Annotated in this window: 100 protein-coding genes, 1 pseudogene and 1 riboswitch (1 of these 102 only partly in view); of the genes and pseudogenes, 51 read left to right on the top strand and 50 right to left on the bottom strand. The window is 73.2% G+C overall.

From position 1 onward, the window contains the following. The 7 genes from Aru02nite_RS02305 to Aru02nite_RS02275 all read right to left on the bottom strand — a co-directional run. Positions 1-838, bottom strand: the 5' portion of a protein-coding gene (locus Aru02nite_RS02305; protein WP_203654435.1) for an EfeM/EfeO family lipoprotein. 305 nt of this gene lie to the left of the window's left edge; the window shows 838 of its 1,143 coding nt (coding positions 1-838); it begins with the start codon at positions 836-838; the stop codon falls past the left edge of the window. Between the two features lie 221 nt (positions 839-1,059). Beyond that, the gene (locus Aru02nite_RS02300) at positions 1,060-2,514 is read right to left on the bottom strand and encodes a hypothetical protein (protein ID WP_203654434.1); all 1,455 of its coding nucleotides are present in this window, start codon (positions 2,512-2,514) and stop codon (positions 1,060-1,062) included. A gap of 62 nt (positions 2,515-2,576) precedes the next feature. Beyond that, positions 2,577-3,791, bottom strand: a complete 1,215-nt coding sequence (locus tag Aru02nite_RS02295; protein WP_203654432.1) for a hypothetical protein — start codon at positions 3,789-3,791, stop codon at positions 2,577-2,579. Next, positions 3,785-5,044, bottom strand: a complete 1,260-nt coding sequence (locus tag Aru02nite_RS02290; protein ID WP_203654430.1) for a glucarate dehydratase family protein — start codon at positions 5,042-5,044, stop codon at positions 3,785-3,787. The genes Aru02nite_RS02295 and Aru02nite_RS02290 overlap by 7 nt, the downstream gene beginning before the upstream one ends. After that, positions 5,037-5,957: a 5-dehydro-4-deoxyglucarate dehydratase gene (locus Aru02nite_RS02285; protein WP_203654428.1), complete on the bottom strand. Its 921-nt coding sequence runs from the start codon at positions 5,955-5,957 to the stop codon at positions 5,037-5,039. Before Aru02nite_RS02285 ends, Aru02nite_RS02290 begins: the two co-directional genes overlap by 8 nt. A gap of 126 nt (positions 5,958-6,083) precedes the next feature. Further along, the gene (locus tag Aru02nite_RS02280) at positions 6,084-7,391 is read right to left on the bottom strand and encodes a sensor histidine kinase (protein ID WP_203654426.1); all 1,308 of its coding nucleotides are present in this window, start codon (positions 7,389-7,391) and stop codon (positions 6,084-6,086) included. A gap of 24 nt (positions 7,392-7,415) precedes the next feature. Continuing rightward, on the bottom strand, positions 7,416-8,117 hold the full coding sequence (locus Aru02nite_RS02275) for a response regulator transcription factor (RefSeq protein WP_203654424.1): 702 nt from the start codon (positions 8,115-8,117) through the stop codon (positions 7,416-7,418). Between the two features lie 246 nt (positions 8,118-8,363). Here Aru02nite_RS02275 and Aru02nite_RS02270 point away from each other — a divergent pair, with 246 nt between their 5' ends. From Aru02nite_RS02270 to Aru02nite_RS02260, 3 genes are all read left to right on the top strand, one after another. After that, entirely contained in the window at positions 8,364-9,401 is a 1,038-nt protein-coding gene (locus Aru02nite_RS02270; RefSeq protein WP_203654422.1) for a LacI family DNA-binding transcriptional regulator, read from the top strand. Continuing rightward, positions 9,398-10,360, top strand: coding sequence for a glycoside hydrolase family 16 protein (locus Aru02nite_RS02265; RefSeq protein WP_203654420.1), 963 nt, complete (start codon positions 9,398-9,400; stop codon positions 10,358-10,360). The genes Aru02nite_RS02270 and Aru02nite_RS02265 overlap by 4 nt, the downstream gene beginning before the upstream one ends. A 108-nt stretch (positions 10,361-10,468) precedes the next feature. Beyond that, positions 10,469-11,626 (top strand): beta-1,3-glucanase family protein, encoded by a 1,158-nt coding sequence (locus Aru02nite_RS02260; RefSeq protein ID WP_203654419.1) that lies wholly within the window; start codon positions 10,469-10,471, stop codon positions 11,624-11,626. Positions 11,627-11,673: 47 nt separating this feature from the next. Here the strand turns inward: Aru02nite_RS02260 and Aru02nite_RS02255 are convergent, their stop codons facing one another. Further along, a complete protein-coding gene (locus Aru02nite_RS02255) occupies positions 11,674-12,534 on the bottom strand; it encodes a spermidine synthase (protein ID WP_239076311.1) in 861 nt (286 codons plus the stop codon). 37 nt (positions 12,535-12,571) lie between these two features. Between Aru02nite_RS02255 and Aru02nite_RS02250 the strand changes: the two genes are divergently transcribed. From Aru02nite_RS02250 to lon, 8 genes are all read left to right on the top strand, one after another. Beyond that, the gene (locus Aru02nite_RS02250; protein ID WP_203654417.1) at positions 12,572-13,384 is read left to right on the top strand and encodes a TrmH family RNA methyltransferase; all 813 of its coding nucleotides are present in this window, start codon (positions 12,572-12,574) and stop codon (positions 13,382-13,384) included. A 311-nt stretch (positions 13,385-13,695) separates the two neighbouring features. Beyond that, complete coding sequence (locus Aru02nite_RS02245) at positions 13,696-14,502, top strand: SAM-dependent methyltransferase (protein ID WP_203654416.1); 807 nt, start codon at positions 13,696-13,698, stop codon at positions 14,500-14,502. Between the two features lie 83 nt (positions 14,503-14,585). Further along, positions 14,586-16,634 carry a putative bifunctional diguanylate cyclase/phosphodiesterase gene (locus Aru02nite_RS02240; RefSeq protein ID WP_203654415.1) on the top strand — a complete coding sequence of 683 codons (2,049 nt, stop codon included), beginning with the start codon at positions 14,586-14,588 and terminating at the stop codon, positions 16,632-16,634. 40 nt (positions 16,635-16,674) lie between these two features. After that, positions 16,675-17,589 carry a 2-hydroxyacid dehydrogenase gene (locus Aru02nite_RS02235; RefSeq protein WP_239076309.1) on the top strand — a complete coding sequence of 305 codons (915 nt, stop codon included), beginning with the start codon at positions 16,675-16,677 and terminating at the stop codon, positions 17,587-17,589. A 38-nt stretch (positions 17,590-17,627) separates the two neighbouring features. Next, positions 17,628-18,620: an alcohol dehydrogenase catalytic domain-containing protein gene (locus tag Aru02nite_RS02230; RefSeq protein WP_203654414.1), complete on the top strand. Its 993-nt coding sequence runs from the start codon at positions 17,628-17,630 to the stop codon at positions 18,618-18,620. Between the two features lie 58 nt (positions 18,621-18,678). Continuing rightward, positions 18,679-19,059 carry a thioredoxin gene (trxA, locus tag Aru02nite_RS02225; protein WP_203654413.1) on the top strand — a complete coding sequence of 127 codons (381 nt, stop codon included), beginning with the start codon at positions 18,679-18,681 and terminating at the stop codon, positions 19,057-19,059. A gap of 71 nt (positions 19,060-19,130) precedes the next feature. Further along, positions 19,131-19,976 carry an alpha/beta hydrolase gene (locus Aru02nite_RS02220; RefSeq protein ID WP_203654411.1) on the top strand — a complete coding sequence of 282 codons (846 nt, stop codon included), beginning with the start codon at positions 19,131-19,133 and terminating at the stop codon, positions 19,974-19,976. A 114-nt stretch (positions 19,977-20,090) separates the two neighbouring features. After that, a complete protein-coding gene (gene lon / locus Aru02nite_RS02215) occupies positions 20,091-22,427 on the top strand; it encodes an endopeptidase La (protein ID WP_203654409.1) in 2,337 nt (778 codons plus the stop codon). 63 nt (positions 22,428-22,490) lie between these two features. Here the strand turns inward: lon and Aru02nite_RS02210 are convergent, their stop codons facing one another. Continuing rightward, on the bottom strand, positions 22,491-23,462 hold the full coding sequence (locus Aru02nite_RS02210) for an AraC family transcriptional regulator (RefSeq protein ID WP_239076307.1): 972 nt from the start codon (positions 23,460-23,462) through the stop codon (positions 22,491-22,493). Between the two features lie 82 nt (positions 23,463-23,544). On the opposite strand from Aru02nite_RS02210, the gene Aru02nite_RS02205 reads away from it, so the two are divergent. Next, on the top strand, positions 23,545-24,219 hold the full coding sequence (locus Aru02nite_RS02205; protein WP_203654405.1) for an anthrone oxygenase family protein: 675 nt from the start codon (positions 23,545-23,547) through the stop codon (positions 24,217-24,219). Positions 24,220-24,279: 60 nt separating this feature from the next. Here Aru02nite_RS02205 and Aru02nite_RS02200 read toward each other — a convergent pair whose 3' ends face one another. The 5 genes from Aru02nite_RS02200 to Aru02nite_RS02180 all read right to left on the bottom strand — a co-directional run bounded on the left by Aru02nite_RS02200 (position 24,280) and on the right by Aru02nite_RS02180 (position 29,089). Beyond that, on the bottom strand, positions 24,280-24,714 hold the full coding sequence (locus tag Aru02nite_RS02200; RefSeq protein WP_203654403.1) for a hypothetical protein: 435 nt from the start codon (positions 24,712-24,714) through the stop codon (positions 24,280-24,282). Between the two features lie 49 nt (positions 24,715-24,763). Beyond that, positions 24,764-25,942 (bottom strand): Gfo/Idh/MocA family protein, encoded by a 1,179-nt coding sequence (locus Aru02nite_RS02195; RefSeq protein ID WP_203654401.1) that lies wholly within the window; start codon positions 25,940-25,942, stop codon positions 24,764-24,766. Positions 25,943-25,949: 7 nt separating this feature from the next. Then, a complete protein-coding gene (locus Aru02nite_RS02190; protein WP_203654399.1) occupies positions 25,950-26,840 on the bottom strand; it encodes a carbohydrate ABC transporter permease in 891 nt (296 codons plus the stop codon). After that, on the bottom strand, positions 26,833-27,768 hold the full coding sequence (locus Aru02nite_RS02185) for a carbohydrate ABC transporter permease (protein WP_239076305.1): 936 nt from the start codon (positions 27,766-27,768) through the stop codon (positions 26,833-26,835). Before Aru02nite_RS02185 ends, Aru02nite_RS02190 begins: the two co-directional genes overlap by 8 nt. A gap of 79 nt (positions 27,769-27,847) precedes the next feature. Further along, positions 27,848-29,089: an ABC transporter substrate-binding protein gene (locus tag Aru02nite_RS02180; protein WP_239076303.1), complete on the bottom strand. Its 1,242-nt coding sequence runs from the start codon at positions 29,087-29,089 to the stop codon at positions 27,848-27,850. Between the two features lie 343 nt (positions 29,090-29,432). Here Aru02nite_RS02180 and Aru02nite_RS02175 point away from each other — a divergent pair, with 343 nt between their 5' ends. Together Aru02nite_RS02175 and Aru02nite_RS02170 are read left to right on the top strand one after the other, a co-directional pair. Then, positions 29,433-30,653, top strand: a complete 1,221-nt coding sequence (locus Aru02nite_RS02175; protein ID WP_203654397.1) for an ROK family transcriptional regulator — start codon at positions 29,433-29,435, stop codon at positions 30,651-30,653. A gap of 8 nt (positions 30,654-30,661) precedes the next feature. Beyond that, positions 30,662-31,393, top strand: a complete 732-nt coding sequence (locus Aru02nite_RS02170; RefSeq protein ID WP_203654396.1) for an endonuclease/exonuclease/phosphatase family protein — start codon at positions 30,662-30,664, stop codon at positions 31,391-31,393. A gap of 164 nt (positions 31,394-31,557) precedes the next feature. On the opposite strand, the gene Aru02nite_RS02165 is transcribed toward Aru02nite_RS02170, so the two are convergent. The 4 genes from Aru02nite_RS02165 to Aru02nite_RS02150 form a co-directional block, all read right to left on the bottom strand. Then, a complete protein-coding gene (locus Aru02nite_RS02165) occupies positions 31,558-32,778 on the bottom strand; it encodes a multidrug effflux MFS transporter (RefSeq protein ID WP_203654395.1) in 1,221 nt (406 codons plus the stop codon). Positions 32,779-32,940: 162 nt separating this feature from the next. Further along, positions 32,941-35,787: a glycoside hydrolase family 2 TIM barrel-domain containing protein gene (locus Aru02nite_RS02160; protein ID WP_203654394.1), complete on the bottom strand. Its 2,847-nt coding sequence runs from the start codon at positions 35,785-35,787 to the stop codon at positions 32,941-32,943. A gap of 122 nt (positions 35,788-35,909) precedes the next feature. Beyond that, positions 35,910-36,755: an NmrA family NAD(P)-binding protein gene (locus Aru02nite_RS02155; RefSeq protein WP_203654393.1), complete on the bottom strand. Its 846-nt coding sequence runs from the start codon at positions 36,753-36,755 to the stop codon at positions 35,910-35,912. Positions 36,756-36,939: 184 nt separating this feature from the next. After that, positions 36,940-37,914, bottom strand: coding sequence for a GlxA family transcriptional regulator (locus Aru02nite_RS02150; protein ID WP_203654391.1), 975 nt, complete (start codon positions 37,912-37,914; stop codon positions 36,940-36,942). A 72-nt stretch (positions 37,915-37,986) separates the two neighbouring features. Between Aru02nite_RS02150 and Aru02nite_RS02145 the strand changes: the two genes are divergently transcribed. Both Aru02nite_RS02145 and Aru02nite_RS02140 read left to right on the top strand, forming a co-directional pair. Further along, positions 37,987-39,282, top strand: coding sequence for an MFS transporter (locus tag Aru02nite_RS02145; protein ID WP_239076301.1), 1,296 nt, complete (start codon positions 37,987-37,989; stop codon positions 39,280-39,282). A gap of 66 nt (positions 39,283-39,348) precedes the next feature. After that, positions 39,349-39,840: a GNAT family N-acetyltransferase gene (locus tag Aru02nite_RS02140; RefSeq protein ID WP_203654390.1), complete on the top strand. Its 492-nt coding sequence runs from the start codon at positions 39,349-39,351 to the stop codon at positions 39,838-39,840. Positions 39,841-39,929: 89 nt separating this feature from the next. Here the strand turns inward: Aru02nite_RS02140 and Aru02nite_RS02135 are convergent, their stop codons facing one another. After that, positions 39,930-42,029: a transglycosylase domain-containing protein gene (locus tag Aru02nite_RS02135; protein WP_239076299.1), complete on the bottom strand. Its 2,100-nt coding sequence runs from the start codon at positions 42,027-42,029 to the stop codon at positions 39,930-39,932. A gap of 242 nt (positions 42,030-42,271) precedes the next feature. Between Aru02nite_RS02135 and Aru02nite_RS02130 the strand changes: the two genes are divergently transcribed. Further along, a complete protein-coding gene (locus tag Aru02nite_RS02130) occupies positions 42,272-43,867 on the top strand; it encodes a glycoside hydrolase family 10-like protein (RefSeq protein ID WP_239076298.1) in 1,596 nt (531 codons plus the stop codon). A 52-nt stretch (positions 43,868-43,919) separates the two neighbouring features. On the opposite strand, the gene Aru02nite_RS02125 is transcribed toward Aru02nite_RS02130, so the two are convergent. Continuing rightward, a complete protein-coding gene (locus Aru02nite_RS02125; RefSeq protein ID WP_203654388.1) occupies positions 43,920-44,714 on the bottom strand; it encodes an MFS transporter in 795 nt (264 codons plus the stop codon). 617 nt (positions 44,715-45,331) lie between these two features. Between Aru02nite_RS02125 and Aru02nite_RS02120 the strand changes: the two genes are divergently transcribed. Both Aru02nite_RS02120 and Aru02nite_RS02115 read left to right on the top strand, forming a co-directional pair. Further along, the gene (locus Aru02nite_RS02120; protein WP_203654387.1) at positions 45,332-46,132 is read left to right on the top strand and encodes a nucleotidyltransferase domain-containing protein; all 801 of its coding nucleotides are present in this window, start codon (positions 45,332-45,334) and stop codon (positions 46,130-46,132) included. A 151-nt stretch (positions 46,133-46,283) separates the two neighbouring features. Beyond that, complete coding sequence (locus Aru02nite_RS02115) at positions 46,284-47,285, top strand: LCP family protein (RefSeq protein WP_203654386.1); 1,002 nt, start codon at positions 46,284-46,286, stop codon at positions 47,283-47,285. A 48-nt stretch (positions 47,286-47,333) separates the two neighbouring features. On the opposite strand, the gene Aru02nite_RS02110 is transcribed toward Aru02nite_RS02115, so the two are convergent. Genes Aru02nite_RS02110 through Aru02nite_RS02100 form a run of 3 tightly spaced genes read right to left on the bottom strand, consistent with a single transcriptional unit; the run spans position 47,334 to position 50,060 of the window. Beyond that, positions 47,334-48,377 carry an ABC transporter substrate-binding protein gene (locus Aru02nite_RS02110; RefSeq protein WP_203654385.1) on the bottom strand — a complete coding sequence of 348 codons (1,044 nt, stop codon included), beginning with the start codon at positions 48,375-48,377 and terminating at the stop codon, positions 47,334-47,336. A gap of 26 nt (positions 48,378-48,403) precedes the next feature. Then, on the bottom strand, positions 48,404-49,267 hold the full coding sequence (locus Aru02nite_RS02105) for an ABC transporter permease (protein WP_203654383.1): 864 nt from the start codon (positions 49,265-49,267) through the stop codon (positions 48,404-48,406). Continuing rightward, positions 49,257-50,060 (bottom strand): ABC transporter ATP-binding protein, encoded by an 804-nt coding sequence (locus Aru02nite_RS02100; RefSeq protein ID WP_203654381.1) that lies wholly within the window; start codon positions 50,058-50,060, stop codon positions 49,257-49,259. The genes Aru02nite_RS02105 and Aru02nite_RS02100 overlap by 11 nt, the downstream gene beginning before the upstream one ends. Before the next feature lie 94 nt (positions 50,061-50,154). On the opposite strand from Aru02nite_RS02100, the gene Aru02nite_RS02095 reads away from it, so the two are divergent. Together Aru02nite_RS02095 and Aru02nite_RS02090 are read left to right on the top strand one after the other, a co-directional pair. After that, entirely contained in the window at positions 50,155-51,873 is a 1,719-nt protein-coding gene (locus tag Aru02nite_RS02095) for a sensor histidine kinase (RefSeq protein ID WP_239076297.1), read from the top strand. Further along, the gene (locus Aru02nite_RS02090; RefSeq protein ID WP_203654377.1) at positions 51,870-52,526 is read left to right on the top strand and encodes a response regulator; all 657 of its coding nucleotides are present in this window, start codon (positions 51,870-51,872) and stop codon (positions 52,524-52,526) included. The genes Aru02nite_RS02095 and Aru02nite_RS02090 overlap by 4 nt, the downstream gene beginning before the upstream one ends. Before the next feature lie 84 nt (positions 52,527-52,610). Here Aru02nite_RS02090 and Aru02nite_RS02085 read toward each other — a convergent pair whose 3' ends face one another. Then, positions 52,611-53,303, bottom strand: coding sequence for a TetR/AcrR family transcriptional regulator (locus tag Aru02nite_RS02085; protein ID WP_373324838.1), 693 nt, complete (start codon positions 53,301-53,303; stop codon positions 52,611-52,613). A gap of 116 nt (positions 53,304-53,419) precedes the next feature. Here Aru02nite_RS02085 and Aru02nite_RS02080 point away from each other — a divergent pair, with 116 nt between their 5' ends. The 3 genes from Aru02nite_RS02080 (at position 53,420) to Aru02nite_RS02070 (ending at position 56,817) form a co-directional block, all read left to right on the top strand. Next, complete coding sequence (locus Aru02nite_RS02080; RefSeq protein ID WP_203654375.1) at positions 53,420-54,313, top strand: NAD-dependent epimerase/dehydratase family protein; 894 nt, start codon at positions 53,420-53,422, stop codon at positions 54,311-54,313. 1,359 nt (positions 54,314-55,672) lie between these two features. After that, positions 55,673-56,179 (top strand): DinB family protein, encoded by a 507-nt coding sequence (locus Aru02nite_RS02075; RefSeq protein WP_203654374.1) that lies wholly within the window; start codon positions 55,673-55,675, stop codon positions 56,177-56,179. Next, entirely contained in the window at positions 56,176-56,817 is a 642-nt protein-coding gene (locus Aru02nite_RS02070) for a hypothetical protein (protein ID WP_203654373.1), read from the top strand. The genes Aru02nite_RS02075 and Aru02nite_RS02070 overlap by 4 nt, the downstream gene beginning before the upstream one ends. A gap of 111 nt (positions 56,818-56,928) precedes the next feature. Here Aru02nite_RS02070 and Aru02nite_RS02065 read toward each other — a convergent pair whose 3' ends face one another. Further along, a complete protein-coding gene (locus Aru02nite_RS02065) occupies positions 56,929-57,243 on the bottom strand; it encodes a hypothetical protein (protein WP_203654372.1) in 315 nt (104 codons plus the stop codon). A gap of 281 nt (positions 57,244-57,524) precedes the next feature. Between Aru02nite_RS02065 and Aru02nite_RS02060 the strand changes: the two genes are divergently transcribed. The 4 genes from Aru02nite_RS02060 to Aru02nite_RS02045 all read left to right on the top strand — a co-directional run bounded on the left by Aru02nite_RS02060 (position 57,525) and on the right by Aru02nite_RS02045 (position 60,702). Further along, complete coding sequence (locus Aru02nite_RS02060) at positions 57,525-58,430, top strand: helix-turn-helix domain-containing protein (protein ID WP_203654371.1); 906 nt, start codon at positions 57,525-57,527, stop codon at positions 58,428-58,430. A gap of 165 nt (positions 58,431-58,595) precedes the next feature. Next, positions 58,596-58,724, top strand: coding sequence for a DUF397 domain-containing protein (locus tag Aru02nite_RS37420; protein ID WP_373324832.1), 129 nt, complete (start codon positions 58,596-58,598; stop codon positions 58,722-58,724). Next, positions 58,721-60,127: an MFS transporter gene (locus tag Aru02nite_RS02050; RefSeq protein WP_203654367.1), complete on the top strand. Its 1,407-nt coding sequence runs from the start codon at positions 58,721-58,723 to the stop codon at positions 60,125-60,127. The genes Aru02nite_RS37420 and Aru02nite_RS02050 overlap by 4 nt, the downstream gene beginning before the upstream one ends. After that, complete coding sequence (locus Aru02nite_RS02045; RefSeq protein WP_203654365.1) at positions 60,124-60,702, top strand: cysteine hydrolase family protein; 579 nt, start codon at positions 60,124-60,126, stop codon at positions 60,700-60,702. The genes Aru02nite_RS02050 and Aru02nite_RS02045 overlap by 4 nt, the downstream gene beginning before the upstream one ends. Positions 60,703-60,706: 4 nt before the next feature. On the opposite strand, the gene Aru02nite_RS02040 is transcribed toward Aru02nite_RS02045, so the two are convergent. After that, entirely contained in the window at positions 60,707-61,351 is a 645-nt protein-coding gene (locus Aru02nite_RS02040; RefSeq protein ID WP_203654363.1) for a LysE family translocator, read from the bottom strand. 151 nt (positions 61,352-61,502) lie between these two features. Between Aru02nite_RS02040 and Aru02nite_RS02035 the strand changes: the two genes are divergently transcribed. After that, on the top strand, positions 61,503-62,090 hold the full coding sequence (locus Aru02nite_RS02035) for a TetR/AcrR family transcriptional regulator (RefSeq protein WP_203654361.1): 588 nt from the start codon (positions 61,503-61,505) through the stop codon (positions 62,088-62,090). A 95-nt stretch (positions 62,091-62,185) separates the two neighbouring features. Beyond that, a complete protein-coding gene (locus tag Aru02nite_RS02030) occupies positions 62,186-63,028 on the top strand; it encodes an alpha/beta fold hydrolase (protein ID WP_203654359.1) in 843 nt (280 codons plus the stop codon). 81 nt (positions 63,029-63,109) lie between these two features. Here Aru02nite_RS02030 and Aru02nite_RS02025 read toward each other — a convergent pair whose 3' ends face one another. After that, on the bottom strand, positions 63,110-63,634 hold the full coding sequence (locus tag Aru02nite_RS02025) for a DUF4396 domain-containing protein (protein ID WP_203654357.1): 525 nt from the start codon (positions 63,632-63,634) through the stop codon (positions 63,110-63,112). A gap of 135 nt (positions 63,635-63,769) precedes the next feature. On the opposite strand from Aru02nite_RS02025, the gene Aru02nite_RS02020 reads away from it, so the two are divergent. From Aru02nite_RS02020 to Aru02nite_RS01995, 6 genes are all read left to right on the top strand, one after another. Continuing rightward, complete coding sequence (locus tag Aru02nite_RS02020) at positions 63,770-64,207, top strand: hypothetical protein (RefSeq protein ID WP_203654355.1); 438 nt, start codon at positions 63,770-63,772, stop codon at positions 64,205-64,207. Between the two features lie 113 nt (positions 64,208-64,320). Further along, on the top strand, positions 64,321-65,595 hold the full coding sequence (locus Aru02nite_RS02015) for an ABC transporter substrate-binding protein (RefSeq protein WP_203654354.1): 1,275 nt from the start codon (positions 64,321-64,323) through the stop codon (positions 65,593-65,595). Positions 65,596-65,606: 11 nt separating this feature from the next. Continuing rightward, entirely contained in the window at positions 65,607-66,554 is a 948-nt protein-coding gene (locus Aru02nite_RS02010) for a carbohydrate ABC transporter permease (protein WP_203654353.1), read from the top strand. Next, on the top strand, positions 66,554-67,420 hold the full coding sequence (locus Aru02nite_RS02005; RefSeq protein WP_203654352.1) for a carbohydrate ABC transporter permease: 867 nt from the start codon (positions 66,554-66,556) through the stop codon (positions 67,418-67,420). Before Aru02nite_RS02010 ends, Aru02nite_RS02005 begins: the two co-directional genes overlap by 1 nt. 42 nt (positions 67,421-67,462) lie before the next feature. Further along, the gene (locus Aru02nite_RS02000) at positions 67,463-68,626 is read left to right on the top strand and encodes an ROK family protein (protein WP_203654351.1); all 1,164 of its coding nucleotides are present in this window, start codon (positions 67,463-67,465) and stop codon (positions 68,624-68,626) included. Positions 68,627-68,921: 295 nt separating this feature from the next. Continuing rightward, positions 68,922-70,724, top strand: a complete 1,803-nt coding sequence (locus Aru02nite_RS01995) for a bifunctional metallophosphatase/5'-nucleotidase (RefSeq protein WP_203654350.1) — start codon at positions 68,922-68,924, stop codon at positions 70,722-70,724. A gap of 45 nt (positions 70,725-70,769) precedes the next feature. Here the strand turns inward: Aru02nite_RS01995 and Aru02nite_RS01990 are convergent, their stop codons facing one another. From Aru02nite_RS01990 to Aru02nite_RS01975, 4 genes are all read right to left on the bottom strand, one after another. Beyond that, a complete protein-coding gene (locus Aru02nite_RS01990; protein WP_203654349.1) occupies positions 70,770-72,797 on the bottom strand; it encodes an ABC transporter ATP-binding protein in 2,028 nt (675 codons plus the stop codon). Continuing rightward, positions 72,797-74,530 carry an ABC transporter ATP-binding protein gene (locus Aru02nite_RS01985; RefSeq protein WP_203654347.1) on the bottom strand — a complete coding sequence of 578 codons (1,734 nt, stop codon included), beginning with the start codon at positions 74,528-74,530 and terminating at the stop codon, positions 72,797-72,799. The genes Aru02nite_RS01990 and Aru02nite_RS01985 overlap by 1 nt, the downstream gene beginning before the upstream one ends. Positions 74,531-74,788: 258 nt before the next feature. Beyond that, positions 74,789-75,034, bottom strand: a complete 246-nt coding sequence (locus Aru02nite_RS01980; protein ID WP_203654345.1) for a TM2 domain-containing protein — start codon at positions 75,032-75,034, stop codon at positions 74,789-74,791. 260 nt (positions 75,035-75,294) lie between these two features. Then, positions 75,295-76,449 (bottom strand): MalY/PatB family protein, encoded by a 1,155-nt coding sequence (locus Aru02nite_RS01975; protein ID WP_203654343.1) that lies wholly within the window; start codon positions 76,447-76,449, stop codon positions 75,295-75,297. 112 nt (positions 76,450-76,561) lie between these two features. Here Aru02nite_RS01975 and Aru02nite_RS01970 point away from each other — a divergent pair, with 112 nt between their 5' ends. After that, a complete protein-coding gene (locus Aru02nite_RS01970) occupies positions 76,562-79,318 on the top strand; it encodes a DEAD/DEAH box helicase family protein (protein ID WP_203654341.1) in 2,757 nt (918 codons plus the stop codon). 189 nt (positions 79,319-79,507) lie between these two features. After that, a riboswitch (ZMP/ZTP riboswitch) is annotated at positions 79,508-79,589 on the top strand. 16 nt (positions 79,590-79,605) lie between these two features. Continuing rightward, positions 79,606-80,856, top strand: coding sequence for a serine hydroxymethyltransferase (glyA, locus tag Aru02nite_RS01965; RefSeq protein WP_203654339.1), 1,251 nt, complete (start codon positions 79,606-79,608; stop codon positions 80,854-80,856). A 119-nt stretch (positions 80,857-80,975) separates the two neighbouring features. Here the strand turns inward: glyA and Aru02nite_RS01960 are convergent, their stop codons facing one another. After that, entirely contained in the window at positions 80,976-82,259 is a 1,284-nt protein-coding gene (locus Aru02nite_RS01960) for an ABC transporter ATP-binding protein (protein WP_203654337.1), read from the bottom strand. A 163-nt stretch (positions 82,260-82,422) separates the two neighbouring features. Here Aru02nite_RS01960 and Aru02nite_RS01955 point away from each other — a divergent pair, with 163 nt between their 5' ends. Next, a complete protein-coding gene (locus tag Aru02nite_RS01955; RefSeq protein ID WP_203654336.1) occupies positions 82,423-83,163 on the top strand; it encodes a YaaA family protein in 741 nt (246 codons plus the stop codon). A gap of 4 nt (positions 83,164-83,167) precedes the next feature. Here Aru02nite_RS01955 and Aru02nite_RS01950 read toward each other — a convergent pair whose 3' ends face one another. Both Aru02nite_RS01950 and Aru02nite_RS37525 read right to left on the bottom strand, forming a co-directional pair. Continuing rightward, the gene (locus Aru02nite_RS01950) at positions 83,168-83,737 is read right to left on the bottom strand and encodes a quinone oxidoreductase family protein (protein WP_373324837.1); all 570 of its coding nucleotides are present in this window, start codon (positions 83,735-83,737) and stop codon (positions 83,168-83,170) included. A 108-nt stretch (positions 83,738-83,845) separates the two neighbouring features. Beyond that, a pseudogene (locus tag Aru02nite_RS37525) lies at positions 83,846-83,992 on the bottom strand (alcohol dehydrogenase catalytic domain-containing protein); the annotation flags it as partial. A 14-nt stretch (positions 83,993-84,006) separates the two neighbouring features. Between Aru02nite_RS37525 and Aru02nite_RS36370 the strand changes: the two are divergent. The 3 genes from Aru02nite_RS36370 to Aru02nite_RS01940 are packed head-to-tail and all read left to right on the top strand — an operon-like array spanning position 84,007 to position 85,367. Then, the gene (locus Aru02nite_RS36370) at positions 84,007-84,180 is read left to right on the top strand and encodes a hypothetical protein (RefSeq protein ID WP_239076295.1); all 174 of its coding nucleotides are present in this window, start codon (positions 84,007-84,009) and stop codon (positions 84,178-84,180) included. 39 nt (positions 84,181-84,219) lie between these two features. Continuing rightward, complete coding sequence (locus Aru02nite_RS01945; protein WP_239076294.1) at positions 84,220-84,822, top strand: TetR/AcrR family transcriptional regulator; 603 nt, start codon at positions 84,220-84,222, stop codon at positions 84,820-84,822. Beyond that, the gene (locus Aru02nite_RS01940; protein WP_239076293.1) at positions 84,819-85,367 is read left to right on the top strand and encodes a GNAT family N-acetyltransferase; all 549 of its coding nucleotides are present in this window, start codon (positions 84,819-84,821) and stop codon (positions 85,365-85,367) included. Before Aru02nite_RS01945 ends, Aru02nite_RS01940 begins: the two co-directional genes overlap by 4 nt. A gap of 43 nt (positions 85,368-85,410) precedes the next feature. Here Aru02nite_RS01940 and Aru02nite_RS01935 read toward each other — a convergent pair whose 3' ends face one another. From Aru02nite_RS01935 to Aru02nite_RS01895, 9 genes are read right to left on the bottom strand one after another with little or no spacing between them, the layout of a single operon-like run. Next, positions 85,411-86,208, bottom strand: a complete 798-nt coding sequence (locus Aru02nite_RS01935; protein WP_203654334.1) for an SDR family NAD(P)-dependent oxidoreductase — start codon at positions 86,206-86,208, stop codon at positions 85,411-85,413. Continuing rightward, on the bottom strand, positions 86,201-87,235 hold the full coding sequence (locus Aru02nite_RS01930; RefSeq protein ID WP_203654333.1) for a DUF4432 family protein: 1,035 nt from the start codon (positions 87,233-87,235) through the stop codon (positions 86,201-86,203). Before Aru02nite_RS01930 ends, Aru02nite_RS01935 begins: the two co-directional genes overlap by 8 nt. Next, positions 87,232-88,467 (bottom strand): enolase C-terminal domain-like protein, encoded by a 1,236-nt coding sequence (locus Aru02nite_RS01925; protein ID WP_203654332.1) that lies wholly within the window; start codon positions 88,465-88,467, stop codon positions 87,232-87,234. The genes Aru02nite_RS01930 and Aru02nite_RS01925 overlap by 4 nt, the downstream gene beginning before the upstream one ends. Beyond that, positions 88,464-91,532 carry a glycoside hydrolase family 38 N-terminal domain-containing protein gene (locus Aru02nite_RS01920; RefSeq protein WP_203654331.1) on the bottom strand — a complete coding sequence of 1,023 codons (3,069 nt, stop codon included), beginning with the start codon at positions 91,530-91,532 and terminating at the stop codon, positions 88,464-88,466. The genes Aru02nite_RS01925 and Aru02nite_RS01920 overlap by 4 nt, the downstream gene beginning before the upstream one ends. A gap of 10 nt (positions 91,533-91,542) precedes the next feature. Next, entirely contained in the window at positions 91,543-92,364 is an 822-nt protein-coding gene (locus Aru02nite_RS01915) for a carbohydrate ABC transporter permease (protein ID WP_239076291.1), read from the bottom strand. Between the two features lies 1 nt (position 92,365). Beyond that, on the bottom strand, positions 92,366-93,283 hold the full coding sequence (locus tag Aru02nite_RS01910; RefSeq protein ID WP_239076289.1) for a carbohydrate ABC transporter permease: 918 nt from the start codon (positions 93,281-93,283) through the stop codon (positions 92,366-92,368). A gap of 5 nt (positions 93,284-93,288) precedes the next feature. Beyond that, positions 93,289-94,539: an ABC transporter substrate-binding protein gene (locus tag Aru02nite_RS01905; protein ID WP_239076287.1), complete on the bottom strand. Its 1,251-nt coding sequence runs from the start codon at positions 94,537-94,539 to the stop codon at positions 93,289-93,291. Positions 94,540-94,574: 35 nt separating this feature from the next. Continuing rightward, positions 94,575-95,279: a FadR/GntR family transcriptional regulator gene (locus Aru02nite_RS01900; RefSeq protein WP_203654329.1), complete on the bottom strand. Its 705-nt coding sequence runs from the start codon at positions 95,277-95,279 to the stop codon at positions 94,575-94,577. Continuing rightward, a complete protein-coding gene (locus Aru02nite_RS01895; RefSeq protein WP_203654328.1) occupies positions 95,269-96,426 on the bottom strand; it encodes a DUF5005 domain-containing protein in 1,158 nt (385 codons plus the stop codon). Before Aru02nite_RS01895 ends, Aru02nite_RS01900 begins: the two co-directional genes overlap by 11 nt. 162 nt (positions 96,427-96,588) lie before the next feature. Between Aru02nite_RS01895 and Aru02nite_RS01890 the strand changes: the two genes are divergently transcribed. Next, complete coding sequence (locus tag Aru02nite_RS01890; RefSeq protein ID WP_203654327.1) at positions 96,589-96,924, top strand: rhodanese-like domain-containing protein; 336 nt, start codon at positions 96,589-96,591, stop codon at positions 96,922-96,924. Between the two features lie 69 nt (positions 96,925-96,993). On the opposite strand, the gene Aru02nite_RS01885 is transcribed toward Aru02nite_RS01890, so the two are convergent. Then, positions 96,994-97,527, bottom strand: a complete 534-nt coding sequence (locus Aru02nite_RS01885; RefSeq protein WP_203654326.1) for a DUF1707 SHOCT-like domain-containing protein — start codon at positions 97,525-97,527, stop codon at positions 96,994-96,996. A gap of 410 nt (positions 97,528-97,937) precedes the next feature. On the opposite strand from Aru02nite_RS01885, the gene lysS reads away from it, so the two are divergent. Beyond that, positions 97,938-99,614 (top strand): lysine--tRNA ligase, encoded by a 1,677-nt coding sequence (gene lysS, locus Aru02nite_RS01880; RefSeq protein WP_203654325.1) that lies wholly within the window; start codon positions 97,938-97,940, stop codon positions 99,612-99,614. Here lysS and Aru02nite_RS01875 read toward each other — a convergent pair. Beyond that, a complete protein-coding gene (locus Aru02nite_RS01875) occupies positions 99,587-100,525 on the bottom strand; it encodes a GlxA family transcriptional regulator (RefSeq protein WP_203654324.1) in 939 nt (312 codons plus the stop codon). The genes lysS and Aru02nite_RS01875 overlap by 28 nt on opposite strands. A 121-nt stretch (positions 100,526-100,646) precedes the next feature. Between Aru02nite_RS01875 and Aru02nite_RS01870 the strand changes: the two genes are divergently transcribed. Continuing rightward, the gene (locus Aru02nite_RS01870) at positions 100,647-101,549 is read left to right on the top strand and encodes an NAD-dependent epimerase/dehydratase family protein (RefSeq protein WP_203654323.1); all 903 of its coding nucleotides are present in this window, start codon (positions 100,647-100,649) and stop codon (positions 101,547-101,549) included. Positions 101,550-101,558: 9 nt separating this feature from the next. Here Aru02nite_RS01870 and Aru02nite_RS01865 read toward each other — a convergent pair whose 3' ends face one another. Then, positions 101,559-102,032 (bottom strand): hypothetical protein, encoded by a 474-nt coding sequence (locus Aru02nite_RS01865; protein WP_203654321.1) that lies wholly within the window; start codon positions 102,030-102,032, stop codon positions 101,559-101,561. Positions 102,033-102,094: 62 nt separating this feature from the next. Between Aru02nite_RS01865 and Aru02nite_RS01860 the strand changes: the two genes are divergently transcribed. The 4 genes from Aru02nite_RS01860 (at position 102,095) to Aru02nite_RS01845 (ending at position 106,196) form a co-directional block, all read left to right on the top strand. Continuing rightward, positions 102,095-103,072 carry a helix-turn-helix transcriptional regulator gene (locus Aru02nite_RS01860; protein WP_203654319.1) on the top strand — a complete coding sequence of 326 codons (978 nt, stop codon included), beginning with the start codon at positions 102,095-102,097 and terminating at the stop codon, positions 103,070-103,072. Positions 103,073-103,191: 119 nt separating this feature from the next. Next, entirely contained in the window at positions 103,192-103,518 is a 327-nt protein-coding gene (locus tag Aru02nite_RS01855; RefSeq protein ID WP_203654318.1) for an antibiotic biosynthesis monooxygenase, read from the top strand. Next, positions 103,515-104,261 (top strand): pyrimidine reductase family protein, encoded by a 747-nt coding sequence (locus tag Aru02nite_RS01850; protein WP_203654316.1) that lies wholly within the window; start codon positions 103,515-103,517, stop codon positions 104,259-104,261. The genes Aru02nite_RS01855 and Aru02nite_RS01850 overlap by 4 nt, the downstream gene beginning before the upstream one ends. A gap of 123 nt (positions 104,262-104,384) precedes the next feature. Beyond that, positions 104,385-106,196 carry an ATP-binding protein gene (locus Aru02nite_RS01845; RefSeq protein WP_239076283.1) on the top strand — a complete coding sequence of 604 codons (1,812 nt, stop codon included), beginning with the start codon at positions 104,385-104,387 and terminating at the stop codon, positions 106,194-106,196. A 187-nt stretch (positions 106,197-106,383) separates the two neighbouring features. On the opposite strand, the gene Aru02nite_RS01840 is transcribed toward Aru02nite_RS01845, so the two are convergent. From Aru02nite_RS01840 to Aru02nite_RS01825, 4 genes are all read right to left on the bottom strand, one after another. Continuing rightward, complete coding sequence (locus tag Aru02nite_RS01840) at positions 106,384-108,708, bottom strand: glycosyl hydrolase family 95 catalytic domain-containing protein (RefSeq protein WP_203654315.1); 2,325 nt, start codon at positions 108,706-108,708, stop codon at positions 106,384-106,386. Between the two features lie 144 nt (positions 108,709-108,852). Continuing rightward, positions 108,853-109,485: an ACT domain-containing protein gene (locus Aru02nite_RS01835; protein ID WP_203654314.1), complete on the bottom strand. Its 633-nt coding sequence runs from the start codon at positions 109,483-109,485 to the stop codon at positions 108,853-108,855. Between the two features lie 164 nt (positions 109,486-109,649). Then, positions 109,650-110,108 (bottom strand): VOC family protein, encoded by a 459-nt coding sequence (locus Aru02nite_RS01830; RefSeq protein WP_203654313.1) that lies wholly within the window; start codon positions 110,106-110,108, stop codon positions 109,650-109,652. A 40-nt stretch (positions 110,109-110,148) separates the two neighbouring features. Then, a complete protein-coding gene (locus Aru02nite_RS01825; RefSeq protein WP_239076281.1) occupies positions 110,149-110,607 on the bottom strand; it encodes a helix-turn-helix transcriptional regulator in 459 nt (152 codons plus the stop codon). 183 nt (positions 110,608-110,790) lie between these two features. On the opposite strand from Aru02nite_RS01825, the gene Aru02nite_RS01820 reads away from it, so the two are divergent. Then, positions 110,791-111,927 (top strand): exonuclease SbcCD subunit D, encoded by a 1,137-nt coding sequence (locus Aru02nite_RS01820; RefSeq protein ID WP_203654312.1) that lies wholly within the window; start codon positions 110,791-110,793, stop codon positions 111,925-111,927. Further along, positions 111,927-114,383, top strand: a complete 2,457-nt coding sequence (locus Aru02nite_RS01815) for an AAA family ATPase (protein WP_203654311.1) — start codon at positions 111,927-111,929, stop codon at positions 114,381-114,383. Before Aru02nite_RS01820 ends, Aru02nite_RS01815 begins: the two co-directional genes overlap by 1 nt. Positions 114,384-114,658: the final 275 nt, after the last annotated feature.

The following is a 114,658-nucleotide window of genomic DNA, read 5'->3' as shown; positions in this document are numbered from 1 at the left end:
TCAGCTCGAACTCCAGCGTCGCCTCCAGGATCTCGTGCGCGCGCAGCGGCAGGTCGTTCGGATCGGTCTGCTCGCGGTCGAACCCGCCGACCAACGTGCCGACATCGGTACGCAGCCGGCCGGCCGGGCCGCGCAGCGCGGTCATCGACTCCCCGTGCCACAGCCCGTACTCGATCCGGTGGAAGCCGGTGAAGTCCTTGTCGTGCGCGCCGTCGGGGAGTCCGGCGGGCAGCCGGTCGATCGCGTCGGCCAGGTCGCCGAACGTGCCGTACGCCGCGCCGAGACGCTCGTAGTCCAGGTGCGCGGTCAGCCAGGCGCGCCGCGCGGCCGCCCGGTCACCCGACCGGACCTCCCGCTCCAGCGCGGCCACGTCCCGCCGCAACGGCCCGAACGACCGCGTCACGTACGCCCGGTAGGTGGTGACGGCGTCGCGCAGGTCCTGCTCCCCCACCGGTACGACGGCGGGAGCGCCGCGCGCCGGCCCGTCCCGTACGGTCACGGTCGAACCCGTCAGCGCGTCGGTGTCCTCCGGCAGGCACTTGAACGCGTACCTCCCGCGCCCCAGCCGCACCTGCATCGGCCGGGTGGTGCCCGGCGCGACGCCGTCGACCTCCGCGTACACCGCGCCGGTGGCCGGGTCGACCAGCTCCACCTCGGCGGTGTTCGTGCCGACGTTGTGCACCCGGAACACCTGCGTACCGCCGTGCGGGTCGGACCAGCCGGACCCGCACACCGCGCGGGACACCTCGACCGTGGTCTCCGACCGCGCCTTCGGTGTGCTGTCGCACGCGGCGAGCAGCACCACCGCCCCGATCCCGACCAGGGCCCGTACCCGCACGTCACACCGCCTTCCACGCCGACAGGAACGGTAGGCGCGGCCACCGCCCACCGTCATCCCGGGTGTCCGGTTGGCGGTCGACGTTCACCGACCGGCCACGCCGCGTTGACCGTACCGGCGGCGGCGCCCACCCGGTCAAGCCCGCCCGCGCACCCGCGTTCCGGGCGGCTACGGCGCCGTGGCCGGGCGGACGCCAGCGCGGTCCGCCACGTACCCGGGGGTCAGGATGCGGCCGTCCAGACCACGGCCTCCGGTGCCGCCGCGGTCAGGGTCACGCCGGACACCGCGTGGTCGGCGATGAAGTACGGCTCCGGCCGGTACGACGCGTCGAGGAACATGGCCCGCTCGATGGACTCGACGCGGATCTCGCCGCCGTTGTCGCCGTTGCCGGGCGCCCGCAGCACGCTGATCGAGGCGATGTCGGCCGCGGTGGTACCGGGCGGCAGCTCGACCGTGGTCGCCGCCGGGTCGTCCCGCTGCACCGACCAGCCGGGCTGCGCGTGGTCCGAGCGGTACAGCGTGTCGTCGCCCTTGAGCCGGACGCCGACCGCGGCACCGATCCACGGGTTGGAGTTCTGGTCGGCCACTGTCGTCTTCTTCACCACCAGGTACAGGTAGTTGCGCTCGTCGGACAGCTCGGGCGTGGCCGGGTCGGCGACCGCCTCGGTCTTGCCCTCGCGCACCATCTCCTGCGCGGTCATCCAGTACGTCCAGGGGTTGCGGTCCATCATGATCTCGCGGGCCGCACCGGCCGGGAGTTCCTGCGCGACGGACGGGGTGAAGCGCATCGGGTGCGCCTGCGCGCCGGCGTCCAGCGTGTCGCACACGTTGTTGTTGTCGGTACAGGTCTGCAGCACCGGATGGTGGTGCTCGTACCGCCCGGCGAACGCGACCTCACCGTGCTGCGGCGCCTGGTAGAACTCGGTGCCGGGCACCGCGTTGCCGTCCGGGTCCACCTCCAGCTGGTACACGCCGGCGTGGTAGATCCACTCGATGTCGGTGGTGCGGCCCCAACGCGCCATCAGCGAGGCCGGCGCGAGGCCCGTCCCACCGTCCTCGTTGGACCAGACGATCGTGTACCGCACCTGGTGGTAGCCGCCCGGCTCGTCGGTCACCTCGTGCCACGCGATCAACGGCACGTCCGTGTACGCGTTCTGGAAGTCGCCGCCCCACTGCGCGAGGGTCCGGCCGTACAGGACCGGCGCGTGCGCGGCCACGGCGTACGCGGCGCTGCCCGGGTCGACCTCGCCGAGCCGCAGCCCGCGCACCGTCGCGGACGTACCGCCGCGGCTGCGGTCTTCTGCCAGGGTGAGGCGCAGGACGTGCCCGCCAGCGGACAGGTGGCCGAGGAAGAACGCGCGGTCGGTCGGGGTCTCCGACCCGATGACGACGTCGGTCACGTACCGGCCGTCGACGTACGCGGAGAGGACGGCGGACTCGTGTCCGGCGACGCCCCAGGACACGCCGGGTGCGGACACGGTCAGGGCGAGCTGCCCCTCCCCGTCGTGCCGCATCGGGAACGGCCGCACCAGATCCTGCCCGGCCCGTACGGTGCGGCCGGCGGTCGGGGCGGAGTGGGCCGGCCGGCCGAGACCGGCGACGGCGAGGGCGGTGAGGACGAGGACGACGAAGGCAGCACGTACCGAGCGCCCCATGGACACCTCCATGTCAGACATGCACCGATCCGAGCGGATCAGAGTGTCCCGGAGGTGGTCCGTGCCTGGCCACCCCGTGACGGTCAGTCGTCGACGGGGTCCGGCTCCTCGGGTCCGTCGTTCTCGTCGGAGTGGCAGCGACGGACGATCTCCGCGAGCAGCGCCTGACCGGACGGCCCGGCGAGGCCCAGGTGGTACAGGTGCAGTTCGGTGGCGCCGGCGCCGAGCAGCGCGCCGGCGTGGTCGACGACGGCGGCCGGGTCGGCCGGCGGCAGCACCGTCAGGTACGCACCGAGCGCGACGCCGTCGGGCAGCAGCGCCCGCGTCGCGGCCAGCGACTCGACGGTGGCGCTCGTGGTGGGCCAGCAGGACATCAGCACCGCGTCGACGTCGGCCGCGGACTCGGCGTCGAGCGCCACGTCCGGCGAGGTGGCCCACGGGTCGCCGCGGCCGTGCAGGGTGACCCGCAGGTCCGGACGGGCGCCGCGGACCGCGGCGAGCACGTCGGTGCGCAGCGCGGCGGCGGACGCCCGGCGGGTCGCCAGCACGATGTCGGCGATGCGCCGGCCGACCAGTTCCGGCATGCCCGCGTCGGCCGGCGCGGTGCCGTCGAGTACGGCGTGGGTGGCGTCGGCGAGGCGGACGGCGACCTGGTCGGGGTCCTGCCCGGCCTCGGCCCAGCCGGCCGCGCAGGCCGGGCAGCAGCACACCGACAGCGCCCGTTCGGCGGCGGGCGGGAACACCCCGGCGGTCTTCTCGTGCCGTCCGTTGTGGGCGAGCCCGAGCTGCCCGCACGCCTCCAGCGACACCCCGTCCACCGGTACGCCGCGCAGCGCCTCCGCGGCCAGCGTCGCCGCGTACTCCCGCACCTCGGGACGGCTGGGGCACAGCGCGTACGGATAGGTGTCGCCGACGCAGTTGCGCACCGCCACGTCCGGGTACGCGGTGCCGAGGTGGGTGGCGTGGCAGAGCACGATCCACGCGGTGACGCTGATGCCGGCGGCGCGCAGCTGGGTGGCCGCCTTGCCGAACGAGTCGTCGCCCGGCACCCAGTCCGCCGCCCGCGGTACGAGCCGGCGCCCGGCCCACGCGCGCTCGCGCACCGGCCGGTACAGCGCGGCCTCCCGGGCCTCGACGACCAGGTGGCCGGGATGCATCGGGGTGGCCGCGCGGGTCGAGTGGTAGCTCGCCGCGAGCGCCACCTCGGTCAGCCCCAGCGCACGCACCCGCGCGGGGAACGCCGGGTCGCCCAGCACGTCCCACGGGTACGCGTAGCCGACCGGGCGGGCGGTCACCATGCCGCGACCCGCCGGGTGAATCCCGGGTCCACGGTCCGCAGGTACGCCTCGTCGTCGCGGCGGTCGATCCCGCACGCCAGGTACTGCCGGTGCAGCCGGTCCAGCGCCGCCTCGTCCAGCCGGACGCCGAGCCCGGGCGCGTCCGGTACCGGAACGGCACCGTCCACAATGGACAGTGGAGCGGTGACGATGTCGTCCTCCGCCCACGGGATGTGCGTGTCGCACGCGTACGACAGGGTCGGGGTGGCGGCGGCGAGGTGCACCATGGCGGCCAGACTAATGCCCAAGTGGGAGTTGGAGTGCATGGACAGGCCGAGGCCGAATGTGGCGCAGATCGCGGCCAGCTGAGCCGACGCGCGCAGCCCGCCCCAGTAGTGGTGGTCGCCGAGCACCACGCCGACCGAGCCCAGGCGTACGGCCTCGGGCAGGTGGTCGAACGCGACCACGCACATGTTGGTGGCCAACGGCATCGACGCCGCCGCCGCGACCTCGGCCATCCCGACCCGCCCCGGCGTCGGATCCTCCAGGTACTCCAGCTCGCCGGCCAGCTCCGCCGCGACCCGCGTCGACGTCTGCGGCGTCCACGCGGCGTTGGGATCCAGCCGCGTCGGCAGGTCGGGGAACGCGCGGCGCAGCGCCCGTACCGCGGCGATCTCGGCGTCCGGCTCGAACACGCCGCCCTTGAGCTTCAACGACCGGAAGCCGTACCGGTCGACCATGGCGCGGGCCTGCGCGACGATGCCGTCCGGGTCGAGCGCGGCACCCCAGGCGTCCGGCTCGCCACCGGGATGCCGGTCCCACTTGTAGAACAGGTACGCGGCGAACGGCACCGCGTCGCGGACCTTGCCGCCGAGCAGCGCGTGCACCGGCCGGTCGGTGAGCTGCCCGGCGAGGTCCAGCAACGCCACCTCGTACGGCGCGACGACCCGGGCCAGCGACTTCTGCGGGCTGGTCGGGCCGGTGAGTCCGTGCGCGTCCGGCGCGTCCGCGCCGCGCAGTACGGCGGCGACCCGTGCCGTCAACCCGTTGGTGTCGAACACGTCCAGGCCGCGCAGCGCCGGCGCCGCCCGCCGCAGCAACGCAAGATGGTCCGCGTCGCCGTACGTCTCGCCGAGGCCGACCAGCCCGGACCCGGTGCGTACCTGGATGATCGCGCGAAGTGCCCACGGCTGGTGCACGCCGGCCGCGTTGAGCAACGGCGGGTCGGCAAACGCGACCGGGGTGACCACGACCTCCTCGACTGGCTCACGCACCGCGCACCGCCTCCCGTCCCGCCGCGACGATCGCGGCGAGCCGATCGACGTGCTCCGGCGGCGGGTCCACCAGCGGTGGCCGTACCCCGCCGACGGGTTGGCCGACGAGCCGGGCGCCGGCCTTGACCAGGGCCACCGCGTACCCCGGGGTGGTGGCCCGCAACTCGGCGAACGGCAGGTAGAACGCGCTCAGCAGGGCACCGGCAGTCGCACCGTCCGATGTGGACACCGCCCGGTGGAACGCGGTCGCCACCTCCGGCACGAACGTCAACACCGCCGAGGAGTACGCGGGAACGCCGATCGCGCCGTACGCCGCGGCGGACAGTTCCGCGGTCGGCAGTCCGTTCAGGAACAGGAACTCCGCGGCCCGCGGATGCCCGCTGTGCCGTACCGCGGTGACGATGCGCAGCATCGCGTCCACGTCGCCGCGCCCGTCCTTGACGCCCAGCACGGTCGGCAGGTCCAGCAGCGCGACCGTCGCGGCGGGATCGAGTACGGCGGTGGCCCGCTGGTACACGATCAGCGGCAGGTCGGTCGCCGCCGCCACCCAGCGCACGTGCTCCACCAGTCCGGCCGGCGTCGACTCCACCAGGTACGGCGGGAGCAGCAGTGCGCCGTCCGCGCCGGCGTCGGCCGCCGCCGCGGCGAACGCCCGCGCCGTCTGCGGCCCACCCCCGACCCCCGCGAACACCGGCACCCGGCCGTCGGCCGCCGCCACCGCCGTCGCCACGACGCGCGCGTACTCCGCGGGCGCCAGCGCGGTGAACTCGCCCGTACCGCAGGCGACGAACAGGGCGGCGGGGTCCGCGGCGAGCTGCCGGTCGAGATGGTCGCGCAGCGCCGGCCAGGCGACGTCCGCCAGGTCGGCGGTGAACGGGGTGAGCGGGAACGAGAGCAGCCCGTCGAGTCGCATCGCACCTCCCGCGTTCACATCTGTGAACGCCGTTCGCCATTCGGGCACGGTCCTCGCCGACGGTAGGTCGACGCGCCGAGCCCGGTCAAGCAACCCGCACTGTGACCCGTGCCGGCGCGGCGTGCGCTATCCGTCGGTCGGCCACTCCGCGCGGCGCTCCGGCAGCAGCAGCGTGAACACCGGCGGGGCCGGACGCGACAGCCGCAGCCGGCCGCCCTCCGCCTCCGCCAGGCTGCGCGCCAACGGCAGGCCGATGCCGTGCCCGGTCGCGTGCCCGCCGCGCCGGGAGAACAACTGCGGCTCCGGACTCGTCGTACCGTCGCCCTCGTCGGAGACGTCGATGGCGAGCGCGCCGCCCGCGTTCCGGGCGGTGACGGTGATCCGGCCGGCGCCGTGCACCGTCGCGTTGTCCAGCAGTACCGAGAGGATCTGGCGCACCGCGCTGGGCGAGGCGGCGCTGCGCGGGATGTCCCCCTCCACCACCACCAGCAACGACCGGCCCTCCGCGGTCAACGCCGGCAGCCGATCGGCGCGCAGGTCGGCGAGCAGCCCGGCCACGTCCAACGGCTCGTTCCGCCGCGGTACGTCCCGGGCCAGGTCGAGCAGGTCGTCGACGATCCGCTCCAGCCGGTCGGCGTGCTCGATCGCGGCGCCCACCGCCGGCCGCAGGTCCTCGTCCGGCTTGTCCAGCGCCATCTCCAGGCCGAGCCGCAACCCGGTCAGCGGCGTACGCAACTGGTGCGAGGCGTCCGCGGAGAACGCCCGCTCGCGCGCGACCAGCCCACCCAGCCGGTCCGCGGTCGAGTTGAGCGACGACGCGACCGAGTCGATCTCCCGGATACCGCTCGTACGGGCCCGGACGCTGAAGTCACCGTCCCCCAGCTCGTGCGCCGAGCCGGCCAGCTTCTCCAACGGTTTCGCCAACCGCCCCGCCTGGATCCGGGCGAACGTCGCCGCCGCCGCCAGACCCACCAGCGCCAGCGCCGCCATCGTCAGCCACGTCGGCACCGTCCGCCAGTACGCCTGGCTGCGGCTCGTCGACACGCGTACCGCGCCGGCGACCTGCTCACCGCGGTCCACCGGTACGGCGACGACCAGATCACCGCTGTCGTCGCCGTTCGTGACCTGACCGGCGCCCATCGCGGCGCGGACCGACGAGTCCGCGTGCGCCGGGCCGACGCCGTCGGTCAGCCGTCCGTGCTGGTCGTACAGGCCGATCTGGGTACCGCGCGGTGGGGTCGGCAGCGACACCGGATCGCGCTTCGTCGCGTACGCCGCGGTGATGTCCACGGCGGTCCGGTCGGCGAGCCGTTCCATCTGGCTGCGCGTGTCGGCGATCCGGAGCTGCCCCACCACGATCGCGAACGGGATGCCGAACAGGCCGGTCGCCAGCACCGCCGCCAGCAGGCCGACGGCCAGGATCCGCTGCCGCATACCACCTCCTCGCGGGGGCCGGGATCAGCCGGCCTCCATCCGGTACCCGCGGCCGCGCAGCGTGGTGATCCGGGGTGCCGTCGTCCCGTCGCCGCGCTCGTGCTCGGCGTCGGACAGCCGGCGACGGACCGCCGCCATGTGCACGTCGAGCGTCTTGGTCGAACCGAACCAGTTCTCGTCCCACACGTCGGACATCAGCCGCTCGCGGCTGACCGCCACGCCGGGCTCCTCCGCCAGCCGCGCCAGCAGGTCGAACTCCTTGGCCCGCAGCATGACCTCGGTGCCGGCGAGGGTGACCCGCCGGGCCGCGGTGTCGACGACCAGCTCACCGACCCGCAGCGCCGGCTCCTGGCTGGGCGCCGGGGCGCCGCGGCGCAGGTGCGCCCGGATGCGGGCGAGCAGCTCGGCGAACCGGAACGGCTTGGTCAGGTAGTCGTCGGCGCCGGCCTCCAGGCCGACCACCACGTCCATCTCCTCGCGCCGCGCGGTGAGGATCACCAGTACGCTGCCCGGTTGCGCGGCCCGCAACCGCCGGCACACCTCGACACCGTCCAGGTCGGGCAGCCCGAGGTCGAGCAGGACCAGGTCGAACTCGGCCGACGCGGCCGCACTCAACGCGTCCTGTCCGGACCTGACCCACCTGACCTCGTGTCCGTGCGCGCGCAGCCCGGGTTCGAGCAGACCACCGATGGTGGCGTCGTCCTCCACCACGAGCAGCCGAGCCATGGGCGCAACAGTACCGGCAGCCCGTGCCGGACCGTATGTCGCCACGCCTCCACTGTCCGCGTCCGTACCACTGGTCACCGTTACCGCCGCCCCCGGTCTTCCGCCATGGCTCCAACGTAGGTACCGCATGGCAAACGGGTGGTAATCCGGCGCGAAAAGCTCGGCCGGCTTGACATGCGCAATACGTCGACTCTATGGTCCCGGAAGCGTTTACGTCGGGTATGTCCGACCCGGGAGGGATGCCGGATGGACATCAACGAACTGGCACGCCGCGGCGGGGTCTCGGTCGCGACCGTCTCCCGGGCGCTCAACGGCCGACCAGAGGTCAGCCCCGCCACCCGCGACCGGATCCGCGCCCTCGCCGACGAGCTGGGATACGCGCCGAACGCGTCCGCGCGCGCCCTCGCCAGCCGCCGTTCCGGCCTCGTCGGCCTCCTCTGGGACACCGACTACCGCAGCGGCGGCCGGCAGCACCCGTTCCTCCAGGAGGTGCTCGTCGGGCTCAAGGAGGCCGTCAACGAGCACGGCCAGGGCCTGATCCTGCTGCCCATCGCGCCCGACGACGACCCCGACGGGTACGTGCGGCTGGCGCGGCAGTACACGCTCGACGGGGTGGTGCTGATGGGCGTGGACGAGTGCACGCCGTCGGTGGCCGGGCTGCTGTCCGGCGCCCTGCCGTGCGTAGCGCTCGACCTCGCGGTCGGCGGGCCGCGGTCGGCGTCGGTGTCGTCGGACAACGTCGGCGGCGCCCGCGCGGCCGTACGGCACCTGGTCGCGCAGGGGCACCGGCGGATCGCGACCGTGACCGGGCCGACCGACCTCAAGCCCGCCGCCGAGCGGTACGCCGGGTTCCGCCGGGAACTCGCCCGCCACCACCTGCCCTGCCCGGACTCGTACGTGGTCGCCGGCGACTTCTACGCCGACTCGGGTGCGGCCGCGATGCGCCGGCTGCTCGCCCTGCCCGAACCGCCGACCGCGGTGTTCGTCGCCGGAGACGCGATGGCGATCGCCGCGGTACAGGCGGCGCAGCAGGACGGCTGGTCGGTGCCCGGCGACGTGGCGGTCGTCGGGTTCGACGACATCGACGCGGCGGGGCTGCTGCGGCCGGGCCTGACCACGGTCGCGCAGGACTACCACCGGTTCGGTACCACCGCGGTCGGTCTGCTCGCCGAGCTGGCCGCCGCGCCGCCCGACCGCGCGTCCCGCACCGTCGTCCTGCCGACCGCCCTGGTGGTCCGCGCGTCGTCGGTGCGTACACCCCTTGAGGAGGAGGCAACCCCATGAGAAGACCCGGGATCGTCGTCGCGGCGGCGGCCGTCGCGGCGCTCACCCTCGGCGCCCTGTCCCCCAGCGGTGCCTCGGCCGAACACGCACCCGCCGGACACCACGGCACCGCGGCCCGACCGGCCGACGTACCGCCGCCGCCGAGCGGGTGGGACACCGTCTTCGCCGACGACTTCACCGGCGCGGCCGGCTCCAAGCTCGACGGTACGAACTGGCTCTACGACACCGGTACGGGCTATCCCGGCGGCGCCGACCACTGGGGTACCGGCGAGGTCGAGACGATGACCGACAGCACGGACAACGTGTACCAGGACGGGAACGGGCACCTCGTCATCAAGCCCACCAGCAACGGCGGCGCGTGGACGTCCGGCCGGGTGGAGACGCAGCGTACGGATCTCGGCGCGCCGGCGGGCGGCCAGCTGCAGGTGACCGCGTCGATCCGGCAACCCGACCCGGCTAACGGACTCGGCTACTGGCCGGCGTTCTGGATGCTCGGCGCCGACGCCCGCCCCGTCGGCGGGACGAACTGGCCCGGCGTCGGCGAGATCGACATCCTGGAGGACGTCAACGCGCTCAGCAAGACCGACGGCACCGTGCACTGCGGCGTCAACCCCGGCGGCCCGTGCAACGAGACGAACGGCCTGGGCAGCGGGCTGCTCGACTGCGGCGGCTGCCAGACCGACTTCCACACGTACTCGGTGGTCATCGACCGCACGGACACCAGCAACGAGCAGATCCGCTGGTACCTGGACGGGCAGCAGACGTTCGCGGTCAGCGAGAGCCAGATGGACGCGACGACCTGGCAGAACGCGTTCGACCACGGGTTCTTCGTGATCCTCAACGTGGCGATGGGCGGCGGCTTCCCGAACGGCGTGTGCGGCTGCGCCTCCCCCGGCGCGGACACCACGTCCGGCGCGGACATGTCCGTCGACTACGTGGCGGCGTACCAGACCAAGTGACCGGCCCCGGTCGACCGGACCCGGTTGGCCGGCCCCGTCAACCGGAGCCGGTGGGCCGGGCCCAGTTGACCGGAACCGGCCGACCGGACCAGTGAAAGGAGCGACACGATGCTGACCCGCAGATCCCTGCTCGGCGGGCTCGCCGCCGCACCACTGCTCACCGCCCTCGGTACGCGCGCCGCGGCCGGCACCGTCCCGCACACGCCGGCCACGCTGCCGGTGACGATCGCCAACCACACCAACAAGTACGCCAACGGCGCGGTCCGGTTGTACGTGGTGGGCGTGGACCTCGCCAGCGGCGCCCAGTCGCACGCCACCGCCGACGGCGTCCTGCACCCGGTTTCCTTGTCCGACAACGGATCCGACGGCTTCACGGACTACTCGATCCCGCTCGCCGGGGACGGCGACACGACGATCCAGCTGCCGCGCATGTCCGGCCGGATCTACGTGGCCATCGGCGATCCGCTGAAGTTCAAGGCGGTGGCGGACGGCAACGGCAACCCGGGGCTGGCGTACCCGGCGGGATGGGTGTCGGGCGACCCGAACTACCGGGTGCTGCACGACTTCTGCGAGTTCACGTTCAACGACACCGGGATGTACTGCAACACCACCGCGGTGGACATGTTCGGCATCCCGCTGTCGTTGCGGCTGCGCGGATCCGCCGACCAGACGACCGGCACGCTGGCCGACGGCGGCCGGCAGGCGATCTTCGCCGACCTGGCCGCCCAGCCCGGGTACGGCGGGCTCGTCGTCGACGACCTGCGCGTGATCGCGCCCGGGCACGGCATCGAGACCGGCGCGTTCGCCGCGGACTACTTCGACGGCTACATCGGCTCCGTGTGGTCGAAGTACGCGGGTGAGGACCTGACCGTCAAGACGGACTCGGGGACGTACACGGGGCGGGTGTCGGGCGACACGCTCGCGTTCGACGGCGGGGTGGCCGGCTTCGCCAAACCGTCCACATTGGACGTCTTCTACTGTGCGGGCAAGCTCGCCGCACCGAACGACGGGAAGACCGGGCCGGTCGCGGCGGTACTCGGCGCCGGGTTCAACCGGTCCACGCTGCTGAGCACGGCCGACCAGCCGACCACCGACCCGGGCGGCTTCTACGCGGGCGACGTCACCAACCACTACGCGCGGATCATGCACGCGCACACCGCGGACGGCAAGGCGTACGGGTTCCCGTTCGACGACGTCGCCGGCTTCGCCTCGTACATCCAGGACACCGGGCCGACCGACCTGACCCTCACGCTCACCCCGTTCTGACCGGCCGCGTCCCGCCGGCCCCCATCCGAAGGGGCCGGCGGGTCGGGTCAGCGGGCGAACGGGCCGCGCGGCGGTGCCGGGGCCGGCGCGGCGTCGCCGAGCGTCGCGTCCGTGACGACCGCGGCGCCGCCGGTGAACCGCTCCAGCGCCTCCCCCGCCACCACCCGCGCCGGGAACGCGTCGCCCGCCGCCAGCCGCGTCAGCTCCGGTACCGGCAGCGCACGGTGCGCGGCGACGAGTACCAGGTTGCCGAAGCGGCGGCCGCGCAGCACCGCGGCGTCGCCCACCAGCAGCGCCTCGCCGAACACCGCGCGGATCGTCGCCGCCTGCGAGCGGGCGAACGCGCAGCCGGCACCGTCCGCCACGTTCGCCACGTAGCGGCCGCCGGGCCGCAGCACCCGGTCCACCTCCCGCACGTACTCCACGGTGGTGAGGTCCAGCGGGATCGCCGCCCCGGCGTACACGTCGGCGACGACCAGGTCGAACTGGCCGGCCCGCAACGTACCCAGCACCTCGCGGGCGTCGCCGACGCGGATCCGCGGCCGGCAGTCCCGCGCCAGCGGCAGCTCGGCCCGGACCAGCTCGACCAGCGCCCCGTCCTTCTCCACCACGCGCTGCGGGGACCGCGGCCGGGTGGCCGCCACGTACCGCGGAAGGGTCAGGCCGCCGCCGCCCAGGTGCAGCACCGACAGCGGCGCGCCCGGCTCGCCCGTCAGGTCCACCACGTGCCCGATCCGCCGCACGTACTCGAAGTCCAGCCGGGTCGGGTCGGCCAGGTCCACGTGCGACTGCGGCGCCGAGTCCAGCAGCACCGTGTACGCGTCGCGCCCGTCGCCGTCCGGGACCAGCTCCGCCACCCCGGTGTCGACCTCGTACCGTCGGGTCGTGTCCCGTCGCCTGCCCGCCACGACGGCCAGTATCCCCGCACCGGTAGGTTCGGTGACCATGGCGGTCAGGACCCGGGACGCGCGGTTCCAGCAGTGGCAGGCGCTGCTGACGAACCGGACGAAGCGCACCCGCAGCGGACGCTTCCTCGTCCAGGGCGTACGCCCGATCACGATCGCGGTCCGGCACCGCTGGCCCGTCGAGGCGGTGCTGCGTCCCGCCGGCCGCCGGCTGTCGTCGTGGGCCGCCGACACCGTCGCCAGCTCCGACGCCGAGGTCGTCGAGGTGGCGCCCGACCTGCTCGCCGAACTCGGTGAGAAGGGCGACGGCCCACCGGAACTCGTCGCCGTGGCCCGGCTCGGCGCCGACGACCTCGCCCGCGTACCGGCCGGTCCCGGGCTGCTCGCCGTCGTGTTCGACCGGCCCACCAGCCCCGGCAACGTCGGCACGCTCGTCCGGTCCGCGGACGCGTTCGGGGCGTCCGGCGTGGTCGTCACCGGACACGCCGCCGACCCGTACGATCCGCGCGCCGTCCGGGCCTCCACCGGCTCCGTCTTCGCCGTACCGGTGGTGCGGTGCGAGCAGCGCGACGTCGTCGCCTGGGTGCACCGGCTCCGTACCGGCGGCCTGCCCGTACGGCTGCTCGGTACGGACGAGACCGGTGCCGCCGACGTCGACGCCACCGACCTGACCGGACCGACCGTGCTCGTCGTCGGCAACGAGACGACCGGCCTGTCCGCCGCCTGGCGCGACGCCTGCGACGCGATGCTGCGCATCCCGATCGGCGGCGCCGCGAGTTCCCTCAACGCCGCCACCGCCGGCAGCCTCGTCCTGTACGAGGCGGCCCGCCAGCGCCGCTCCCCCACCGCCTGACGACACGCGGTACCCCGTCGGGACGTACGGCGGGACCGCGCCACCGGTCCGACCGTACGCCAGCCGCCGGGGACGGGCGCAACCCGAGCGGCGTGGCCCGCCGGTACCGGCGCTGACCTGGTTCGACGGGGTGCGGGCAGGACGCGCGGGCCCTGGCGCGGCCGGGACGGACCAATGCGACAAGACGGGCGGTGCGCCGGGTTTGGCGACCCGGACGGCTGACTGTCCGATCCGCCGGCCGGTACCGGCCGATCCGGGCATTATCATTCGAGCCGGTACGTCCGAAGCGCACCAGGCGGAGGGATTTCAGGGTGGAGCGGCCGAGCTGGGCACCCGAACAGATCGACCTCGACCTGCCGAGCGCCGCCCGGATGTACGACTACTTTCTCGGCGGCTCGCACAACTTCGCGCCGGACCGGGCCGCGGCGCAGGCCGCCATCGGGATCATCCCCGAGCTGCCGGCGGTGATGCGGGCCAACCGCGCGTTCCTGCGCCGCGCCGTACGGTTCGCGCTCGACTCGGGGGTCCGGCAGTTCCTCGACATCGGCTCGGGCATCCCGACCGTCGGCAACGTGCACGAGGTGGCCCGCGCCATCGACCCGCAGGCCCGCGTGGCGTACGTGGACACCGACCCGGTCGCGGTGACGCACAGCCGCGCGCTGCTCGCCGACGACCCGTACACGGTGGTGGTGGAGGCGGACGTGCGCGAGCCGGAGCGGCTGCTCGCCGACGACGGGCTGCGCGCCACGCTGGACCTGGACCGGCCGGTGGCGCTGCTCATGGTGGCGCTGCTGCACTTCGTGGGCCCCGCGGACGATCCCGCGGACCTGGTCCGGCGGTACGGGCGGGCGCTCGCGCCGGGCAGCCTGCTGGCGATATCGCACGGCACCGGCGACGGGCGGACCGCGGAGTCCGACGCGATGCTCCGGCTGTACGCGGACACGGCGAACCCGTTGACCGCGCGTACCCGGGACGAGGTGGCGGCGCTGTTCGACGGGTTCGAGCCGGTCGAGCCGGGCGTGGTGTTCCTCCCGCTGTGGCGGCCGGACGAGGCCGACGAGGTGCCGGCGCGGCCGGAGCGGTTCTGCAGCTACGCCGGGGTCGGGCGAAAGCCGTGAGTTCCGGCGCGCGGCGCCGCCCGGCAGCATCCCGTACCCGCCGGCACGTTCCTGCCGAGGCCGCCCGTCCCACCCCCGCCCGGTTGGCGGACGCCTGGGCCGCGGCGATCGCCGGTACCAGCTTCGTCTCGTTGACCCGGCCGGAGCTGGCCCGGCACCTGCGCCCGCTGGCGGCCCGGCTGCTGGCCGCGCCACTCGACGCGCCCGCCGCCCGCGCCGCCGGTACGGAGGTGGGACGGGCCCTGGTCGCCGCGCACTTCACCGCGCCGGAAACGTTGGCGCGCAGCCTGGTCGCGCTCGGCGGGATGCTGCCGGCGGACCGCGCCGCGGCCCGTCCGTCCGTACTCGCCGGGTTGGCGAGCGGTTTCGCCGCGGCCCTGCGGGACCGGACGCTGACCGAGCAGGAGTCGATCCGGCAGGCGGCGATGGCCGCGCAGACGCGGGCGGAGCGGGCGCTGCGGGCGACGGAGGCACGGTTCCGCGCGGTGTTCACGTGCGCCGCGACGGGCATCGCGCTGGGCGACCTGACCGGGCACATCCTGGAGGCGAACCCGGCGCTGGCCGCGATGCTCGGCGCGCCACCGGAACGGCTGCGCGGCCGCGACGTGTTCGAGCTGGTACATCCGGACGACGCGGTCGGGCTGCGGGAGCTGATCTACCAGCGGGTGGCGACCGGCGCGGCGGACCGGATCCGTACCGAGAAGCGGTTCGTGACGGACGACGGCCGCGTGCTGTGGGGCGGGCTCGCGGTCTCGGTGGTCCGCGACCAGGAGGGCCGGCCGAGCTACCTGGTGGCGATGGGCGAGGACAACACGCGGCGGCACGAGCTGGCGGAGACGCTGACGTACCAGGCGACGCACGACGCGTTGACCGGCCTGGCGAACCGGACGCTGTTCACGGAGCGGCTGCACCGGGCCTTCGACCGTACGGCGCCGGCGGAGCGGCTCGGGGTGTGTTTCCTCGACCTGGACGGCTTCAAGATCATCAACGACAGCCTGGGCCATCCGGTCGGCGACGAGCTGCTGCGGGTGGTCGCCGGCCGGCTCGCCGACGCGGTCGGCCCGGACAGCCTGCTGGCCCGGCTCGGCGGCGACGAGTTCGTCGTCCTGCGGGCCGACTCGACGGGCGAGGCGGAGCTGGTCGAGCTGGCCGAGCGGATCCTCGCGGCGCTCGACTCGCCGGTGGCGGTGGCCGGGCACGAACTGGCCGTGTCCGCCAGCATCGGCGTCGTCGAGCGCGCCACCTTCGGTACCGATCCGGCCGAGGTGATGCGCGCCGCCGACATCACCCTGTACTGGGCGAAGGCGGCCGGCAAGGGCCGCTGGGCCACGTTCGACTCGGAGCGTGACGCGGCACAGGCCGCCCGCCACCAGCTCTCCGAGGCATTGCCGGGCGCGCTGCGGGCCGAGGAGTTCACGCTGGCGTACCAGCCGGTGGTGGATCTGACGGACCTGCGGCTGACCGGGGTCGAGGCGCTGGTGCGCTGGCGGCATCCGCGGTTGGGGCTGCTGGGGCCGGACGCGTTCCTCGGGCTCGCCGAGGAGACCGGCCTCGTCGTACCGCTGGGCCGGTGGGTGCTGTCGGCGGCGTGCCGGCAGGCCCGGGCCTGGCTCGACCGGTACGGCTGGGCCCCGCAGGTGAGCGTGAACCTGGCGGTGCGGGAGGTGTGCGGCGCGAGCCTGGTCGACGACGTACGGGCGGCGCTGGCCGGATCCGGGCTGCCGGCCGGGCTGTTGCAGCTGGAGCTGACGGAGCGGGCGCTGATGGGCGCCGAGCCGACCGCGGCGCTGCGCACGCTGTGCGAGGACGGGGTACGGATCGTCATCGACGACTTCGGCACCGGCTACTCGAACCTCGCGCACCTGCGGCACGCGCCGGTGCACGGGATCAAGCTGGCCCGCTCGTTCACGGGGAGTTTCGACGCCCCGGCCCACCCGGACCGGGCGGACCTGGCGATCGTCCGGGCGCTGATGTCGCTGGCGCACACCCTCGACCTGACCGTGACCGCGAGCGGGGTGGAGACCCGGCGGCAGGCGCACCGGCTGCGCGAGCTGGGCGCCGAGCACGGCCAGGGCTGGTTGTACGGGCGGCCCGCCGAGCCGGCGCACATCGAGCAGCTGCTGGCGACCTGACGGGGCCGGGCCGCCGGGGCGGACCGTAGGATCGGCGGCCATGGGTGAGTACGCACTGGTGCCGTGGGATCTGCGGGAGACGATGGGCGGCTGGCCGGCCACCCTGCGCGTGGACGTCTGGGACGGCACGGGCGATCCGCCCGCCGACGTCTCCGACGTGACGTTCTACGTCGCGCCGTACGGGCGGCCCGCCGGGGTCGCCGCGCTCGCGCGGATGCCGCGGCTGAAGGTGGTCCAGGTCCTGACCGCCGGGTACGAGACGGTCCTGCCGGCGCTGCGTCCCGGGGTGGAGCTGTGCAACGGGCGCGGGCTGCACGACGCCAGTACGGCGGAGCACGCGCTGGGGCTGGTCCTCGCCGCGCAGCGGGACCTGCCGACGTGGGTGGACGACCAGCGGGAGCGCCGCTGGGACGCGCACTACACGCGGTCGCTGGCGGACAGCCGGGTGGTGGTCGTCGGGTACGGGTCGATCGGCAAGGCGCTGGAGCGGCGGCTGCTGGCCTGCGAGGCGACCGTCGTACGGGTGGCGAGCAGTGCCCGGCCGGAGGAGCGGGTGCACGGCGTGGCCGAGCTGCCGGACCTGCTCCCGGACGCCGACATCGTCGTACTGGTCCTGCCGCAGTCGGCGAGTACGGCCGGGTTGTTCGACGCGCGGCTGATGGCGGCGCTGCCGGACGGCGCGCTGGTGGTGAACGTCGGCCGCGGCGGGACGCTGGACACCGACGCGCTCGCCGCGGAGACCGCGACGGGCCGGCTGCGCGCCGCGCTGGACGTGACCGACCCGGAGCCGCTGCCCGCCGACCATCCACTGTGGACACATCCGGGCGTGCTCATCACCCCGCACGTGGCCGGCGGTTCGGCCGCGTTCTACCCGCGGGCCCGCAAGCTCGTCGCCGACCAGCTGCACCGGTTCGCCACCGGGCAGGACCTGCGCAACGTGGTACGGCTCCCGTGAGGGCCGCCCGCTGGTACGCCCGGGGCGACGTGCGCGTCGTGGACGTACCCGATCCGGGTGCGCCGCCGGCGGGTTGGCTGCGGCTGAAGGTGCTGGCGTGCGGGCTGTGCGGCACCGACGTCGAGGAGTACACGGCGGGGCCGGTGATGACGCCGCTGACGCCGCACCCGCTGACCGGGCGGTGCGCGCCGCTGACGCTGGGGCACGAGTTCGTCGGGGTGGTCGAGGAGGCCGGGGCGGGCGCCGGGTTCGCCCCCGGGGACACCGTCGCGGTCGACGGCACGATGTCCTGCGGCAACTGCGACCGGTGCCGCGCCGGGCGGTACAACATGTGCGCGGTGTCCGGGCAGCTCGGCCAGCAGGGCGACGGCGGGCTCGCCGAGTACGCGCTGGCCCCGGCGTCCTGCTGCGTGGCGTACGCGGGGATCCCGGCGACGGTGGCGGCGTTCGCGGAGCCGCTGTCGGTGGCGGTACGCGCGGTGTCGCGCGGCGAGGTGGCCCCGGGCGCGACGGTCGCCGTCCTCGGCGGCGGTACGGTCGGGCTGCTCACCGCGCGCGTCGCCGTACTGGCCGGCGCGTCGCGGGTGGTGGTGGTCGAGCCGCACCCGCACCGCCGCGAGCTGGCGGCGCGCTTCGGCGCCGAGGCGGTGGCGCCGGACGGCGCGGCGGACGCGGTCGGCGCCGGCATGGACGTGGTGTTCGAGGCGGCCGGGGTGCCGGCGGTGGCGTCCACGGCGGTCCGGCTCACCGCCCGCGCCGGCACGACCGTACTGCTGAGCGTGTTCGACGCGGACGTGGCCGTACCGATGATGGATCTGCTGTTGGGTGAGAAGCGGCTCGTGGCGTCGCTGTCGCACCTGCGCGACACGGACTTCCCGCGGGCGGTCGAGCTGCTGTGCTCGGGCGCGGTCGACCCGACGCCGCTGGTGTCCGACCGGATCGGCCTGGCCGACGTCGTACCGCGGGGGCTGGACGCGCTGGTCGCGGACCCGGCTCGGCACCTGAAGATCCTCGTGGAACCCTGGGAATGACAGGGGGTGCATCGCTGTTACTACCCCCGAGGGGTATAACCACGAGGAGGGGACGACAGTGGCGACCGTCGAACTGACCAAGGACAACTTCACCGACACGCTGGCGAACAACGGCACCGTGCTGGTCGATTTCTGGGCGAGCTGGTGCGGACCGTGCAAGATGTTCGCCCCGGTGTACGAGAAGGCGTCCGAGGACAACGGCGACCTGGTGTTCGGCAAGGTGGACACCGAGGCGCAGCAGGAGCTGGCCGCGGCGTTCGACATCCGGTCGATCCCGACGCTGATGATCGTCCGCGACAACATCGTGGTGTTCTCGCAGCCGGGCGCGCTGCCCGAGTCGACCCTGACCGACCTGATCGACCAGGTACGCAAGCTGGACATGGACGAGGTCCGCGCCTCCGTCGCCAGCCAGGCCGGCAGCGGCGCGCAGGAGGCCTGAGCAGGAGTTCCGCGTCACCACCGGCGCGCACCGATTTCCGTCCGGTGCGCGCCGGCCCGCATACTCCGGCCATGATCACCACGTACGTGTTCGTGCCCGGTTCGTTCAGCAACTCGTTCATGTTCGGCCCGCTCGTCCGCGAGGTGGCCCTCCACGGGCACCGCGCGCTCGCCGTCGACCTGCCCGGTCACGGCTACGCCGCCGGCTACTCCGCCGCGTACCAGGCGCCGCAGGATCTCGCGGCCTGGGCGACGGCGCCGTCGGCGCAGGCCGGCGTGACGCTCGCCGACACGGTCGAGGCCACCGTCGACGTGGTACGCCGGGCCGCGGCGCACGGGCCGGTCGTACTGGTCGCGCACAGCCGCGGTGGCCTCACCGCCACCGGCGTCGCGAACCGCGTCCCCGACCTGCTCCACCACCTCGTGTACGCGTCGGCCTGGTGCTGCGTGGACACCACGCCCGCCGAGTACCACGCGTCGGCGGAGAACGCGGGCAGCGTGCTGGACCGGACGATCGGCGCCGCGGTCGGCAACCCGGCCGAGCTGGGCGCGCTCCGGTTCAACTACCGCACCGGCGATCCCGCGGTACTGGCCGCGCTGCACGAGGCGCTGCTGGCGGACGGTACCGAGGCGGAGATGCTGGCGTTCCTGAACACATTGGAGCCCGACGAGAACCTGGACGGCGGCGGGATGGCGGACCGGGCCGACCCGGCAACGTGGGGCACCGTCGCCCGGACGTACGTGCGGTTCACCGCGGACCGTTCGCTGCCGGTCGAGCTGCAGGACCGGTTCATCGCCGAGGCGGACCGGGCCGTACCGGGGCGCCCGTTCGCGGTGCGGTCGCTGGACGCCAGCCACGTCGGCCCGCTCGTACGGCCGGGTGAGCTGGCGGAGCTGCTCGTCGGACTGGCCGGGTGAGCGCCGGCGTTATGTCCCCGTTCGCGGTTGTTCGCTGACGGTGAAACCATCCGGGGAATGAGTCGGGTCGGCTCAAGGTTGAGCGGGGCGAGTACGAGGAATGGAGCCCCACTCATGGCTGATTACGAGCTGCCCGTCCTTCCGCTGTCCGACACCGTGGTCCTGCCCGGCATGGTGGTACCGGTGACGCTGGACTCGGAGCGGCAGGCCGCGGTGGACGCCGCCCGTACGGCGACGCACGCCCCGGCGACACCCGGACTGTTGCTCGTCCCCCGCATCGACGGGCACTACGCCGCCGTCGGCGTGGTCGCCCAGATCGTCAAGGTCGGCCGGATGCCCGACGGCGAACCCGCCGTGGTCGTCCGCGCCGTCTCCCGTGCCCGCATCGGCACCGGCGTCAACGGACCCGGCGCCGCCCTCTGGGTACAGGCGGACAAGATCGCCGACCCGCCGGCGACCGGGCGTACGAACGACCTGGCGACCGAGTACAAGTCGGTGTTGACGTCGATCCTGCAGCAGCGCGGCGCGTGGGAGGTCATCGACCGGATCGGCGCGCTGACCGACCCGGGCGAGCTGGCCGACACCGCCGGGTACACGTCCTGGCTGGACACCGAGCAGAAGCTGCGGCTGCTGGAGACCGTCGACCCGGCCGACCGGCTGGAACTGCTGCTCGACTGGGCGAAGCAGCACCTCGCCGAGTCCGAGGTGGCGGAGAAGATCCGCGACGACGTCCAGCAGAACATGGACAAGACGCAGCGGGAGTTCCTGCTGCGCCAGCAGCTCGCCGCGATCCGCAAGGAACTCGGCGAGAACGAGCCGGACGGCGCCGACGACTACCGGTCCCAGGTCGAGGCCGCCGACCTGCCGGAGAAGGTGAAGACCGCCGCGCTGCGCGAGGTCGGCAAGCTGGAGCGCGCCTCCGACCAGTCCCCCGAGGCCGGCTGGATCCGTACCTGGCTGGACACCGTCCTGGAACTGCCGTGGACGACGCGTACCACCGACTCGACCGACGTACCGGCGGCCCGGGAGGTGCTCGACACCGACCACGCCGGGCTCGACGACGTCAAGGACCGGATCGTCGAGTACCTGGCGGTCCGGGCCCGGCGGGCCGAGCGCGGCCTGTCCGTCGTCGGCGGCCGCGGCTCCGGTGCGGTACTCGCGCTCGTCGGCCCGCCCGGCGTCGGCAAGACGTCGCTGGGCGAGTCCGTGGCGCGCGCGCTGGGCCGCAAATTCGTCCGGGTGTCGCTGGGCGGCGTACGGGACGAGGCCGAGATCCGCGGCCACCGCCGCACGTACGTCGGGGCGCTGCCCGGGCGGATCGTCCGCGCGATCGCCGAGGCCGGCTCGATGAACCCGGTCGTCCTGCTGGACGAGGTGGACAAGGTCGGCGCCGACTACCGCGGCGACCCGGCCGCGGCGCTGCTGGAGGTGCTGGACCCGGCGCAGAACCACACGTTCACCGACCACTACCTGGAGGTCGAGCTCGACCTGTCCGACGTGCTGTTCCTGGCGACGGCGAACGTGGCCGAGCAGATCCCGGACGCGCTGCTGGACCGGATGGAACTCATCCGGCTCGACGGGTACACCGAGGACGAGAAGGTCACGATCGCCCGCGACCACCTGCTGCCCCGGCAGCTCGACCGCGCCGCGCTGACCGCCGACGAGGTACGCATCACCGACGACGCGCTGCGCCGGATCGCCGGCGAGTACACGCGGGAGCCGGGGGTGCGGCAGCTCGACCGGTTGCTGGCGCGGGCGCTGCGCAAGGTCACCACGAAGCTCACCACCTCGTCCGACGCCGACGCCGTGACGATCGGCCTGGACGAGCTGCGGGAGTACCTGGGGCGGCCGCGGTTCACGCCGGAGGCGGCGGACCGTACGGCGGTGCCGGGGGTGGCGACCGGGCTCGCGGTCACCGGCGCCGGCGGCGAGGTGCTGTTCGTGGAGGCCGCGCTGCTCGACGGCGAGCCGGGACTGACCCTCACCGGGCAGCTCGGCGACGTGATGAAGGAGTCCGCCCAGATCGCCCTCTCGTACCTGCGGGCCAACGCGTCCGCGCTCGGCGTACCGACCGAACCGCTCGCCGACCACCGCGTGCACGTGCACGTACCGGCGGGGGCGGTACCGAAGGACGGGCCGTCGGCCGGGGTCACCATGACCACGGCGCTGGCGTCCCTGCTGTCCGGGCGTCCGGTCCGCGCCGAGGTCGGCATGACCGGTGAGATCTCGCTGACCGGGCGGGTCCTGCCGATCGGCGGCGTCAAGCAGAAGCTGCTCGCCGCGCACCGGGCCGGCCTGACCGAGGTCGTCCTGCCGCGCCGCAACGAACCGGACCTCGACGAGGTACCGGACGCGGTCCGCGGCGCGCTGACCATCCACCTCGCCGACACCGTCGACGACGTGCTCCGGCACGCCCTGTCGGAGCCGGCGCAGGTCAGCGCCGCGGCCTGACCCGCACCACGGATCCCCGGTGCCGCACGGTACCGGGGATCCGTTGTGCCGCAACGGAAACCGTCAGGCGGGGAGTCGGCGCCAGCCGGTACTCGCCAGCGGCGGGCGGTCCGCCGCGGCGCGCTCCCGGTACTCCCGCGGGCTGATCCCGCGCACCCGCTTGAACGCGGCGGACAGCGCGAACGCCGTCGAGTAGCCGACGCGGGCGGCGACCTCGGCGACCGTGGCGTCCGGCTCGCGGAGCAGGTCGGCGGCCAGCCCGAGCCGCCACTCCGTCAGGTAGCTCATCGGCGGCTGGCCGATCAGGTCGGTGAACCGCCGGGCCAGCGCAGCCCGCGACACGTGCACCTCGGCGGCGAGCCCGGCCACGGTCCACGGCTGCGCCGGGTCGTCGTGCAGCAGCCGCAGTACCGGCCCCACCACGGGATCGGCCTGCGCCCGGAACCACGGCGGCGGCTCGTGCTCCGGCCGCGACAGGTACTCCCGCAGCGTGCCCACCAGCAGCAGGTCCAGCAGCCGGTCCAGTACGGCCTCCTGACCGGGCGCGTCGCGGACCACCTCGGCGGCCAGCAACGGCACCAGCGGCGAGGTCGCGCCGGGCACCCGCACCAGCGGCGGGAGCGCGGCCAACAGCGGCGCGCACACCTCGCTGAGCACCTGGTACGTCCCGGTGACGAGCACGCAACCGCCGTCCGGGGTGTTGCCCCAGCTGCGCGCACCGGTCATCGGGTACGGCGTGGTGCCGTCCGGCGCGGTGCAGCGCTGACCGGGGTGGATGATCGCGCGCGGCGCGGTGTCCGGTTCGTCCGCCACCGTGTACTCGTCGGGCCCGCGCAGCACGGCGACGTCGCCGTCGCCCAGCCGTACCGGATCGCCGCTGGCGGGCAGGATCCAGGCCTGCCCGGCGGCGACGGCGACGAGCGTCAGCGGCGCCTCGTCCCGCACCCGGATCGCCCACGGCGGCGCCAGCGAACTGCGCAGCAGGAAGGCGCCGTGCGCCCGCGGCCCGGTGAGCAGCGCATCGAGCGGATCCACCCGCGCAACTCTAGACGCCCGCGCATGCCCGCCGAGCGTCGTGACCATGGCCGCGCGACGCGTCGCACGGTGGAATCAGGACATGACGACATCCGCCACACCGCACCGTTCCGCCACGCCGCATGCTCCCGCCGCACCGCACGAATCGGCCGCGCGGCACGGTTCCGCCGCGCCGCAGGGTTCCGGCGAGCCGGGTCCGCCGCGGTGGAACGCCGGCGCCGCACCGTTTCCGCCCGCCGGTACGCCGGGGAACGCCGGGCCGGGGCGGCGGTACGCGACGTCGGGGGTGACGATGCTGCTGCTGTCGCTGGTGAGCGTCGGACTCGTCGCCGGGGTGTACTTCGCGTTCCAGGTGGCGGTCATCCCCGGCCTGGCGCGTACTCCGGCCGGGACGTACGCGGAGGCGATGGACCGGATCAACGAGTCGATCGAGAACCCGGTGTTCTTCGCGGCGTTCTTCGGCGCGCTGGTGGTCATGGCGGTCGCGGCGGCGCAGCAGTGGCGCCGGGGCAACCGTGGCGCCGCCCTCTTCGTCCTGGTCGCGCTCGGTCTGTACGTGGTCGGGTTCGGCGCGACGATCGTCGGCGACATCCCGCTGAACGAGCAGCTCGCCGCCGCCGGTACCGGGCATGCGGAGGCCGCGGTCGCGCGGTTCCAGACCCCGTGGCTGGCGTGGAACGTGGTGCGCACGCTCGCCTCGGCCGCGTCGCTGCTCTGCCTGGGCCGCGCCCTGGTCCTGCACGGCCGATCCCACTGACCGGCGGGCGGACGTGGCGGGCGGATCTGGCGGCCGGTACGGGCCACGACTCCGCCCGGGTCACGCCCGGCGGTGCCGGCGCTGGACGAGTGCGTCGATCAGGAGGGTCGCGCCCATGCCGACCAGCCAGAAGTCCTTCGCCAGCGGCGTACCGGCCCGGGTGGGGCGCAGGCTGCCCTCCTCGTGCATCCCCGGCGTACGCAGGTACACCCCGGCAAGGCCGCCGCCGAAGCCGAGCAGCGCCAACCCGGCGAGCGCGGTCGGTACGACGGGCAGCAGCAACGTCGCGCCGACGGCGATCTCCCCCGCCGACAGCAGCCGCAGGAACCGGTCCGGGGGCACGTCCTTCAGGAACGGGTACGCCCCCGCCGCCATGCCGTGCAGCCCGGCCGTCGTCTCCTCGTCGGCCTTGCGCTTGGACAGCCCCGAGTTCAGGATGTACGCCCCGGTCGCCAGCCGGGCGGGCCAGTGGGCGAGCCTCCACGGTGGTCGCATGAGCCTTTCGTACCACCGGGTGCCGGTGCAGTACCGGGAAACGGGCTGATCAGGCGAAGTGTGCGGCGACCTCCGGCGCGACCGGGGCGATGTCGACGGGCACTCCGCCGGACCGGAGGGACTCGGTGGCGGCGCAGCCGGCGGCGACCGCGTCGCGGGCCGCGACCGGGGAGATGCCGGGCCGGCGCCCGTCGCGTACCAGGTCGAGGAACTCGGCGACCAGGGCCGGGTCGGCGCCACCGTGCGTGCCGTCCGTCTGCGGCGGGCGTACCAGCATGTCGGGCTCGGCCAGGTAGTTGCCGCGGCGCCGCCACACCTTGACGACCGCGTCGGCCTCGTCGCCGAAGTTCTCCAACCGCCCCTCGGTACCGATGACGGTGTAGTTGCGCCAGTAGTCCGGGGTGTAGTGGCACTGCTGGTAGCTGGCGTACACGCCGTTGGCGAGGACGAGGTTGACCTGGCTGATGTCCTCGACGTCGAGGTCGGGGTGCAGTTCGGTCTGGGCGAGCGGCGGCCACGTGTCGCGCCGCCGCTTCCGGTCGGCGTCGGTGAACCCGGTGCCGTCGTGCCGGTCGGCGACCTGGTCGTAGACGGTGAGCCCACCGACCGCGTTGGTACGCCGGGTCGGCGCGCCGGCGAGGTGGTGGATCACGTCGATGTCGTGCACGCCCTTCTGCAGCAGCAGACCGGTCGTGTTGGCGCGCAGCGCGTGCCAGTCGGCGAAGTAGAAGTCGCCGCCGTGCCCGACGAAGTGCCGGCACCAGACCGCCTTGACCGTACCGATCTCGCCGTCGTCGATGAGCTTCTTCATCGTGGTGACGACCGGCATGTGCCGCATGTTGTGCCCCACGTACAGCGGGGTGCCGGTGTCGGCCGCGGCGGCCAGTACGGCGTCGGCGCCGGCGATGGTGATAGCCAGCGGCTTCTCCACGAACGTCGGTACGCCCGCGCGCAGGCACGCGATCGCCTGCTCCTCGTGCCGGTGGTCCTCGGTGAAGATGCCGACGGCGTCGATCGGCTGGGCGAGCAGGTCCGCCAGGTCGGCCGTGACGTACGTGTCCGGGCCGAAGCGGCGTACCGCCTCGTCCCGCTTGGCCGGCAAGAGGTCGCAGACCGCGGTGATCCGCGAGCCCTCCCCCGGCCGGTGCGCCAGGTCGAACAGGCTGGCGCGGCCGCCGAGCCCGAGGATCCCGATCCGAAGGTCCGATGTGGACTCCGAAGTGGACATGGTCAGCTCAGCCCTTTCCGGCGGACAGCGCGATGCCCTTGATGAAGTGCCGCTGCAGGAACACGAACGCGATGATCATCGGCGCGGACGCCATCAGCGCGCCGGCCATCAGCACCCCGAAGTCCGTCGAGTACTGGCCCTGCAGGGTGGCGAGGCCGGCGGACAGCGGCATCTTGTCGGTGTCGGTGTTGACGATCAGCGGCCAGAGCAGGTCGTTCCACGACCACAGCATGGTGATCAGGCCGAGGGCGACCAGGCCGGGCCGGGCGAGCGGGAGCATCACGTTCCAGAAGACGCGGACCGGGCCGGCGCCGTCGAGCCGCGCCGCCTCCTCGATCTCGTCCGGCATCGACAGGAAGAACTGCCGCAGCAGGAACGTGCCGAACGCCGAGAACATCCCCGGTACGACGACCGCCTGGATGCTGTTGAGCCAGTGCAGCCCCTGCATGATGTCGTACTGCGGGATCAGCAGCAGCTGCCCCGGGATCATCAGCACCGACAGGTACGCGGCGAACAGGATGCCGCGGCCGGGGAACCGCAGCCGGGCGAACACGTACCCGGCGAGCGAGCAGGTGACGAGCTGCCCGGCGGTACGGCCGAGGGTGAGCAGGACCGAGTTGAGGAACATGCTGCCGAACGGGATCTGGCCGAGCACCTTCGAGTAGTTCGACCAGGCGAACTCGTGCGGCCACAACGTCGGCGGCACGCTGATCGCCTCGTGGTACGTCTTGAGCGAGGTGACCAGCTCCCACACGAACGGCAGCACCATCAGCAGCGCGCCGATCAGCAGGATCAGGTGGACCGGCAGGTGCCCGGGCTTCCGGGTACGCCGGGCGGCGGGTGCGGCGCCGGGGCGGGTGACGGCGGGCGCCTCGGCGACGGCGGTCGAGTCAGGCATAGTGCACCCACTTCCTCTGCAGCCGGAACTGGACCGCGGTGATGATCAGCATGAGGACGAACAGCACGAACGACACGGCCGCGGCGGCGCCCCGCTGGTTGTCCACGAACGCCCGCTCGTAGAACAGGTAGACGATCGTCTCGGTCTCGGGCAGCGCCGGGTTCGTCTTGCTCATCATCAGGAACAGCAGGTCGAACACCTGCAACGTGTTGATGACCGACAGCACCGTCACGAAGAAGATGCTCGGCGACAGCATCGGCACGGTGATCTTCCGGAACTGCGTGAACCGGCTGGCGCCGTCCACGTCGGCCGCTTCGTACAGCTCCTTCGGGATGCCCTGGAGTCCGGCGAGCAGGATGATGATGTTGTTGCCGAGGCCCATCCAGATGCCGACCACGGCGATCGCGAACAGCGCCAGCGGGGCGGTCGTCAGCCACCGCGGCCCGCCGATCCCCACCACCGACAGCAGGTAGTTGATGAGGCCGTAGTCGCCGTTGTACAGCCACTGCCAGACCATGCCGACCGCGGCCGGCATCGTCACCACGGGCAGGAAGTACAGGGTGCGGTAGAAGGTCTTGCCGCGCAGGCCGGACGTGTTGAGCAGGGCGGCGATCGCGATCGCGAGCGGGATGCCGACGACCACCACCACCCCGGCGTACAGCACTGTGTTGACCATCGACCGGACGAACTTGTCGTCGTGTACCAGGGCGGTGTAGTTGGACAGGCCGGTCCACGTCGACCCGCCGAACGGCCCGACGTTGGTGAAGCTCAGGTAGAGCGTCTTGACCGCGGGCCAGAGATAGAACAGGACGAGACCGGCGAACGACGGCAACAGCAGCAGGTACGCCCACCGCTTGTCGCCCCGGTAGGCCGGTGCGGACCGGACGCCGGCGCGCCGCTTCCGCATCCCACGAACCTGGCTGACCATGCGTGCTCCTCGCAGAGTACGGCCGCCGGACGGCCCGGTCCGTGGGGGGCACGGACCGGACCGCCCGGCGGGGACGGACCTACTTCTCCTTGGCCAGCGCCTCGTTCATCTTCTGGGCCAGTTGGGTGCACGCCTGCTGCGCGCTGATCTTCTGGTCCCACGCCTGCCCCAGGATCTCGTCCTGGTACTTGGTCCACGCGGCGGTGTTCTTGCTGACCGGGTACGGCCTGGTCACCGCGAGCTGGTCGATGAACACCTGCAGGTTCCACTGCGGCATCGACTTGACCCACTGCTGCTGCGTCCCGTTGTACGCGGGCAGCACCGAGCCCTCCTTGGCGGTCATGTCGGCCGCCTTCTTGCTACCGAGGAACTTCACGAACTCCTCGGCCTGCTTGGTGTGCTGGCCCTTGGCGTACACGGCGTTGGAGAGGCCGTGCAGTACGACCGCCTTGCCCGCCGGGCCGGCCGGCAGCGGCGCCACGTCGATCGTGTCCTTCAGCCCGGCCTGGTTGAACGTGGTCGCGTCCCAGGAACCGTCGTAGAACATGGCGACCTTGCCGGACTGGAACATCTGCACCGGCTGGGTGTCCGACATCTCGCTGTACGTCGGCGAGTAGCCGTTCTTGATGAGGTCGGTCCACAGCTTGATGCCCTGCACGGACTTCGGGTCGTCGTAGCCGGACTTCTTGCCGTCGGCGGAGATGACGTTCCCGCCGGCCTGCAGGATCGTGTTGTAGAAGTTCTGCTGGTCGTTCTCCGCGGCGGCGATGCCGTACTGACCCTTCGCCTTGTTGGTCAGCTTCTTCGCGGCGGCCTGCATGTCCGACCAGGTCCACTTCGCGTCCGGGTACTTGACGCCGGCCGCGTCGAACATCTTCTTGTTGTACCAGAGGCCGATGGTGTCGAAGTCCTTCGGCACCCCGTACCGCTTGCCGTTGTAGGTGTAGAGCTTCACCAGCGTCGACGGGTAGTTGCCCGGGTTCATGGTGTCGCTCGACAGCGGCTGGAGCATGCCGTTGGACGCGTACAGCTTGAAGTTCGGGCCGTTCATCCAGAACACGTCGGGGGCCGAGCCGCCGCCCGCCGCGGTCTGGAGCTTCGTGAAGTACTGGGCGAACGGCGTGGACTGCACCTTGACGTGCACGTTGGGGTGGGTCTTGGTGAACTCGGCACCGAGGCTCTTCATGAGGTTCTGCGTACCGGCATCCTTGGCCCAGATGCCGTACGTGAGAGTGACCTCGCCGTTGTCCGATCCGCCGCCGCAGCCGGCGAGACCGGCGACCAGGGCACCGGCCAGGGCGAGCGCTCCGAGCGCACGCACGCGCACACGACGCATTCGTTCCAACCCTTCGCTGACATGGGACCGCCGGCGTGAGGCGCCGTCGGAGTGGAGGGGCAGGCCGCGGAAGGTCCGCGGCCACTGCTGCTCTCCGTGACCGGATCCGGCCGTCGACGCGGCGGTACCCGCGCCGTCATGGGGGGCAGTAGGGCCGGATGCTGGGATGACCAGCTCACCGGTGCGGCTGAGTCTGCCGTCACAGAGGGTTTCTGTCAACAGTCGGGAAAATATTGTCCGGCACTGCCCGGTCACTCCCGTGGCATCCGATGGTCATCCCCCGTAAAGGCGCTTCTACTGCGCCGGCCGACCCGTCAGAATGACCGCCATGTCCTCCACCGCCGAGCACGGACCCCCGGCCGCCCGCGGCGACCGGGCCGCCGCCCTGCACCGGCTGCGCCGCAGCCACGAGCAGATCCTGCTCGGCACCCTCGCCCGGCACGGCACCCTCAGCCGCGCCGAACTCGCCACCTACACCGGCCTGTCCCGTACGACCCTGTTCGCGATCGTGGCGGACCTGCTCGCGTCCCAGCTCGTCGTGGAGAACACCACCCGCGCCGCCGGGCAGCGCGGCCGGCCCGCCGGACTGCTGTCGCTCAACCCCGGCGGCGGCCTGTACGTCGGGATCGACATGGGCCGGCACCGGGTCCGCGTCGCCATCGCGAACGTCGCGCACGAGGTCGTCGCCACCGGGCGGCACGCGCTGCCCGCGCCGAGCCGCTGGGCCGACCGCGCCGACGTCGCCATCGGCCTGGTCGAACGGCTCGCCGACGACGCCGGCATCAGCCTCGCCCCGCTGCGTACGGTCGGGCTCGGGCTGCCCGGGCCGGTGTCCGCCGAGGTCACCGACACCGACCGGAAGGGCAGCGACTCCGCCCGTTCGCGCGCCCAGCGCGGACTCGTACGGACCTTCCACGAACGCTTCGGCGTACCGGTGAGCGTGGACAACAACACCCGGCTCGCCGCGCTGGCCGAGACGACCTGGGGTGCCGCCCGCGGCGCCCGCGACGTCCTGTACGTGCGGCTCTCCGACGGCGTCGGCGGCGGCCTGGTCCTCGGCGGCCAGCTGGTCCGCGGTACCCGGGGCGCCGCGGGCGAGGTCGGGCACGTGACGGTCGACCCGGACGGCCCGCCGTGCTACTGCGGCGGTCGCGGCTGCCTGGAGACGTACGTGGGCGGGCTCGCGCTGGTCCGCGAGTGCCGCCGCCGCGGTACCGAGGTGTCCGATGTGGACGGTCTGGTCCAGCTGGTACGCGACGGCGACCCGGCGGTGTGCGCCGTCGTCGCCGAGGCCGGCCGGACGCTCGGAGTGGTACTGGCGGGTCTGGCGACCGAGGTCGACCCGGAGCGGATCGTCGTCGGCGGCCCGGTCAGCGCGCTCGGCGAGCCGCTCCTCGCCCCGGTACGGGAGGCCGTCGCGGCGCTGACGCTGCCGGCGTTCCCGGATCCGCCACCGGTGGTGGGCAGCGAGCTGGGTGACGGCGGCGGTGCGCTGGGCGCGATCGCCGGCCAGATGGCCGCCGTCGAGACCGGCCTGGCGCCGAACTGAGCGCCGCGATGAGCGACACGTTGCGGGTCCTGACGTTCAACATCCGGCACGGCGCGGGCACCGACGACGTGCTCGACCTGGCGCGTACGGCGGAGGCGGTGGCGGCGGCCGACGCGGACGTGACCGGGTTGCAGGAGGTCGACCGGCACTTCGACGCGCGCAGCCGGTACGTCGACCAGCCGGCGTGGCTGGGCCGCCGGCTCGGCCAGCGCGACCTGTTCGGCGCCGACCTGGACCTCGACCCGCCGTCCGCCGACACGCCGCGCCGGCAGTACGGATCGGCTCTGTTGAGCCGGTTGCCGGTGCTGGCGCACGGCTACCACGCGCTGCCGTCGGGCCGGCGCGAGCGGTTCGGACTGCTGTGGGCGACCGTCGAGTTCGCCGGCACGCCGGTCACGGTGGCCACCACCCACCTCGACCCCTGGCAGCCCGAGGTACGCCTCGCGCAGGCCACCGCGGTCCGTGACCTGCTCGCCGCCCACCCCGAGCCGACCGTACTGCTCGGCGACCTCAACGCCCGCCCCGGTACGCCGGAGATCGCCGTGCTGGCCGCGGGGCGTACCGACGTGTGGGTGGCGGCGGGGACCGGCGACGGGCACACGTTCGACTCGACCGGGCCGTACGAGCGGATCGATTATGTCCTGGTGGATGCGGCCTGGCGGGTGGTGTCGGCCGACGTGCCGGCCACTGGGACCGTCTCCGACCACCTGCCGGTCCGCGCCACACTGCGGCTCGGCTGACCGACCCGACCCGGGTGGCCGTACCCGGAACGCCAGCTGGGGTACGTCACCGAGAACGGGTGCGCCGACGACGATCCGGTGCACGACACCCGCCGGATCGCTTACCACGAAACGCATCTGGCCGCGCTGCGGGACGCGATGGCCGCTGGCGCGGTGAGCGGCGGTCAGGCGGCGGGGCGGTTGCGCAGCAGCGCGGCCGACAGCAGGACCGAGCCGACGACGAGGGCCGCGATCACGACCGCCATCGGCACCGCCGTGCGGGTACCGGCCACGCCGACGAGCGGCGCGATCGCCGCCCCCACCACGTACTGGAGGACGCCGAGGACGGCGGACGCGGTGCCGGCGATCCGGCCGTGCCGGGCGAGTGCCAGCGCCATCGCGTTCGGGCTGACCAGGCCGACGCTGGCGACCACGACGAACAGCGCCGGCAGGACCCCGGGCAGGCCGGCGCCGAGGAGTACGGCGGCGAGCAGTGCCAGGCCGCCGACCAGCGCGGTGACCTGGCCGGTCCGCATCAGCGCGGCCGGTCCGACCCGGTCGACCAGGCGGGCGGACACCTGGCTGGCCGCGACGATGCCGACCGCGTTGACCCCGAACACGATCCCGAACGTCTGCGCCGACAGCCCGTACACGTCCTGCAGCACGAACGAACTGCCCGAGATGTACGCGAACATCGCGGCGAACACCAGCCCACCGGTCAGCGCGTACCCGACGAAGCCGCGGTCGCCGACCAGGGTGCGGAACGAGCGGCCGGTGTCGGCGAGCCCGCCGGTGTGCCGCCGCTCGGGCGCGAGCGTCTCGGGCAGGCCGACGACCACCGCGACGAGCAGGCCGGCACCGATCACGGTGAGTACCACGAAGACGCCGCGCCACGAGGTGAACCGGAGCAGCTGCGCGCCGAGCGTGGGCGCGAGCACCGGGGCGACGCCGTTGACGAGCATCAGCGCGGCGAACAGCTTCGCCGCCGCGGTACCGGAGCGCAGGTCGCGGACCACCGCGCGGGAGACGACGATGCCGGCTGCGCCGGCCAGGCCCTGTACCAGCCGCAGCGCGACGAGCGCCCACACCGACGGCGCGAACACGCACAGTACGGAGGCGACCGTGTAGCAGGCGAGGCCGACGAGCAGCGGGCGGCGCCGGCCGAGTACGTCCGAGACGGGGCCGGCGAGCAGTTGCCCGGCGGCCAGCCCGACCAGGCAGGCGGTGAGGCTGAGCTGCGCGGCGGACGCGCTGGTCCGCAGCTCGTGCGTGAGCGCCGGCAGCGCCGGCAGGTACATGTCGATGGACAGCGGGGCGAACGCCGACAGCCCGCCCAGGATCAGGATGTACCGGACGGGGATCCGTGCGACGGTGGCGGTGTCGGCCGGCTCGGTCGCGGTACGCACGGGCAGCTCCGGGGGGTCGCGCCCGCGCCGGACGCGATCGACGTGTCAGGGCGGAGACGGCAAGGGGTCCTTACCACTCTGCCGTCTCCCGGCCGTACCGGCGCTGTGATCCTGCGCTCAGCGCGCGGCCCGGCCGCCCGTCGGAACGGCCGGGCACGGCGGTCAGAGCGCGCGGAACCGTACCTCGAACGTGGTCGGCGCGGCGTGCAGCTCGTACTGCGGGAGCACGGCAGGGCCGCACGAGCCGCTGCCCAGGCCGTGCTGCGCGTGGTCCACGTTGACGTGCAGCACCTCCTCCGGTACGAGGTCGGTGGTGTGCCGGGCGGCGTCCAGCTCCTCGCTGGTCCAGCGGCGCACCGTGAACTCGACGGTCGGCGCGCCGTCGATCCGGAGCCCGTGGCCGTCGGCGTCGAGCAGGGTCGCCCACCGTACGGCGGTGCGGTTGCCGTTCTCCTGCGGGAACACGTACGGGGTCTGGAGCGCGTCGACGCCGGCGGAGTACCGGCCGACGAGCGCGGCCCGCCGGCTGTCCGGGTACGCCTCGCCGGGACCGCCGCCGAACCACGTCACGTTGTCCACAGTGGACGGTACGGCGAGCCGGAGTCCCAGGCGCGGCAACGGAACCGTCCACTCCCCCTCCGGCGTCACCGACACCACCAGGCGCACCGTGTCGCCGTGCGCGCTCCACCGGTACGTCACCGCGAGGCCGACGTCCGTGGCCGCCGGCGCCACCCGGGTCCGTACGACGAGGTCGCCGTCGGTGGTCACGTCGACGAGCCGGTGGTGCACCCGGTGCAGGCCGAGCGCGCGCCAGGCCGCCTCGTACGGCTTGTCGTTGTCGATCGGGGCGCGCCACACGTCGAGCCGCGGCCCGGTCACCGCCAGGCCACCGAGCGACCGCAGTACGCCCTCGGCGTCGAACCGGGCGGGGCCCAGCGCGTAGCCGTCGGCCTCGGCGGTGGGCGGGGTCGGCGCGGGCAGGGCGACCGGCGCCGCCTCGGCCCAGCGGGCCTGGCCGACGCCGAGCACGTGCCCGGCCGGCGCCCAGCCCAGGTCCACAGTGGACACCACGGTCGCGGTCAGCCACCGTTCACCGGTACCGGACGGCGCGGCCACGTCCAGCGTCACCTCGCCGGTGGCACCGGCCGGGACCGCTTGCGGGACAACGGTTCCCGCGGCGACCGGTACGCCGTCGTCGGTCAGCTCCCAGCGCACCTCGACGTCGGTCAGCACGGCGAAGTCGTACGTGTTGCGCAGCTGCACGCGCGCCCCGTCGACGGTGACCCGTACCGGCGCGATGACGGCGGCGAACTCGGTCAGCCCCGGCGACGGCGTCCGGTCCGGGAACACGAGCCCGTCGACGATGAAGTTGCCGTCGTGCAGTTCCTCGCCGAAGTCACCGCCGTAGCGGAAGTACTCCCGGCCGTCGGGGGTGTGCGAGCGGACGCCGTGGTCGAGCCACTCCCAGATGAACCCGCCCTGGCACCGCTCGTACCGCTCGAACAACTCCTGGTACTCGGCGAGCCCGCCCGGCCCGTTGCCCATCGCGTGCCCGTACTCGCACTGGATGAACGGCATGCCGCGGCGCCGCGCGTCCAACTCGTCGTCGGCGTCGGGGTGGCGTTCCTCGGCGTGCCGGCCGATCGCGTCGACCTCCTCGTGCGAGGCGTACATCCGGGAGTAGACGTCGACGTACCGGCAGGCGTGGTCGCCCTCGTAGTGGATCGGGCGGGAACCGTCGCGCTTGCGCGCCCAGTCGGCCATCAGCCCGTGGTTGAACCCGATGCCGGACTCGTTGCCCAGGGACCACAGGATGATGCTCGGGTGGTTCTTGTCGCGCTCCACCATCCGGCGCATCCGGTCCGTGTACGCGTCCGTCCACTGTGGATCGTCGCTGGGGTTGCGGCGCCAGCCGTTCGGCTCGAAGCCGTGCGTCTCCAGGTCGCACTCGTCGATGACCCAGAAGCCCAGTTCGTCGGCCAGCGCCAGCATCTCCGGATGCGGCGGGTAGTGGCTGGTACGGATCGCGTTGACATGGTGCCGCTTCATCAGCAGCAGCTCGGCGCGGACCACCTCGCTCGGCACCACCCGGCCCAGGTCCGGGTGGAACTCGTGCCGGTTCACGCCGCGCAGCAGGATCCGCCGCCCGTTCACCTTGAGTACGCCGTCGGCGATGGTCACCGTACGGAAGCCGATGCGCACCGGTACGCGCTCGGCGGCGGTCGCCACGACCCCGTCGTACAGGCGCGGGGTCTCGGCGGTCCAGCCGACGACACCGTCCACCGTCACCGACTCGCCGGTCGGGTGGTCCGTGATGCCCAGCTCGGGGACGCTGACCGTGGCCGGTACGTCGGTCTCGACGCGCAGCGTGCCCGCGCCGGTGACGTGGTCGAAGTCGGCCCGCACGAACACGTCACCGACGCCGCCCGCCGGCCGGTGCAGCAGCGTGACGTCCCGGAAGATGCCCGGCAGCCACCACATGTCCTGGTCCTCCAGGTAGCTGGCCGCCGACCACTGGTGCACCCGCACCGCGAGCGTGTTGCGCCCCGGCCGCAGCACCCCGCCCACCTCGTACTCCACCGGCAGGCGGCTGCCGGTCGACCAGCCGAGCTCCGTGCCGTTGAGCCAGACCCGGCCGTACGACTCGACGCCGTCGAAGCGCAGCACCGTACTGCCGGCCGGCCAGTCCGCGGGCAGCTCGAACACCAGCCGGTGGTCGCCGGTCGGGTTCTCCGTCGGTACGTGCGGCGGATCCACCGGGAACGGGTACACCACGTTGGTGTACGCCGGCTTCCCGTGCCCGTGCATCGGCCAGCTCGACGGCACCGGCAGCTCCGCCCACCCCGAGTCGTCGTACTCCGCGGCGGTGAAGCCGGTGTCCCCGCCGACCCGGTCGGTCAGCCGGAACCGCCACGTCCCGTTCAGCGACAGCGCCGGCGCGTCGGACCGGTACGCGGCCCGCGGCGGCAACGCTCCGACGCCCGGCTGGAACTCCTCGACGTACGACACCGCGCACCCTCCAACACAACCAACCAGGTTCCGACACCGGCCACCGTAGTCGATCCCGGGGCCCGCCCGACCGACGTACCACCTGACGGGACTTCCCCGCCCGGACCGCGGAACCCGCGCCGTCAGCGGAACTCGTCGGCGTGCGTCACCGCCCACTCCTCGTACGTCCGGCCCGGTCGTCCCGTGACCCGCTCGACGTCCGGCGACACCCACGCGTTGCCGTCCAGATGGTTCCCCATCTCCAGGAACCACTCCACCACCTCCGCCGGGTACGTCCCGGCCCAGTGCGCGCGCGCCTGCTCCGGCGTCAGTTCCACGAACCGCACCTCGCGCCCCAGCGCCGCACCCAGCGCCCGGACCACCTCCCGGCGGGTGACCGGCACCGGCCCCGTCGGCCGGTACGTCACGCCCTCGTGCCCGTCCGCGGTCAGCGCGGCGGCCAGTACCGCGGCGATGTCGTCCTCGTGCACCAGCGCGCTGCGCCACCCCCCGAACGGCGCGCGCACCACGCTCTCCGCCCGTACCGAGGCGGCCCATTCGCGGGTGTTGCCCATGAACTCGCCCGGAAACACGTGCGTGAACTCCAGCCCGGAACGCTCGATCGCGCGGTGCAGGACGCGGTGGTCGCGTTCCATCGGGTCGTCGTCGCCGCGACTCGGATCGTCGTGGCCGAGATGCGTCACCCGGCGTACTCCGGCGTCGGCCGCGGCGGCCAGGATCTCCGCGCCGTACCGCAGCGCGCCGCCCATCGCGACCAGGTGCATGCGGTCCACCCCGCGCAGCGCCGGCGCCAGCCCGGCCGGCCGGTCGAAGTCACCCGCCACCACCTCCACGCCCGCCGGGAACCGTTGCGCTGCAACCGATCCGGGCGTACGGGTGAGGACGCGGACGGGGTGGCCGGCGGCGACGAGCTGCCGGACGAGACTGTTGCCGACGAGTCCGGTGGCACCGGTGACGAGTACGGGCATCGCAAGGGTCCTGTCTGTGTGGCGGCACGAACTCCGGGCACGCCGAAGAAACCCACAAAGGGGGTCGCGGCCGGATGCCGGGAATGATTTCCGATCCGCCCCGGAAAAGCAAACGCGAACACCGTGTTCACGTTTCCGTCCACCATTCCCGGAAACCGCGCCGAACCCTTTCCGGAACCGCGGGTCAGGACGGTACGGGCGGGCGGAACGTGCGCCGGTACGCGCCCGGCGACACCCCCAGCGCGGTACGGAGGTGCTGGCGCAGCGACACCGCTGTCCCGAAACCGCAGCGGCGGGCGATCTGCTCGACGGACAGGTCGCTCGCCTCCAGCAGGTGGCGGGCCGCCTCGACGCGCTGCCGGGTGACCCACCGGTTCGGCGACATGCCCGTCTCCTCCCGGAACCGCCGGGTGAAGGTGCGCACGCTCATCCGGCTGTGCGCGGCCAGTTCGTCCAGGCCGAGGGGGCGGTCGAGGTGCGCGAGCGCCCACTGGCGGGTCGGCGCGGTGCTCGCCTCGACCCGTTCGGGCATCGGGCGCTCGATGAACTGGGACTGCCCGCCCGGCCGCCACGCCGGTACGACGGCGCGCCGCGCGATGTGGTTGGCCAGCTCGGTGCCGTGGTCGCGGCGCAGCACGTGCAGACACAGGTCGAGACCGGCGGCCACCCCGGCGGACGTGAGCACGTCGCCGTCGTCGACGAACAGCACGTCCGGGTCGAGCCGTACCTTCGGGTAGAGCGCGCGGAACCGGTCCACCGAACGCCAGTGCGTCGCCGCGGGCCGCCCGTCCAGCAACCCGGTCGCGGCGAGCGCGAACGCCCCGGTACAGATCGACATCAGCCGCGCGCCCCGCCCGTACGCGGCGGTCAGGGCGTCGCGGACCGGCGCGGCGAGCGTGCCCCGCTCGTACGCGTCGCGCTGGTACATGCCGGGGACGATGACGGTGTCGGCGGCGGCCACGGCGGACAGGTCGTGGTCGGGCAGCAGGGTGAACCGCGCGGCCGACCGGACGGGCCCGCCGTCGGCGGTGCAGATGCGCACGTCGTAGAGGTGGGCGCCGTCGGGGCCGCGGGCGGGACCGAAGATCTGCGACGGGATGGTCATGTCCATCCCGACGACCTGGTCCAGCGCGAGTACGGCGACGACGTGAGCGGCCATGGCCCGATTCTTTCACAGGATGGCTTTCCGGCCACTGGCCCCGTCCGCCGACCATGATCGAAGCTGGTCCCCGTGACCACCGCACCCCGCCGTACCCGCATCCACCGGGCGTGGCCCGTTGCCGCCGTCGCGTTCGTCGCGCTCGTCGGCGCCGCCGGCTTCCGCGCCACCCCGGGCGTCCTCATCGACCCGTTGCACCAGGCGTTCGGCTGGTCGCGCGGCACGATCTCCACCGCCGTCAGCGTCAACCTCCTCCTGTACGGGCTGACGGCGCCGTTCGCCGCCGCCCTGATGGAACGCTTCGGCGTACGCCGGACCGTCACGGTGGCGCTCGTCCTGGTCGCCGCCGGCAGCGGGCTGACCGTGTTCATGACCGCGAGCTGGCAGCTCGTCCTCTGCTGGGGCGTACTCGTCGGCGTCGGCACCGGCTCGATGGCGCTGGCGTTCGTGGCGACGGTGACCGGGCGCTGGTTCGTACGGCACCGCGGCGCCGTCACCGGCATCCTCACCGCCGGCGGCGCCACCGGGCAGCTGATCTTCCTACCCGTCCTCTCCCGCATCGCCACCGCGTACGGCTGGCGCGCCGTCGCGCTCGTCGTCGCCGCCGCCGCGCTGCTCGTCGCCCCACTCGTACTGGCCCTGATGCGGGAGTACCCGCGGGACGTGGGACTCCCGCCGTACGGCGAGACCGCGCTCGCGCCGCCCGTACGGCAGGTCCGCGGGACGGCCACCCGGGCGCTGCGCGAGCTGCGCGCGGCGTCGCGTACCGGAACGTTCTGGCTGCTGGCGGGCAGTTTCGCGATCTGCGGCGCGTCCACGAACGGGCTCGTCGGCACGCACTTCATCCCCGCCGCACACGACCACGGCATGCCCGAACAGACCGCCGCCGGGCTGCTCGCCCTCGTCGGGATCTTCGACGTGGTCGGCACCGTGTTCTCCGGCTGGCTCACCGACCGGGTCGACTCCCGCGTCCTGCTCACCGTCTACTACGGGCTGCGCGGCCTGTCGCTGCTCGTCCTGCCGCAGCTGTTCGCGGCCACCGCGCACCCCAGCATCCTGCTGTTCATCCTGTTCTACGGACTCGACTGGGTGGCCACCGTACCGCCGACGGTTGCCTTGTGCCGCAAGGCGTTCGGCGACTCGGCGCCGATCGTGTTCGGCTGGGTGTTCGCCGCCCACCAGGTCGGCGCGGCCATCGCCGCCACCGGCGCCGGGCTGCTGCGCGACTCGCTCGGCTCGTACGACGTCGCCTGGTACGTGGCCGGCGCGCTCTGCCTGCAGGCGGCCGTGTTCGCCGCGGTCGTGGGCCGCCGCACCCGCGGTACGGCCGCCGCCGACGCCCCGGTACCGGAGGCGGTGGCCAGCTGAACCGTGCCGGTCACGGGATGGAAACGCGGGTGCCGGGTGGGTGTCGGTGCTGGTAGGCATGGCAGCGTGGCTGATCTCCGTACCGACCGCCTGGTCCTGCACCTGCTGACCGTCGCCGAGGCGCGGCGCGTGGCGGCGGGCGAGCCGGGGCCCGCCGACCGGTGGGCCGACGGGTACCCGACGGCCGGTGACAGCCGGAGCGCGCAGAACGTCCTCGACCACCACGCCGGTACGGGCGACCCGGGCCCGTTCGGCACGTACCAGATCCGGCTGGACGGTGCCACGGTCGGCGGGATCGGCTTCCACGGACCGCCGGACGGCGACCGCGCCGTGGCCATCGGGTACGGCCTGGTCGAGTCGGTACGCGGGCACGGGTACGCGGCGGAGGCGCTGCGCGCGGTACTGGCCCTGGCCCGGTCGCTCGGTGTGCGGACCGTCCGCGGCGACACCGGGCACGACAACGTACCGTCCCAGCGGGTCATGCACGCCGCCGGCATGCGCTACGTCCGTTCCGACGCCAAGGTCCGCTACTACGAGCTGTCCTGGCCCGCGAACTGAACCGCCGGATCCGTCGCGTCGGCCGCCGGTGAGCCGGGCCGGTGGGCGGAGTCGCCGGATCCGCTGCAGCGCAACGGATCCGACGTGGGTCAGCCGCCGGTGAGCCGGGCCGGCGGGCGACCGAAGTCGACCGCCGGCTGCCCCGCCAGCGCGGTACGCATGGTGCGCGCGACGGCCTGGTCGACGGCGTCCGAGACACCGGCCCCCACGTAGTCGGACGGGTCGGACGGGTTGGCCGCGATGCCGGCCGCCGCCACCTGCGGGGTGAAGCCGACGAACGTCTCCGTCGCGTTGTTCTCCGCGCTGCCGGTCTTGCCGCCGACCTGCCGCCCGGACAGGACCTGCCCGACCGACGGCGCCGTCCCGCCGTCACACTCCCCCGCGTACGACTGCTGGCCGACGGGGCAGCGCGCCGCGTCGGTCGCCGCCCGCGCCACGTCCGCCGACACCGCCTGCCGGCAGTCCGGTTGCCCCGCCGACAGCTTCCTGCCGTTGGCGTCGGTGATCGACACGACCGGCGTGGGCGTGCAGTACTTCCCGTCCGCGGCGACCGTCGCGTACGCGTTGGCGAGGTCGAGCGGGGTGGTGTCCGCGACGCCGAGCGTGAACGAACCCCACGACGACGCCGACGTCGCGGCCCGCTCGGCGTCCGAGTCGGCGCGGAACGTGATGCCGAGCCGCTTCGCCATCGCGACCGCCCGGTCCGCGCCGACCTGCTCCTCCAGCCACACGAAGTACGTGTTCACGGAGCGGCCGTACCCGGTCCACATGGTGCGGGTGCCGTCCATCCAGGACGGGTTGTCGTTGCCGGGGCAGTAGTAGCCGCCGCAGCTCGCGGGGCCGGAGTCGGGCCACTTCGTCTGCAGCCGCGACGGCGCGTCGAAGCTGGTGGACAGCGGCATCCCGGCGTCCAGCGCGGCCAGCATCGTGAACATCTTGAACGTCGACCCCGCCTGGTACCCGTCGACGCCGCCGCCCCCGGCGACGAGCTGCGCCGTGGTGTTCGGGTACCCGTTCTGGCCGGACGGGTTCGCGGCCAGGCTGAAGTGCCGGTTCACCGCGAGGCTCAGCACCCGCCCGGTCCCCGGTTGTACGACGGCCATCGGCAGCGCGCGCGGGTTGTCGTACCCGTACACGGAAAGGGACTGCGCGAGCGCGGTGGCCTGGACGTCCGGCGACAGCGACGTGACGATGCGGTAGCCGCCCTGCCGCAGCGCGTTCTCCCGCTCCGCGACCGTACGGCCGAACGCCGGCTGCGCGTCCCACCAGCGCTTGACGTAGTCGCAGAAGAAGCCCCAGTCGTCGTGCGCGGACGGCACCGAGACGCAGTCGTTGGGCGGGGCGGCACCGGGATCCAGCCGCAGCGGTGCCTTCGCCGTACGGGTGGCCGTGGCCCGGGAGATGTCGCCGGCCTTCGCCATCGCGCCCAGCACGTACGCCCGGCGGTCGAGCGCGGCCTGCCGGTCGCCGCGCACCGGGTTGTCCGCGTCCGGCGACTGCACCAGTCCGGCCAGCAGTGCGGCCTGCGCGAGCGTCAGTTTGCTCGGCGGCACCGAGAAGTACGCCTGGCTCGCCGCGTAGATGCCGTACGCGCCGTTGCCGAAGTACGCGATGTTGAGGTAGCGGCGGAGGATCTCGTCCTTGGACAGCTTCTGTTCCAGGGCCACCGCGTACCGCATCTCGGTGAGTTTGCGGGCGGCGGTGTCCTGGGTCGCCTCGGCGCGTTCCTGCGCGGACAGCCGCGGATCCGTCTTCAACACGTTCCGCACGTACTGCATGGTCAGGGTGGAGGCGCCCTGGCTGACGCCGCCGTTGCTGCCGTTGGCGACGAGGGCGCGGACGACGCCGCGCGGGTCGACGCCGCCGTGCTGGTAGAAGCGGGTGTCCTCGGCGGCGACGATCGCCTTGCGCATCACCGGGGCGATGTCGTCCAGCGCGACGTCCGTACGGTTCTGGTCGTAGAACGTGGTGATCAGGGTCTTTCCGTCGGACGCGTACAGGTAGGAGGCCTGTTGGGAGGGTGGTACGCGCAGCGCCGCGGGCAGGCTGTCGAACGAGTCGCCCGTCGCCTTCGCCACCAGCCCGCTCAACGCGGTCACCGGGAACGCCGCCGCGGCGAGCACGAGCCCGGCGGCGACGCCGCACAGTACCAACGCGGACAGTCCCGCGAGTCTCGTCCGTCGCGCCACCCGGTCCCCCTCCCCGCCGACAGGTCGCCTTCCACGATCCCGCGGCGTACCGGTGGCGACCACGCCGACGGCGGGATCGGGAGCTGATTCACGGCCCGGGCCCGGCGGGCTCCCAGCATGCGCCGGGCTTCGCCCGATCTGCCCCGTAGGGCGATCTCGGACCGCCCGACCCATTGCGTTCGGCCCGCCCAGGGCTGAAACTTCCCTACCGATACGTCGTTACCCGTGAAGGGAACTCACGAATGTCGCAGCCAGGGACGCCGATCAGCCGCCGCCGGTTCGGCGCGCTCGCCGCCGGGACCGCCGCCGCCACCACGGCCGCGGTACTCCCCGGCGGCTCCGCGACCGCGATGCCGGCCGGCGCCGCGACCGCGCCCGCCGGGACCGCACCCGGCACCGCCGACCCGAACGCGCCGCTGGAGCAGCTGCGCGCGATGTGGATCGCCAGCGTGGTCAACATCGACTGGCCATCCGGTACCGGACTGCCCGCGCAGCAGCAGCGCGACCAGCTCGTCGCCTGGTTCGACCTGGCCGTACGGCTCAACCTGAACGCCGTCATGCTCCAGGTACGGCCCACCGCCGACGCGTTCTGGCCGTCGCAGTACGAGCCGTGGTCGCAGTACCTGACCGGCACGCAGGGCACCGACCCCGGGTACGACCCGCTGGAGTTCGCGGTCGCCGAGGCGCACAAGCGCAACCTCCAGCTGCACGCGTGGTTCAACCCGTACCGGGTGAGCATGCAGACCGACCCGACGAAGCTCGTGCCGTGGCACCCGGCGCGCCAGCATCCCGAGTGGGTCTTCGCGTACGGCCCGAAGCTCTACTACAACCCCGGCATCCCCGAGGTGCGCCGGTTCGTCGAGGACGCGATCCTCGACGCCACTCGGTACGACATCGACGGCGTCCACTTCGACGACTACTTCTACCCGTACCCGGTGGCCGGCGAGACGCTGCCGGACGCGGACACGTACGCGACGTACGGCGCCGGGTTCGACCGGATCGAGGACTGGCGCCGGCACAACATCGACCTGCTCGTCTCCGAGATGCAGCACCGGATCCACGCGGCGAAACCGTGGCTGGCGTTCGGGGTCAGCCCGTTCGGCATCTGGCGCAACAAGGCCAGCGACCCGAACGGCTCCGACACCGGCGGCACCGAGTCGTACGACGCGAACTTCGCCGACACCCGCGGCTGGGTGAAGAAGGGCTGGCTCGACTACATCAACCCGCAGGTGTACTGGAACATCGGGCTCGCCGTCGCCGACTACGCCAAGCTCACGCCGTGGTGGGCCGAGCAGGTGCGCGGCACCGACACCAAGCTCTACATCGGCGAGGCCACGTACAAGGTCAACACGTCCGGCGCGTGGCTCGACCCGACCGAGCTGACCAGGCACCTCACGCTCGACCAGCAGTACCCCGAGGTCGCCGGCAACGTGTACTTCTCCGCCAAGGACGTCCGTACCGACGCGCTCGGCGCCACCAGCCGCGTCGTCGCCGACCACTACCAGCACCCGGCGCTCACCCCGGCCCTGCCGCACCTCGATCCCCGGGTACCCAACCGGCCGGAGCTGGCGCGCGCCCGCCGCACCGCCGACGGCGTACGCCTGGACTGGGTGGGGACGGGCTCGCCGGCGCCGGCGAGCTACGCGATCTTCCGGTTCGACGGCGAACGCGCGGCCGACATCGTCGACGCGCGCAACCTCGTCGCCACCGTCCGCGCGGACGGCCGGGTCCAGTCCTGGACCGACCCGACCCCCGGCACCGAACCCCGCACGTACCAGGTGGTCGCGGTCAGCCGTACCGGAGTCCGCAGCGCGCCCGGCAACGCCCGCACCGTCTGACCCATGTGTACGCCGCGGCGGAGATGCCTTCGCCGCGGCGTACGCCGGTGGTTCAGCCCGCGGCCGGCGGGTACGGCTGCTGCGCCGCGGCCGGACCCGGCTGCTGTGCCGCGGGCGGGAACGCCGGCTGCCCGGTGCCTGTTACGGGCGGGTACGGGTGTGTCACGGCCGGGCGGCGGGTCAGCCGGACGATGCCTGCGACGGCGGTGACCGCGATCGCGACCAGCGCGACCGGCACCGCGGCGAAGAAGATCCAGCGCCACGCCAGGAACGTCGACCACACGAAGCCGTCCACCGGGCCGAGCACCAGCGCCACCAGCCCGACCCCCGCCGTCAACCCGAGCGCCAGACCACGCCGCCGGTACCCGAGGGCCAGGCCCACCACCGTACCGGCGGCCGCGCCCGCGCCGATCCCGCACAGCACCCGGCCGACGACGATCACCGGCGCCGACGGGGTGAGCGCCGACAGCAGCAGGCCCACGAGCAGGAGTACCAGACCGGGGGCGGCGACTGCGGTCGGGAACCGCCGGCCGACGACGACCCCGAGCGCGCCGACCAGCACCATCGGCAGCAGGTACGCGGCGATCACGACACCCAGCGCGGTCGCCGAGACACCCAGGTCGCGCTGCACCGCCAGACCACCCGGGCCGACCAGGCTCGTCGCCAGGACCAACCCCAGCACGGCGCCCAGCGCCGGCCCGATCAGCAGCCACACCGGCGGCGCGGACGTACCGGCGGCGGCCGGCGCGCCCGGCGGCGGCGCACCCGGCGGCATCGCGGCGCCGTACGGCATCCCGCAACCCTGCGGCATCCCCGTTCCCTGCGGGATCCCCATTCCCTGCGGCATACCGGTTCCCTGCGGCGTTCCAGCGGCCTGCGGGATTCCGGGGCCCTGTGGCGCTCCGGTTCCCTGCGGCGTTCCGGGAGCCTGCGCCGCTCCGGGGCCCTGCGGGACTCCAGTTCCCTGCGGCGATCCGGTTCCTTGCGGCAATCCGCCGACGGGCGGCAGGCCGGAACCGGGCTGCGGGGTGCCCGGGGATTGCGCGTACGGCGCAGCGGGAGGTGGCGCGGGCGTACCGGCGGGCGGCGGTGATCCGGCTGGGCCGGTGGCGCTGGCGGGCTCCGTGCCGGCGGGCTCCGCGGCGGCGGTGGGCGGGACGGACGGGGGATCTGCGGGGGGACCGTCGGGATTCGGGCCGGAGGGCTGCATTCCGTCGATGCTATGCGCCCCGGTCCCCTCCCGGGATCCCCACCGCCAGGCGTCGCACCATCCCCGGTTGCGCGAGCGTCGCGCTGTGCGCAGGAACGCCGGCGGCGCGGGCGTGGTACGCGATGCGTTTGCTGCGCCCGTGCAGACCGGACAGCACGCCGTGGGGCAACGCGGGTCGGCTGCCCGCAGCAGGCGACACGCTGGCCGTACTGGTGGCAGGCCCGATCCCGCCGGCACGCCGTAGCCTCGACCGGATGGACGACGCGGAGCTGATCGCCCGGCTCGACCGGGAGTTGCGCACGGACCCCCGGGTACTCGCGGCCTGGCTCGCCGGCAGTCGCGGCCGCGGCGACCACGACCGGTACTCGGACGTCGACGTCTGGCTGGTCACCGCGGACGCCGACCGTGCCGGGTTCCTCGCCGACTGGCCGGCGACCTGCGACCGGATCACGCCGACGGTGTACCGGGAGCGGCTGGGTGGCGCGCCGGTCGTCACGCACGTGACGCCGGAGTGGCTGCGTTTCGACGTGTCCGTCGGCGTACCGGGCGACGTGGCCGGGCGCAGCGGTACCGGGCTGGCGGTGCTGTTCGACCGGGCCGGGCTGGCGGCGCGGCTGCGGCCGGATGCCCCGCCGCTGGCGCCCGACCCCGACCGGATCGCCGCGCTGGCCACCGAGTTCCTCCGGGTACTCGGACTGCTGCCGGTGGTCGTCGGCCGCGGCGAGTACGTGGTGGGCGTGTCCGGCGCGGGCCTGCTGCGTACGTTGCTGGTCCGGCTGATGCTGGAGGACGTCGCCGTACCGGACCGGGGTGGCGCGCTGCGGCTGGTGGGGCTGTTGCCGCCGGACCGGCTGGCGGTACTGGCGGGCCTGCCGCCGGCGGCGGCGACCCGGGAGTCGGTGGTCGCCGCGCATCTGTCGTGCGCCCAGGCGTTCCTGCCGCTGGGACGGCAGCTGGCCGCGCGTACCGGGGCGGTGTGGCCGGCGGCGATGGAGGCCGCGTGCCGGCGACACCTCGCCGACACGCTCGGTGTCGACGTGGACATGGCTCCGTGAGCGCGGAAACCGGTTGCGCACCTCAGGCGTGGAGTGGTCGGCCCGGCTGCCGACCACACCCGGCGGTACGGCATGCTGTGGCCACCCCAGACCGGGAGGCGAAATGAGCGGACGGCGACAGCGAAGCCCGTTGTGGGCGAGGTTGTGCCTCGTGTCGGGGATCGTCCTGGCGGTCGCCAGTGGCGGGACGTACGCGGGGACCGTGGCCGTCGCCGACCACGTCAACAACGCCGTCTCGCAGGACGACCTGCTGGGCGACGGCGCCGGGTCGCGGCACGGGAGCGCGGTCACCGGGCCGGTCGACGTCCTGCTCGCCGGCTCCGACCTGCGCAAGTCGTGGAAGGCCGGTGGCGAGAAGCCGCGGACCGACACGATCATGTGGCTGCACATCCCGGCCTCGCACGACCAGGCGTACCTGCTGTCGATCCCGCGGGACCTGGAGGTGAACATCCCGCTCAACAAGCGCACCGGCCAGGGCGGGTACGCGACGAAGATCAACGCGGCGTTCACGTTCGGGATGAAGGACGTCAACGACGTCAAGGGCGGCATGCAGAACCTGCACACCACCCTGAAGGAGCTGACCGGGGAGAACTTCTCCATGGCGGCGATGGTCAACTGGGACGGTTTCAAGGCGATCACCGCCGAGCTGGGCGGCGTCACGCTGTGCGTCGACAAGACGTTCACCTCGACGCAGCCGAGCCTCGGCGGGCACACGTTCGAGAAGGGCTGCCGGCACTACGACGCGGACATGGCGCTGGCGCTGGTCCGCGAGCGGTACGCGTACACCGACTCGGACTACAGCCGGCAGCGGATGCAGCAGCAGTTCATCAAGCAGATCCTCAAGCAGGCCACCAGCAAGGGCACGCTGAGCGACCCGACCAAGATGGACCGCGTACTCAAGGCGGCCGGCAAGGCGCTGACCATGGACCTCAACGGGTACACGGTGGTGGACCTGGCGCTGGCGATGCGCAAGATCACCTCGGACAAGATCACCACGCTCCAGGTGGCGCACCAGTCGCTCGGCGACGGGAACGAGAGCCTTCAGCAGCCGGTGGACGACCAGCTGTTCAAGGCGATGCGCAACGACGACATGGACAACTTCCTGCTGTCCCACCCGGAGCTGGTCTCGAAGGGCACCGGCCTGGGCAAGTGACGCGACGGGTGCGCCCCCGCGCGGGGAGCGCACCCGGATCGGCACGCGTCAGCCCGCGTCGTCCACGAACTGCGTGGTGTACGTCTTCGACAGGTCCACAGTGGACTCCTTGCCCTTGACGTTCGGGGAGAAGGAACCGAGGACCTTCAACGCGTTGCGCGCCCCCTCCTCCTTCATCTTCCCGTCGGCGTTGAACATGCCGATCGAGTCGTGGATCGACTTGACGTACAGGTCCTTACCGCCCTTGGCGTAGTCGGCCGGCATCTTCGCGGCGATCTGTTCGGCGTCGTGCGCCTTGATCCACCGCAGCGTCTTCACGAACGCGGTGGCGAGCTTCTGCACGGTCTGCTTGTGCGCCGCCACGTACGAGCAGTCCATGTACAGCGAGGTCGACGGGTACAGGCCGCCGAGCGCCGCGCGGGCACCCGCCTCGGTCCGCATGTCCAGCAGTACCTTGCCCTGACCGGAACTGACGAGCTGCGCGACGGTCGGGTCGGTGGTCATGCCGGCGTCGATGCCGCCGTTGTTGAGCGCCGCGATGAACGTCTGGCCCGCGCCCGCCTTGACCGTGGTGTAGTCCGCGCTGGACAGGCCGTTCTTGCTGGCCAGGTACTGGGTGAGGAAGTCGGTCGACGAGCCCGGGCTGGTGACGCCGAGCTTGTGGCCCTTGAAGTCCTTCGGCGAGGTGATCTGGCCGGCCTTCTTCGTCGACACCACCTCGACCTCACCGGGTACGTCGGCGAACTGCACGACGCTCTCGACGCACTTGTGCTTGGTCTGCAGGTCGATGGTGTGGTCGTAGAAGCCGACGACGCCCTGCACGTCACCGGAGATCAGCACGTTCTCCGCCTGCGCGCCGGCCGGCTCGGTGAGCAGCTTGACGTCGACGCCCGCGGACTTGAAGTACCCGAGGCGTTGGGTGAGCATGGCGGGCAGGTAGATGACCTTGTCGATGCCGCCGACCATGATGGACACCTGCTCGTTGCCCGACTTGCCGGTACCGCCGGCGGCGGTGCGCGAGTCGCGGCAGCCGACCGCGGTGGCGAGCAGTACGACCGCCAGTCCAGCGGCCGCGAGGGACCGTACTCTCATGCGAGTCTCCTTGCGGGGTAAGGGATTCAGATCTGTGCGTCGGCACCGGCGGAGGGCGGTCGCCAGCGCAGGAGGCGCTTCTCGGCGGTGGAGATCAGCCATTCGGCGGCGAGCGCGAGCACCGTGGTGATGATCATTCCGGCGTAGATGCCGGCCGCGTCGAACGTGCCCTGCGCGTTGTTGATGAGCAGGCCGAGACCCTTGTCGGCGCCGGTGAACTCGCCGACGACCGCGCCGATCAGCGCGAACCCGAACGCCGAGTGCAGCGACGCGAAGATCCACGACGTGGCGCTCGGTACGACGATGCTGCGCAGCAGCGCGAACCGGCTGGCGCCGAGGATCCGCGCGTTGTCGACGAGGTTGCGGTCGACCTCCCGGGCGCCCTGGAACGCGTTGAAGAACACCGCGAAGAACACCAGCACCATCGCGGTGGCGATCTTCGACGACATGCCCAGGCCGAACCAGATGATGAACAGCGACGCGAGCACGATGCGCGGCACCGCGTTCGCCGCCTTGATGAACGGCGCGGCCACGTCCGCGAGGAACCGGCTGCGCCCGAGGACGATGCCGAGTACGACACCGGCCAGCGCGCCGATCACGAACCCGGCGACCGCCTCCTCCAGCGTCACCCCGATCTGCGTCCAGATCGAGCCGAACGCGGTGCCCTTGGTGAACCAGTCGACCAGCCGGCCGGCGATCGCCGTGGGCTTCGAGTAGTAGAACGGGTCGATCCAGTACGTGGCGGCGAGCTGCCAGCTCACCAGCCACACGATCACCGCCGCGACGCGTACCGCCCAGACGAGGGCGCGGCGCCGTCGGCGTCGGCGTACCAGGGCGGATCCGTCCTCGACCGGACGGGCGTCCACTGTGGACAGTGTGTCAGCCGACACGGCTCGCCTCCTCCCGCGCCTTCGCCACCTCGGTACGCAGGCTGTCCCAGACCTCCCGGTAGATCTCCAGGAACTCGGGCGTCAGCCGTACCTCCTCGACGTCGCGCGGCCGTTCCAGCGGTACCGGGAAGGTGGCCTTGACGGTCGCCGGGCTCGCGGTCATCACCACGACCGTGTCGGCGAGCGCGATCGCCTCCTCCAGGTCGTGCGTGACGAACACGACCGCGGCGCCGGTACCGGCCCACAGCCGCAACAGTTCGTCCTGCATCAGGGCGCGGGTCTGCACGTCGAGCGCGCTGAACGGCTCGTCCATGAGCAGGATCTCCGGCTCGTTGACGAGGGTCTGCGCCAACGCGACCCGCTTGCGCATGCCGCCGGACAGCTGGTGCGGGTAGTACCCGGCGAAGCCGCCGAGCCCGACCCGCTCCACCCAGGCGTGCGCCCGGCTGCGCGCCTCCCTCTTGCCCACCCCCCGGTACCGGGGGCCGGCGGCGACGTTGTCGAGCACCGAACGCCACGGGAGTACCGCGTCGCTCTGGAACATGTACCCGACGCCGGACGGGATCCGGCGCACCGGCTCGCCGCGTACCAGGACGTCGCCGGACGACGCCGCCTCCAGTCCGGAGACCAGCGACAGGGTGGTGGACTTGCCGCACCCGGTGGGGCCGACCACGGCGACGAACTCGCCGGGCGCGACGGTCAGGGTCAGGTCACGCACCGCGGTGTGGGTGCCGGAACCGGTGGCGGGAAAGCGTTTCGTGGCACCCCGGAGTTCGATCACCGGAGTGGTCATGAGGGGACCTCCGAACGTAGCTGCCGGCGGACGGGAAAGTTCCCTCCGTCGGCGGACTTGTCTTCGGAGCGGGACGTTAGGTGAACTGGCTCACGTGGGAAACCTTCTCGAAATTGTTCGTTCAAGGCGCGTTAACCGCCTTCTGCGCCTTTCGCTCACGCGCCCGTCCGGCGCCGGGCGGGAGCGGGTACGCCCACGCCGCCGGGCGCCCCGGATCCGGTTCGCCCGGCAGATCCTGGCCCTCCAGATCGGCGTCGTCCTGCTCGTCGTCGGCGTCGGGTTCGCGCTCGTCGGCTGGCTGCTCGACAACCAGCTGACCACCCAGTACGGGCAGCGCGCGCTCGCCGTGGCCCAGACCGTCGCCGCCGACCCGGACATCGCCGCGGCCATCCCGTCCGGCGACCCGCACCACGTCGTCCAGGACCGCGCCGAGCGGGTACGCACGGCGACCGACGCGCTGTTCGTCGTCGTCACCGACCGGCGCGGGATCCGGCTCGCCCACCCGAATCCCGCCGAACTCGGCCAGCACGTGAGTACGGATCCGTCGGTGGCGCTGGCCGGGCACGAGGTCGTCAACGTCCAGCGCGGCACGCTCGGCCTGTCCGCGCGCGGCAAGGTACCGGTGTGGGACGCGCGGAAGCACGTGGTCGGCGAGGTGAGCGTCGGGTTCGCCGCGAAGGACATCCGCGCCAACGTGCTGCACGTACTGGCCGATGCGGCACTGTTCGCGGCGGGCGCGCTGCTGCTCGGGGTGGCCGGTTCGGCGCTGCTCGCCCGCCGGCTCAAGACGCAGACGCTGGGCCTGGAACCGCACGAACTCGCCGAGATGGTCCAGGAACGCGAGGCCGTACTGCACGGCATCGGCGAGGGCGTGCTCGCCACCGACGCCGACGGCCGGGTCACCGTCTGCAACGACGAGGCGGCACGGTTGCTGGCGACCCGGCCCGAACCGGGCGTACCGGCGGCCGCGCTGGACCTGCCGATCCGGTTGCGCGCCGCACTCGCCGGCGACACCGACCAGGAACGCATGATGGCCGTCGCCGGCGACCGGGTCCTGGTCGTCACCCGCCGCCAGGTACGCCGGGACGCGCACGACCTCGGCACCGTACTGACGTTGCGGGACCGTACCGACGTGGAGACGCTGACCCGGGAACTCGACACGGTCCGGTCGCTGTCCGGCGCGCTGCGCGCGCAGCGGCACGAGTTCGCCAACCGGCTGCACACCCTCGCCGGGCTGCTCCAGACCGACCACCACGCCGAAGCCGTCGAGTACCTGCACGCGCTGCACGACGCGCCGGCCGCGGTCGGCCCGGCACCGGACGCCGTGCGCGACCCGTACCTGCAGGCGTTCCTGGCGGCGAAGACCGCCGAGGCCGCCGAGTCCGACGTACGGCTGGAGATCGCGGACACAACCTGGGTACCCGGCGGCGTGACCGCACCGGTCGAGGTCACCACCGTCGTCGGCAACCTGCTCGACAACGCCGTACGCGCGGCGCGCCTCGGCACCCGCACCCCCGCGTACGTCGAGGTGACGTTGCTCGCCGACGGCGACACGCTGCACGTGTCCGTGGCCGACTCGGGCGACGGCGTACCGGTGGAGCTGCGGGCGAAGATCTTCACCGACGGGTTCACCACCCGGCTGTCCGTCGGCCACGGCCTCGGCCTCGCCCTCACCCGGCAGGCCGCCCGCAGCCGCGGCGGGGACGCCACCCTCGCCGATCCGGGTGGCGCCGACCACGGTGCCGTGTTCGTCGCCCAGATGCCTGGTGTACTGGCGGTGCGGACGGCGGAGACGGCGAGAGGACCGGTGTGATCCGGGTACTGGTGGTGGAGGACGACTTCCGGGTCGCCGAGGTGCACGTGGCGTTCACCGAACGGGTTCCCGGCTTCGCGGTGGTCGGCACCGCCCGCACCGTCGCCGACGCGCGGGCCCTCGTCGCCGACACCCGGCCCGATCTCGTCCTGCTCGACCGGTACCTGCCGGACGCGTCCGGTCTCGACCTGCTCGCCGAGCTGTCCGTCGACACGATCATGCTGACCGCCGCCGCCGACCCCGCCACCGTACGCACGGCGCTCGCCCGCGGCGCGCTCAACTACCTGGTCAAGCCGTTCACCGCGGAGCAGCTCGCCGACCGGCTCCGCGCGTACGCCCGGTACCGGGCGGTGTTCGAGGGCGGCGCGCTGGGACAGGCGGACGTCGACCGCGCCGTACGGCTGCTGCACGACGGGGACCGCACCGCGCCGCCCAAGGGCCACTCCCCCGTGACCGCCCGGCTGGTGGCCGACACGCTGCGCGCCGCGCCGGAACCCCGGTCCGCCGCGGCGATCGCCGCCGAACTCGGGATCGCGCGCGCCACCGCCCAGCGGTACCTGTCCGCGCTGGCCGACCACGGCCAGGCCACCATGAGCCTGCGGTACGGCTCGACCGGCCGACCCGAGCACCTGTACGCCTGGTCCGCCACCTGACCCCGCCGGCCGGTCCGGCGCGGCGCGGTCGACCGGCGGTCAGCGCAGGCCCGTCCGGCACGGTCGCCCCGACACGACCGGCAGTCAGCGCAGGCCGATCAGGGCGGCCATGCTGCGCGCCTGGTAGTCGAACCACTCGTCGCGCCGACCCACGAGGTTGTCGAGCTGGCCGAACAGTTCGAAGCTGATCGCCCCGTACAGCTCGGTCCAGGCGAGCATCATCCGGGCCAGTACCGGTGCGTCGAGCGGGACGTTCACCTGCCCGGCGACGGCGGTCAGCTCGGCGCGCAGCTTCGCCGGCAGCGGCGGCGCGGGGACCTCGTCGAGCGCGCCGGCCGCCGCGGCGTCGGCGACGATCCCGGCCAGGACGAGCGGCGCCCGGCTCGCCGGCCCGGTCGTGTCGGTCGGCGCGCGGTACCCGGGCACCGGGCTCCCCAGAATCAGCGCGTACTCGCTCGGCGCGGCGAGCGCCCAGCCACGCAGCGCCCGCGCCACCGCCAGCCACCGCCCGACGTGGTCACCGCGCCGCCGGTACCGGGCGTCGGCGGTCTCGGCGGCCTCCCCGAGCCCGTCGTACGCGTCGATGATCAGCGCGGTGAGCAGGTCGTCCCGGTTGGCGAAGTAGCGGTACAGCGCGGAGGAGGCCATGCCCAGCTCGCGGGCGATGGCACGCAGTGAGAGGTTCGCGCCCTCGGTGGCGAGCTGGCGGCGCGCCGCGGCCTTGATCTCCCCGGTCAGCTCGGCCCGTACGCGGGCCCGGATTCCCGTGTGTTCCACCATGCCAGCGAGTATCGCACACAAACGAGAGCACTGCTCTTGACAGCGAGCAGGCGCGTGGTGGACAGTGGCCTCAATCGAGAGCACTGATCTCGTTTGCGAGAGGGAGACACATCATGAGCCTGCACGTGATCGTCGGCGGTGGCCCGGTCGGCACCGCCACCGCCCGCGTACTCCTCGACCGCGGCGAGCGGGTCCGCGTCGTGACCCGCAGCGGCCGCGGCCCCGACGGCACCGAACGGATCGCCGCCGACGCCACCGACGCCGACCGGCTCACCACCCTGACCGAAGGCGCCGCCGCCCTGTACAACTGCGCCAACCCCCAGTACCACCGGTGGCTCACCGACTGGCCGCCGCTCGCCGCCAGCCTCCTCACCGCCGCCGAACGCACCGGCGCCGTCCACGCCACCGCGAGCTGCCTCTACGGGTACGGGCCCGTCGACGGGCCGATCACCGACGACACCCCGCTCGCCGCCACCCACCCCAAACTGCGGATGCGCGCCGACATGTGGCGCGCCGCGCTCGCCGCACACCGCGACGGCCGCATCCGCGCCACCGAAGTACGCGCCAGCGACTACATCGAGGACAACTCCGTGTTCAGCTTCGCCATCGGCGGACCGCTGCGCGCCGGGAAGCGGGCGTACACGCCGACGCCGCTCGACGTGCCGCACACCTTCACGTCCATCACCGACGTCGCCCGCACCCTCGTCACCGCCGCCACCACCGACACCGCGTGGGGCCGCGCCTGGTTGGTACCGAGCCACGACCCGCTCACCGTACGGCAGATCGCGCGCCGCTACGCCGACGTCTCCGGACTGCCCGCGCCCCGACTCACCGCCATGCCGTACCCGGTGCTGTGGGCCGGCGGGCTCGGCAACAGCTTCCTGCGCGAACTGCGTACCACGTACTACCAGTGGGCCCGGCCGTTCACCATGGACGCGTCGTCGACCACGCGTACGTTCGGGATCGAGCCGACACCCCTGGCCGATGCGCTGGCAGCCGTTGCCTGACGGCGCTTGTGGCTTGCCCGCAGGCGGACTGGTGGCAACCGCTGACGACCGGGATGCCTTGCGGGGCAAGGATTCGCGGGCCGAGATGCGGGCGCCGGCTTGCGCAGGTCGCGGTTCGCGGGCGAACTCTGGGGCAACGCAGACGGGGGATGCGTTGCAGGGCAAGGGTTCACGGTCGAGAATGCGGGCGCCGGGGTGCACAGGACGAGGCTCGCGGGTGGGACCGGGGGCAACGCGGATGGCGGGGATGCGTTGCGGGGCAAGGATTCACGGTCGGGCATGCGGGCGCCTGTTCTGCAGGACGGGGTCGCGGGTGGGATCGGTGGCAATGCCGACAGCGGGGGTGCGTTGCGGGCAAGGTTTGCGGCGGAGATGGCGGCGCCGGTTGCGCGGGCCGAGGCTCGCGGACGGACTCGGGGCAACGCCCACAGCGCGGATGCGTTGCGGGGCAACGTTTTCCGGGCGGCGATGCGGGCGCCGGTTGCGCCGGTTCGAGGCTCGCGGGCGGGGTTGCCGGGCCGGGGCTCGCGGGCGGGGGTTGCGCGGGCACGGGTGGGCGTGTCGCGGTACTTCGGGCGCGCCGCGACCCCAGATTGTTCAACTGTTCAACAATTGGACAGTTGAACAATGAGACAATTGAACAATCCGGATGTGCTCACTTCAGCGGCGTGTCGCCCCGGTACAAGCGTCCATCGTGGACGGTCAGCGGCTCGGCCCGATAGCCCTCCAGGAATCGGACGGGCCCCGCGCCTCCCCCTCCCTCGGTCCGCGCGCCGCCAGAGTCACACCAGTACCTGGTCGGCGGTGGCAACGCATGTCGGTGTGCAGCTCCTGCCGTACGGACAGCGCCCATCCGCCGTCACGTTCGGAGAGCGCGCCCAGTACCCCTCCGATCCGGTACGCCGGACCGCTCTGCGCGGCACCGGCTCGACGACCGTCGACAACGGTTGTGCCGTCCAGCCCCAGGATCGGGGCATTGGCGTAGTGCAGAGAGCCGAGTTCAGCGCTGCCGTACTGTCGGCCCGTGGCCCCGGACCAAGGTGCCAGCGCAGGTGCGGCGAGTACGCCGGGCGCAATGGTTCTCGTCCGCGGCGCCACCGAGAAGCACCGGCGAGACCGCGCCCTGTTCACCAGACGCAACGGCGCGACGGCCCACCTGGCGAGACCGCGCCCTGTTCACCAACGCAACGGCGTGATGGCCCACCCGGCGAGACCGCGCTGTTCACCAACGCAACGGCGCGACGGCCCACCCGGCGACGAGCACGTCGTACAGGTCGGTCAAAGGGGCGCTGTGGCACGGTCTCGTGGTGCGGGATACGGCGGCGCGCGCGGGGCGGGCGTCGATCTAGGGTGGCGGGCATGAGCGTGGAGCGGCAGCGTGGTGATCAGCGTCCGCCGGTGGTGGAGGCGGGTGAGCGGGAGACGCTGGTCGCGTTCCTCGACTACGTACGGGACGCGGTGCTGGCCAAGGTGGACGGGCTGGACGCAGCCCGTGCGGCGGCGCCGGGGGTGGAGTCGGGAACGAGTGTCCTCGGTCTGCTGCGGCATCTGGCGGGCGCGGAGACGCACTGGTTCGCCTGGGCGTACGCCGGGGAGGACGTTCCGTTTCCGGACATGGACATGCGGCTCGCCCCGGGGGACACGCTGGAGGGTGTGACGGCGGCGTACCGGGCGGCGATCGCGCGCTCGAACGCGATCATCGCCGGCTGCCCCGATCTGTCCGCGCGGACGGCGCGCGCCGCCAGTACCCCGCCGCGGGTGCGCACGATGCGGTGGGTGCTGGTGCACATGATCGAGGAGACCGCGCGGCATGCCGGCCATGCGGACATCCTGCGCGAGCAGCTGGACGGCAGTACCGGCCGATGACCCCGGTGTACGTGGAGTCGGGTGTGGCGATGGCGACGGACGACGGGGCGGCGGCCTGGTCGTTCGAGCCGGGGTGGTGGGGCCGGTGCGGTCAGGGCGCCGACGAGCCGGCCGCGCTGGCGTACCTGGCGGCACAGCTCGGCCGCGACGATTGTGTTGCGGTGGAACGGATCCACGGCGACGAGCAGGCGTTCCGCCGGGACCACCGACCCGCCTCCCTCGCCGAACGCGCCGCCACCCTGGCCGTTCTCGCGACGGCGCGGGCGGACACGATCGACCTGATCACCCACACCCCGCCGGAGGTACTCGACGCCGCGCAGCCGCACCGCGTGCTGCCGTCGTGGGCGCGCTGGCGCACCGTACGGCAGATGGCCTGGCATCTGGCCGACACCGAGAGCCGCTACTACCTGCCCAGTCTCGGCCTGCCGGCGCGCGATCCGGAACCCGACCTGCTCGCCGAGCTGCGCGCGTCCGCCCGGCACGTACGCGAGGTGGTCGCGACGATGCCCGCCGATCTGGTACGTCGCGCCGACGGGGAGGTGTGGACGACTGTCAAGGTGTTGCGCCGCCTCGCCTGGCACGAGCGTTCCGAGCTGCGCACCATGCACCACCTGACCCGCCGGCCCACCGATGCCTGACTCTGTACGCCCGGGCGGATGTCGCACGACCTCCCCGCGGTGCGGTTCACCCTGGACGGTCGGTGAAGCCGCACGCTGACGAGCCGCCGGGCGACGGCGAGGGGATGCCGGTCATGCGGGGGTGACGGTGGTGAGGTCGCCGCCGAGGTGCGCGGCCCAGCCGACGGCGACGGACTCCAGGCTCGCCGCGTGTACCAGTTGGCGCGGGTTGGCGGCGCGGACCACGAGGGGGCCGTGGCCGGGGAGGGTGAAGACCCAGGCGATCAGTTCGGCGGGCTCGTCCTCGTCGGGGTCGCCCGCGTCGTACAGGGCGAGGACGCGCGGGACGTCGCGCAGGCGTACCGCGCCGACGTGGTCGGAGAGGGTGTCGGGCGCGGTGGCCAGCACCTCGTCCAGGGTCGGGTCGGCGGTCAACGGTTCGGTCATCGGCATGCTCCGGCTCTCGTGGCGCCGACGCCGCACGGACCGACCGTGGTAGACAGGACCGGTCGACCGTACGTGCCTGGCGCACCAACGGTTTCGACACCGGACCGGGTGGGCGACGGGCGCCAACCTTCCGCCCACCCGGTCCCCTTCTTCCGCGTATCCGCGCACCACGCCGACCGGTTCGATTTGACCGAGCGTGATACTTCTTGCACGCGCCGACAGCATCGCGTACTTTTCGATCTGGCGCAAGTTATGAGTGGAAGAAGAAGTTGGAGTCTTCGATGCCGCAGCGCGACAGCCGGAAAACCGCCCCACGCAAGGCGACCGCACGCACCAGACCACCCCGCACCGAACCCGGCCTGCGTACCCAGTGGCTGGCCCAGGAACTCCGCAAGCTCCGCAGCGAGGCCGGGCTGAGCATGGCCGACATCGGCGCGTACATCCGACGCGACCAGTCCACGATCAGCCGGATGGAGAAGGGCGAGATCCCCATCCGTGTCACCGACGTGCTGGCGTACCTCGACATGGGTCGGATCAACGACACCAACCGGCGGGAGATGCTCAAGCAACTGGCGCACGAGATCTGGCGCGACGGCTGGTGGGACGGGTACACCGGCGACGCCGCCGCCACCCTCATCGACCGCCTCTGGGTCGAGTCCCGCACCAAGCGCATCCGCTCGTACGAGATGCTGGTTCCCGGTCTGCTCCAGACGAAGGCCCACGCGGAAGCCACGATGCGCGCCGTGGAACCGGACAGCCGGCCGGAGCAGATCAAGCGATGGCTGCAAATCCGCTTGGAACGCCAAGCGATCCTCACGGCGGACGAGCCAATCGACCTCAACGTCATCATCGATGAATCGGTGCTGCACCGTCCAGTCGGCACCCGGTTAACGCGTCGCGCACAGTTCGAACATCTCGTCGAACTGTCGGAACGCGACAACGTCGAGATCCGTGTACTGCCCTACAAGGCGGGTGCGCACACCGGCATGGCCGGAGCATTCGAGCTCATGGACCTCGCGCAACCCTTCCCGACCGTCGGCTATGTCGAGACGCAGGTTGGCGCCATTTTCGTTGAAGGCAAGAAGGTTGCCCGGTTGGAAGCTGCGTACGATCATCTACTCGAAGCGGCGCTCGATCCCCGTCGATCCGTCGCCCTCATCAGGTCGGTGATCAACGAGCTGGAGTGACCGGACATGACGACAGGCGACACGTACACCAGAGCGGAACTCGCGACCGTCGCCTGGCGGACCAGCACCCGAAGCGGAAGCGCTGGCGGGAGCAACTGCGTTGAGGTTGGCGTGCTGTGGCGGACTAGTAGCCGCAGTGCCAACGGTGGGGGTAACTGCGTCGAGGTGGGGGCGGGCGACGAGCGGGTGCTGGTGCGGGACAGCAAGGACCGCGCGGGCGGGCTGGTCGCGGTGTCGCCGGTGGCGTGGGCCGCGTTCACCGGGGCGGTCCGGGGCGGCCGCCTGGCCGGGTGAGCGACGCCGACCCGTCTCCCGCGGGTTCGTGGCGGTTGTTGGCCGGGCTGGCCGGCGCGCAGCTGTTGGTGGCGTTGGACTTCTCCATCATGTACGTGGCGCTGCCGGACATCGGTGCGGCGCTGCGCTTCTCGCCGGTGGCGTTGCAGTGGATCGTCAGCGCGTACGCGATCTTCTTCGCGGGGTTCCTGGTGCTGGGCGGGCAGCTGGCGGACGCGGTGGGCGCGGGCCGGATGTTCGTGGTGGCGCAGGCGCTGTTCGCGGTGAGTTCGTTGGGTGCGGGGTTCGCGGGGTCGGCGGCGCCGGTGATCGCGGCGCGGGTCGGGCAGGGGGTGGCGGCGGCGCTGCTGGTGCCGGCGACCCTCGGCGTACTCGGTGCCTCGTATCCGGCGGGGCCGCAGCGTAACCGTGCCGTGAGCGTGTGGGGCACGACGGGCGCGGTCGGCCTGGCCCTCGGCGTACTGGCCGGTGGTGCGTTGGTCGCGCTGGCCTCGTGGCGCTGGGTGTTCTGGGTGAACCTGCCGGTCGTGGCGGTGTGCCTGGTGGCGGCGGGTCCGGCCCTGCGCCGGGTACGGCCGGTGCGTCGGGTCCGGGTGGCGGTGGTGGGCACGCTCGCGGCGTCGGCCGCGGTGGTGGCGGTGGTCGCGGCGTGCACCGAACTGGCCCGCGCGCATCCGCGCCCGCTGCTGGTCGGCGCGGGGTTCGCGGTGGCGGCGCTGGCCGGCGCGGTGTTCGGCGTGCACCAGCGGGGCGACCGGCCGCTGGTGCCGCGCGGCCTGCTCGCGGTCCGTACGCTGCGCACCGCGTGCGTGGTGGCCGCGCTGTACATGGCGAGCTTCGGGGTCGAGTTCTACCTGGTCACGCTGTATCTGCAGGACGTGCGCGGCTACCGGCCGCTGGCCGCGGGATGCGCGTTCCTGCCACTGGCGGGCGCGATCGTGGTCGGCAACACCCTCGCCGGCCGGTACGCGGGGCGCTGGCCGCTACGCCGCCTCCTCGCCGTCGCGTACGCGGTGGGCGGGGTGGGGTTGGTGGTGCTGGCCGTCGCCGTCCACGCGCACGCCGGGTACGTGGCGGGGCTGCTGCCCGGCCTGCTGCTGAGCGGCGTGGGGCAGGGTACGGCGTTCACGGCGCTGTTCGTGACCGGCACCCGCGACCTCCCGCCGGACCGCGCCGGCACCGGCAGCGCGCTGGTCACGACCGCGCAGTACACGGGCGGGTCGCTCGGGTTGGCGCTGGTCGTGCTGCTGCACGGGGAGCGGCCCGGCACCGCCGACTTCGTGCACGCGCTGGCGCTCACGGCCGCGGTCGCGCTCGCCGCCGTACCCGTCGCGCTGCTGCTGCTCTCCCCCGCCCGCCGCGCCACCACCGACACCCGTACGACGATCGGAGCGGGACGATGAACGACGGTGTGCTGGGACTGCCGCCCGAGCGGGTCGCGGTGTTGCTGGTGGACTTCCAGCACGACTTCTGCGACGGCAACGCGGGCAACACCGCCGCGGCCCACCGGGCGTACGACTTCGCCGCGGCGGCCGGGCGGCTCGGCGCCCGCACCATCCACTCCCAGCAGGTGTACGACCCGGCCGAGCTGACCCCGCGGCAGCGGCTCCGGGAAGGCCCGGACAGCTTGTGCCGCAAGGGAACCCGCGGCGCCGAGCTGGTCCTGCCGCCGCTGCCCGGCGCCCGCGTCGTCCGCAAGCACCGGTACGACGTGTGGCAGAGCCCCGAGTTCCACGCCGTACTCGCCGACTGGGACGTGGACGGCCTCGTCATCGCCGGCGTCGAACTCCAGTGCTGCGTGCTGTACGCGGTGCTCGGCGCCGACGAGCACGGCTACGACTACGCCGTACCGCAGGAACTGGTGTCCGGGATCGATCGCTGCGACGACGGGTCCAACCGCGCGGTCCGGGAGTACCTCGGGCTGGTGCACCCGACCCCGACGACCGCCGAGCTGCTCGCCGCCTGGCGTACCGGCTGACGGTTCAGGCGGGGCCCGGGCGGGCGTGGTCGGTGGCGAGCTTCACCGCGAGCACCCCGAGCACCGTGCCCATCAGGTACCGCTGGATGCGCAGCCAGGTGGGGCGGCGCGACAGGAACGCGGCGATGGTGCCGGCGGCGAGCACGATCGCCAGGTTGACCGTCACCGCGACCGACATCTGCACCAGGCCCAGCGCGAACCCCTGCGCGAGCACGTGCCCGGCCGCGGGCCGCACGAACTGCGGGATCAGCGACAGGTACATCACCGCGATCTTGGGGTTGAGCAGGTTCGTGACCAGCCCCATCGTGAACAGCCGGCCCGGCCGGTCGGGCGTCAGCTCGCCCGGCTGGAACGCCGACCGCCCGCCGGGGCGCAGCGCCTGCCACGCGAGCCACGCCAGGTAACCCGCACCGGCGAACTTGACCGCCAGGTACAGCACCGGTACGGCGACGAACAGTACCGACAGGCCCAGGTTCGTCGCGGTCATGTACACGAGGAAGCCGAGCGCCACGCCGCCGAGCGACACCACCCCGGCGCGGCGGCCCTGCGTGATGCTGCGCGACACCAGGTACATCATGTTCGGGCCGGGGGTGAGGACCATGCCGAGCGACACGGCCGCGACCCCGAGTACGGAGGCGAGTGGAAGCACGCCTCCAGACGCTGCCACCGCCACGACCCCCGAGCGAGAGCCAATCCGGTACTCCTGGCCTCCCCACCCGTCACGTCCGGTCGTACGCCAGCGTCGTGCCGATGATCACCGACCCCTGGACACCCTCGTACGGTCGTGCGATTCTGGTCGGGTGGCGAAGGGTGCGCAGACCCGCGAGGCGATCGTGGACACCGCGGTCGAGGTCGCGTTCCGGGTCGGGTTGGGCGGGCTGACGATCGGCGAGCTGGCGCGGCAGCGGCAGATGTCCAAGAGCGGGCTGTTCGCCCACTTCCGGTCGAAGGAGGCGCTCCAACTCGCCGCGCTGGAGCGGGCCCGGGAGACGTTCGTCGACCTGGTGGTCCGGCCGGCGCTGTCGGCGCAGCGGGGCGAGCCGCGGATCCGTGAGCTGTTCGAGCGGTGGCTCGCCTGCGCGCGGGACGGATCGCCCGGCGGGTGCCTGTTCGTGAAGGCGGCGACCGAGTTCGACAGCCAGCCGGGCGCGCTGCGCGACCGGCTCGCGCAGGACCACCAGGACCTGTTCGACACCGCGGCGCAGGTGTGCCGCAGCGGCGTGTCCGTCGGCCAGGTGCGGCGCGACGTCGACGCCGAGCAGTTCGCCCACGACCTCTACGGGGTCATGCTCTCCTTCTACCTGGCGTACCGGTTGCTGGCCGATCCGGCGGCCGAGACGCGCGCCCGCGCGGCGTTCGAGGCGCTGCTCGCCGGCGTCCGTACCTGATCCCGTCGTTTCCACTTCCCGTCCGAGGAGGACCGTTGGTCACCGCAGCAGGTACCGAAAAAAGCACGATCGTTCGTGTCGAAAACTCGTGGCGTATGCGGCTCATGCGGCTGGCGTTCCGGACCATGGAGACGGTCGCGCCCACGGTCGGCGGCCACCGCGCCGCCCTCCTCTGGTGCACCCCGCCCGCCGGCCGCGGTCGACGACGCGACGACCGGCCGTCGTCGTTACCCGCCGACCGCAGCACCCTGACCACGCCGAAGGGCGTACGGCTCGCCGTCGAGACGTGGGGCGCGCCGGACGCCGCCCCGGTGTACCTGGTGCACGGGTGGGGTGGCTGGCGCGGCCAGCTCGGCCCGTACGTCGCGCCGCTGGTCGCCGCGGGCCGCCGGGTCGTCGCGTTCGACGTACCGAGTCACGGCGAGTCGGGTCCGGGGATGCTCGGGCCACGCCGGGCCACGGCGGCCGAGTTCACCGAGGCGCTCGTCGCCGTCACCGCCGCGTACGGCCGGGCGGCGGCGATCGTGGCGCACTCGCTGGGCTGCGCGACGACCGTACGGGCGGTCGCCGACGGGCTCGCCGCGGACCGGCTGGCCCTGGTCGCCCCGGTCGCCGACCCGCTCGAACGGATCGGCGACTTCACCCGGCTGCTCGGCGCGGGCGACCGTACCCGGGTGGCGTTGGTCGAACGGCTGGAACGGTGGGCCGGCCGCCCGGCGGCGGACTTCACGGTGGCGGACCTGCCCGCCCGGCGCTCGATGCCGCCGTGCCTGGTGGTGCACGACCGCGACGACAAGGAGGTCCCGTACGGCGGGGGCCGGGACCTGGCGGAGAGCTGGCCGGGCGCCGAACTGGTGAGCACCGACGGCCTCGGCCACCAGCGGATCCTGCGCGACCCGGAGGTCGTCGCGACCGTCACCGCCTTCGTCACCCGCTGACGCACGGACGCGCCGGACCGGGAACCCCGGTCCGGCGCGTCGACGCCACCTGTCAGTGGTGGTACGCGTCGACGCCACCTGTCAGTGGTGGTACTGGTGGACCACCGCGTGGCCGCGCCCGCGGGAGATCATCCAACGGTTCACCGGCGTGGTGACCAGGAACGCCAGTACCAGCGAACCGGCCAGCGACAGCCAGAACAGCGCGCTGGTCAGGCCGGCGTTCATGGCGCCGGGGATGACCACCACGGTGCCGTTGTCGATGATCTCCATGACGATGATCGACACGGTGTCCGCCGCCAGCGCCACCTGGAACGCCCGGCGCACGCCCAGGCCCGCCTTCAGTACGCCGCGCATGGTCAGCGCGTAGCCGCAGACGAAGGCGAGCGCGATGGACAGGACCACGGTCGCCGCGTTGTGCAGCCCGAACGCCGAGCCCAGCACCATGCCGAGCACCTGGCCGATGGCGCAGCCGGTGAGGCAGTGCAGCGTCGCCAGTGCGGCCATCCGCCAGCTCACGCTCCGCCATCCGGTACGTCCGGTGCCGGCCGCGTGGTGTCCCTCGTGCCCGGTGTGCTGCGCGTGGTCGGCTGTCGCGTGCTCGCTCATCGCGCCCCCTTTCCTCGCCGCCGAATATACCCCCGAGGGGTATTAACGGCAACGGTCGGCAGGGTGCGACGCGACACACGCCGACCGGGGTGGCGTCGGGTGCGGCAGGCAGGCGTTGCTGGGATGCTGCCCGGCATGGACCGACTGCCGTTCCCGCTCGCCGACGTCCTCCCGGACGCCCTGCGCGGCGTACTGCTGGACTTCTGGTGGGACACCGAGCGGCTGTGGGCGCTGGACCTGCCCGTCACCACGCTGCCGGTGGCGGACCTGAGCTGGCTGCTCGACCTGCCGATGTGGGCGTACGGCGGGGCACCGTTCCAGGTGACCCCGCACCAGGTGGCCGCCGACCCGGTGCGGTACGCGGAGCAGTACGCCCGGACGATGGCGGCGGACGTGGCGTTTCCCTTGCACGTCACCGATCGCGGCGGCCGCCCCCTGGTACTCGACGGCATGCACCGCCTGCTGCGTACCGAACTGGCGGGGTGGGGTGAGGTGGCGGTCAAGGTGGTGCCGGCGGCGGCGCTGGACGACATCGCGCGCCGGCCGGACGACACGGATTCCCTAGCGAAGTGATCGAGATTTGGGACACGGTGCGGTCCGCCGGATGACGCCGGCGCGCCGTGTCGAATAATGTCCGATGATCACCGGTGCCGCGGGGCGCCGGGCGCAGCGGAGGTGTGGCACCGATGGCGAAACCGAGCGGGTACAGCAGGCGCTCCGTGTTCAAGGGGGCGGCCGGGATCGCGGTCGCCGGAGCGCTCGCGGCCGCCTGTGGGTCCAACACCGGCCGCGGCTCGTCCGGCGGCAACGGCCCCACCATCAAGCAGTGGTACCACCAGTACGGGGAGGCCGGCGTCGAGCAGGCCGTCAAGCGGTACGCGAAGGCGTACCCGAAGGCGGACGTGCAGGTGCAGTGGACCGCCGGTGACTACGACACGAAGCTCGCCACGTCGCTGCTCGGCAAGGACGGGCCGGACGTGTTCGAGCAGTCCGTGGCCCGGGTGGACCAGCTCAAGGCCAAGCAGCTCGTCGACCTGACCGACCTGTTCGGCGACGCGAAGGACGACTTCACCCCGGCCGTACTGGACGCGCAGACCGTCGACGGCAAGATCTACGGCGTCCCGCAGGCCATCGACATGCAGATGCTCTTCTACCGTAAGAGCTGGCTCGCCAAGGCCGGCGTGTCCGTGCCGACCACGCTCGACGAGCTGGCCACCGCGGCGAAGAAGCTGACGAACAAGAAGGTCAAGGGCCTGTTCCTCGGCAACGACGGCGGCGCCGGCGTGCTCGGCGCCGTGCCGCTGTGGTCGGTCGGGCAGAACTACCTGACCGACGACCAGAAGAAGGTCGGCTTCGACCCGGCCGCCGCCGCGCCGGTCTTCGCGAAGCTGCGCTCGCTGTACACGTCGGGCAGCCTGCTGCTCGGCGCGCCGGCCGACTGGTCCGACCCGTCGGCGTTCACGCAGGGCCTGACCGCGATGCAGTGGTCCGGCCTGTGGGCGGTCCCGGTGGTACAGAAGGCGCTCGGCAACGACTTCGGCGTCGTCGCGTGGCCGAAGGGCGACGCCAGCGGCAAGCTCTCCGTGCCGATCGGCGCGTACGGCTCGACGGTGAACGGCAAGAGCACCCAGGTCGACGCCGCCAAGGCGTACGTGAAGTGGCTGTGGATCGACAAGACCGAGTACCAGCAGGACTTCGACCTGTCGTACGGGTTCCACATCCCGGCGCGGAAGTCGATCGCCGCCAAGGCCGGGAAGCTCAAGTCGGGCGCGGGCGCCGACGCCGTCAAGCTCGTCCAGGAGTACGGGAAGGTGCAGTCGACGCCGGGCTGGACGGCGACGATGAACACCGCGTACACCGACGCGCTGAACAACATCATCCGCAAGGGCTCCAACCCGTCGACGGAGCTGAAATCGGCGATCACGAAGATCGACAAAGAGCTGACCGCGCTGTACAAGTGAGCATCCGGGAAGTGGCCGACAGGCGGGCGCCGGCGACCGACCGGCGCCCGTCGAAGCGGCACGGCAAGCAGCGGACCTGGCCGGCGTTCTGGGTGTTCGTCGGCCCGTTCCTGATCGGGCTGGTGCTCTTCACGTTCGTCCCGATCGTGTGGAGCGCGGTGCTGAGCTTCTTCGACGCGCACAACACCGTCACCCCGTCGACGTTCGTCGGGCTGTCGAACTACGTCGACATGCTCACGAACTCCGACTTCCTGCAGAGCCTGTCGACGTTCACCGTGTTCGCCGCGTTCATCGTGCCGACCACGGTCGCGGTCGCGCTCGCACTGGCCCTGCTGGTGCACCGGCTGCGGTTCGCGAAGGCGTTCTTCCGGTCGGTGTTCTTCCTGCCCGCCGCCTGCTCGTACGTGGTGGCCGCGCTCATCTGGAAGCTGTCCATCTTCAACGGCGTCCGGTTCGGCCTGGCCAACACGGTGCTCGGCCTGTTCGGCGTCGACCAGGTGCCGTGGCTGTCGTCCGCCAGCCCACCCTGGTACTGGGTGGCCCTGGTGACGCTGCGGCTGTGGCTCCAGGTCGGCTTCTACATGATCCTGTTCCTCGCCGGCCTCCAGCGCATCCCCACCGAGCTGTACGAGGCGGCGTACGTGGACGGCGCGCGGCCCGGCTGGCAGGTCTTCCGGTACATCACGTTCCCGCAGCTGCGCGCGACCACGGTGGCGGTGCTGCTGCTCAACCTGATCGCGGCGTACCAGGCGTTCGACGAGTTCTACAACCTGATGGCGTCGGCCCGCGGGTACCCGCCGTTCGCCCGGCCCCCGCTGGTCTACCTGTACTTCACGGCCCTCGGCTCCGGTCAGGACTTCGGCCACGGCAGCGCCGGCGCGGTCATCCTGGCCCTGCTCATCGGCATCGTCACCGTGCTGCAGGCGAAGCTGTTCGGGTTCGGCCGGAAGGAGGACTGATGGACGACTCCCCCCGCGCCGTCGGGTACGGCCGCACCGTGCGCGGCCGGATCGGCGCCGTCGCCCGGTACACCGCGCTGGGTGTCGCGGCGGTGCTGTTCCTGCTGCCGTTCTACCTGATCGTGCGCAACGGGCTGGCGTCCGAGGCCGACATCACCGCGCCGAACTGGACGTTCTTCCCCACCTCGCTGCACTGGTCGAACGTCACCGAGCTGTTCCACGACCCGTCCGTACCGATGGCGCGGGCGATGGGCAACTCGGCGGTGGTCAGCGTCGTCCAGACGGTCGGTCAGGTCGCGCTGTCGTCGATGGCCGGCTACGGCCTCGCGCGCATTCCCTTCCGGTACGCCAACGTCGTGTTCGGCGCGATCGTGGCGACGCTGATGATCCCGGCGGCCGTGACGTTCGTGCCGACGTTCGTGGTGGTGTCGTCGCTGGGCTGGGTGTCGACCCTGCGCGGCCTCATCATCCCGGGTCTGTTCAGCGGCTTCACCGCGTTCCTGTTCCGGCAGTACTTCCTGAGCTTCCCGAAGGAACTGGAGGAGGCGGCCCGCGTCGACGGTCTCGGCCACTGGGGCGCGTACTGGCGGATCGTGGTGCCGAACTCGCTCGGCTTCTTCGCGGCGATCGGCGTCATCACGTTCCTCGGCGCGTGGAACGCGTTCCTGTGGCCGCTGGTGATCGGGCAGGACGAGTCGTCCTGGACGGTGCAGGTCGCGCTGTCGTCGTTCCTCACCGGCCAGACGGTCAACCTGCACGAACTGTTCGTCGCCGCCGCGGTCGCGATCCTGCCGCTGCTGCTGGTGTTCGTGTTCCTCCAGCGGTACCTGGTGCAGGGCGTCGCCGAGTCCGGCATCAAGGGCTGACCCGGCACGGCACGGGCGTACGGGCGTTACGCTGTGCCGATCATGGGGCCATCGACGCCGGCGGCCGGGGACCTGGCCCGGCTCCGGCAGCACAACGAACGGGTCGTGCTCGCCGCGGTGCGCGCGTCCGGCACGCCGCGGGTGGCGCAGATCGTCGCCGACAGCGGCCTGGGTCGTACCGCGGTGGAGGACGTGCTCGCCACCCTCGTCGCGCGCCGCTGGCTGGTCGAGGAACGTGCCGCGATCCGCGGCCGCGGCCGACCCGCCCGCAGCTACCGGTTCCGCGCCGAGGCGGGCTGTGCCGTCGGCCTCGACATCGGCGCGTACTCGGTGCGTGCGGTGCTCACCGACCTGGCCGGCCGGGTGCTCGCCACCACCCGCCGGCCGGTGAGCCCGCAGACGCGCCGACGCGACCGGCTCGCCGCCGCGGACCGCGCCCTCGCCGACTGCACCCGCGACGCGGGCGTACCGGAGCGGCGGGTCTGGGCCGTCGGCGCCGGTACCACCGGGCTGGTGGACCGTGCCGGTCGCGTCGTGCGCGCCAACGCGATCCCCGACTGGGCCGGCGCCGACCTCGCCGGGCATCTCGGGCGCGACGGCCGGCTCGTCCTGGTCGACAACGACAGCCAGCTCGCCGCCCTCGCCGAACAGCGCCGCGGCGTGGCCACCGAGGCCGCCGACCTGGTACTCCTGCACGCGGGCCGGCGTACCGGGCTGGCCCTCGTACTCGACGGGCGCCTCCGGCGCGGTGCGTACGGTGCCGCCGCCGACCTGTCCGCGCTCCCCGGGCTGTCGTGGGAGCCGGCGATCGAGTACCTGCACGCGGTGGCGCCGGCCGACGTACCGGTAGCCGACCGGGCGGAGCGGGCGTTCGCCGCGGCCCGCGACGGCGACCGGCGCGCCCGCACCGCGGTCCGGCGGTACGCGCGGGCCATGGCCCTGGCCGCCGCGACCGCGATCGCCGTCGTCGACCCGCGGATGCTCGTCCTCGGCGGTGCCTTCTCGCAGGCGGCGGACGTACTGCTGGAGCCGCTCGGCGCGGAGCTGGCGCGACTGTGCCCGCAGGTACCGGAGCTGCGGGCGTCGACGCTCGGCGCGGACTGTGTCGCGCTCGGCGCCGCGTGCCTCGCGCTGGACGCCGTCGACGAGCGGCTGCTCGCCGCCGACCGCGGCCCGCTGCCGGCGCTCACCGCCCGCAGCGTCTGACCCCGCGCGCTCCGGCGCGCCCAAAGGGCGTCCCGCCGCCCGGCACGGGGTCAACATCCGGGGCGTTTTCCGGCGGTACGGCACGCGATCGGCGCTTCGCGTGCGGATGCACCGCGGCGGCGTACGGGCGTTGCGCAGCCTTGATCACCCGGGGGTACCACGCTAATAATGTCGCAGACAGGCGAAAAGAAAGTGCCTGTTCACCGACCGTTCCAGGGCCGCCCGGCGTGCCGTCACGCCGCGCGGCTCCACTGTCCGGCAGCATCCCCCCACCCCTCAGGGAGCAGGTCAAGTCGTGGACAGACGAATCAGACGCCGCACGTTCCTCACCGCCACCGGTGCGCTCGCGACCGCCGCCGCCGTCGGCGACCTCGCGTACGCCACGCCGGCCGCCGCCGACCCCGCGTCCACCGACGGGTACGTCGACGTGCAGCTGCTGAACATCACCGACCTGCACGGGTACCTGCAGCCGACGACGCCGAGCCAGGGCAGCGTCATCACCGGCGCCGGCGGGGTGCAGGTGACCGTCGGCGGCGTCGGGTACATGGCGACGCACCTCAAGCGGCTGCGCGAGGGCCGCCGCAACTCGATCTTCTTCTCGTCCGGCGACAACTTCTCCGGCTGGCCGTTCGAGGTGGACGCGCACGCGAACGAGCCCACCGTCGAGGCGCTGAACGCGATGGGGCTCCAGTTCAGTACGGTCGGCAACCACGAACTGGACCAGTCGGTGAGCTTCCTGATCGACCACATGGAGAAGGGCGCGCCGTACCCGGTGAACGGGCGCGACGACAACTTCGTCGACTCGACCGGGCACCGGTTCCGCGGCGCGGACTTCCGCTTCTACACGGCGAACATCGTCGACGCGAAGTCCGGCCGGACGATCCTGCCGCCGTACAACATCGAGTACGTGGATGCGGGGAACGGCAAGCAGCTGCCGATCGCGTTCATCCACCTGACGCTCGTCGGTACCGAGGTCGGATCCACCTCGTACCAGCCGGGACTGCGGTCGCTGTCCGACCTGGAACAGGCCAACACGCTCGCCGCGCAGCTCAAGAAGCAGGGCGTGCACGCGATCGTCATCAACATCCACGACGGCGGGGTCGCCGGCAACGACTACAACGCCGGTACGAACCCGTCCGGGCCGGTGTTCCAGCTCGCGGCGAAGGCGTCGCCGGACATCGCCGCGATCGTCACCGGGCACTGGCACTGCCGCTTCAACATGATGGTCCCCGACCCGAACGGCGTACCGCGGCCCGTCGTGGAGGCCGGCAACCACGGCTCGCTGATCAACGAGATCACCCTGAAGCTCGACCCGCGTACCGGCGAGGTGGTGCGGGAGCTGACCACGTCCACCAACCACGCCAACACCCGGGACGTACCGGTGGATCCCGAGGTGCAGGGCATCGCCGACTACTGGACGGCGCAGGGCCGCACCCGGTACGCCACGAAGCTCACCACCATCACCGGCGACTTCACCCGTACCCCGAACGCCTCCGGCGAGAGCACCATGGGCAACCTCGCCGCCGACTTCGCGTACTGGGACGCCAACCAGAACCGGGACGGCCGGGCGGATCTCGCGCTGATCGCCGTCAAGCCGGTGTCCGGGTCCGTCGCCCTCACCGGCGATCTCAAGTACGCCAAGGGAACCGGCGCGAACGACGCCGACGGCACCGTACTGTTCGGCGAGGCGTGGAACGCGTTCGGCTACGGCAACCCGGTGCTGACCGTGACGCTGCCCGGTACGCAGCTGCACGCCGCGTTCGAGGCGCAGTGGGTGGCGCAGGCCGACGGGAGCGAGAAGTTCGCGCCGTTCGCGGTGTCCGGCAACGTGACCTACACGTACGACACGAGCCGGCCGATCGGGCAGCGCGTCGACCCCGCCGGCATCCTCATCGACGGCACGCCGCTGGACACCGGGCGGAACTACCGGGTGGCGGCGCTGGCGTACACGCTGATCGGTGGGGACGGCAACACGGTGTTCGCCGGGTTCACCGACCCGGTGCGCAACGACCGCGACCACGAGGGCTTCATCAAGTACCTCCGGGCGCACCCGGTGCTGAGCCCGTCGAAGCTCGGCCGCGCCACCCCGGCGACGTAGCGGCGGCGCCGCCCGGGTCCGCGTGGACCCGGGCGGCGCTGCACGTCACGCCGGCTCGGCGACCGCCTGGCTGAACTGCGCCGAGTAGAGCCGCGCGTACGCGCCCTCGGCGGCGAGCAGCTCCCGGTGGTTGCCCTGCTCGACGATCTGGCCGTCCTCCATCACCAGGATCACGTCCGCGTCCCGGATCGTCGACAGCCGGTGCGCGATCACGAAACTGGTACGCCCGCTGCGCAGCTCCGTCATCGCGTGCTGGATCAGCACCTCGGTACGGGTGTCGACCGAACTCGTCGCCTCGTCGAGTACCAGGATCGAGGGTTCGGTCAGGAACGCCCGGGCGATCGTCACCAGCTGCTTCTCACCGGCCGACAGCGTCGAGGACTCCTCGTCGAGAACCGTGTCGTACCCGTCGGGCAGGGTCCGTACGAACCGGTCGACGTGCGTGGCCTGCGCGGCGGCGACGACCTGCTCGCGGGTCGCGCCGTCCACCCCGTACGCGATGTTGTCGGCGATGGTGCCGCCGAACAGCCACGTGTCCTGCAGGACCATGCCGATCCGGCTGCGCAGCTCGTCCCGGGACATCGCGGCGATGTCCACACCGTCCACGGTGATCCGGCCGCCGGACACCTCGTAGAACCGCATCAGCAGGTTGACCAGCGTGGTCTTGCCGGCGCCGGTCGGTCCGACGATCGCGACCGTGTGCCCCGGCTCGACGGCCAGCGACAGGTCCGTGATCAGCGGCTTCTCCGGATCGTACGAGAACGAGACGTGCTCGAACGCGACCCGGCCGGTGATCTGCTCCGGCCGCTCCGGCGTCAACGGATCCGGCGCCTGCTCCGTCGCGTCGAGCAGGTCGAACACCCGCTCCGCCGACGCCACCCCGGACTGCAGCAGGTTCGCCATCGACGCCACCTGCGTGATCGGCTGCGAGAACTGCCGCGAGTACTGGATGAACGCCTGGACGTCGCCGAGCGACATCGTGCCGGACGCCACCCGCAGGCCGCCGATGACCGCGACGAGCACGTAGTTCAGGTTGCCGATGAACATCATCGCCGGCTGCATGATGCCGGAGATGAACTGCGCCTTGAACGCCGAGGAGTAGAGCGCGTCGTTGTGCTCGGCGAAGGTCTCCGCCGCCTCCTTCTGCCGGCCGAACACCTTCACCAGCGCGTGCCCGGTGAACATCTCCTCGATGTGCGCGTTCAGCTTGCCGGTGGTCGCCCACTGCTTCAGGAACTGCGGCTGCGCGCGCTTGCCGATCAGTACCGCCAGCACGATCGACACCGGTACGGTGACCACCGCGACCAGCGCCAGCAGCGGCGAGATGTAGATCATCATCGCCAGTACGCCGACGATCGTCAGCAGCGCGGTCACCATCTGGCTCAGCGCCTGCTGCAACGTCTGCGACACGTTGTCGATGTCGTTCGTGGTACGCGACAGCACCTCACCGCGCGGCTGGCCGTCGAAGTAGCTCAACGGCAGCCGGGACAGCTTCTGCTCGGTCTCCGCACGCAACCGGTACGCCAGGCGCTGCACGACCGACGCGGTCAACCGACCCTGGAACAGCCCGAGTACGCCGGCGACCGCGAACAGCAGCGCGGCGAACAGCAGCACCCGGCCGATCGCGTCGAAGTCGATGCCCTGCCCGGGCGTGAACGGCAGCGCCGACAGCATGTCCGCCAACCGGTCCTGCCCGTGCTCGCGCAGACCCGCGACGACCTGCCCCTTCGTCAGCGTCGCCGGATACTTCCCGCCGATCACGCCGGCGAAGATCAGGTCGGTGGCGTGCCCGAGCACCTTCGGCCCGATCACCTGCAACGTCACGCTCACCACGCCGATCACCACGACGGCGATCGCGCGGGCCCGGTCCGGCCGCATCATCCGCAGCAGCCGGCGGCTCGACCCGCGGAAGTCCATCGACTTCTCGGTCGGCATTCCGCCGCCGAACATCCGCCCCGGGCCGCCACCCGCACCGCCCGGACCGGGACCGCGCTTCGGCGGCCCCGACGGCTTCCCGTTCGACGCCGCCACGCCGCCGCCGGGCTCCGCCGACGCGCTCCCCCGCCGGGCCATCACGCCGCCTCCTGCTCGGTGAGCTGGGAGAGCACGATCTCCCGGTACGTCTGGTTGTCGCGCATCAGCTCGTCGTGCGTGCCGCTGCCGACGACACGACCCTCGTCGAGTACGAGGATGCGGTCGGCGCCGCGGATCGTGGCCACCCGCTGCGCCACGATGATCACCGTGGCGTCCTCGATCTCGCGGGCCAGCGCCGCCCGCAGCGCCGCGTCCGTCGCGTAGTCCAGCGCGGAGAACGAGTCGTCGAACAGGTACACCTCGGGGCGGGCGACCAGCGCGCGGGCGATCGCCAGCCGCTGCCGCTGTCCGCCGGACACGTTGCTGCCGCCCTGCCCGATCGGCGCGTCCAGCCCCTCCGGCATCGCCTCGACGAAGTCGCGCGCCTGCGCGATCTCCAGCGCCTGCCACAACTCCTCGTCGGTCGCCCCGGGGTTGCCGTACCGCAGGTTGCTGGCGACCGTGCCGGAGAACAGGTACGGCTTCTGCGGCACCATCCCGACCGTACGGGACAGCACCGCCGGGTCGAGTTCGCGGACGTCGACGCCGTCCACCAGTACCGTGCCGCGCGTCGCGTCGAACAGCCGCGGTACCAGGTTGAGCAGCGTCGTCTTGCCGCTGCCGGTGGATCCGATGATCGCGGTCGTCTCCCCCGCGTGGGCGACCAGGTCGATGCCGCGCAGCACCGGCTGCTCCGCCCCCGGGTACCCGAAGTCGACGTCGCGGAGTTCCACGTCGCCGTGCCCGAGCAGGGTGTCGACCGGCCGCTCCGGAACGGTGACGCTGGTGTCGGTGCTCAGTACCTCCATGATCCGCTCGGCGCACACCTCGGCCCGCGGTACCAGCACGAACATGAAGGTGGCCATCATGACCGACATGAGGATCTGCATCAGGTAGCTGAGAAACGCGGTGAGCGCGCCGACCTCCATGCCGTGCGACGCGATCCGGTGCCCGCCGAACCACATCACCGCCACGCTGGACAGGTTCATCACCAGCATCACGGCCGGGAACATGATCGCCATCAGCCGGCCGACGCCCAGCGACACCTCCATGACCGCGGCGTTCGCGTCGGCGAAGCGCTCCTGCTCGTGCCGGTCCCGGACGAACGCGCGCACCACCCGGATGCCGGTGATCTGCTCGCGCATCACCCGGTTCACCGTGTCGATGCGCTTCTGCAGGGACCGGAACAGCGGCCGCATCTGCCGCACCACCATCGTCACCACGGCCACCAGCACCGGCACGATCACCAGCAGCAGCGCGGACAGCGGTACGTCCTGGTTGAGCGCCATCAGGACGCCGCCCACGCACATGATCGGCGCGGAGACCATCAGCGTCATGGTCACCAGCGCCAGCATCTGCACCTGCTGGACGTCGTTCGTGGTACGGGTGATGAGCGACGGCGCGCCGAACTGGCCGATCTCGCGTACCGAGAAGGTCTGGACGCGGCCGAAGATGGAGCTACGGATGTCGCGGCCGAGGGCCATCGCGGTCCGGGCGCCGAAGTACACCGCGGCGCCGGCGCAGAGCACCTGCACCAGCGTCACCGCCAGCATCACGCCGCCCTCGCGCACGATGTACCCGGTGTCGCCGGTGACGACGCCGCGGTCGATGATGTCGGCGTTCAGCGTGGGCAGGTAGAGCGTGGCGAGGGTCTGGACGAACTGGAACAGCACCACGAGGCCGATGGCCCCGGCGTACGGGCGCATGTGCGCGCGCAGGAGTCGGATGAGCACGCGGACCTTCCTGTGGTCGACGATGTCCGGTCGGCAAGCCTACGGCGCGGTTGCCACCGGCCGGGCAGATTTTCACCGACACCCGCCACGGTAGGCACGGCGGCTGACATGGCGCTGGCAGCGTACTGAGACCGGCGGTCGAGACGCCCGACGGGCACGACGACGGGGCCGGACCGGCGTCTCCCCGTGACGCGCGTCCGACCCCGTCGAGGTCCTACCCGTGGGTGCCGGCGGCCCCGTACCGCCAGCGCCCGCGACCTACTGCTGGCCGTTCGCCTTCCGGACCTGGCTCGGCAGCGTGAACAGGTCGATCAGCAGGCCGATGCCCACCCAGCCCAGCGTGAAGATGTAGCTGACGCCGCGGCCGGTACGGCCCAGGTAGAACTGGTGCACCCCGATCACGCCGAGGAAGAACCACAGCAGGTACGCCACGCCGACCGACTTCTGGCCGGCGGGCGCGGCGGCCGCCGTGGCCTGGGGCGCGCTCTGAGTTGCCTCGCTCATCGAGTGGATCCTTCCGGGGAATCTGTGGGTGCCCGAGGGCACCACCAGCGTGGGGGACGCCCGGCTTTTTGCCGGACCGCGGCAGAGTACACAGCGGCCGCAACGTCACCGTCCTGCCCGGCTGTCCACAGTTGACCGACCGTTCGTCCGGTGCGCTGGTCCGGTGTCCGGTGGCAGGGTCGACGCACGCCCCGGCCGGGCCCGGGATCCCCGCCCGGTGCGGTGTCCCGTCGACCGCACACGCCCGGCCGCGGGCGGCCTCAGCGGGCCGCGACCGCCGCGCCCATCGCGGTCACCACCCGGGTCAGGATCTCCCGCGACGTGGCGAAGTTGAGCCGGATCCAGCCCTCCCCCGCCGCGCCGAACGTACCGCCGTCGTTGACCGCGACCCGCGCTTCGGACAGGAAGAACCCGGCCGGGTCCGCGACACCCAGCCCCCGGCAGTCGAGCCACGACAGGTACGTCCCGGCCGGCGCCACGTACGACACGGCCGGCAGGTGTTCGGCCAGCAGGTCGCCGAGCAACCGCCGGTTCCCGTCCAGGTACGCGACGGTGTCGGCCAGCCACTCCGCGCCCGCCGTGTACGCGGCGAGGTTGGCGACGATGCCCGGGGCGCTCGCACCGTGCGTCGCCAGGAACGGCAGGGTGTCCCAGCGCGCCGCGTCCGCCTCGCTGGTGAGGACCACCTGCGCGCACTTGAGGCCCGGCAGGTTCCAGCCCTTCGACGCGGACACCAGCGTCACCGAGTGCCCCGCCGCGGCCGCCGACACCGTCCCGTACGGCACGTGCGTGGCGCCCGGGTACACCAGCGGGGCGTGCACCTCGTCGGCGACCACCCGGGCCCGGTGCGCGGCGACGACCTCGGCGACCGCGGCCAGCTCGGCCGCCCCGAACACCTGCCCCAGCGGGTTGTGCGGGTTGCACAGGATCAGCGTGCCGGCCCCGGCGCCGAGCGCGGCGTCCAGCCCGGCCAGGTCGTACGACCAGCCGGTGTCGGTCCGGTGCATCGGCACCTCGACGATCTCCCGCCCGGCCAGCCGAGTCACCTCGAAGAACGGCGGGTACGCCGGGGTCGGCACGACCACCGGGCTGCCGGGCGCGGAGTACAGGCGGATGGCCAGCTCCATGCCCTTGAGGATGTCGGGCAGCAGCCGGATCCGGTCCGCCGGGACGACCAGCCCGGACGCGGCGAGCCGGTCGGCGGTGGCCGCGGGCAGCCCGGTCGCGGCGTCCAGCGGCGGATAGCCGGTGTACCCGCGGTCGACGGCGGCGTGCAGCGCGGCCGCGATCGGCGCAGCGGTCGGGAAGTCCATCTCCGCGATCCACGCCGCGAGGACGTCCGGACCGTGCATGGTCCACTTGATGCTGTCCTGCCGGACGAGGTCCTCGACACGCAACCGGTCGTACGGGTGCATCGCGCCTCCCTGGGTCGCCGGAACGGTTCGCCGCCGTCCAGGATGCTCCGCCGGACGGGGCGCCGGACACCGGGCCGGCCGCGGCGAGCGACCGCAAGGGATACTGCCCGGCGTGTCCCTCGACGACCTGCCCGCCCGCCGCTTCACCGGCACCTGGCGGCGGTACCAGCGGGCCGCGCTGGACGCGTTCGACGCCGACCGGGCGGCCGGCGACCACCGGTTCTTCGCCGTACTGCCGCCCGGGTCGGGCAAGACGCTCATCGGGTTGGAGGCGGCGCGCCGGATCGGCCGCCGGGTGCTGGTGCTCGCCCCGAACACCGCCGTACAGGGGCAGTGGGCGGCGGCGTGGGACGAGCGGTTCGCCCCGGCCGGCGCACCCTGCGGTACGGACCGGACACTGGGCGGCGCGGTGAACGTCCTGACGTACCAGTCGATCGCGGTGCCGGACCGGGCGGTGACGTGGCGCGGCGCGGTGCGCGAGCGGGCCGGGGCGGACCTGCTCGACCTGCTGCACCCGAACGGTCGCGCGGTGGTCGAGACGGCGCGCGCCGCCGGCCCGTGGACCCTGGTGCTCGACGAGTGCCACCACCTGCTCGCCACCTGGGGCGCGTTGGTACGTGCCGTGGTCGACGCGCTCGGGCCGGCGACCGCGCTGATCGGGCTGACCGCCACGCCGCGCCGCACGCTCACCACCTGGCAGCGTGACCTGCACGAGGACCTGTTCGGCCGGACCGACGTGGAGATCGCCACGCCGGCACTGGTCCGGTCCGGCACGCTCGCGCCGTACCAGGAGCTGGTGTATCTGACGGCGCCGACGCCGGACGAGGACACCTGGCTGGCGACCGAGGCCGCCCGGTTCGCCGACCTGCGGTTCGAGCTGGTCGAGCGGCGGCTGGGCACCGTCCCGCTGCTGACCTGGCTGCACCGGCGCGCCGTCGACCGCACCACCGCCGACGGTACGGGCGCGCGCGGTGACTGGTCGCGGTTCGAGGAGACGGAGCCGGCGCTGGCGCGGGCGGTGCTGCGCTTCGCGTACGTGGGGATGCTGCCGGTGCCGGACGGCGCGCGGCTGCGCGAGCCGCACCGTACCGAGCCGGACGCGGACGACTGGGTCGCCGTCCTCGCCGACTTCTGCACCGGGCACCTCGTGGTCAGCGACGACCCGGCCGACGCCGCCGCGCTCGCCGCGGTCCGCCGCGTACTGCCCGGCCTCGGCTACCGGCTCACCGTCCGCGGCGTACGGGCCGGGACCTCGCCGGTGGACCGGCTGTGCGGGCTGTCCGAGGCGAAGATCGCCGCCGCGGTGCACATCCTCGCCGCGGAGGACGAGGCGCTCGGCGACCGGCTGCGGGCGGTGGTGCTGTGCGACCACGAGCAGCTGTCCGGCCGGCTGCCGACCAGCCTGGCCGGCGGGCCGCTCGACCAGCGGTCCGGCTCGGCGCGGCTCGCGTTCGCCACGCTGGCCGCGGCGGACGTCGGCGCCGGACTGCGGCCACTGCTCGTCACCGGGCGCACGTTCGGCTGCCCCACCGCGCTCGCCGACGACCTCGTCGCGTACTGCCGCGCCCACGGGTACGAGGTGGGCACCGAACCGCTGGACGGCGCGGACACCCGCCGCGTCACCGGCCTCGGCTCCCGCGCCGCCGTACGGCTCGCGACCGGGTTCCTCGCCGCCGGCCGGGCCCGCGTCCTCGTCGGTACCCGGGCGTTGCTCGGCGAGGGCTGGGACTGCCCGGGGCTGAACGTGTCGGTCGACCTGACCACCGCGACCACCGCCACCGCCGTCACGCAGATGCGCGGGCGGGCGCTGCGGCTGTCCACCGACGAGCCGGACAAGGTCGCCGACAACTGGACCGTCTGCTGCCTCACCGACGCCCATCCCCGCGGCGACGCCGACTACCTGCGCCTCGTCCGCAAGCACGACGCGTACCTGGCGCCCGATCCGGACGGTACGGTCACGTCCGGCATCGCGCACTGCGACCCGGCGCTGTCGCCGCACGCCGTACCGTCGCCGGCGGACGCGCTCGCCGTGACCGCGCGGGCGCTGGCCCGACCGGCGGCCCGCGACGAGGCCCGCGCCGCGTGGCGGATCGGCGAGCCGTACGACGGGGCCGAGGTGGCGACGCTGCGGGTCCGCGCCGGCCGGTCGCTGGGCCTCGGGGCACGCGCCCTGCCGGACACCCTGCTCGACCCCGTCGCGCCGCACCGCCGACCGGTACGGGCCGTCGCCGGCGTGGCCGCCGTCGCCGTGTCGACCGTCCTCGTCGGGCTGGCCGGCCCGCCGCTCGCCGCGCTCGCCGTACCGGTGTTGGCGCTGGTGGCGCTCGCGGTGGCCGCCGGGCGGCGACGTACCCGGTTGGCGGCGGCGCCGACCGCGCTGGACCAGTTCGCCCGGGCCGTCGCCGACGCGCTGCACGCTGCGGGCGGCGCGGACCGGGGCGCAGCGGCGGTCCGCGTCGTACCCGGGGTGGACGGTTTCGTCCGGTGCGAACTGGCCGGCGTACCCCTGGAGCAGTCGGAACGCTTCGCCACCGCGGTCGACGAGCTGCTCGCCCCGCTCGCCGCGCCCCGGCACCTGATCGGCCGCCGCGTCGTCACCGTGCCCGCCGACGCGCCCGGCCAGTTCCGCCTCGCGGTACGGACCGTGCTGCGGCTGCCGGTCACCGGCGCCGTCGCCTGGCACGCCGTACCGGCCTGGTGCGCGGCGAACGCCGGCCGGCGCGCCGCGTTCGCCGACGCGTGGCACCGGCACGTCGGGCCGGGCGTACCGCTGGCGGCGGACACCCCCGAGGGCCGGGCCGTACTGGAGGTGTTCCGCGGCGCCGACCCGTTCGCGGTGACCGCGCAGATGCGTACCGTCTGGCGGTAGGGCGTGTCGGCACAGGTTCGGTCGAGCGAGCCGGAGTCCGTTCGTCGTCTCGCAAGGCGCAGGTGCGAGTGCGTACGCTCGTGCCGACAACGCGGCGGGGCGGCGAACGGGCCCGGCGCAGCCGGCCAGGAACCCGTGCAGACACGCCCCAGGGGTCCGGTCGACGCGCCGGGGCCGCGGCGCCTATGCTCGGCGGCACGTGACTGGCGCGGACAAGGTGGATCACCACCGGGGAGCGACGCCCGTCGCACCGCGCGCCTGGGTGCGACCCCTGCCGAGGAGGTCGCATGTCCGCGCTGAGCAGTACCGATCCACGCATCGCCGAGCTGGTCGACGCCGAGCGTCGCCGCCAGGACGAGAAGCTCCGCATGATCCCGTCGGAGAACTACGTCTCTCCCGCCGTCCTGGAGGCCACCGGCTCCGTCCTGACCAACAAGTACTCCGAGGGTTACCCCGGCCGCCGGTACTACGAGGGCCAGCAGTTCGTCGACCCGGTCGAGACGCTGGCGAAGGAGCGGGCGGAGGCGCTGTTCGGGGTCGAGCACGCCAACGTCCAGCCGTACTCGGGATCCCCCGCGAACCTCGCCGCGTACCTGGCGTTCCTGTCGCCGGGCGACACCGTACTCGGGATGGCGCTGCCGATGGGCGGCCACCTGACGCACGGCAACGCGGTGTCCGCCACCGGGAAGTGGTTCCGCGCCGTGCACTACGGCGTACGCAGGGACACCGGTCGGCTCGACCTCGACGAGGTCCGTGACCTGGCCCGCGCCGAACGCCCCCGGATGATCATCTGCGGTGGCACCGCGATCCCCCGTACGATCGACTTCCCGGCGTTCGCGGAGATCGCCCGCGAGGTCGGCGCCGTACTCCTCGCCGACATCGCGCACATCGCCGGACTGGTCGCCGGCGGCGCGCACCCCTCACCCGTCGGGTACGCCGACGTCGTGTCCACGACCACGCACAAGACGCTGCGCGGGCCGCGCGGCGCCATGCTGATGACCACCGCGGAGCACGCCAAGGCGATCGACAAGGCGGTCTTCCCCGGGTTGCAGGGCGGGCCGCACAACCACACCACCGCGGCGATCGCCGTCGCGCTGCACGAGGCCGCCCAACCCGACTTCGCCGCGTACGCCCGGCAGGTGGTGACGAACGCGCAGGCGCTCGCCGCCGCCCTCACCGCCCGCGGGTACGACCTGGTGTCCGGCGGCACCGACAACCACCTGCTGCTCGTCGACCTCACCGGCAAGGGCGTCACCGGCAAGGTCGCCGCGAAGGCGCTCGACGCCGCCGGCATCGAACTGAACTTCAACACCGTGCCGTACGACCCGCGCCGGCCGTTCGACCCGTCCGGCATCCGCCTCGGTACGCCCGCGATCACCACCCGCGGGCTGACCGCCGAGCACATGCCGGCCGTCGCCGAGTGGCTGGACCGTACGGTGACGGCGGCCGCGGCCGGCGACGAGTCCGGGCTGGCCGCCACCGCCGCCGAGATCCGCGCCTTCCTCGCCGACTTCCCGGTCCACACCCCGGCGACCTGACGTGCGGGTCGGGCGCGGCAACCGGCGCGCCCGACCCTGCGGGGCCGAACCCGGGCGGCCTGACCGGCGGGTCGGGCGCGGCAACCCGACGCGCCCGACTCACCGGGTCCGGCGCCCGATCACCGGGTACGTGACGCGCCGGGTCCGCGGGTCCTGATCCGCATGCCGTGCCGGTCGAACACGTGCAGTTGGCTGAGGTCGGGCAGCACGCTGACCGCCTGACCGACCGGTGCCGTCCCGTACGGGGCGAGGCGCAGCGCGAAGTCCGCGACCCGCTGCTCGTGCCGGCCGCCGTCGCCGCCGCCGTCGGCCTGTTCGGTCCGTGCCGGCTCCGGCCGGCGGCGCCACCAGCGGCGCTTCCCGGCCGGTTCCTCCGACGGCGCCTGGTGTCCGGCGCCGGCCTGCTCCTCGGCACCCGCCGCCCGCGCCCCGATGTCCAGGTACGCGATGGTCTCGTGGCCCAGGTGCTCCACGTACCGGATGGTGCCGCGGAGGGATCCGGGGGTGTCCGGGGCGGCGGGGCTGACGGCCTCGGCGCGCAGCCCGACGACGATCTCCTCCCCGTGGTACCGGGCGAGGTCGCGGACGCGCGGGTCGGACCACGGCAGCGACAGGTGCTGGCGGCCGAGGTCGAGCAGCACCCGGTCGTCCAGGTACGCGTAGACGGTGGCCCACAGCAGGTTCATCCGCGGCGTACCGAGGAAGCCGGCGACGAACAGCGTGGCGGGCGTCCGGTACACCTCGTTGGGCGCGCCGATCTGCTGCACCCGGCCGTCGCGCAGGATCGTCACCCGGTCGGCCATGGTGAGCGCCTCGGTCTGGTCGTGCGTGACGTACACGGTGGTGACGCCGACGCCGCGGAGCAGCGTGGAGATCTCGGCGCGCAGCCCGGCCCGCAGCGCACTGTCCAAGTTGGACAGTGGCTCGTCGAGCAGGAACACCTTGGGTTCGCGGATGATGGCGCGGCCCATCGCGACGCGCTGCTTCTGGCCGCCGGACAGCTGGCCGGGACGGCGTTCGAGGGTGTCGCCGACGCCGAGCGCGGTGGCGAGGTCGGCCACCCGTTCGGAGACGGCGTCGGGGGTGTGCTTGGCCAGCTTCAACGGGAAGCTGAGGTTGCCGCGTACCGACATGTGCGGGTAGAGCGCGAAGTCCTGGAACGCCATGGCGACCCGGCGCTGGCGCGGCGACCAGTCGTTGGCGATCTCGTCGTCGAACCGGATCAGCCCCTCGGTCGGGTCCTCCAGCCCGGCGATCATGCGTAAGAGCGTGGACTTGCCGCAGCCGGACGGCCCGAGCAGGACCATGACCTCGCCGTCGGCAACGGCCAGGTCGACACCGTCGACGGCGACCGTGCCGTTCGGGAAGATCTTGGTCAGCGACTCCAGCGTCAGGGCTGTCATCGGGCCTCCGTTTTGCCTGATCCGGTCTGCGCAGGATTCTGTGGCCGCTTTCACAGCACATACAATCAGCCGAACGTGTATATGGGAACTCGCGGGTTGCAGAGCACAACGTGCACGAACGCCTGACGGCGGACCGCGGATCCGGCGCCGGTAGGGTTCAGGCGTGCTCGTGCTGTTGCCGCCGTCCGAAACGAAGGCGCCCGGTGGCCGGGGCGCGCCCCTGGACCTCGCCGCGCTGTCGTTCCCGACGCTGGGTCCGGCCCGCGCCCGGGTGCTCGCCGCGCTGCAGACCGTGTCGAGCACGGTGGGCGTCGCCCGCAAGGTCCTGAAGCTGTCCGCGCGGCAGGACGACGAGCTGACCGCCAACCTCGCCCTGCGTACCGCGCCGACCATGCCGGCGCTGCGCCGCTACACCGGCGTGCTGTACGACGCGCTCGACTATCCGACGTTGCCGGCCTCCGCCCGCCGTCGCGCCGACCGTACGGTCGTGGTGGTGTCGGCGTTGTTCGGTGCGCTGCGCCCGCGCGACCCGATCCCGGCGTACCGGCTGTCGGGTGGGACGACGCTGCCGGGGCTGGGCCCGCTGCGCGGGGTGTGGCGCGACGAGCTGACCGCGGTGCTGCGCGACGACCGGCTGGTACTGGACCTGCGGTCCGGGGCGTACCAGGCGCTCGGGCCGGTGCCGGGCGCGGTCACCGTCCGGGTCGTGTCGGTGCGCCCGGACGGCTCGCGCGCGATCGTCAGTCACTTCAACAAGGCGTACAAGGGGCGGCTGGCGCGGGCGGTGCTGACCGCCTCCCGGGTCCGCACCATCGAGGACGTGGTGCTCGCCGCCAAGGCCGCGGACCTGGCCGTGACGCGTACCGGCGAGGCCGAGCTGGAACTGGAAGCCGACCCGGTCTGATCCCTCAGGGCACGAGCACGATGCGCCCCGCGGTACGGCGGGCGTCGATGTCGCGGTGCGCCGCGGCGGCCTCGGCGAGCGGCCGGACGCTGTCGACCAGCGGCCGGACCGCGCCCGCGGCCAGCATGTCCAGCACCTGGGGCCGCGCCACGTGCAACACCTCGCGGTACCAGTCGGGTCCGCCGGCGCCGCGGACCGTGACACCCCGGTAGAACAGGGTCTGCGCGTCGAACCGCGCCGGGCGGCCGTTTCCGTTGCCGTACTGGACGATCCGGCCGGTGCCGGGGGTGAGCACGTCGAGCACCGACTCGGTGGCGGGCCCGCCGAGGCAGCAGTACGCGACGTCGATCGTGTCGTCGCGCCCGCCGCTGGGGTCGAGGTCCTCGGTGGGGTTGTGGGTACTCGCCGCGCCGAGCGGCTCGTCGTGGTCGAGCACGGTGTCGGCGCCGAGGTCGAGGACCCGCTGCCGCTTGGCGGGCGAGCCCACCGTGGCGACGATCCGCCCGACGCCGCGCCGGCGCAGCAGCTGCACCAGGTAGCCGCCGACGGCGCCGGCCGCGTTCTGGACGAGCACGGTGTCGCCGGGCCCCGGTTCGGTCCAGCGCAGCAGCGCGAGTGCGGTGGCGCCGCTGGCCGCGGTGGCCGCCACGTCCGTCGACGCCGGCCCTTCCGGTACGACGGTGAGCGCGGCCGCGGCGACCGTCACGTACTCGGCGTAGCTGCCGAAGCCGCCGGTGACCGCGGTGACCCGGGTACCGACGAGGGAGCCGTCGACGCCGGCGCCGGTCGCGGTGACCGTGCCGACGACCTCGGCCCCGAGTACGGCGGGAGGGGTGGCAGGGGGTGGATGCCGGCGCGGATCTGCGTCTCGCCGAGGGAGGTGGGCGCGGCCTCGACGCGGATCAGGACCTGCCCGTCCACCGGCTCGGGCACCGGTACGTCGGCGACGGTGAGCACGTCCGGGCCGCCGGTACGGGGCAGCAGGACAGCACGCATGGGTACTCCTCGATAAGTTGACCATCGGTCCAGTTGGACTCGGCTACACTAACTTGACCGATGGTCCAGTTGTCAACCGAGGCGGTACCGATGGCGGAGCGACAGGAGCGTGCCGACGCGGCGCGCAACCGGGCGGCGATCCTGCGCGCCACCGAGGACTTGCTGCGCGACGACACCGCCGACCGGGTACCGATCGAGGCCATCGCGGCGCGCGCGGGCGTCGGCAAGGGCACCGTCTTCCACCGGTTCGGCAACCGGGCCGGCCTGCTCCGCGCCCTCCTCGAACGGCGCGCCGAGGAGCTGCGCGCCCGCGTCGAGGACGGCCCGCCGCCGCTCGGGCCCGGCGCGCCGCCGCGCGACCGCCTCAACGCGTTCCTCGCCGCCACGGTCGACCTGGCCACCCGCAACATCGCCGTCATCACCGCGTACGAGCAGGCCGCGCCGGACCGGCACGCCGAACCCGTGTACCGGTTCTGGCACGAGCACGTACGCGGGCTGGTGGCCGAGGCGCGCGACGACCTCGACGCCGACCTCGTCGCGCACATCCTGCTCGGCTCGCTGCACGGCGACCTGGTGCTGCACCTGATCCGGCGCGGCGAGTCCGACCGGCTCGTCACCACGCTGCGGCAGGTGTCCGACGCGCTGCTCGGGGAAGCCCCGTGAGGCCGGTACGCCTGGTCACCGAGCGGCTCGTCCTGCGGCGCTTCCGTACGGAGGACGCACCGGCGCTCGCCGCGTACCGGTCGGATCCGGCGGTCGCGCGCTACCAGGGCTGGTCCGCGCCGGTCACCGAGGCCGACGCGCGGCGACTCGTCCGGCAGTTCGCCGCCGGCTCCCCCGACACCCCCGGCTGGTTCCAGTACGCGGTCGTGCGCGCGGACGACGGCGTACTCGTCGGCGACGTCGGCGTACACCGGCACGAGAACCTGCGGCAGGCCGAGATCGGCTACACGCTCGCCACCGCGTACCAGGGCCTCGGGTACGCGACGGAGGCGGTCGGCGCGGTGCTGGACGACCTGTTCGAGCGCGGCGTCGTACGGATCTCCGCGGAGTGCGACGCGCGTAACGAGAGGTCCGCGCGGCTGCTGCGCCGGCTGGGTTTCACCGCCGAGGGCCACCGGCGGCAGGCCACCTGGCTGAAGGGCGAGTGGACCGACGACCTGCTGTTCGGCCTGCTCGCCACCGACCCGCGGCCTCGCCGCACCTGACGCGGCGGCCGGATCGGCTCAACCAAGCCGGATGCGGCCGCGGTCAGTCGGCGTCGAGGGCGGCCGGGTTGACGGCGAGCAGACCGCCGTCCACCCGGTACTCGGAGCCCGTCACGAACGACGCCCGGTCGCTGGCGAGGAACGCGACGACCTCGGCGACCTCCGCCGGCTGCGCGACCCGCCCGAGCGGATGGGTACGGCCCCAGGCGGCGAGCGTGTCGTCCACCGTACGGTCGCCGGCGAAGCGGCCCGCGGCCCAGCGCAGCATCGGGGTGTCGACGGAGCCGGGGCAGACGGCGTTGACGCGGATCCGGTCCGCGGCGTGGTCCAGCGCCATCGACCGGGTGAGCGCGTTGATCCCGGCCTTGCTCACCGAGTACGCGAGGACGCGTTGCTGCGACGCGTACGCCTGGACGGAGGAGACGTTGACGATGACCCCGCCGCCGCGCGCCCGGAGTACGGGCACGGCGTGCCGGCAGGCCAGGTACATGCCCTTGAGGTTGACGTCGAGTACCTCGTCCCACTGCTCCGGCGCGGTGTCCTCGACGGTGCCGTACCGCTGGATGCCGGCGGAGTTGACGAGGACGTCGAGGCCGCCGTACGCGTCGACGGTCGCGGCGACCAGGTCGCGCAGCGCCGCGTCGGAGCGTACGTCGGCGACGTGGCCGGTGACCTCGCGGCCGGCGGCGCGTTCGGCGGACTCGGTGGCGGCGACGACATCGGGTTCGTGGCCGCAGAACACGACGGCGGCGCCGGCGGACGCGAGCCGGGTCACGACGGCCCGGCCGATGCCGGCGGAGCCGCCGACGACCAGCGCGACGCGGCCGCTGAACTCACCCATCGGCCAGCCCCACCGACCAGTCGTACGACCGGGTCTCGCCGGGCGCGAACAGGATCGCGCTGCCGTTGTCGACGGCCTCGGCGAGCCCGTTCGTCGGGTAGCTGGAGAACGGTTCGAGCCCCACGACGTACGCCTGGCCCCACCACGGGTGCCCGGTGGTGCCGCCGAGTTCCTGCCAGAGCCACAGGTACGGCAGGGCGGTGGCGTCCCACTCGACGCGGACCCCGCCGTTCGGCCCGGTCAGCTCGTACCAGCCGGTGGTGAAGCCGGTGAGGTAGCAGACGTCGGAGCTGCCGACGGGGCCGGGCACCACGGACAGGTCGGTGGTGCCGCCGCCGGGCGCGGGCACGACGGGCCAGTCGTACTCGCCGCCGGGGGCGATGCGGCCGTGTTCGCCGATCGGCTCGGCGTGCGCGACGACCCGGACGCCCGGCGGCAGCGTGATGCGCGCGCCGGGCGCGAGGAACGGCCGCCCGTACGCGAGGTGCTGGCCCCACATGGCGTGCACCGGGACCGGCGCCACGTTCGTCCCCCGTTCCGTGGCGGCGAGCCGGGTCGCGCCGGCGGTCAGCCGCAGCACCCGGGTCAGCAGGTACGGCAGGCGCCGGGTGCGGACCGCGAACTCGACCGCGACCTCCTCCGGCGTGTCCGTCACGATCCGGTACTCCCAGGCCAGTCCGGACACCTCGCCGTGCTGCCCCAGCGCCGCGCCCCGGTACGTCGACGGCGCGCCGCCGGACGGGAACACGTCCTGCCAACCGCCCTCGTACGCGTCGTGGAAGAGTGCGGCGTCGTCGGCGGCGCCGCCGGCCACCGACTCCGGCGAGCGGAGCCCGAGCGGCGACCACCAGACCAGGTCGGTGTCGGTGCGTTTGTCCAGGAACTCGACGATGTCGCAACCCTTGCCGGGCAGGACGGTCACCCGGAGCCGCTCGTTCTCCAGGGTGACCGCGGCCAGCCCGTCGACGCTCGACTCGTGCACCCGGGCGCCCCAGTTGCGGCGGGGTCGCCACCGCCGGGCGGTCACAGCGTGTCCGGCTGCGGTGCGGTGGGGTCGGCCCACCGGTCGTTCGGGATCAACGGGTACCAACCCGGGCGACCGGGATCCCGGTCGTACGGGTAGCCACCCAGCTCCCGGTACAGCTCCGCGTACTCGGCCAGCTTGTCCCGGTCCAGCCGTACGCCCAGGCCGGGGCCGTCGGGGACGGCGATCGCTCCGTTCACGTACGACATCTTGCCGCCCACGATGATGTCGTCGCGCAGGTGGTGGTAGTGCGCGTCGGCGGCGTGGTCCAGATTGGGCAGGACCGCACCGAGATGGAGCATCGTGGCGAGCTGGATGCCGAGTTCGCCGGACGAGTGCACGGCCACCCCGAGCTGGAACGTCTCGCACACGCCGGCCGCCTTGACGCACGGCCGGATCCCGCCCCAGAACGTGGTGTCCAGCAGGATGACGTCGACCGCGGGGTCGCGGACGTTCGCGGCGAGCTGCTCGAAGTTCACCACCACCGTGTTCGTGGCGAGCGGCAGCCCGGTGTCGCGCAGCTGCCGCATCCCGTTCATGCCCCAGGTCGGGTCCTCGAAGTACTCGTTGGGCAGGTCGGCGATGGCGCGGGCGAACCGGCGCGCCTGGTTGACCGACAGCGCACCGTTCGGGTCGTACCGGAGGAGGTCGCCGTCGGTGGCCTCGGCCAGCGCGCGGTAGCAGTCCAGTTCGTGGTCCGGGTGGAACACGCCGGCCTTGAGCTTGTGCGTACGGAATCCGTAGCGTGCCTTGAGGTCCTTGGCGTGCACGGCGAGCTGCTCCGGCGTACGGACCTCGCCGAGTCCGGTCGCCGGGTCCGCGTACCGGAAGAACAGGTACGACGCGAACGGCACGGTGTCCCGCAGCTTGCCGCCGAGCAGGTCGTGCACCGGGACGTTCTGGTACTGGCCGATCAGGTCCAGGCACGCGAACTCGATCGCGGCGAGCAGCTGCGTGCGGTTGTTGTACAGGCTGGCGGTCGGGTTGGCGATGGCGAACCGCAACGCCTCCAACGCGTACACGTCGTGCCCGACCAGGTACTCCCGCAGGGCACGCAGCGCGTCCTCGGCGCTCTGCCCGCCGCCGCCCATCTCGCCGAGCCCGATCAGCCCGTTGTCCGCCTCGACCTCGACCACGGTACGGACGAAGCGGCCCCAGTGCGCGCCGTTGGAGTGCAGCAGCGGCGCCTCCAGCGGCACGGTGACGGTGGTCGGCCGGATGTCGACGATCTTCACGGCGCCACCACGAGGGCGACGAGGCCCTCCGCCGGTACTCCGACGCGTACCGCTCCGTCGGCGACGGTCAGCTCGTGCGGTTCCAGCCCGAGGCTGGTCGTACGGGTGGCGCGGCCGACCGGCGCGGCGAACCGTACGGTCACCTCGCGGTCGACGGCCGCGACCGAGCGCAGGTACACGGCACGACCCTGGTGGCCCGGCGGCGCCGCGCCGAGCGACGACACGTACACGTCGTCGGCGTCGACGGTGACGGCCGCGCCGCGCTCCGGCGGCGTACCGGTGCCGGTGAGGGCGACGGCGACGAGCGGGTCGGTCAGCCCGGCCGCGGTCCGCGCGCCGAACGCCCGCGGCTCCGCGCCCGCCGCCGTGGCGATCGCGTACCGGAAGGTGTGTTCGCCCTGCTGCTGCGCCGGGAAGTTGGTGTCCCAGATGTTGTTCAGGGCCCAGGAGTAGAGGCTGCCGGGCTCGCCGGGCTCGGGGCGCACCGTCGGCGGGTACGGCACGTACGGCAGGTGGATGTCGCCGAACTGGGTCAGCGGCGCCTCCAGCGTCGCCCACGCCAGCGTACTGTCACCGTCCACATAGGACACCCAGTGCCGCAGCGGGGCCAGGTGCGTCGGCGCGCCCGGTACCCGGGGTGCCGCCGTGCCGCCGACCGCGCCGGTCAGCTCCCACGCCACCGGCGGCGTCCCCACCGCGAACGGGAACGCGAAGTACACGCCCTCCTTCTCCGGGTGCGGGCGCTTCGCCAGCCGGTTGGTGATCTCCACCCGCGCCACCCCGGCGGGCAGCCGTACGGTGGTGCGCACCCAGTCGGCGCCGTCGCCGGACAGTTCCACCTCCAGCGTGACCCCCGCCCCGTCCGCGTACGCGCGCACCAGGGTGGCGCGGCGGCCCAGGGTGCGGGACGCGAGCAGGGCGTTGTCGGGCCCGGCCTCGGTGTGCCCGGACAGGTGGTTGACGTGCGCGGCGGTCGAGTACCGGTCGTAGACGTACTGGTTCATCCCGGCGTATCCGTTGGGGTTGACCAGATCCCGGCCGGTACGCCGGTCCACGATCGCACCGATCGTCGCGCTCGCCAGGTCGTACGTGACGCGGTAGTGCTCGTTCTCGACGACCGGCTCGGACAGTTCGGTGACGGGGGCGGGGCCGGCGCCGGCGACCACGTCGTACCGGACGTGGCCGGTGGCGGGGACGTCGACGGCGGTGAAGCGCAGCAGCCGGCCGCCGGGACGGGTCGGCCACTCGGCCGGGTCCGTGACGTCCTCGGCATGCGGCACGACGGTTCCCGCCGCGTCCCGGACGGACACCGCGGTGGTCAGCGGCACCCGGCTCGCCGGCAGCCACGCCGCCACCGCGTCCGTACGCTCCGCCGGCCCGGTGTTGACCACCAGGTACGAGGCGAGCGTGCCGGCCGGTGCACCGAGCGTGTCGCCGAGCATCGCGGCACCCCGGGCGCGCAGGTCGGCCGCCTCGTCCGCGGCACCGTACGCGAAGCCGGCCTTGCGCTCCCACATCAGCCCGCCGGCGTCGAAGCCGTGTTCGGTGTCGTGCCACGGGTTCGCGGCACCCCAGGTGTGCTCGTCGAACAAGCCCAGCCGGTCGTACGTGTCGCCGATCGCCTCGGCGGCGTCGTCCGTACCGGCCAGCGCGTGCAGCGTCTCCGCCTGCCGCAGCTCGTTCTGCGCGCGCCGGGCGTACCCGAGGGGGCGCGCGCCGGAGCCGAGCCCGTCGGCCCACCAGTCGGTCCACTCGCCGGTGTGCGTGTCGAGCTGCGCGCCGACCCGGCGCTCCGCCTCGCCGAGGAAGTCGGCGTTGGTGGACGTGACCAGCCGCGGGTACGCCCAGCGCGCGTTCCAGTCCCGCGCGACCGTGGCCGGGCCGATCGACGGGCCGGCGTTGTCCGCGTCGGCGCCCTGCACCCGCACGTGCAGCAGGTCGTACGGGTAGGGCTGCTTCGTGACGTCCGCGGCGGCCATCCCGGACCACCCGAACGACTCGCTGCCGTACGGGAAAGGCTTGTGCGCCAAGGAGAACAGGTAGCCGGGCAGCAGTTCCTCGGTCAGCTCGCGGCTGTGCGCGAGGCCGAGGATGTTGCCCTCCATGTACCCCATGCCGTGCGCGGTGTCGGTGAACCACACCAGCACCCGGTTGCCGGCCGCCGAGCGCCACCAGAACGGCCGACCCAGCCGCTGCCCGCCGATCCGGTACGGCACCGCCCGGCCCGCCCAGTTGTGCGCCGCCGCCAGGTGCCGTACGCCCGCGGCGGCCAGCGCGTCCACGAACCCGGCGACCGCGCCCGGTACGTCGGTGTGCATCGCCGAGCGCACCGGGATCCCGTACCGCCGGTGCAGGTCGCGGGTCAGGCGCAGCTGCCGGTGCAGTTCCTCGGTGGACGCCGCCTCGGTGTGCATCTGGAACGGCATCGCGGTCACCTCGACCGCGCCCGCCTTCGCCAGCTCCACGAACCGGTCCACCACCCGCCGCGGCCGCGACGCGAGGAACCGCCGTACCGGCAGGGCCGACTCGACCGTCCACCGGAAGCGGGACTCCGCCGGGAAGTCCGCGGTCGCCTCGGCCAGGTCGAGCGTCGAGTCCAGGTACCGCAGGTGGTTGCGCAGCACGTCGCCCTGCGGGTCGGTGTACCCGATGTCCAGGTGCGAGTGGTGCACCAGGTGTACGGTCCACTTCCGTTGCGGCGCAAGGGTGAACCGGCCCGTCGCCACCGCCGTACCGCCGACCTGGGCGACCAGGGTGAGCTGCCGCGGCGCCGACACCTCCGGCACGTGCAGGTCGACCGCGGCCCCCGCGTACGTGGCGCGGGCCAGCTCGGTGTCGCCGTCCCGCAGGGACAGCGCCAGGCCGGGCGCGCCCTCGTCGACGGCGATCCGGACCACCTGGGTCAGCCCACCGCCGTCGGCGCGGGCGAACAGCGGCAGCCCCGCGGCCCGCACTCGCAGTCCCGGGCCCTGGCACACCGGCACGTACCCCTCGGTGCGGAGCACCTCCCGCATCCCGTCGTACGTGGGGGATCCGAGGCTGCGGCGCAGCAGTCGGCTGGTCACGTGGGTCCTCTCAGTACTGCCCCAGGGTCAGGCCCCGGGCGAAGAGTCGTTGCGTGGCAAGGAACAGCGCCACCGTCGGCAGCGAGACGATCAGGCCGGCGGCCAGTACGGTCGGCACCGACGTGCCGGCGTACGCGCTGTTGAGCGCGGACAGCGCGGTCTGGATCGGGCGTACCGACTGGTCCTGCGACAGCGTCAGGCCGAACATCAGGTCGTTCCACACGAACGTGAAGTCCAGGATGAACACCGCGGCCAGCGCCGGCACCGACAGCGGCAGGTAGATCCGCCAGAACGCGGTGAACACGCTCGCCCCGTCGATCCGCGCCGCCTCGAACACCTCGTACGCCACGCCGGTGAAGAAGTTGCGCATCACGAACGCGGCCAACGGTACGGAGATGGTGGTGTAGATGAGCACCATGCCGAACCGGTTGTCGTACAGGTTGGTGTCGGAGTAGCCGAGGAACAGCGGGATCAGCAGCATCTGCGTCGGGAAGATGGTCCCGCCGTAGACGGCCAGGAACCACGCGAACCCGTGCCGCAACCGCAACACCACGATCGCGTACGCGGCCAGCGCGCCGACGACCACACCGACCGCCGGCGAGACCACCGAGTACAGCACCGTACTGCCGATGCTGGGGCCCAGATCGGCGTTGTCCCACGCCTTCGCGAAGTTGTCGAACAGCCCGAACGTCGCCGACGGCGTCCACACGTGGTCGCCGGTGTAGTCGGCCCCCGGCCGGAACGCGTTGACCAGCAACAGGTACACCGGCACCAGCCAGATCGCGCCGAGCACGATCAGGACCGCCCGGCGGATGACACCCCCGATGCGCACGTCAGGTCACCGTCCTCAGTTGCCGCTTGAGGTACACGAAGGACACCAGGCCGGTGACGACCGTCAGCGCCACGGCCACCGCCGCGCCCTGGCCGTAGTCGCCGGTGACGAACGCGTCGCGGTACATGGTGACGGCCAAGGTCTCCGACGACCGGCCGGGTCCGCCCTGCGTGGTCACCCACACGATGTCGAACGTCTTAAGGCTCGCCACCAGCGACAGCCCCACCACGACCGTGGTCAGCGGGCGCAGCAACGGCCAGGTGACGTTGCGGAACAGCTGCCAGGCGTTCGCGCCGTCGAGCCGGGCCGCCTCCAGCGGGGAGACCGGGATCGACTGCAGCCCCACCATGAACAGCAACGCGTTGACGCCCAGTTGCTGCCAGGTGATCGCGATGATCATCGCGATCGTGTTCGCCGGCCCGTGCTGGAGGAACGACGTGTCGCCGCCCGGGATGTGCAGCGCCGTCAGTACCTGGTTCGCCGCGCCGCCGTGCTGGAGGATGAACCCCCAGATCACGGCCAGCCCCGCACCCGACAGCGCGTACGGCAGCAGGAACGGGATCCGGTACCACGTGGCGTGCCGCAGCCCGTGCGACAGCACCGCCACGAGCAACCCGAGTACGACGGGGACCACGGTGGCGCCGACGACCCACAGCAGCGTGTTGCGTACCGAGGTGAGCAGGGCCGGGTCCTTCGCGAACTGCACGAAGTTGTCCACCCCGACGAACTGGCTCGGATGCAGCCCGTCGTAGTTCGTGAAGCCGATGTACAGCGTGTACAGGAACGGCAGGTACAGCAGGACCGCGGTGAGCAACACACCGGGCGCGACGAACCCGTACGGGGCGAACCGGGCGGCGATGCGGCGGCCCGCACCGCCGGGCGTGGTGCTCGTGCCCGGCGGTGCGGAACGGTCGGTCACGGCGGTCACTTGTGCTGGCTCCAGTACTGGTCCGCCGCCTGCTGGATGTTCTGCAACTGCTTCAGGTACGTCCCCGGGTTGGCGAGGAACGCGCCGAAGCCGTCGAGCGCGGCCGTCAGGACGGGCGGCGGCGCGGCCTCGAAGTACCGGAGGTAGAGCTTGGTGCTGCTGCTGTTGGCCTTCTTGGTGAGCGTCGTCAGGTTCGGGTCGGTCGAGGTGACCTTCGGGTTGGCCGACACGTCGTTGCGCGAGTTCGACCAGGTCGTCTGCGCGTCCTTGCCCACCCACCACTTCAGGTACTTCAGGCTCGCCTGCGGGTCCGGCGCCTTCGTCAGCGAGCACAGCGGCCCGGACTCGAACGCCATCGACGTGGTCGACAGCGACGGGTTGACGTTCGGGATGACGAACGTGCCGTAGTCGCTGCCCGGCTTCATCTTCAGCTGCGACATGGTGGTGTTGAACCAGGTGCCGTCCGGCACCATCGCCACCTTGCCCGACTTGAGCAGCGCACCCGGGTCGGTCTTGTCACCGGCGTCGGACATGTAGCCCTTGTCGATCATGCCCTTCCACTGCTGCATGACCTTCACGACGCCCGGGTCGGTGTACTTCGCCTTCCCCGTCGACAGGTCCTCGTACAGCTGCGGGTCGGTGCCCAGCAGCAACTGCTGGAACCACACGAAGCTGAACAGGATGTTGGTCTGGTAGAACGGCGTCACGCCGTGCGCCTTCAGCTTCTGCGCGTCCGCCATCAGGTCCGCCCACGAGGTCGGCTCCTTGACGCCCGCCTCCGCGAAGACCTTCTTGTTGTAGAACATCACCCAGTACGACACGTTCAGCGGCACGCAGTACTGCTTGCCGTCGACCGTGTAGTACTTCTTGACGTCGTTGGAGAGGTCGCCGGACTTGACGCCCTGGTTCCAGATGTCGGTGGTGTCGGCGACCTGGCCGGTGGTCGCGATGTCCTGCAACTGCGACCCGACCTGCCAGGTGAACAGGTCCGGCTTGTTCTTCGTCCGGAACGACGCCTTGATGAACGACTGGTACGTCGGCTCGTCGGTGTACCCGACCGGTTGGTTGGTCAGGCCGATCTGCTTCTTCGACGTGGCGTTCAGCTGCTGGAAGTACGGCTTCCAGGCGCCCTTGTCGTTGTACAGCTTCAGCGTCGTCTTGTGCTCGGACGCACCGCCACCGCAGGCGGTCAGCCCGAGGAGGACGGCGGCGCCCAGGACCGCAACCACAGCGCGAAATCGCCGCACGGTCTGTCACCTTTCCTTGTCGAGGGGAAACAACGTCATCGTTCTGCCGCCAGCCGCCGCGCGATCACCGACCGGACGTCGGCCAGGTGCGCCCGCATCTTCCCTGCGGCGTCGTCCGCGCGCCGTTCGACGATGGCGGTCATGATCTCCCGGTGCTCGTGGTGGTCCCGGGCGCGGTCGTCGAACAGGGCGAGGATCTCCCGCTGCTCGTGACCGTGCACCGCCAGCAGCGACTCCAGCACCTCGTTCAGTACGGTGTTGCCGGCGACCGCGCCGACCGCGGCGTGGAAGCCCATGTTCGCCTCGTGCAGCCGCGAGTCGTCACCGGTCAGGTTGCCCGCCGCCCCGTCCAGCAGTGCCGCCAGCGTCGTCGCCTGCTCCGCGTCGCACACCTGCGCCGCCCGCTCCGCCAGGTACGGCTCGATCAGCAGCCGCGCGTCCAGCAGGTGCAGCAGCCGCTCGCCGGGCAGTACGGAGAGGTTGGGGTTGGGCAGCAGTACCCGGTTCAGCGTGTCCGAGACGTACACGCCGGAGCCGTGCCGCAGCTCGACCGCGCCGGTCGCCTGCAACCGCCGCAGCGCCTCCCGGATCGTCGGCGTCGCCACCGAGAACCGTTCTGCCAGCGCCCGCGCCGACGGCAGCCGCTGCCCCGGACGCAGCCCCTGCTCGCGGATCAGGGCGAGAACCCGGTCGGTGACGGCGTCGGACAGGCTCGGCCGGGCCAGGTTCTCAGCGGCCACCGGCGGACCCCAGCGTCACCCGGACGAACCGTGGCCGGTAGATGCTGACGTCGCCGTACAGGTCCTGGTTGTCGAAGCTGTTCACGTTGTACGACACCAGCAGCTCGCGCGCGCTGGACAGCTCCGGATGCACGTGCGGGTTGTACGTGTACACGTTCCCGTTGTGGTAGCTGCCGTCCGCGCCGGTCTCCGGCGTCGTGTACACCGCGGTCCTCCCGGTGAACGGACCCGTCGGCGTGGCCGCCGAGTACGCCACCACGTGCGGGCTGAGCAGTTCCGTGGTGTCCTGCGTCAGCAGCAGGTACTCCGACCCCACCCGCGTCACGCTGTACTCGTTGGACACGCCGGCCTGCACCCGCGTCGACGCCGTCTGGTCCGCCGACCAGCCCGACCCGGTCCAGAACCGCCACGGCGCGCGCAGGTCGTCGCCCGCCACCCGCGCCACGTGCAGGTACTTGTCCGAACCCAGGTCCTCGACCCGGTACGCGTACGTGTGGCCGCCGGTGGACAGCAGCCAGGACGCGCTCTCCAGGTTCGGTACGTCCGACGGCAGCGGCGTGACGTCGATGAGCGTCAGCGTGTCGAGCGTGAACCGCGCCAGTACGCTGCGCAGCCAGGCGAAGTCCCAGATCCCCGTGCCCGTCCGGTGGAACTGGTGGTACGTCACGTTCAGCGTGCCGGCACCCACCATGCCGGCGCCCGCCCAGTACCAGCCGTCGTCGTCGGGTGGCAGCAACGCCTCGGGCGCGTCCGCCGTACCGCCGTGCACGGTGGTCAGCCGGGATCCCTGCTGCACCACGAACGAGTTGTTCAGGAACGGCGTGTCCTGCGGGCGCGACCCGTCCGGGTGCACCGGCCCGAGGAACGTGTCGGAGAAGATCCAGACGATCCGACCGTCCGGCAGCCGTACCGAGTACGTGGAGTCGGCGCCGGTCCAGCCGACGCCGCTGTCGCTGTACCCGTCGAAGAGGGTCGTCAGGCCCCGGTCGGGCGCCGCGCCGGTCACGGTCAGCGATCCGGGACGTCGCCCGGCCGCGGCGGCGGGGGAGCCGCCGCGCCCGAGACCGAGTGCCGCTCCGAGCGGCACCGCCACCGCACCGGCCAGGAGAGTCCGGCGGCCCAGGGGGTTCGCCGTCGAACCGTTCATGTGTTCCTCCAGCCCGGAGATCGAATGGCTAAGTGATTAGATCAGTTGGTCACCTGCTCGTAAAGAGTTCGACCCCTGTTTGTTCGACAAGCCAGCCGATCGACGACGGGAATCCGGACATTGCCCAACTAACTCCGCCGACCTGGGTACCGTGAAGGGGTGATGCCTCAACCCCCGCACGTCCCGAGCATCGACGCCGACGCGGTCGCCGAGGACTCGATCGTCCTCGACGTCCGGGAACCCGACGAGTACGCGGCAGGGCACATCGCCGCGGCTCTGCACATCCCGATGGGAGCCGTACCGGACCGTCTGCCCGAGTTACCCGACGACGTACGACTCGTCGTGGTCTGCCGGTCCGGTGGGCGCTCCGCCCGGGTCACCGCGTACCTCCGGCAGGAGGGCATCGACGCGGTGAACCTGGAGGGCGGCATGAAGTCGTGGATCGCCGCCGGCCGGCCGATGGTCACCGAGACGGGCGCCGCACCGGCCCTGATCTGAGGCCGGACCGCACGTCACCCGCGGTGCGATGCGGCACCGCGGGGTGGACGCGGTGTGCCGGCTGCCGGTTCAGCGGCGGCGGGTGCGGATCTTGATGGTGCCGCCGACCTGACGGCCCGTGATCCGGAACCGCACCGCGCCGGGCGACGGCTCCGCCGGCACCTTCGACCGCAGCGTCCCCCAGCGGACCTCCAGCCCGCTGGTGTCCGCACCCGCCCCGGCCGGCAGTACCAGCGTGGTCGGGCCGTACCGGGTGTTCAGCTCCACGTCGACGCGCGCGGTACGGATGTCGGCCGTGGAGAAGTCCAGCACGGTCGGCCCGGCCAGGTTGTCGACCAGCATCGCGCGCGGCACCGTCCACCGGCCGGACCGGGACAGCTTGGTACCGCGGGCGCGCAGTTCCACGGCGGCGCCGTCGTCGGGCAGGTCCGCCACCAGCGCGCGCAGTTCCCCGTACGTGCGGGACGGGTAGAGCCGGTCGAGCCGCTGCTCGAACTCGTCGAAGTCGATCCGGCCCTCGGACAGGGCCAGGTTGAGCACGTCGGCGACGCGCTCCCGGTCGGCGTCCGAGGCGCGGGCCGAGTCGGCCGGCTCCCTGTTCATGACCGTCACCCTACGGCGCCCGCCGCCGCACCCGGCCGACCCTCCGGGATGACCGCGGCCGATCCGCCGGCGCGCACCGCCCGGTACGGGTTGACTGGAGGCATGATCTGCCAGGCCTGCCGGGACCGGCGGCACGAGGAGTGCCGCGGCCGGGAGTGGTGCGACTGCCAGCACCGCACCGGTCCGCGGCCACAGGAACCGGCGACCGGTCGGCCGGGCGAGTAGTATCACCGCCGATGATCTCCGGTACACAGACCAAACCGGGCCGGGCCCGCGCCGGCGACGCTGACTGACGCGTCGCCCAGGCGGCCCGGCGTCCGGTGTCGCCCGCAGGCACCCCCTCGCCGTGTACGCGGGTCCGGAGTGCGCGCCGCCGGTCCCCCTTCCCTGGCGTACCTGCGAGGTCATCGATGCCCGTACCACCGTCCATCCCTGCCGCCGGCACACCGCACCCGTCCGATCCGCCGGACGGCGCCGACTGGGTGACCCGCGCCGCCGACGAGGCGTACGCGGAGTACCAGGTGCGGGGCGGTGCCGGGCCGCTCGTCGTCGCCTCCGGGGTGAGCCCGTCCGGCCCGGTCCACCTGGGCAACCTGCGCGAACTGCTCACCCAGCACTTCGTCGCCGCCGAACTCGCGGCCCGCGGCGTACCGGTGGAGCACGTGCTGTTCTGGGACGACCACGACCGGCTGCGGCGGGTGCCGGCGGGCGTGCCCGCGCGGATGGCGGAGCACGTGGGGCGGCCGCTGGCCGAGGTGCCCGACCCGTTCGACGAGTACCCGAGCTGGGCGCAGCGGTACGCGGCGCCGCTGCGTACCGCGCTGGACCGGCTCGGGGTGCGGGTACGCGAGGTCGGCCAGTCCGACCGGTACCGCGCGGGCCACTACACCGACGCGGTACGTACCGCGATGGCGCGGCGGCGAGAGATCGAGGCGACGCTCGCCGCGGCGCGGGGCGGACCGCCCGACCCGGACGCCTGGCCGTACCGGGTGTACTGCCGGCGCTGCGGCCGCGACGACACCCGGATCACCGCGTACGACGAGGACTCCAGCGCGCTGCGGTACGCCTGCGCGGCGTGCGGGCCGGACGGTTTCCGGCTCGCCGACACCAACCACGGCAAGCTCGTCTGGAAGGCGGACTGGCCGATGCGGTGGGCACACGAGCCGGTGGTGTTCGAGGCGGCCGGCGCCGACCACGCCGCGCCGTCGTCGTCGGCCGGGGTCGGCCGGACGATCTGCCGCGAGGTGTTCGGCGCCCGGCCCCCGGTCTTCCTGGCGTACGGGTTCGTCGGCGCCCGCGGTACGGCCAAGCTGTCGTCGTCCGCCGGCGGGGCGCCCACCCCCGCCGACGCGCTCGCCATCCTCGAACCGGCCGTACTGCGCTGGCTGTACGCGCGCCGCCGCCCGCAGCAGTCCATCACCGTCGACTTCGGCACCGAGGTGACCCGCCTGTACGAGGAGTGGGACCGGCTCGCGTCCCGGGTCGCCGACGGTACGGCCGGGCCGGCGGAGACCCTCGCGTACCGGCGGGCGGCCGTGCCGGGGCTCGCCGCGGCGCGCCGCCCGGTGTCCTGGCGGCTGCTCAGCTCCGTACTCGACGTGACCGCCGGGAACCCGGCGCAGACGGCGCGGATCCTGGGCGCCGCAGAGGGCACCGACCTGCGCCTCGCCGACGTCGAGCCGCGCCGGACGCTCGCCGCGACGTGGCTGGCCCGGCACGTACCGGCGGATCGGCGGACCCGGGTGCGCGCCGCGCCCGACACCGACCGGCTCTCGGCGGTGACCGACGCCGAACGGGCCGCGCTCGACCTGCTCGTCGCCGACCTGCCCGGCTGCACCGACCTCGCCGCGCTCACCACCCTCGTGTACGGCGTGCCCAAGCGGCTCGCCGGGCTGCCCGCCGACGCCCCCGCCGACGACACCGTACGCGCGGCGCAGCGGTCGTTCTTCACGCTGCTGTACCGGCTGCTGGTCGGGGCGGACACCGGGCCGCGGCTGCCCACGCTGCTGCTCGCGCTGGGCCCGGACCGTACCCGGGCGTTGCTGGGGACCGGGGCGGATCAGGCGGCGCGGAAGCCCGCCCGGTAGGCGCTCGGGGTACGCCCGAGTTCGCGGGCGAAGTGGGCGCGCAGCGAGTCCGCCGTACCGAGACCGGCGCGGCGGGCCACCGTCTCGACGGGCAGGTCGGTGGTCTCCAACAGCCGCCGGGCGGCGTCGATCCGGCGCGCCAGCAGCCACCGCAGCGGGCTCAGCCCGGTCTCCCGGCGGAACCGGCGGGTCAGCGTCCGCACGCTGGTGTTGGCGTGCCGGGCCAGGTCGGTCAGCCGGATCGGCTCGGCCAGCCGGCCCAACGCCCACTCCCGGGTACCGGTGAGCGACGCGTCCGGTACCGCGGGGACCGGTGCCGCCGGCAGGGTCGCGTCCGCCGGGCGGGGCGGCGGTACGGCGAGCCCACCGGCCAGCGCACCGGCGACCGCCGCGCCGTGGTCGGCGGCGACGAGGTGCAGGCACAGGTCGACCGCGGCGGCGTGCCCGGCGCAGGTGTACACGTCGTCGGCCGCGACGAACAGCCGGTCCGTCACCACCACCCCCGGGTACTCCCGGCGGAACCGGTCGGCGAGCCCGGCGCCGATCGCCGCGGCCCGGCCGTCCAGCAGCCCCGCGGACGCCAGCAGGAACGCACCGGCGCAGGACGGCGCGACCAGCCGCGCACCGCTGGCGTACGCGGTGGTCAGGGCGGTGCGGACGCGCGGGTCGGGCGGGCCGAGGTCCGCGCCGCCGATGACGACGACCGTCCGCGCGCCGGCCAACGCGTCCGGGCCGCGCGGCACCGTGACACCCATCCCGCCGAGTACCGGGACGGGGCCGGGGTCGACCGCGCAGAACACCACCTCGTACGCCGGGGCGCCGGCGACGCGCGCCTGCCCGAGCACGAGGTCCGGTACGGACAGCTCGAAGCCGGTGACCGGTGGTACGGCAAGGACGGCGACGCGGTGCATGGCCCGATCCTCCGGGTGTCTGTCCGGCCGGCCCGTGGTTGCCGCACGGCCCGGACCGGAGGCTGAAAGGCGTCCGTGGCAAGCGAACCACGGCCCCACGACATTCATTCCGGAGGAACCGATGTCCCTGCACGTCATCGTCGGCGCGGGCGCGACCGCGCACGCCACCGCCCGGCTGCTCGTCGCGGACGGGGAGCGCGTACGGATGGTCAGCCGGCGCGGCGGGCCCGACGAACCGGGCATCGAGCGGACCGCGCTCGACGCCACCGACGTCGACGCCCTGACCCGGCTGGCCGAGGGCGCCGACACGGTGTTCAACTGCGCCGCCACCGCGTACCACACGTGGCCGGAGACGGTCCCGCCGCTGTTCGGCGCGATCCGTACGGCGGCCGAACGCACCGGCGCCGGCTACGTCATGCTCACCAACCTCTACGGGTACGGCCCGGTCGACGACGGTCCGGTCACCGAGGCGACGCCGCAGCGCGCGACCGGCCCGAAGGGCGGCACCCGCGCGGCCATGTGGCGGGAGGCGAAGGCCGCGCACGACGAGGGCCGGGTCCGCGCCACCGAGGTACGTGCCGGCCAGTTCCTCGGCGCCGGCGCGGTGTCGCTGTTCTCGATCTTCGTCGCGCCGCCGGTACGGGCGGGCCGGCCTGCGCTCGTCCCGACCGAGCTCGATCACCCGCACGCGTTCACCGCGATCGGCGACGCGGCCCGTACTCTCGTCGCGGCGTCCCGGAACGAGGCGGCGTGGGGCGCGCCGTGGCTCGCGCCGACGATCACCGCGACGATGCGCGAGCTGGCCACCCGGTACGCGGCGCTGGCTGGCGTACCGGTGCCCGAGCTGGGCACGCTGACCGACCGGGAACTGACGCTGCTCGGCCTGACCGACCCGTTCTGGCCGGAACTGTTCGAGACGCGGTTCATGGACACCGGCCGGTTCGTGGTCGACGCCGGGCACACCGAACGGACGCTCGGCGTCGCCGCGAGCCCCCTCGACGAGGTACTCGCCGAGATGCGGTGACCGCGGGTCTCAGTCGCCGACCGGGCCGTCCGGGAGTACGTCGGCGAGGTAGCCCGCGAGGTCGGGGCGGTGCGGCGCGAGCACGTGCCGGACCCAGGCGGTGCGTTCGTGCGCCAGCGCCGGCAGCTCCCACACGCAGCCGATCACCGCCCGTTCGACCGGTACGACGTGCGTCGGGTCGGTGTCCGGACACCCCAGGTACGGCTGGCCGGCGGCGGCCACGCGGCACTCCACGACGTTGCCCCAGACCCAGGAGTACGCGTTGACGTAGAGGGAGTCACCGCCCCGGTGCACCACCGCGAACCCGGCGGGCGGCGTCTCGTCGTCGGGCGGCGGCAGCAGCCCCGGCAGCGCCTCGTACGCGGCGGCCAGCATCGCCGGCGACAGCGGCCGGTCGAGCGTGTCCACGTGGTACGGCTTGATCGTGCGCCCGGCGAGTTCGACCGGGACGCGCGCCCGCAGGCGCTTCGGTGTGAACGGCATGGCGGCAGCCTGCGCCCCGGTCGCTGACGCCTGCTGTCAGTGGGTCGGGGGATGCTGTCGCCATGCGCGCCAGCCGACTGCTCTCCCTGCTCCTGCTGCTCCAGACCCGGGGCCGGCTGACCGCCCGGGAACTCGCCGCCGAACTGGAGGTCTCGGTCCGCACGATCTACCGCGACGCCGAGTCGCTGTCCGCCGCCGGCATCCCGCTGTACGCCGACGCCGGCCCGGGTGGCGGCTACCAGCTGCTCGACGGGTACCGGACCCGGCTGACCGGGCTGACCGGTGACGAGGCGGAGGCGCTGTTCCTGGCCGGGCTGCCCGGACCGGCCGCCGAACTCGGCCTCGGCGCGGTGGTCACCGCCGCCGCGCTCAAGCTGCGCGCCGCGCTGCCGCCCGAACTCCGGGACCGCGCCGACCTGATCCGGCAACGGTTCCACCTCGACGCGCCCGGCTGGTACCGGGACGCCGACCAGGTGCCGTACCTGGCGGCGGTGGCGTCGGCGGTGTGGGAGCAGCGGCGCATCCGCGTCACGTACCGGCGGTGGCGGGAACCGACGGACGTCGACCGCACGCTCCGCCCGTACGGGGTGGTGCTCAAGGCCGGCACCTGGTACCTCGTCGCCGGCGGCGCCGACACGCCCGAGCCGCGGACGTACAAGGTGAACCAGATCCTCGACCTGACCACGCTGGACGCCGGCTTCGAGCGCCCCACCGACTTCGACCTCCCCGCGTACTGGCGGGACCACATCAGCGACTTCCGCACCCGCCTGTACACCGGCGAGGCGGTGGTGCGGCTGTCCCCGCGCGGCCGGCGCCGGCTGGCGGAGATGGCCGCCGACCCGGTCACCGCGGCCGTCGACCGTACGGCGGGCGCGCCGGACGAGGCCGGCTGGGTCACCGTGACGATCCCGATCGAGTCGCTGCCGCAGGCCGAGGCGGACCTGCTGCGGCTCGGCCCGCACGCCGAGGTCCGCTCCCCCGCCGACCTGCGCGAACGCCTCGCCCGCGCGGCACGCGACCTTGCCGCCCTGTACGCCTGAGCGGCCCCCGCGGTGGCTCGCCGACCTGGCCGTTTCCGGAACGCGCCGCGTGGGCTGCCCGGTTCCGAGGGGCGAGTCGGACACCGGAGATGTCGGGGGTCGTCGTTAGGGTGCGGCGCATGGTGATCGAGCTGGCCGCGTTCCGGGTACGTCCGGGGGCGGAGGAGGCGCTGGTGGCGGAGCGCCCCGCGATGGTGGCCGCGCTGCGCGCCCGGTTCCCCGCCTGCCTCGCCGCGTACCTGACGCGCGAGGACGACGGGAGCTTCCTCGACGTGATCGTCTGGCGGGACCGGGAGTCCGCCGAGGAGGCCGCCCGGTTGGTCGACACCGTGCCGGAGTGCGCCGCGTGGTTCCGGCACCTCGCGTCGTCCGGCGGGCTGCGGCACGTCGAGGTGCTCGACGCGTGGCCCGGCGCGGCGCCGTCCGCCCCCGATGCGCGATCATGACCGGCATGTACCGACTGTGGCCGGATCCCGCCGCGACCGAGCTGACCGACGACGAGCTGCTCGGCTGCTACCTGCCGGCCGACCGGTCCCGGCCGTACGTCCGGGTCAACTTCGTGACCAGCGCGGACGGTGCCGTCAGCGTCGCCGGGTACTCCGCGGGGCTGTCCGGCGGGGCGGACAAGCGGGTGTTCGGCCTGCTGCGGAGGGTGTGCGACGCGGTCATGGTCGGCGCCGGCACGCTCCGCCACGAGGGGTACGGAGCGATGCGGCTCGGTGCGCGGAGCCGGGCGTGGCGCCGCGACGCCGGGCTGGCCGAGTACCCGCCGCTGGTGCTCGTGTCGAGCCGGCTGGAGCTGGACCCGGCGAGCGAGATGTTCGCCGACGCGCCGACCCGGCCGATCGTCGTCACGCACGGCGGTTCCCCCGTCGACCGGCGTACGGCGCTGGCCGAGGTCGCCGACGTCCTCGTACACGGGGACGCGGAGGTCGACCTGCCGGCGGCGCTGGCCGACCTGGCCGGGCGCGGCCTCACCCAGGTGCTGTGCGAGGGCGGCCCGCACCTGCTCGGCAGCCTCACCGCGGCCGACGCGGTCGACGAGCTGTGCCTCACCGTGTCGCCGCAGCTCGCCGGGCCCGGCGCCGGGCGGATCACCGCCGGCCCGCCGACCACCGGCCGGGGCCTGCAGCTGGCGCACGTCCTGGCCGCCGACGACAATCTCCTCCTGCGGTACGTGCGGGAGTGAGGCAGTGACGCGCACCGGGCACCGCGGTCCGCCGTACCCGACCGGGCGGTTCTGCGCGGGCCGGCGCGACCGGTGCGGCACGATGGTGCGGTACCGCCGGACGAGCAGGGAGTGTCGAAGGCCATGACCCAGGTCCAGCCGAGAGCCGAGGCGGACGACGCGGTGGCGTGGGAGGAGCTGTCGGTCGACGAGCCGCCGATCGAGCCCGGCGCGGTGGTCGGCCGCGTCCTCGGTACCGCCGACGCGACGCCGCTGAGCTTCTGGGTGGCCGTCCGGGCCGGGGCGTACCTGCAGCTCGACGACGTGGTCGTGACCGAGCGGGAGGTGCCGGGCCGGGAGCCGGTGATGATCGCCGGGGTGGTCACCCAGGTGCGGGCGCGGCACGAGGGCGCCCAGTTCGACTCGGACGTGTTCCTGATCTCGGAGGGCACGCTGCCGGCGCAGGTGCAGGAGGCGGCGGAGATCACGACGACCCGGCTGGAGCCGGAGACGTACGTGCCGCCCATGCCGGGCGCCGAGGTGCGCCGCGCCGCCGCCGACGAGCGCGCCACCGCGCTGTACTTCGACCGGATGGAGCGGCGGGTCGCGGTCGGCACCGGCCGCGACGGCGAGGCCATCTACCTCAACGCCGACTTCCTCGACGGCACCCGCGGCGCGCACGTGTCGATCTCCGGCATCTCCGGCGTCGCCACGAAGACGTCGTTCGCCACCTGGCTGCTGTACTCGGTGTTCGGCTCGGGTGTGCTCGGCGCCGAGGCGACCAACACCAAGGCGCTGATCTTCAACGTCAAGGGCGAGGACCTGCTGCTGCTCGACCACGCGAACACCCGGCTGGACGACCGGCAGCGCGCGACGTACGAGAAGCTGGGGTTGCCGGCGGAGGCGTTCGGTTCCGTCTCGGTGTACGCGCCGCCCCGCGCCGGCGATCCCGAGGGCACCCCGGACGTGGTCGCGCGGACCACCGGCGTCGACGCCTTCTACTGGACGGTGCACGAGTTCTGCGCCGACCGCCTGTTGCCGTACGTGTTCGCCGACGCCGACGACGACCGGCAGCAGTACACGATGGTGGTGCACCAGGTGGCGGCGAAGCTGGCGCGGGACGCGATCGAGGCGGAGGGCGGCGCGGCGGTCGTCTCCGGCACCGTCGTCCGGTCGTACGACGCGCTGGTGGACCTGCTGGTCGACCAGCTCACCGACGACGACACGCGCGCCGAGTGGGCCGGCAGCGCGATCGGCCTGGGCACCGTCAACGCGTTCATCCGGCGGATGGTGGCGAGCAAGCGCGACCTGGGCCGGCTGGTCCGCGGCGACCTGCCCGGCCGCCGGCCGCACGCGATCTCCACCGCCGACTCCGGCCAGGTCACCGTCGTCGACCTGCACAACCTGCCCGACCGGGCGCAGCGGTTCGTGGTCGGCGTGACGCTGAAGACCGAGTTCGAACGCAAGGAGAAGGCGGGCACGGCCCGGCCGCTGCTGTTCGTCGTACTCGACGAGCTGAACAAGTACGCGCCGCGCGAGGGCGCCAGCCCCATCAAGGACGTGCTGCTCGACATCGCCGAGCGCGGCCGTTCGCTCGGGGTGATCCTCATCGGCGCGCAGCAGACCGCCAGCGAGATCGAACGCCGCATCGTCGCGAACTCGGCGATCCGCGTCGTCGGCCGGCTCGACGCGGCCGAGGCGGGCCGCCCCGAGTACGGCTACCTGCCGACCGCGCAGCGCCAGCGCGCCGTACTCGCCAAGCCCGGCACCATGTTCGTCGCCCAGCCGGACATCCCCGTACCGCTGGTGGTCGAGTTCCCGTTCCCCGCCTGGGCGACGCGACCGTCGGAGGCCGGTGCGGCGCCGGAGGGGGCGGCCCGGTCCGCGGTCCAGCGCGCCGACCCGTTCACCGTGGTCGGCGCCAACTCCGACGACTACGACGACATCCCGTTCTGACCGCCGGCCGGTGAGGCGGTGCCGGCGCGGGCGGGCTGCCGACCTGGTCCACGGACGGCAGCCGCGGTGCCGCGGACCGGCCGCCGACCCTGTCCGCGGGCGTCGGCGCCGACGCCGACGGGCTGCCGACCCTGTCCGCGGTCGCAGTGCCCCGCATCCGGCCGTCCCGGCGGGCGGCGCACGGCGGTCAGGTGGGCAGGCCCCAGCCGGGGGTGCCGTTGCCGGCGACCGGGGCGATGACCAGGTCGGGGTCGACGCCGGCGGTGGTGAGCAGCACGTCGCCGCCGCGCGGCAGGTCGAGTTCGAGCATGCCGCCGAGGTCGCGGTAGCCGACCGGGTCGCCGCCCGCCAGCGCCTGCACCCGGTACGGCCGGGCCAGCCCCGGTACGACCCGGCACGGTTCCCCCGCCGTACTGCGGATGCGGACGAACCGGGTGCGTCCGGCGGACCGTACGGCGCTGACGCGGAATCCACCTTCGGCGCTCAGGTCGTGCACGGTGACGTCGGCCCAGCCGGACGGTACGGCGGGGAAGATCCGCAGCACGCCGCCCCAGCTCTGCAGCAGCATGTCGTGCAGTGACCGGGCGCCGGACAGCGGCGTCTCCAGGGCGGGGCCGCTCTCCGCGTACATCGTGTTGGGGGTGAGGTGGCGGTCGAACAGCTCGCCGAGGTAGCCGAACGCGCGGTCGCCGTCGCCGAGCAGCGCGCTCATCGACGCCGCCCCCGTGTACGTGTGGCCCTGGCGCGCGCCGGCCCGCCCGACCCACTGGTTCAGCGAGCGTTGCAACAGGTCACGACCGGTGGAGTCGGTCGGGTCGAGCAGGTGCAGCGGGTGGAACCAGAGCAGGTGCGAGTAGTGCGGGTGCGAGGAGGTGAGCCGTCGGGTGGCGCCGATCCACAGCCCGTCGGCGCCCTGCGGCGGCTCGACCAGCCGGTCCAGGACGTCCCGCCAGCGGGGCCGGAGCGGGTCGTCGACGCCGAGCCGGTCGGTGGCGTCGAGCAGCGTCCGGCAGCCCCAGGTGAGCAGCGCCAGGTCGTAGTTGCAGTCCGTGGTCGTCGCGTACTCCGGGGAGTACGTCGCGGGCAGGTGCAGCCGCCCGTCCCCGCCCTCGGTCAGGAAGTGCAGGTAGAAGCCGATCGCCTTGCGCAGCAACGGATACAGCACCTCGCGCAGCACCCCGTCGGCCATCCCGTGCCGGTACGCCAGCCACGCGGTGTGCAGCGCCCACGTCAGGTTGCCGACCTCCGGCGTGCCGGTCACCGACCCCGGCACCACCACCTCCGCGGTACGCAGGTCGTCCTGGCTGGCGCGGCCGATCCCCGCCGAATCCCCCCGGTACGCCGCCGGCACGTCCGCGACGAGCGCGTCCCGGCACCGGCGCAGCGTCGCGGTCAGCGAGTCCAGCTCACCGTGCCCGCTCGCGTGGATCAGCCAGTACGACAGCGGCACGGTGCGGTTCCACCCGGTGCCGGGCCACGGCGTCGGTTGCAGCCACTGCGCGCTCGTCGACACCACCGGCCGGTCGGCGCGGGTGGCGCTGGCCATCTTGTACAGCTGGATCCAGTAGAAGGACTGGGTGCGGTCGTCCGGCACGGACACGAAACTGCGCGGATAGAACCGGTGCCACCACTGCCGGTGCTCCCCCGCCGACTCCCCGACGGTACGCCCGGCGGCGGCACGCACCGTCCGCTCGGCCGTCGCGTACGCGGTGCGGTCGGGGTGGCTGGCGGCGACGCTCGCCACCAGGACGCTGACCGCGCCAGTGCGCGTGACCCGCCACACCGTCGCGTGGCCACCGCCGGCGGCCAGGTCCTGCACGCAGCTCCCGCCGGACGCGTCGAACCCGGCGACCGGCTCCGGGTTGTCCACCAGCCCGTCCGGCCGCGGCTGGTACGCCAACCGTGGACTCTCCGCCGGGTACGGCGTGAACGACCAGGACGCGGACCGCTCCCCCGCGTCCGGCCGCAGTTCCACCACGAGCAGGTCCCGGGTGGCGTGGACGAAGCAGCGCAGGCCAACCGAGCCGGCCGTGGTGGTCACCGTGCCGGACAGTTCGGCGTCCCACAGCGACAGGCGCAGGTCTACCGCGGTGACCTCGCCGACCGTCACCAGCGCCAGGTGCCCGACTCGCAGCCGGGCACCGCCGAACAGCGGGCCGCCCGCCTCCTGGTGGTCGCGCACCCGGTTGTCGCCCAGCTCGACCAGCAGCGCCCGCCGCGTCGCCTGCCGGTACACCGCGGCGCCGAGACCCCCGTTGCCCAGGAACGGCCCTTCGTAGAACGTGCCGGGCAGTCGGCGCCAGCGCGGGTCGGCACCGGCCAGGAACCGCGCCCACCCGGCATCGCCCATGGTGTCGTGCAGCCGCGGCGGACCGGCGTCGAAGCTCAGCGAAGGACCCGCATCCCCGGTGGTGGCCCGCGCCTCGCCCGGGACGGCCGTCGCGGCGGCGGTCCCGGCGGCGACCGTGCCGGCAGCGGCTCCGAGCAGACCACGACGAGAGATCCCGCGCATGATCGCCTCCAGGCGGTGCCCCTGCCACCGGGTCACTGCCACCGGCCGGGCGGGGGATCGGCGGCCGGAAACAGATACATGGGATGAATGGCCAACAATATCCCAGATGATCACGGCCCAGCAAGCATCGCCGGACCCGCGGAATCAGCCGGCCGCGGCCACCGTACGGTCCGTACCGAGGATGCCCGACGCCGCGTCGACCAACTGGTCCAACCGGTCCACCTCGGTACGGTGGAACGCCGGTCCGGCCGCCCGCGCCACCAGCAGCACCGTGCCGCCGGCGAGCGGCGCCATCGCCGCGTGCGTACCGTCCGGCAGCGTGTACCCGCGGGGCCGCAACGGCTCCAGCGCACCCACCGCCAACGCCTGCGGCGCCCGGAAACTGGCCCGCACCGCCGTCGGCTCCGGACCGCCACCGCCCAGCAGCACCGCCCACTCCGCGGCGAACAGGTCCGGCGCGGCGTCGACCAGCGTGCTCAGACCGCGGTCCGGATGCCGGGCGAGCTGGCCGAGTACGGTGGCGTCCGCCGCACGGGACACCGCACGCGGCCGCCACACCGCGAGCACCCGTACGCCCGGGATGACCTGGATGCGGTCGCGCAGCTCGTCGAGCGTCAGCGAACCGAGCCGCAGGGTCAGCTCGTCCACCGCCCGGCCGGAACCGGTCTCCAGCACCGACACCTGGAGGATGTCGGCGCCGAGTACGCCGAGGGTCCAGGCCAGGCGGCCCAGCGAACCGGGCGCGTCGGGCAGCGCGACGCGCGCTCGTACCAGCATGGTGGCCTCCTGTCGGCGGACGGAAACGGGCTCCGTCGTCGACAGTGGCCGGGCGGTGTTGCCGCGGTGTTGCGGAGCGGTGACGCCGACCGACGTGTGGCGACACCCACCCCGACGGCCCGGCGAGACATGCCGGACCGCCGGGACAGCGGGACCGCGCCGGGTCAGGGCGAGCTGGCAGCGGCGCCGTTGTGCCAGTCGAGCGAACGGTCCAGCTCCGCACGGGGCTGCGTGAGGCTGAACCAGTTACCGGAGTCGTCCCGGAACAACGCCTCCGTCCCGTACGGCCGGTCGGTGGGGTCCTGTACGAACGACACGCCCCGGGCGGACAGCTCGCGATGGGTGGCGCGGCAGTCGTCGGTGTGGAACGCCGCCGCGCCCAGCACGCCCTTCGCGATCAGGGCGCGCAGGTGGCCGGCGGACTCCGGGTCGAGCGCCGGCGGCGCGGCGAGCATCAACGCCAGCTCGATGTCGGGCTGCCCCGGCGGGCCGACCGTCAGCCAGCGCTGCGGGCCCATCAGCACGTCGTGCCGCACCTCGAAGCCGAGCTTCGTCGTGTAGAAGTCGTGCGCGGAGTCCTGGTCGAGCACCCACACCGTGCCGATGGCGAACGACATCGTCATGACATCCCCCCAAGTGGATCGTCGCGTCGTGCCCCCGACGCTACGACGCCAGCGGCGGCGCGGGCTTCTTCGAGGTTGCGCTCCCCGCGGCGAACCCGCCGCCCCACATCTGGACGAAGCAGGCCGGCACCGGCGGCACCCCGGAACTGCGTGCGGCGCGCCGGAACGCGCCCGGCGTCAGCCCCGTCAGCTCCTTGAACCGGGTGCAGAACGTGCCCAGCGAGCCGAACCCGACCAGCGTGCAGATCTCCGTGACGGTACGGTCACCGGCGCGCAGCAGGTCCTGCGCCCGCTCCACCCGCCGCCGCGTCAGGTACTGCCCGGGCGTCTCCCCGTACGCCGCGGCGAACGCGCGTACGAAGTGGTATTTGGAGTAGCCGGCGTGGCGGGCGAGCCGGTCCAGGTCGAGCGGCCGGGACCAGTCTCGGTCCAGCAGGTCGCGGGCCAGCCGCAGCCGACCCAGCCGTACGACGTCCGCGGACCACGGTCTGGCACCCATGCGGTGATGCTGGCACGACCCTCCGACAACGACGGCGGCGGACGCGACGCAACCCACCCGTCGGGTGAGGGGTCCAACGCACTGTCGGACCCCTCGCCTATGGTCGGTCTCGCAGCCCGCACGGGCTGCCCCGGACGTCGCGGACGACGTACCGGCGCGGGACGGGGTCGGGGGGTCGGCACGGTGAAGATCCTGCACACGTCGGACTGGCACGTGGGGAAGGTGTTGAAGGGCCGGCCCCGCGTCGACGAGCACATCCAGGTGTTGGCCGAGCTGGTGCGGATCGCCGAGGCCGAGCGGCCGGACCTCGTCGTCGTCGCCGGCGACCTGTACGAGACGGCCGCGCCCGGCCCGGAGACGACCCGGGTGGTGGTGCGCGCGCTGACCGCGCTGCGGCGTACCGGGGCGGACGTGGTGGCGATCGCCGGCAACCACGACAACGGCGCCGCGCTCGACGCGTTGCGCGGCTGGGCCGACGCGGCCGGCATCACGTTGCGCGGCACCGTCCGCACCGCCACCGACCCGGTCGTCACCGGTCGCACCGCCGCCGGGGAGGACTGGACGCTCGTCGCCCTCCCGTTCGTCTCCCAGCGGTACGCGGTGCGCGCCACCGAGATGTTCGACCTGACCGGCGCCGAGGCCAACCAGACGTACGCGGACCATCTGGGTCGGCTGCTGGATGCGCTGACCGGCTCGTTCCGGGCGGACTCGGTGAACCTGATCGCCGGGCACCTGACGGTCGTCGGCGCGAAGACCGGCGGCGGCGAGCGCGAGGCGCACACCATCCAGGCGTACGCGGTGCCCTCGACGCTGTTCCCCACCTCCGCGCACTACGTGGCGCTCGGTCACCTGCACCGCCGGCAGGCGGTCCCCGGCCCGTGCCCCATCCACTACTCGGGCAGTCCGCTCGCGGTCGACTTCGGCGAGCAGGACAACACGCCCGGGGTGCTGATCGTGGAGGCCACCCCGACCACCCCCGCCCGGGTACGCGAGGTGCCGATCGCCGCCGCCCGCACCCTGCGTACGGTGCGGGGCACGCTCGACGAGCTGAAGTCGCTGGAGCCGGGCGACGCGTGGCTGCGGGTGTTCGTCCGGGAGAAGCCGCGGGCCGGGTTGCGCGAGGAGGTGCAGGAGCTGCTGCCGGGCGCGCTGGAGGTGCGGATCGACCCGGAGCTGGCCGCCACGCCGGACGCGCCGCGCCGGGTGAGCCGGGCGGGACAGAGCCCGCGACGGCTGTTCGCCGACTACCTGACCGAGGCGGGGCACGAGGACCCGGCCGTGTCGGAGCTGTTCGACCGGCTGCACGAGGAGGTCTCCTGATGCGTCCGGTCCGGCTCGACCTCGCCGGTTTCACCGTGTTCCGGGACGAGACGACGATCGACTTCGCCGGGGCCGACTTCTTCGCCCTGCTCGGCCCGACCGGTTCGGGCAAGTCCACCGTCCTCGACGCCATCTGCTTCGCCCTGTACGGCACGGTTCCGCGCTGGGACCACCTGCGGTCGGTGGAGAACGCGCTGTCCCCGTCGGCGTCGGAGGCCCGGGTCCGGTTGGTCTTCGAGTCGGCCGGCGCTCGGTACGTGGCGACCCGGGTGCTGCGGCGCAGTGCCCGCGGCAAGGTGACCACCACCCGCGCCGGGCTGGAGCGACTGCCCGCCGACTTCGATCTGTCCACATTGGACGGTGACGGTCCGGGCGGCGGCGAGCTGGGCGAGGTCCTCGCCGGTACGCCGACGGAGATGACCGACGCGGTCGCCGCCACCGTCGGCATGCCGTACGAGCAGTTCACCACGTGCGTCGTACTGCCGCAGGGCGAGTTCGCGGAGTTCCTGCACGCCAAACCGGCCAAGCGGCAGGAGATCCTGGTCAACCTGCTCGGCCTGCGCGTGTACCAACGGATCGCGGAACGCGCCCGGCAGTCCGCCAAGGAGGCCGACAGCGACGTCCGCGCCATCGACGCGCTGCTCGACGGGATGACCGACGCGACCGAGCAGTCCGTCGCCGAGGCCGCCGGCCGGCTCGACCAGCTCCGCGGGCTCGCCGAGGCCGTCGCCGCGGCCGTACCAGAGCTGACGGACGCCGAGCGCCGGGCGGCCGAGGCGCGCGAGGCGCTGGCCGACCTCGACGCCGAGGGCCGGCTGCTCGCCGGGATCACCGCGCCGGACGGGGTGGCCGAGCTGGCCGACGCCGCCGGACGGGCCCGGACCGGCGCGGCGGCTGCACTCGCCGCGGTGACCGACGCCGAACACGCCGAGGAACAGGCCGCCGCGGCGCTCGACGCCGCCGGCGACCCGGCCGTCCTGCGCCGCACCCTGGAACGACACCGCGAACGCGCCGCCCTCGCCGCCGAGGAGACCGGGCTGGCCGAGGCGGTCACCGCCGCCGAGCAACGCGCCGGGCAGGCCCGTACGGAGGCGGCCGCCGCGGAGACGGCGCTGACCGAGGCGGAGGCCGCGCTGGCCGCGGCGCGTACCGCGCAGACCGCGGCGGCGTTGCGGCCCGAGCTGGCCGTCGGCCACGACTGCCCGGTGTGCGCGCGCGAGGTCACCGAGCTGCCGCCGCCGATCGACGCGCCGCACCTCGCCGAGGCGCGCGCCGCGGTCACCGCCGCCCGCGACCGCCGGGACCGGACCGACCGCGCCGCACGGGAACTCGCCGGCACCCTCGCCGCGGCCACCCGGCAGCGCGAGCAGGTCGCCGACCGGCTCGCCGCGCTCACCGCCGACCTCGACGGTGCGCCCGACCCCGACACCCTCACCGGACGGCTCGCCGACATCGACCGGCTGCGGTCCGCGCAGACCGCCGCGCGTACCAGGGTGACGGCGGCGCGGCGGGACCAGCAGCGCGCCCGCGCCGCCGCGGACGACACCGAGCGGCGGCTGCGCACCGGCTGGCAACGGTACGACTCGGCGCGCGACGCGGTGTCCCGGTTCGGCCCGCCCACCGCCGACCGCGACGACCTCGCCGCCTCCTGGCAGGCACTGGCCGACTGGGCGGCAGAGGGCGCGGCCGCCCGCCGGGCCGCCCGCGCCGACCGGCTGGCCGCCGCGAAGCAGGCCGCCACCGCCGCCGACGCGGTACGGGACAAGGTCGGCGCGCTGCTCGACGAGTGCGGCGTGCCACGACCCGCGGACAGCGCCGCCGACGCCGGGGCGTACCAGTTGGCCGCGGCGCTGGCGGTGGAACGTGCCGAGGCCGGCCACCGCCGCGCCGCCGAGCGGTACGAGCAGGCCGCCGGGCTGCGCGAGCGGCGCGCCGGGCACGCCCGCGCCAACCAGGTGGCGAAGGCGCTCGCCACCCACCTCGCCGCGGACCGGTTCCAGCGTTGGCTGCTGACCGAGGCGATGGACCTGCTCGTCGACGGCGCCTCGGCGATCCTCCGCGAACTGTCCGCCGGGCAGTACGAGCTGGCGTACGAGGCGGGCGAGTTCTTCGTGGTCGACCACCACGACGCCGACCTGCGCCGGGCGGTGCGCACGCTGTCCGGCGGCGAGACGTTCCAGGCGTCGCTGGCCCTGGCGCTGGCGCTGTCCGAGCAGCTGGCCGGGCTGTCGACGACCACGACCAGCCTGGAGTCGATCATGCTCGACGAGGGCTTCGGCACGCTCGATCCGGGCACGCTGGACACGGTGGCGGCCACCCTGGAGAACCTTGCCGCCCGCGGTGACCGGATGGTCGGCATCGTCACCCACGTGGCCGAATTGGCCGAGCGCATCCCCGTGCGGTACCTGGTCCGCAAGGACGCCCGCGGCGCCCACGTCACCCGGGAACAGACATGACCCCACCCGCCCCCGGCGTACGCGAACGCCCCGGCGACACCGCGAAACCCAACAACCCCAACCGATCCGGCACCGTTTCCCGACCCGGCGTCGCCACGCGCCCCGACGGCCCCGCGCGAACCAACGGCACAAGGCAACCCGACGGCCCCGCGCGAACCAGCGACACAAGGCAACCCGACGGCCCACCGCGATCGGGCGCTCCCGGACGAGCCGACAGCTCCGGGTGGTCCGGTGTCCGCGCATGTCGCCGCGGCCCCGGGTGGTCCGGCGGCCTC

The organism is Actinocatenispora rupis, from assembly GCF_016861975.1.
In the GTDB taxonomy this organism is placed as follows: Bacteria; Actinomycetota; Actinomycetes; order Mycobacteriales; family Micromonosporaceae; genus Actinocatenispora; species Actinocatenispora rupis.
The sequence above is the reverse complement of the archived record's forward strand: the minus strand, read 5'-3'. Positions and strand labels throughout refer to the sequence as shown.

What these genes read in the sequence shown, in the direction of transcription:
- Aru02nite_RS02300 (WP_203654434.1), bottom strand. Translation starts at nt 2,514, where the DNA reads ATGTCTGACATGGAGGTGTCCATGGGGCGCTCGGTACGTGCTGCCTTC.
- Aru02nite_RS02295 (WP_203654432.1), bottom strand. Translation starts at nt 3,791, where the DNA reads ATGGTGACCGCCCGCCCGGTCGGCTACGCGTACCCGTGGGACGTGCTG.
- Aru02nite_RS02285 (WP_203654428.1), bottom strand. Translation starts at nt 5,957, where the DNA reads ATGCGACTCGACGGGCTGCTCTCGTTCCCGCTCACCCCGTTCACCGCC.
- Aru02nite_RS02280 (WP_203654426.1), bottom strand. Translation starts at nt 7,391, where the DNA reads ATGCGGCAGCGGATCCTGGCCGTCGGCCTGCTGGCGGCGGTGCTGGCG.
- Aru02nite_RS02275 (WP_203654424.1), bottom strand. Translation starts at nt 8,117, where the DNA reads ATGGCTCGGCTGCTCGTGGTGGAGGACGACGCCACCATCGGTGGTCTG.
- Aru02nite_RS02270 (WP_203654422.1), top strand. Translation starts at nt 8,364, where the DNA reads ATGGACATCAACGAACTGGCACGCCGCGGCGGGGTCTCGGTCGCGACC.
- Aru02nite_RS02265 (WP_203654420.1), top strand. Translation starts at nt 9,398, where the DNA reads ATGAGAAGACCCGGGATCGTCGTCGCGGCGGCGGCCGTCGCGGCGCTC.
- Aru02nite_RS02260 (WP_203654419.1), top strand. Translation starts at nt 10,469, where the DNA reads ATGCTGACCCGCAGATCCCTGCTCGGCGGGCTCGCCGCCGCACCACTG.
- Aru02nite_RS02250 (WP_203654417.1), top strand. Translation starts at nt 12,572, where the DNA reads ATGGCGGTCAGGACCCGGGACGCGCGGTTCCAGCAGTGGCAGGCGCTG.
- Aru02nite_RS02235 (WP_239076309.1), top strand. Translation starts at nt 16,675, where the DNA reads ATGGGTGAGTACGCACTGGTGCCGTGGGATCTGCGGGAGACGATGGGC.
- Aru02nite_RS02220 (WP_203654411.1), top strand. Translation starts at nt 19,131, where the DNA reads ATGATCACCACGTACGTGTTCGTGCCCGGTTCGTTCAGCAACTCGTTC.
- lon (WP_203654409.1), top strand. Translation starts at nt 20,091, where the DNA reads ATGGCTGATTACGAGCTGCCCGTCCTTCCGCTGTCCGACACCGTGGTC.
- Aru02nite_RS02205 (WP_203654405.1), top strand. Translation starts at nt 23,545, where the DNA reads ATGACGACATCCGCCACACCGCACCGTTCCGCCACGCCGCATGCTCCC.
- Aru02nite_RS02200 (WP_203654403.1), bottom strand. Translation starts at nt 24,714, where the DNA reads ATGCGACCACCGTGGAGGCTCGCCCACTGGCCCGCCCGGCTGGCGACC.
- Aru02nite_RS02195 (WP_203654401.1), bottom strand. Translation starts at nt 25,942, where the DNA reads ATGTCCACTTCGGAGTCCACATCGGACCTTCGGATCGGGATCCTCGGG.
- Aru02nite_RS02190 (WP_203654399.1), bottom strand. Translation starts at nt 26,840, where the DNA reads ATGCCTGACTCGACCGCCGTCGCCGAGGCGCCCGCCGTCACCCGCCCC.
- Aru02nite_RS02185 (WP_239076305.1), bottom strand. Translation starts at nt 27,768, where the DNA reads ATGGTCAGCCAGGTTCGTGGGATGCGGAAGCGGCGCGCCGGCGTCCGG.
- Aru02nite_RS02175 (WP_203654397.1), top strand. Translation starts at nt 29,433, where the DNA reads ATGTCCTCCACCGCCGAGCACGGACCCCCGGCCGCCCGCGGCGACCGG.
- Aru02nite_RS02170 (WP_203654396.1), top strand. Translation starts at nt 30,662, where the DNA reads ATGAGCGACACGTTGCGGGTCCTGACGTTCAACATCCGGCACGGCGCG.
- Aru02nite_RS02155 (WP_203654393.1), bottom strand. Translation starts at nt 36,755, where the DNA reads ATGCCCGTACTCGTCACCGGTGCCACCGGACTCGTCGGCAACAGTCTC.
- Aru02nite_RS02150 (WP_203654391.1), bottom strand. Translation starts at nt 37,914, where the DNA reads ATGGCCGCTCACGTCGTCGCCGTACTCGCGCTGGACCAGGTCGTCGGG.
- Aru02nite_RS02130 (WP_239076298.1), top strand. Translation starts at nt 42,272, where the DNA reads ATGTCGCAGCCAGGGACGCCGATCAGCCGCCGCCGGTTCGGCGCGCTC.
- Aru02nite_RS02125 (WP_203654388.1), bottom strand. Translation starts at nt 44,714, where the DNA reads ATGCCGCAGGGAATGGGGATCCCGCAGGGAACGGGGATGCCGCAGGGT.
- Aru02nite_RS02120 (WP_203654387.1), top strand. Translation starts at nt 45,332, where the DNA reads ATGGACGACGCGGAGCTGATCGCCCGGCTCGACCGGGAGTTGCGCACG.
- Aru02nite_RS02110 (WP_203654385.1), bottom strand. Translation starts at nt 48,377, where the DNA reads ATGAGAGTACGGTCCCTCGCGGCCGCTGGACTGGCGGTCGTACTGCTC.
- Aru02nite_RS02100 (WP_203654381.1), bottom strand. Translation starts at nt 50,060, where the DNA reads ATGACCACTCCGGTGATCGAACTCCGGGGTGCCACGAAACGCTTTCCC.
- Aru02nite_RS02080 (WP_203654375.1), top strand. Translation starts at nt 53,420, where the DNA reads ATGAGCCTGCACGTGATCGTCGGCGGTGGCCCGGTCGGCACCGCCACC.
- Aru02nite_RS02075 (WP_203654374.1), top strand. Translation starts at nt 55,673, where the DNA reads ATGAGCGTGGAGCGGCAGCGTGGTGATCAGCGTCCGCCGGTGGTGGAG.
- Aru02nite_RS02070 (WP_203654373.1), top strand. Translation starts at nt 56,176, where the DNA reads ATGACCCCGGTGTACGTGGAGTCGGGTGTGGCGATGGCGACGGACGAC.
- Aru02nite_RS02065 (WP_203654372.1), bottom strand. Translation starts at nt 57,243, where the DNA reads ATGACCGAACCGTTGACCGCCGACCCGACCCTGGACGAGGTGCTGGCC.
- Aru02nite_RS02060 (WP_203654371.1), top strand. Translation starts at nt 57,525, where the DNA reads ATGCCGCAGCGCGACAGCCGGAAAACCGCCCCACGCAAGGCGACCGCA.
- Aru02nite_RS02045 (WP_203654365.1), top strand. Translation starts at nt 60,124, where the DNA reads ATGAACGACGGTGTGCTGGGACTGCCGCCCGAGCGGGTCGCGGTGTTG.
- Aru02nite_RS02030 (WP_203654359.1), top strand. Translation starts at nt 62,186, where the DNA reads ATGCGGCTCATGCGGCTGGCGTTCCGGACCATGGAGACGGTCGCGCCC.
- Aru02nite_RS02025 (WP_203654357.1), bottom strand. Translation starts at nt 63,634, where the DNA reads ATGAGCGAGCACGCGACAGCCGACCACGCGCAGCACACCGGGCACGAG.
- Aru02nite_RS02020 (WP_203654355.1), top strand. Translation starts at nt 63,770, where the DNA reads ATGGACCGACTGCCGTTCCCGCTCGCCGACGTCCTCCCGGACGCCCTG.
- Aru02nite_RS02015 (WP_203654354.1), top strand. Translation starts at nt 64,321, where the DNA reads ATGGCGAAACCGAGCGGGTACAGCAGGCGCTCCGTGTTCAAGGGGGCG.
- Aru02nite_RS02005 (WP_203654352.1), top strand. Translation starts at nt 66,554, where the DNA reads ATGGACGACTCCCCCCGCGCCGTCGGGTACGGCCGCACCGTGCGCGGC.
- Aru02nite_RS02000 (WP_203654351.1), top strand. Translation starts at nt 67,463, where the DNA reads ATGGGGCCATCGACGCCGGCGGCCGGGGACCTGGCCCGGCTCCGGCAG.
- Aru02nite_RS01990 (WP_203654349.1), bottom strand. Translation starts at nt 72,797, where the DNA reads ATGGCCCGGCGGGGGAGCGCGTCGGCGGAGCCCGGCGGCGGCGTGGCG.
- Aru02nite_RS01980 (WP_203654345.1), bottom strand. Translation starts at nt 75,034, where the DNA reads ATGAGCGAGGCAACTCAGAGCGCGCCCCAGGCCACGGCGGCCGCCGCG.
- Aru02nite_RS01975 (WP_203654343.1), bottom strand. Translation starts at nt 76,449, where the DNA reads ATGCACCCGTACGACCGGTTGCGTGTCGAGGACCTCGTCCGGCAGGAC.
- glyA (WP_203654339.1), top strand. Translation starts at nt 79,606, where the DNA reads ATGTCCGCGCTGAGCAGTACCGATCCACGCATCGCCGAGCTGGTCGAC.
- Aru02nite_RS01960 (WP_203654337.1), bottom strand. Translation starts at nt 82,259, where the DNA reads ATGACAGCCCTGACGCTGGAGTCGCTGACCAAGATCTTCCCGAACGGC.
- Aru02nite_RS01945 (WP_239076294.1), top strand. Translation starts at nt 84,220, where the DNA reads ATGGTCCAGTTGTCAACCGAGGCGGTACCGATGGCGGAGCGACAGGAG.
- Aru02nite_RS01935 (WP_203654334.1), bottom strand. Translation starts at nt 86,208, where the DNA reads ATGGGTGAGTTCAGCGGCCGCGTCGCGCTGGTCGTCGGCGGCTCCGCC.
- Aru02nite_RS01895 (WP_203654328.1), bottom strand. Translation starts at nt 96,426, where the DNA reads ATGAACGGTTCGACGGCGAACCCCCTGGGCCGCCGGACTCTCCTGGCC.
- Aru02nite_RS01890 (WP_203654327.1), top strand. Translation starts at nt 96,589, where the DNA reads ATGCCTCAACCCCCGCACGTCCCGAGCATCGACGCCGACGCGGTCGCC.
- Aru02nite_RS01885 (WP_203654326.1), bottom strand. Translation starts at nt 97,527, where the DNA reads ATGAACAGGGAGCCGGCCGACTCGGCCCGCGCCTCGGACGCCGACCGG.
- lysS (WP_203654325.1), top strand. Translation starts at nt 97,938, where the DNA reads ATGCCCGTACCACCGTCCATCCCTGCCGCCGGCACACCGCACCCGTCC.
- Aru02nite_RS01875 (WP_203654324.1), bottom strand. Translation starts at nt 100,525, where the DNA reads ATGCACCGCGTCGCCGTCCTTGCCGTACCACCGGTCACCGGCTTCGAG.
- Aru02nite_RS01870 (WP_203654323.1), top strand. Translation starts at nt 100,647, where the DNA reads ATGTCCCTGCACGTCATCGTCGGCGCGGGCGCGACCGCGCACGCCACC.
- Aru02nite_RS01865 (WP_203654321.1), bottom strand. Translation starts at nt 102,032, where the DNA reads ATGCCGTTCACACCGAAGCGCCTGCGGGCGCGCGTCCCGGTCGAACTC.
- Aru02nite_RS01860 (WP_203654319.1), top strand. Translation starts at nt 102,095, where the DNA reads ATGCGCGCCAGCCGACTGCTCTCCCTGCTCCTGCTGCTCCAGACCCGG.
- Aru02nite_RS01855 (WP_203654318.1), top strand. Translation starts at nt 103,192, where the DNA reads ATGGTGATCGAGCTGGCCGCGTTCCGGGTACGTCCGGGGGCGGAGGAG.
- Aru02nite_RS01850 (WP_203654316.1), top strand. Translation starts at nt 103,515, where the DNA reads ATGACCGGCATGTACCGACTGTGGCCGGATCCCGCCGCGACCGAGCTG.
- Aru02nite_RS01845 (WP_239076283.1), top strand. Translation starts at nt 104,385, where the DNA reads ATGACCCAGGTCCAGCCGAGAGCCGAGGCGGACGACGCGGTGGCGTGG.
- Aru02nite_RS01840 (WP_203654315.1), bottom strand. Translation starts at nt 108,708, where the DNA reads ATGCGCGGGATCTCTCGTCGTGGTCTGCTCGGAGCCGCTGCCGGCACG.
- Aru02nite_RS01835 (WP_203654314.1), bottom strand. Translation starts at nt 109,485, where the DNA reads ATGCTGGTACGAGCGCGCGTCGCGCTGCCCGACGCGCCCGGTTCGCTG.
- Aru02nite_RS01830 (WP_203654313.1), bottom strand. Translation starts at nt 110,108, where the DNA reads ATGACGATGTCGTTCGCCATCGGCACGGTGTGGGTGCTCGACCAGGAC.
- Aru02nite_RS01825 (WP_239076281.1), bottom strand. Translation starts at nt 110,607, where the DNA reads ATGGGTGCCAGACCGTGGTCCGCGGACGTCGTACGGCTGGGTCGGCTG.
- Aru02nite_RS01815 (WP_203654311.1), top strand. Translation starts at nt 111,927, where the DNA reads ATGCGTCCGGTCCGGCTCGACCTCGCCGGTTTCACCGTGTTCCGGGAC.